Source organism: Blautia sp. MSK.18.38, assembly GCF_024460535.1.
GTDB lineage: Bacteria > Bacillota > Clostridia > Lachnospirales > Lachnospiraceae > Blautia_A > Blautia_A fusiformis.
The window spans coordinates 1-92532 of sequence record NZ_JANFYP010000016.1; the positions used below are offsets into that span (position 1 = coordinate 1).

Here is a 92532-nt window from a genome sequence, read left to right on the forward strand (position 1 = left end):
ACGTGTGTAGCTACAAGCTCTCCAAGTCTGGATGCTGCTGCGCTTCCGCTCTCTACTGCAGATTTAACTGCTCCTACATCTCCACGAACCATAACTGTTACAAGACCGGAACCGATCTTCTCTGTTCCTACCAGAGCAACGTTAGCTGCTTTACACATCTGGTCAGCTGCCTCGATAGCTGCTGTAAGTCCTCTTGTCTCAACCATTCCTAATGCTTCCTGTGTCATGATCATATCCTCCTTGTGGATTATAAATGCTTTATTTGTTCTGTTTACTTCTGACTATTTTGGTGCAGCAGCTTATTTTTTGCTGCTGTTTTTGCTTTCCAGTGCTTCTTCCGGATTTTCTTGCTGTCTCTTTTTCCATCGGCTTGCACTCAGCTCAACCAGTTTGACGATTTCCTCGTGGGGATTGGCAATTACCGCATAGCTGGCAGGCTTCTTGATAGCCTGCTCTACTGCTGCGTTGACAGCTGCTGTAACTGCTGATACATCGCCTTGTACGATCAGGGTCACCAGTCGTCCGCCCAGCTTACGCTCCCATGACGCCAGCTCAACGTCTGCCGTTTTGCACATGATGTCCAGGGCATTGATCGCCGCAACTACACCAGTGATTTCTATAAATCCATATGATTTTCCCATGAGCGAACTCCTTAACTAATTTCTATTCCTCTCAAAGCCTGAATCAGAGCTTTGGAAGGATTTTCTCTACGTCTGTATGAGGTCTCGGGATCACGTGTGTAGCTACAAGCTCTCCAAGTCTGGATGCTGCTGCGCTTCCGCTCTCTACTGCTGCTTTTACAGCGCCTACGTCTCCACGAACCATAACAGTTACAAGACCAGAACCGATCTTCTCTGTTCCTACCAGAGCAACCTCTGCTGCTTTTGTCATTGCATCTGCTGCCTCGATCGCAGCTGTGAGGCCTCTTGTCTCAACCATTCCTAATGCTTCCTGTGCCATGATTCTATCCTCCTGAATCTTATCTTCGTTACATTTTTATCATATATGATTCCGCCACTTTTGTAAAGTGAACTTCGGAATCCTCTTAATCTTTATCCAGGGCGCTGATTTTCAGCATTTTCTGTGTACCTGGTTCCGGGTTGGGGATTATGTAATGCTGTACCACGCCTGTCATGCTCTCTGCGACTTTCATGCCGGCTTCTACCGCTGCCGTGACATCTGACACGCTTCCGCGGTACTTGATGCAGACAAGAAGCGGTACTGGCAGGCTGTCCGCATTCGCCGGTTTATTCTTATCGAATACCTCCAGGTGGACATTTGCAGCCTTGCACCCGGCGTCAGCTGCCACAAAGGCTGTCGCAAGTCCGAAGACCTCCAGAATTCCTACAGCTTCTGCCATGTTGCTTCTCCTTTCCCGTTAAGGTTATTTGTTAACAATCGCGATCTTAAGACCTGTCATTGCCAGGTTTGTCTCAAGTGCCTCGTTGATCTCCTCAAGCGGGAACTTGTGTGTGATCAGCTCAGACATTGGAAGTCCGATTGCTTTTGCTCTCTTAAGGAAATCAAATGTTGTTGCATAGTCTCTGAGGTTGTATACCCAGGAACCAACAAGGTTGATCTCTTTGGAGCAGAGGTCGAAGTGCGGGTTGATGGTAGCGTCTCCACCGTTGATGAAGAAACCAAGCTCGCAAAGACCGCCGCCGTTGCGGATAAATTTGTAGATGTTGGAGTGTGCATGAGGATTTCCAGTACACTGGAAAGCGAAATCTGCAAGATGTCCGCCCTGAGCCTCTTTAACAGCCTCAGTAAGTGCCTCAATGCCCTTGAAGTTCATGAAGTTAACGGTTGTGTTTGCTCCCATTCTCTTGGCAAACTCAAGACGTTTCTCATTTCCGTCTACTGCACAGATATTATGAACGCCCATTGTATGGAGAACTGCGATGCAGATAAGACCGATCGGTCCGCAACCCTGAACAACAACTCTGCTGTTGAATTTCAGGATTCCTGTTGTTTTTGCTCTCTCTACAGCATGTACAAGTACTGCACATGGCTCGATGAGGATACGGGAATCAAGATCCAGGTCACTTACATTAAAGAATGTAGAACCGAATTTTCCGCCTCTGATGAAGATGTAATCAGCGAACCAGCCGTTGAATTTAACGTCGTCATCCGGAAGAAGTCCATATACGTCAGCGCCGCCTACGTTCTTCTTGTTAAGGTCGAACATTGTGATTTCCGGATCATCTTTGAAGATCATACAGGTAACGATCTTGTCGCCGACTTTAACCGGTTTACCAGCTGTATCAACTTTAACGTTTTTACCCATTTTTACGATCTCACCGGTTCCCTCATGTCCGAGAACTACTGGGATAAGACCAAACGGGTCATTTTTGTACTCATGAGCATCTGTTCCGCAGACGCCGCAGCCCTCAACTTTAACGAGGATGTCGTCGTCACCAACTTCTGGAAGATCATACTCCTGAAGCTCAAAATGTTTCTTCTCTGTCATCATTGCTACTCTTGCTTTTTTCGGAATTGTGTTTCCTGCCGGAGCAGCCGGAGCGCTTGTTGCAGCAGCTGCTGCAGGAGCGTTTCCTGTCATGCCGGAGAGAACCTGTTTAACGATTTCTTCGATATTTACATTGTTCATATCCATTGTTTCTGTTCCTCCTGATTAACGAATGCAAAGGCTGTCTGTCATTACGCAGCGTCTTCTCTTTGTGAATGTGCTTGCGCTTGTAAGTCCCTCACCGGTACGGCTTGCAATGGTGAATGTACAGAAACCTTCTCCGCCAAATCCAAGTGCGGAATAGGACGGGCCGTTCTTTACAAGGATTGCGGTATCAATTGCTTTCGCATATTTTGTAATGTTATCAATATTCTTGGAATGAATATGTGCGGAATGACGGTTGCCATGCTCAAGCCATACAGCCTGCTCTACAGCATCGTCAAAATCCTTAGCTCTTACGATTCCGAGGATTGGCATCATAAGCTCTGTTGTGATGAGCGGATGTTCCTTCGGTCCTTCGAAGATAATGCAGCGGGTATTTGCCGGTGCCTGAACTCCGATCATGGAAAGAAGTGTCTTCGCATCACGTCCTACACATTTACGGTTCAGCTTGCCGCCTGCAAGTACAGTTTCAACAAGCTTATCCTGCTCTTCCTTAGATGCAAGGTAGCAGTCATTTTCTGTAAGCATGTAGTGCATTAACTCATCAACTACGGAAGATACTGCAACAACTTCCTTCTCTGCGATACATGGAAGGTTGTTATCGAATGTACATCCGTTTACGATATCCTGAGCTGCCTTACGGATATCAGCAGTAGCATCAACCAGTGCCGGCGGGTTTCCTGCTCCTGCACCGATTCCTCTCTTACCGGAGGAAAGAACTGCTGTTACAACACCAGGACCTCCTGTTGCTGCGATCAGATGGATATCTTTATGTTTCATCATAATATTGCTTGTCTCAAGAGTTGGTTTCTCAACTGTGACAGCGATATTATCCGGGCCGCCTGATTCCAGGGAAGCCTCATTTAAAAGATTGATTGCGTAAATAGAAGTTTTAACTGCTGCCGGATGTGGGTTGAATACTACTGTATTTCCACCTGCCAGCATACCCATTGTGTTGCAGAGAACTGTTTCACTCGGGTTAGTACATGGTGTGATCGCACCGATAACACCAAACGGTCCCATCTCGATCAGAGTCAGTCCTCTGTCTCCGGACCATGCAGTTGTTGTAATGTCTTCTGTTCCAGGTGTCTTGTCTGCTACCAGGTGATGCTTCAGGATCTTATCTCCTACATTACCCATACCAGTTTCCTCAACACCCATACGTGCCAGTACTTCCGCATTTTCTTTGATCTTCTTGCGGATGCAGGTGATGATCTTTTCTCTCTGGTCCATAGACATTGTCTTAACTACCAGCTGAGCCTTCTTGGCTGCTTCGATAGCATCATTCATATCCTTGAAAACGCCATGTTTTCCGGCCGGAGCATCTGCGATCTGCATTTTTGCCATAACTTCCTGTACAATTTCCTGTACCATATTCTCACTTATTGGCATGAGATGTCCTCCTTAATATTCCGTCAAAAAATTATTTCAGGCCAAGCTGAGCCATAACCTGTTTTGTGATCTGAGCAACAAGCTCTGCATCATTCTTTGCTGCGTCTGCTGCAGGAGCTGCATCTTTATCACAATCACAGTCTTTTCCAACGAAATCATACTGATATCCTGGGAACTGTTTGTAGTCCTCGCTGTGGCATGCACCGCCGCAGTTGTGGCAGTTCTTGCCGTCTTTGTTCAGGCAGAGGCTTGCCGGATGTTTTCCAGGCATACCGAATTTACGACGGATCGCATAGAGCTTCTCGATGTTCTCTTTGTCGAATTCCTTCGGTCCGCCAAGGAGCTTGGTCTGATACAGAAGCTGTGCATAGAACTCTACAGACTCCATCTTCATATATGCAGCGTTAAGGTCTGTGCTCCATGTAAGTGCTCCGTGGTTCTCAAGAAGTACTGCATCGAAGTATGGAAGGTATTTCTCAAGGTTGTCCGGAATCTCCATTGTGGAAGGTGTGCCGTACTCAGCGATCGGAACACATCCAAGAGCGATAACTGCCTCAGGCATGATCGGCTGTGTAAGCGGGATACCTGCGATCGCGAAAGATGTAGCATAGATTGGATGAGCATGTACAACAGATCCTACGTCCGGTCTCTTCTCATATACTCTCATATGCATCTTGATCTCAGATGATGGTTTGAATCCCGGGTTAGCCTGGATCACATTACCCTTGCCATCTACTTTACAGATGAACTCTGGTGTCATGAATCCTTTGGATACACCAGTTGGTGTGCAAAGATATTCATTCTCAGCTATCTTAACAGAAAAGTTTCCGTCGTTAGCTGCAACCATGTTACGGTTGTAGATTCTCTTACCGATGTCACAAAGCTGTTTTTTGATTTCAAACTCGTTTACCATGCTTAATTTCCTCCTTGAGCATTGGATTGCACTATTTTGTTTCTGAGAACATTTTACCCCATACCACAAAATAAGTCAAGGACAATCCGTTGTTTTATGTTGGTTTCTTGTTGTATTTTGTGTTGTTTTTATTGTTTTTTATATTTTCTGTTTGTAAAGGATCTTTTTTCTGTAATCCTGTATCTCTCAGCCGCCGATCTGGCAGTCCAGGCTGCATACCGCATGCACTGCATTCTTTAGCATCTGCATATGTTCTGCTGTAGGCGGAAGGATTCCTTCCATTAAATAGGGTCTGCCAAGTCCTTCATATTTATCCTGCCCCAGTCTGTGGTACGGAAGAAGATGGATCTTGTTTACGCCCGGAAGGGATGCTGCAAATCTTGCGATCGCCTGGATCTCTTCCACCGAATCATTAAATGTGGGGATCACCGGAACGCGGATCACCAGTCTGGTTTTTCCGTAGAGCGCAACCCTTCTTGCATTCTCCAGCATCAGTCCGTTGGCCCGTCCTGTGAATTCTTTATGTTTTTCCTGATCCATATGCTTGATATCCATCAGATATACATCCAGATAGGGAAGTACCTGTTCGATCTTTTCCCATGGGGCACAGGCCATACTTTCTACCGCTGTGTTGATCCCTCTCTCCTTTGCCGCGCGAAGAAGATCTCTGGAAAAGTCCGCCTGACACATACATTCCCCTCCGGAAAGGGTGATCCCGCCTCCGGAACGATAATAATAGGCACGGTCTTTTTCCACCTCTTCGATCATCTCACGAACTGTCACGTCGCGGCCGATCACTTTATCTTCTCCCAGAACCTTCATGTTCTGGATCCGGTATTCCTGTGATTCCGGATTACAGCACCAGCGGCAGCGAAGAACGCAGCCCTTCAGGAACACGATGGTACGGATACCCGGTCCATCGTGTACTGAATATTTCTGAATATCAAAGATCCTGCCCTTTGTATCCAAATAGTCCATTCGTTACTCCTTTAGAAGCCCTGCTCAGTACGTCTGATGATATCGTCCTGCAGAGATCTGGAAAGTGTAGTGAACAATGCGCTGTAGCCTGCAACACGTACAACCAGATGTTTGTACTTCTCCGGATGCTTCTGTGCATCCAGAAGTGTTTCTCTGTCAACAACGTTAAACTGCATATGCATACCCTTCTGATCAAAGTATCCGCGGATCAGTGCTACGAATTTCTCCAGTCCTTCTCTTCCTGCAAGTGCTGACGGATGGAATTTCTGATTAAACAGTGTTCCGTTGGATACGATAAAATGATCCAGGCGGGATACAGAAGTTGCCGCAGCTGTCGGTCCCTTCACATCCTTGCCGGCCGACGGGGAAACGCCATCTGCTACCGGAGTATGTGCGTAACGGCCATCCGGTGTTGCACCGGTCTGTCCGCCAAGCGGAACGTTTGCAGATACAGGATAAAGTCCTGCCTGATAATGTCCGCCTCTTGGGTTCATATATTTCTGAAGCGGTCTTGTGTAAGTATAAGCCACATCCCTTGCAAAGTAGTCCACATCCGGGATATCATTTCCAAACTTCGGAACCTCCTCGATCATCTTGTGGATCTCTTCGAATCTTGCCTTTTTCTCCGGAGATGGCTCTGTTCCGAGAGTTGCTGTCATAACAGCTGTTGCGGTCTGCTCATTTACGCTGATGCCATTCTCCTGAAGCTTCTGCATAACGATGGTGGTGATATCTGCTGCAGACTGTGCATCGATACCCTTGCCATAGTTCCATGCCAGAGCCTCCTTCAGCTCTTCCATGGTCATCTTCTTTTCTTCATATACAAGCTTGCGGATCGCATACAGAGAATCTGCCATGTTTGCAATACCAAATCCCTGAGGACCTGTAAAGTTATAAACAGCTCCGCCTTCCTGAACGGATTTGCCCCGTTTCAGGCAGTCATCCACCATACAGGAAAGGAATGGAAGCGGACATCTCTCCGCATGTGCCACATCAATGGCATTATCAGCATTTACAAGCAGGGAAATGAAATATTCCATCTGTTTCTTATATGCATCATAGAACTCATCGAAGCTCTTCATCTCTGTGACATCGCCGGTCTGGACACTGATCTGTACCCCTTTGTCCATACCATTAGAGAAAACCATCTCCAGCGGACGGCACATGTTAAAGAATGCAGCGTCATGCCAGCCCTCTGTCTTACCTGCCTTCTGCGGTTCTACACAGCCGATGATGTTATATTCTCTGGCATCTGCAAGAGAAAGGCCGCGGTTCTGCAGTGCAGGAATGATAACCTCATCATTGTAATAAGCCGGAAGTCCGATTCCTGTTCTTGTAAGCTCTGCAGCCTTGATCAGGAATTCATGTGGTGATCCGTTCCATACTCTTACAGAAAGAGACGGTGCCGGAAGGTGCACATGCATAGACGCCTGGATGCACATAAAGGAGAGATCATTGGTCACATCCTCGCCATCCTTGTTCTGACCACCTGCGATCAGGTTCTGGAAAAGGCTGTAGCCTGCAAAGCCCTCTGCAGATGCAGCATCACGACATTTATTCAGGTCGTTTAATTTTACCCATATACAGTCCATCAGTTCCTGGGCAAATTCTCTGGTAAGATTGCCTGCTTCCATATCGCTCTTGTAATACGGATACATATACTGGTCAAAACGTCCCGGAGAAATAGAATGTCCGCTGCTTTCCATCTGGATCAGCTGCTGTACAAACCAGAAGGACTGGCACGCCTCATAGAAGTTACGGGCGCCCTTTGCCGGCACGTGTGTACAATTGGATGCGATCTGAAGGAGTTCCTGTTTTCTGGTCGGATCCTGACACTGATATGCCATCTGTTCTGCGAGCTCGGCATAGCGATGTGCATAGTCAATAACTGCCTGACAGCTCATGATAACCGCTTCCAGGAAACGGGATTTCTTTGCGTAATCACCATCTCCTACATTGCACTCATCCAGTTCCTTCTGAGCTTTGGCAATGATCCCTTCATAACCGATCGCCAGAACTTCTTCATATTTAACGGTTACGTGTCCTACACCATTGTAGAAATAGTTTCCGGGTGTAAAAATATTGTGGTCAATGGCAAGAATCGCTTCCGGTGCCATGTAGGAGGTTGCAAGCTCACTGGTAGTCTTGCCTTTCCAGTATTTATGTACCTCACGGAGCTCCGCCTTGGTTTCCTCCGCAATATAAAATGGATCGGCTGTTCTGGTAGCCACTGTATCCAGCTCATCCTCCAGCCACTGGAAAGAATACTCCGGAAACGTCTGACAGCCTCTCGGCGCCAAAGTGCTGCTTCCAACGATCAGCTCCTCATCACGGATGATGATCGGAATGTTGTGCAGGATGTGGGCAAATGCCTTGGCTCTGCGAGTGATGATCGGCTCGTCTTCTGTTGCTTTGTAAGACTCTGTGATCAGTTTTGCTCTGGCAGATTCGATCACCGGCATCTTTGCATAAAGATTATCTACAAGATGTGTGATCCTGTCTGTTTTCGGAACATCTGCTATATGAAATTTCTCCATGATTCTCCTTTCTCATAACCGGTTGTTTCTGGTGATCTGTCTGCCTCTACGCTTCCAGAACCGCTCCTGTCCGGCTATGTGCTCATGTAGTTTTATTATACCTTACCCCCACTTCGATGTCAACGAAATCCAACATGTGTTTCTAGCTGTTTTTGTGGTTTTTATCGGTTGTGCCCTGTTGATTTTATTTGTTTTTTGTATTTTTATGTTTTTCTCTATTGACTTTGTTTTTCTGCTCTGCCATACTTGGATTTATATAGGAATTCCTTTGTTTTTCAGAAAAAATTTATGCAAAGCGGACATTCGTATTCCGCTCTGTCACATGTTCTCAAACAGTAAAAGAGGTGTATTTTTATGTATCTTTCTGATATGCATACCCACTCCATCGCCAGTGGTCACGGCACGGAATGTACCATCACCAACATGGCACGCGCAGCTGCCGAGAAAGGTCTCCGGCTTCTCGGGATCACTGATCACGGTCCCGGCACTCTGGCAGCCGGAACTTCCTCCTATTTCCGCAGCCTTACCTATTCTCCCAAAAAACATTTCGGTGTAGAATTACTCTACGGAATTGAACTGAATATCCTTGACCGCAGCGGAACGGTAGATTTAGATCAGGAATTATTATGTAAACTTGATTACGCCATTGCCAGCATGCATGCCTGGAATTACCGCTGCGGTACCAGAGCCGAAAACACAGAAGCTTTTATCAATGTAATGAAAAACCCCTGTGTAAAGATCCTCGGACATAGTGATAACACTCATTACCCGGTTAATTATGATGCGCTTGCAAGGGCTGCCAGGGAAACCGGCACGATCTTTGAGATCAACGAAGCTTCTCTTGCACCTTATGGCTATCGTGGCGACACAAGAGAAAACTGTTTCGAGATCCTTCGATGCTGCCGCAAATATGATCTACCGCTGCTTCTTTCCAGTGACAGCCATGGCCCGGAGCATATCGGAGATTTTACCTGTGCTGCTGAGTTTGTTCATCAGGCCATGTTTCCGGAACAGCTGATCCTCAACAACCAGATTCCCAGACTCAAGGTTTTTCTCCAAACCAGAGAATGATCTTCTGTATCTTTTCCGACAGATAACAGATATTGTCCCCCAAACAAAACAGGCCAGTTCAAACACAGGAATATACATTTTCCTGTATCTGAACTGGCCTGTTTTTTATTTTTCCCGCTGCTTCCGTACAATTTCCGCAAGCTCGCTATATTTACCTGTAACATATCCGAAATTTTCTCTTCTGTGAGGAAGCTTGCATTCGGTGCAGTCTTTAATCCCGCTTTCCGTAAAGCGGAAATTACCACCACATTTATCTCCCAGTGCATATAAAGGACAATAGCAGAACAGACAATTGAAGTTCTCCGGATCTGCTCCTTTATGGCACGGAAAATACTCACAGTTTTTGTGGCTGAAGTAAGAGTATTCTTTGCCTTCCCAGTATGGTTTCTCCATGGCTCTTTTCTCCTCTCCTGACATAACCACACATAACTTTTTCCTATAAAAAAGAGGTAGCGATGCCACCCCGGGGTAGAAATATAATCCGTTCATGAGTGCGCGGAGGGAACGAATGTATCCGGAGTAGTATCGCCTGCCATTTAATCATGTATAATTCATATGAACAGGCGCATTCCATAAAAAAATGCCTACTCTCGTAAAAAAGTAGACAACGTCCCAGGGGTGCGGAGTCCCTGAAATGGTTGTTACACTTTACACGGAAGTTTAACCTCGCCATAACAAGCAGGTTTCCTGGCTCCGGGATCATGGCTCCTCTCTCCTTCTCATACATACGTACAATGGACTATGAGATTCGCTCCTCCGTTACAGTGACCGGATCGCTCAGGTTTCACACCTGATTCCCTTTTCTGTGGACTTCTGATAATCAATATATAACTGTCAGCTATCCTCAGCACTTGCTATGTTCAATATGGAATTATACTGACATTATAATAACATCCTGTTAATTATATGTCAATACTGTTTTCAATATTTATACATTTTTGAGCATATTTTATTGCTGTTCACTCCGTTCCATGGGTTTTCAATATTTTTTCCGACGTCAAAAACAGCCCGACAAACTGCTGTCGGGCTGCTGTATTTTTATTTTCTGTTGTACGTTTTTATTATACAAGACGTCTTACAGATACAATTGTTCTGTATGTAGCATCATTGCTGATCTTGATCCCGTCCTGAGAGTTCGATGCATGAACGATCTGGCCATTACCCATGTAAATAGCCACGTGTCCGCCATAGCAGATCAGATCTCCCGGCTGTGCATCTGCGTAGGATACTTCTGTACCTGCATTCTGCTGCTCATAGGAGGTTCTCGGAAGGCTGACTCCGAAGTTCGCATAGACACTCTGTACAAATCCGGAGCAGTCTGCACCATTGGTAAGGCTTGTTCCGCCCCATACGTAAGGATTTCCCACAAACTGTGTAGCATAATTCACAACAGAAGATCCGGAACCGCTACTGTAAGAAGAACTGTCACTGTCTGAAGATGTATCCTCTGCATTAGATGTGTCCTCTGCACTTTCTTCAGATGCGTCTGTGCTGTTATCGTAATCTGCGTCTGCATTATCCTCTGTATTCTCAGTATCCTCGGACGCATCATCATTCTCACCATTGTCTGCATCTTCATCCACATCCTCGGTGTCATCTTCTGCAGTATCCTCATCTGCATTCTCGATCACGTCGCCGTCCTCATCGTACTGTCCGTCTTCGCTCTCGTCCGCCTCATCCTGCTGTGCTTCCTGCTCTGCCTGGCGTCTTGCTTCCTCTTCTGCCTCAGCCTGTGCTCTCGCTGCTGCTTCAGCCTCGGCCTGACGTCTTGCCTCTTCCTCTGCTGCAATACGCTCAGCCTCTAATCTCTGAAGCTCTGCAGTCTGCTCTGCAAGAAGGTTGGCATAATCTGTAGCCTGCTGCTGTGCGTAGGCGATCTCATTATCATAATCTGCGGATGTGGCACGCTTCTCATCCAGCTGTGCCTGCAGGTTCTGGGACTCTGCCTCATATTCCTGCTTCATTCCCTCCAGCTCTGCCTTCTCCTGTGTGTACTGTGCCTCCAGGTTTGCCACCTGCTGGATCGTATTGGAATATTTTTCAAGACTCTTACGGTCCTGCTCATAAGTCTTCTGTGTGTACTCTGCTCTTGTAAGAAGGTCAGACAGGTTCTCTGCATTCAGCATCATCTGGAACCATGCATCATCTCCACCCTTCTCATAGAGATACTGGATACGTTTCTTCATTGCCTCATACTGTTTCTGCTTGGCATTTTTGGCCTTCTCAAGGTTGGTCTGTGTAGATGCAATGTCGGCTTCCTTATTGGAGATATCTCCCTCCAGTGTCTGGATCGAAACCATCACGTTTACAAGATTGGCATCAAGAGTTGAAATCTCGCCTTCAATCTGTGACTTCTGTGAGGAAAGCTCATCCAATCTGGAATAAGTCGCATTCAGCTGTTCGTTGGTCGCATCCATCTCCTGCTGAAGTGCTGCCTCATCTTCTCTTGTTGCGCTTACGCTGACTACCTGTGCTCCGCTGATGATGAGCGCCAGTGTCAGACATAATATCCTTTTCTTCATGACTGTTCACCCTCGCAATCTGATTCTAATTTAATACAGCGGATCTGACCATCCGCTTCGTTGGTTTTCTTTGTAATACTTTTGCAATATCTTGTTTCAATCTTTTTATATATTAACACAGTGTTATTTGGATTGCAAGGATTTTCTATTAATTAGTTTAAAACTTTGTAACATTTATTAATGATTTTGACATTAAAAAAGGAGAACCCGGGTTATCTCAGGTTCTCCTCTCACGTTTCTTATTGCTATTTGTTACATATAAATTTCTTTCAGCATATCCTGATCAGAACAGATCTGCAAGGATCTGATTGGCTGTCTTGTTCAGATATCCGTTGGGATCGGAAAGAGTGCTTCTGTTCCATCTGAAGTAAGCACCGTTTCGGATATAGTTACCACTGGATTCATGATAGTCATATTTGCTGACTCCAGGATACCTGGACATGTAAGTTTCTGCCAGCTTGATCGCCTGGCTTCCGTAAGTTCCGCTTGGTGTCGGTGTTCCGGAAATCTGTACGCCGGCATTCGGTGTACAGTGGAGGATCACGACACTCTTATCGGAACACTGTCCGAGAACGATCCAGGTATGTCCGCTGTTGTATCCGATATCCCCAGGATAAAGCTTCCAGTTTGAGCTTGCCAGCTGAGCCTGGGAAACAACGGTACCCATTCCCTTGCCGGAATACAAAGATCCAAGATTTCCGGAAACATCCGTGTACATAGGTCCACCGGATCTGCTCTGCATGATCTGATATACAGACCATCCTACAAAGCCGGAGCAGTCAAGGCCCTTCTGTTCTGTAGCTTCACTGAGATCCATATAATATCTGTAATTATAGGAGCTGGAATTGCTGTCATACCACTGTTTCCATTTTGGACTGATGCCCTTTCTGGTCGCATCCGACCAGTTGTGGCCGCCGCCCCATACGTAAAGAGTCTTTCCTACCGGAAGTAATGCATTGGCAAGGAAATTCTTGATAGTCCTGGAGCTTGTCGCTGTAGTAGTGCTTGGGTTGGTATCCAAGACACCATTGCTGCCAAATGTATACTTCTTGCCATCGATCGTCTTCGTTCCCGTAGCCATGACACCGGTTGACGGATCGAAATAATATTTATATCCTTTTTTGGAATTTGTGACCCAACCGGTAGCCATCACGCCGCTCTTGCTGTAAAAATAATAGGTATCGCTGCCGATCTTCTTGAAGCCCTTATACATAGCTCCCGTGTTTGGATCAAAATAACGCTTCTGCTGTTTCTTATTCGTTGCCCAGCCCTTTGCCATAAAGCATTTGCTGGTAAAATATCTGGTCACATTCTTCTTGTCTGTAAGGAATACACTTCTGGCTGCAGCACCATTGCCTCTGTAAAAATAATATTTCTTATTACTGATCGTGGCCCATTTCGTTGTCATATATCCGCTGGTGGGATTAAAATAGCGGGTATTGTTCTTACTGTCTGTAAGCCAGCCTGTTGCCATATAGCCCTTGGCACCGTTGACATTATAAAAATATCGTTTGCCCTTGGAATCCTTAGCCCAACGCTTCATCTGCACGCCTGTGGATTTATTAAAAAAATATTTCTTCCCGTTCAGTGTAAGCCAGCCTTTTACCTTCTGTCCATTCTGATAATAATAGGACTTTCCTTTTTCTGTTTTAAAGCCGTTTTTGGTCGCAGCCTGTACATCTGTTGCCGTTGTATGTACAGTTGCTCCGGCTGCAAAGAACATCAGAACAAAAAAAAGTCCCCAGAGTTTCCATTTTCTGCTTAATTTTCGCATACATACCTTCCTTTGATAGATAGATCATTGATATTTACTATTTCTTAAGTCCGACTGATCGTAAACGTTACAATTTTGTTACAATTTTACGTCCATATTATATAACATTCTTTACGGTCCGTCAACTCTTTCCTTTTCTTTCAGAAAAATCATCATCCAGGTATTACCAATGTTGATTTTATGCAGAAAAAAGCCCCGAAACATCAGAAATATTCACTGATGCTCCGGGGATATGATCTTTTATGCAGTTTTGCTCCTGTCTGTTACAGATCTGTTACAGATCCTTACAGGAATTTTTTGCGAAGCTCTGCTCCGTCAAGGGCACTTAAATATGCAGGTGCAACATCAAATACAGTCTTGCAGCCCTTCTGTCCTTCCTGGTTCATGCGGTATGCAGCTCTTGCATAGGCAACGATCACAGAAGATGTAAACTCAGGATTGGAATCCAACTTCAGGCTGTACTCGATCACATGGCTGTTCTCATTGTTCCAGCCTGTTTTTCCGCTGCGGATCACAAAACCGCCGTGCGGGATACCGCTGTGGTCACGGTCCAGCTCTTCCTGGGAAATGAAATGTACCGTTGTATCATACTCGTCAAAGTAGTTCGGCATGGTCTTGATCTCTTCCTCGATGCGTGCAAGATCAGCACCTTCCTCAGCAACTACGAAGCACTCTCTTGTATGTTTCTGGCGTGTGGTAAGCTCCGGATTTTCTCCGTTTCTTACTGCCTCAAGTGCAGCTTCTACCGGAATGGTGTACTGCTTTGCATCCTTTACGCCTTTGATGCGGCGGACTGCATCAGAATGTCCCTGGCTGACACCCTTGCCCCAAAATGTGTAGTCGTTTCCATTTGTAAGGATCGCATTTGCATACATACGGTTCAGAGAAAACATTCCTGGATCCCAGCCTACGGAAATGATTCCTACATGTCCACTCTCTGCTGCTGCCTTGTCAACATTTGCAAAATGCTCCGGGATTTTCTTATGTGTATCAAAGCTGTCCACAACATTGAAATATTTTACATACTCCGGTGTCTGAACAGGAAGATCTGTAGCACTTCCTCCACAGATGATCAGGACATCGATCTCATCCTTCAGCTTCTCCGCATCTTTTACAGAATAAACCTTTGCGGTCTCTGTAAGGATCTTTACAGTCTCTGGATCACGTCTGGTAAATACTGCAACCAGCTCTGTATCCGGATTATGCTTGATGGCGCACTCCACGCCGCGTCCCAGGTTTCCGTAACCTAAAATACCAATTCTTATACTCATAACGATTTCCTCCTCTTTTTCTCTGCAGTATGACATTTTCCGGACAGCATTGTGAATTTCTGTCAGAAAAATCCCTCTGCGATCTATATCGCAAAACGGATCTGCAGGATCCGCCTTACAAACATATGGATATTCTGCCTCAGGATATTCCGATTCTCAATTCCGGGATATCGATGACCGCTTTGTTCCTGCATCAGCAGCAGAAAAAGCCGCCCGGCCAGCACATGAAACAGGCCATGGTCCTGCAGCAGGCATCACACATATCCCCTTCTGCAGTCGGCATTCCCCCAAAGGGATCCTGCCGCTGCTGATACCAGCCGCCACCGCCTTCCATTCTCTGGAGCAGCATACGGTACTGCATATTATCCGGTTCCTGACGGACTGCTTCACGGATCTGATCCAGAGCTGTTACATTATTTCCCATTCCCATATTTGCCATAGCAGCCAGGTAATACCATTCCCCATTTTTCTGACCAAGAGAATCCAGTACATTCATAGCTTCCTGAAAATGACCGCTCTGCACATAATTGGAGGCCGCCCTTCTGCGCATACTTTCCTCATCCTGATAGGCACTGGAACCGGCATTTCCGTAATTTCCAAAACCACCGTAATTTCCGTAGCCGCCATAGCCATTCTGGGAACTACTTCCGTACTCACGCTCTTTCATGATCTGCTCGTAAGCCTGCTGCACTTCTTTGAATTTTTCTTCGGCCTGATCCTTATTCGGATTATTGATATTGGCATCCGGGTGATACTTTCGGCTCAGCTTCCGGTATGCCTTTTTTATTTCATCATCAGATGCGTTTCTGGGAACTCCCAGCACGCTGTATGGATCTAACATTTTTTCTCTTTCTCCCGTTCTTCCCTGCGCTTCTGTCCGATCGCCGCAAAGCGGCACCAGACGCCGGAATATAAAATATTTCGAAGGATATCTCCGTATCGGAGGATCGGCAGCTTTTCAAATTCTCTGCAGCATTCTGCAAGCATCATCATAAGAAGCCGACGTACCTCTTCCTCGAACCCTTCTATCTTATATTTTTCAAGGAAAGGATTGTAATTTCCGTTTTCTGCATCTTTTTCCACATCGTCATAAGCATCCAGGATGTAGATAAATTTTCCGAGATAAAATCCCAGACGGCGCAGGGACGATTCCCAGACATCCTTACGGAAGGCCAGAATCTCTTCCATGATACGTCCGGAACATCCGGCTACACGGTCCACATCGGTTTCCCCCTGTTTTTCCAGGGAAGAAAGCTCCTCTAGTGCGTTTCGGATCCTTTGGATCTTCTCCGGATAAGCGGACATATGCATATTTCCGCAATTCTTCAGAATTCCTGCATATGCATAGCGCAGTGGTTTGTGTTCATCCTGCCAGTCATCCATACATTTGTAATAGGTAAGGATCACATTCATATCCGCACAGTACTCAGTTACTGTATTTTTGCGCACCGGCTGGGGCTTCAGCGGATGGACCACACACCTGGAGGTTCCCTTCTTCGTTGGCGGTTCATAAAGAGCGCTTAAAAGAAGGACCACAAATGTCATATCATAAGTCAGTGAGATCTGTCCCGGTATCCCGTATCTCTCCCGCAATTCTCTGCAAAGACCGCAGTAAAAAGAACGGTACACATCAAAATCCTTGAATTTTATTTCCGGTTTATTAACGGTCACATATCCGAACATGTCAGCTCCTTTTTACGAATTTTGTGTGGCATTTCGGACATTCGATCTCGATCTTGCCCTTTCCCTTTGGAATACGTATCTTCTGTCCGCAGCCCGGACAGCTGTAGATGTGATGGGTCTTTCTCTGCTTCATCAGATCCTTTTCTTTATTAAAGCGAAAACGGAACTTTGACGTCATCTGAAGGAATTTCTGATTTTCGGCATAACGCTGCTGGATATTTCTGGAAAAAATACGTATATATGCATATACGATCGCTGCGACCCCGAGAATGTCAAGGGTGCTGCCGACAGTTCTGCTGAATATATTGGCAAACATTGCCAGAATGATCAGAACCAGTGCGACTCCCATGGTGAACCTGGAAAGATCATCCACTCCATAACGTCCCTGCATAAATTTATTAAATTTGTCTCTCATATAATCTGCATCTCCTTTTCACTGCCATACGGCACTGCCCAAAAATTTCCGTAAAAAAATCCGGATGGCAGTTCCTAACGGTCATTGCATACCTGGAAAATGTAGAATTTCAGATAATAGGACTCATCTGCTGACCAGAGGATCGGATGATCCGGTGCCTGTGTACGGTACTCTACCTGGCGCAGTCTCTTATGGACATTCTTCGCTGCCTGACCGATGGTCTGTGTAAACAGCTCATACGTCATAAAATGAGAGCAGGAACAGGTTGCGAGAAATCCGCCGTCCTTTACAAGACGCATTGCACGGAGATTGATCTCACGGTATCCCTTGATGGCATTTTTTACAGAGCTTCTGGATTTCGTAAATGCCGGAGGATCCAGTACCACAACATCAAATTTCTCTCCCTTCTCCTCAAGCTCGGGAAGAAGTTCAAAAACATCCTCACAGAGGAATTTCACTGTTCCGTCCAGGCCGTTCAGACTGGCGTTTCTTCTTGCCTGCAGGACTGCAGTTTCCGACGCATCCACACCAAGAACACTCTGTGCCCCTGCAATTCCCGCATTCAGGGCAAAAGAGCCGGTATGTGTAAAGCAGTCCAGAACCTTCGCCCCCTTGCAGAGCTTCTGGATAGCAAGACGGTTATATTTCTGATCCAGGAAAAATCCGGTCTTCTGCCCGTCCCTGATATCTACTTCATATTTCACACCGTTCTCTTCAATCTGAACAAGTGTCGGAAATTCTTCTCCGATAAATCCCTTGGTAAGTTCCATTCCTTCCTGGCGGCGTACCTTTGCATCACTTCGCTCATAGACTCCACGGATCCGGATCCCATCCTCAGCAAGGACTTCCTTCAGTGCATCTAGGATCGTTTCTTTAAGACGGTCGATTCCCAGTGCAAGAGACTGTACAACAAGCACATCTGAAAACTTATCCACAACAAGACCCGGAAGAAAGTCTGCTTCTCCGAAGATCACACGGCAGCTTCCGGTATCTACTACCTTCTTACGATACTCCCATGCGTCGCGGACACGTTGTTTCAAAAATTCCGGACTGATCTCTGTACGCTCATCTCTGGTAAGCATACGGACTGTGATCTTGGAATTGGTGTTGATAAATCCTCTTCCCATTGGATATCCGTCAAAGTCCCGGACCAGAACGATATCTCCGTTCACAAAGCTTCCCATGATGCTTGCGATCTCATTGTCATATACCCAGAGGCCTCCTGATTTCAGGAATCTGCCTTCGCCTTTTTTTAATGTTACTACTGCCAGGCTCATAAATTCTACCTTTTCCCTTTCTCGTTTCCCTATCACGGTTTGCGATGTATGAGTCCACAAAACCGATTTACGGTCAATTTTATCACAGAAAAATCCATTTTTCCAGTGCTTACACAAATCCTTGTCGTAAATCACAAAATTTTCATGATATCTTTCCGGCACGACAAAAAATACCGCAGCAGAGGTTGTTTTCTCTGCTGCGGTATTTTTTATCTCTTTTTCTGTAAATCTTTTATTCTGCTGCGGATTCCTCAGAAGAGTCCGTGTTCTCGCCGTAAAGACCTGCCAGATATTTCATGGTTTCTTTATAAAGTGTCTGCTTATCTTCCTGGGGAACATCTGCAAGAATAGCTGCTGTCACGTCTGTGGCCTCTGTGTCCTCCTGGGAACTGTCAATACTGAACAGCTTCTTCAGCTTCTGATCCATCATATTCAGCTCTGTACTCTGATATTTTTCTGTACCATCTGCCTCATAGGATTCTGTACCATCCTTCAGGATATCATAATAATCCTTCTCAACAGTTTCTGCCACACTCTTCGCTGTCTGCTCATCCAGTGTTACCGTTGCCACTGCCTCTGTATCCTCCGTTGCAGCGAGAAGGGAATCTGCATCTCCCTCATACTCGCCTTTTACAAAGAGGACAAATTTGTCATAATTGTTCTTTGCTTCTTCGCTGAGCACGGAAGTATCGTTTTCTGCACTGTCTGCCTGGTCTGAGCTGTCTGTACTTTCTGAAGATTCTGTATCTTCTTTTGCCTCCGGGATTCCGGTCTCATTGCTTGTATCCTGAGAATCTGCTCCTGTTTCTTCCTCAAGACCCGGATCCTCTGTGGAGCTCTGGATCACATCGTCACCAAGAATGCTGTCATTTACATTGTTGACGATATCATCAGAAGAATCTGCATCCACATCTACGGTTTCATCACTGCTCTCGCCATCCAGCGTATCATCAGAGGAAGAGGTCTGGCCTGTGGTATTGGCATCTACCTGCTCCAGTGTTTCCTTCACATCATCATAATTGTAATCCTGCTGTGAGATCTGCTTCAGAAGAGACACGATCCTGTCAATATCGTCCTGGCTTACGGAAATATTGTTCTGCTCAGCCACATTGATAACAATATTCTGGATCTCATCTGCATTCTGTACTCCGTTCTGGATCACATCCATCTTGGACTGGTTTACAACTGTTGTCGCCTCATTTTTACCAACCTTATCTGCAAGCTCACCGGTGGTTACGATCTCCTGGTTGGCAAGCTTCGTCTTGGTCTCATCCAACTTCTCTCCACTGGCCTTCTCATATGCCATCTGGATGCCGGTAAGTGCGCCTGTTCCGGATACTTCCATCGGGCAGGCAGCAACTACTTCACAGTTCTTCACACCGGATGTGGAAAGTGTCGTTGCGATCATATTACCTGTCACCCAGTTCAGATTTGCTGTGCGGACCTTGATCCCGCCGGACTGTGTAGGCTTCACATAGGCACAGCTCAAAGTTCTGGAACCGATCTGGGACTGTGGCGCAATATTATCCAGGTGTTTATGCTCATCCTCATTTGTAATGGTCATCACCTGCACCTGATCGGAACTTACATTAAAATATTTCATCATTGTCTGCTTCTGGGCATCCGTAAGATCTGCTCCAAGTGTTACTACCTTCGATGCATCTGCAAATACGGGATTTACACTTCCTGCCACAAGACATGCACTGCAGAGCAGAGCTGCGATCATGTTTCTTTTTTTCATTGATCTTCCCTCCATATATTTTTTCGGATCGATTGTATCTACTTAACTTTTGCGGTGTAAAGCGGACATTCCTCTTCGTTACTTACATCTCCACGAATGCGAGCGCTTCACGATCTGTCGTTCTTGTCATATTATAACACAGCTGCTGAAATATTTGTAATTTATATTATATAAAAAACGCTGCCGGAAATTATATCACTCATTTCTGACAGCGTTTTATTGTTTTTCTCATTTTCCCAGAGAACTTATCTGATCTGGTTTAATTTTCCGGTTTCTTTTGCTTTTTTCAACAATTCCCGGTTTTTTTCATTCATGATACCAAAATCCTTCAGCGGACAGTACACTTTTTCACATTTTCCCAGGAACTCCAGTGCTTCTTCAAAGGCAGACTCCGAAATGCATTCAAAAGGCTTCTCCGTGATCACTTTTGCAGCCAGTTCTTTTGCCACCTGATAATCTGCATCATTGGTATGGAGAACTCCGGTCACAAAAGGAATCCCCTGTCGCTGCAGCTTCCGATATACCGGAATCCCACTTCCATTTCCTCCGATCACAAACACCTCCGGTTTTCCGGCCGGAGGTTCCATTTCCACGCAGCCGAATTCTGCATTATAGCTTCCACGGGTGATGCCATAAAGCTTCCGAATATAATCGGAAGTAAAGATTTCCTCCGGTGCACCATATTTCTCAATGTGATCTCCATGAACACAGATCACCTGGTCAGAAATCTTCTGGGCAAGATCCAGCTCATGAAGGGACATGATCACCGTCATCTGTTTTTCCAATACCATCTTCTTCAAAATGGCAAGAAGCTCCAGCTTATGCCGGATATCCAGGAAGGAGGTCGGTTCATCCAGGATAATGATCTCCGGTTCCTGGCAGATGGCGCGTGCCAGAAGGATACGCTGTCTCTGTCCGTCACTGATAGCTGTAAAATCCCGGTTCTTCAGATCCCAGGCGTGAACCATCTCCATGGCACTTTTAACTTTTTCCTTGTCCTCTGCGGAAAGGATCCCGAGAGTTCCGGTATAGGGATATCGTCCGGTGGATACCACATCCTCACAGGTCATAAGCTCCGGTCGCATGCGCTCGGTAAGTACTACAGCCAGTTTTTTTGACACTTCCCTGTTGGTCATCCGGCTCATCTGTTCCTGTTCCAGATATACCGTTCCGCTGATCAGGGAAAGCTGTCTTGTGATACTCTTCAAAATAGTAGATTTTCCGGCACCGTTGGGACCGATCAGTGTCAGGATCTCTCCTTTATTCAGCTGAATATTGATCTCTTTGATCAGCGGTTTTCCATCATAGCCTACGGTCAGCTGATCTGTATAAAAAAAATATGATTTCATCGTTTATATCCTCTGCTGTCTGCGAATCATGATATAGATAACTACCGGTGCTCCGAAAACTGCTGTCACAGAACTGATGCTCAGCTCCGTCGGTGCAAATACAGTTCTTGCGATCAGGTCACAGAACAGGCAGAACACTGCACCGCCCAGAAAACAGGCCGGGATCACAAGCAGGGGTTTTGCAGTCTTCAGGAGACTTTTTGCAATATGAGGCACAGCGATCCCCACGAAGGAGATCGGCCCTGCAAAAGCGGTCACACAGGCAGAAAGAATACTGGAAAGCAAGATCAGAAGTATCCGGAAAGCCTTGATATTAACTCCCATATTCTGCGCGTAAGTCTCCCCCAGCTGATAGGCGCTGATCGGTTTTGACATAAAAAATACGATCACCATGGTAAGAAGTACCACAGCAGCCATAGTCTGCACATTCCCCCAGGTCATACCGGAAAAGCTTCCCAGTGACCAGTTGTGAAGATTGACTATGTTGGAATCATCTGCAAAGGTCACCACAAAGTCTGTGATGGCCGAACAGATATAGCCGATCATAACACCACTGATGACCAGCATGGACATGTTGTGGACTTTTTTTGCCACAAGGAGCACAAAGCCCATGGAAATCATTGAGCCTGCAAAAGCAGCCAGGATCATGGCACCGGAACCGATGGACACCGATCTGCTTAAAAAAAAGATCATCAGAAGCGCCACGATCAGCTTGGCACCGGAAGAGATCCCCAGTACAAAGGGTCCCGCGATAGGATTGTTAAAAAAGGTCTGCAGCAAAAATCCGGAAACAGAAAGTGCTCCGCCAAGGATGATAACTGCCAGTATCCTGGGAAGACGGATCTCCCAGACGATATTATAAGAAGTTTCATCTCCCTGATGCCGGAATATGATATTCAGGATCTCCTTCACAGAGAGGTGGATACTTCCGGAATTTACATTCCATATAAATAAAAAGATTAAAAGTACCGCAAGGATCACAAAAGAGATCCCGTATCGGACTGCGCGTTTTCTGTCATTCATTTTTCTGGTACACTCCTCTTCTGTTTTGTTATCCTGTCCTTTCGTTTCCTGCTCACAGGTGGAAACCGGCAAAGGAGTTAAAACGAACACTGGAATTTATTTCAGTTTATGCATATAGGTCAGATCATCCAGAGAATCATCATCTGTAGTCAGCATGGTGTGGATATCCTCGATCATGGTTCCAAGTCCGGTAGTTTCCTGGAAGAGATTTTTGCCTGTGCACCAGACATTTCCGTTCTTCACTGCCTTGAAATCTGCAAGAAGCTTACTTTTGGAAAGAAGCTCATCAATGGTCTTAAGTTCCCCGTCAATCGTACTGTTATAGATGATATAGTCTGCATCCTTCGCCTTGGCATAAAACTCTTCCATCTGCATATTCATGGTGGAAAGAGCATTGTCATTTACTCCCGTATCCTCCGGAACATAATTTCCTCCTGCGAGAGAGATCATTTCTGAAACATAGTCGCCGCTTTTTCTTATATTTACCGCACCTACGGAGTTGATATAAAAGAACGCTACGGTCTTGTCTGTTTTATCTGCTGTGAGAACCTTATCCAGCTTGTCCGTCTGCTCTTTGAAAACCTTTTCTGCCACATCTTCTTTTCCCAGAAGAACTGCGTAAAGCTTCATCCATTCGGTTCTTCCAAGAGGGTGACTCTCATAACTGGAACGCTCTACCATTACAGGGATCCCGAACTGCTCCAGCTTCTCCTGTACCTCCGGATTGTGATGGATCATGGTGGATTCAATGGCAAGGTCACAGCCATCGTTCAGGATCAGCTCGTAATCCGGAGCACTGTACTTGCCGGCATAGATCATCTTTTTCTGTTCCATAGCGTCCTTTGCTTCCTGGATATACCATCCGTCTTCCTTGGTTCCGGAAAGCTTGATGCTGTCAATCCCGTCGATAGCGCGGAAAAGATCCATGGCCGAGGTTGCTACCAGATAGATATTGTTTATGGGCTGCTGCAGAACCGCAATGTCAGGATCCAGCCCCTCCGGTGCTTTCTTGCCTTCGGGAACTACAAGAAACTGTCCTTCCTGATCAATGGTGAGCAGCGCATAGCCATCGTTGTAGTAATCCACATTAAATTCCTTTGCGTAGGAAAGCTCCATACTGTGATCAAAGGTAAGGCCTGGAATATCCGCAGGCTTATGTTCTGTCTCTGCTGCCTGCACTGCAAAAGCACACCCCAGGATCAGGGTCAGCGTCAGAAATATGTATGAAATTATTTTTTTCATTTTTCTTCCTTTTTCATGCTTGAAGAATCAAAATTCAGGGTATACTCAATCTCGTGAGGAGTACTCATGGCTACAGTATCTGCAGTCACTTCCATTTCTGCGTCAAAGACTGTGACCGGGATCTCAAATGTGGAGTTTCCGTCTTTGTTCACCGGCTCATATTTTTCGCCGTCCACGATCATGTAATCATAATTCGGACTGCTCCAGATGATGGTTGCCGTAGCTTCTTTGTCCTTGATCTCTACTTTAGCTGGAGATTCTACAGATGCTCTTCCTGATCCGCCTGTAAGGGTTACATCCGTCTCATAGGTTCCGTCCTCCAGCTTCAGTTCTTCCGGTTTTTTCCCTTCGGATTTTTTGTCGTCAGAGGTTTTTACAGGATTCTTTACGCTGACTTTATGGTCGTACCATTTGCCTTTTTCTCCCAGGATCGCCACGTTAAATTCCTCACCAATGGCCGGTACCGGGATATCAAATCCGTAAACCTCCTCTGTATAACCATCGCTGTACTTCACTGTATCTGTGGTCGGCTCAATGATCTCTGCTCCGTCCTTCTGGGCATCCTCGGCAGTTCCCGCAAACAGGTTAACGATCTTCTTGGAAACCAGACTTACGTGGATGGTCATTTTACCATCTTTGACCGTGAGCTCTCCTTTATTGTCATTGGCCTCATTTACATGAAACATGCTGCTGTCTGTATCAAACTCTGCTGTATAAACGCCATCTTCCAGGGTATCTGCTTTGGCTGCATCTGTATCCTTTTCTTCGGAAGCTTCTGCTTCCTCACCGGACTCTGTTTTTGTTTCATCTGTTTTTGCCATCGCAGGCACAGAGCCCAGCACCAGGACTGATGCACTTGCCATTGCAAGAATTAAGTTTACATAGCGTTTTTTCATGATAATCTTCTCCCTTCCATAGATACAGCAATCTGCCCGGAAAACAGTCTTCCTGATCTTTCCGGGCAGTTACATTGATTTCTTATAGGTATCTGAACTCACTCAGATATTTTTATATTTATTATTCTGCGGACTCCTCAGCAGAATCAGCCTCTGTATCTGCTGCTGCATCAGAATCTGCGGACTCCTCAGTGCTTCCCAGAGAATCGATGGCTGCCTTTGTATGCTCTACATAAAGCTTCTCAACTGCTTCGATTCTTCCAAGACCCTCGATCTGGCAGTCAACCTTATCGAAGTTTCCGGATGCTACAAACTGGCTCTTCCAGGAATCCTCCTCATCACCGGCCATATCGTTATTTGCATGGTCTCCGGCAACAACCATCAGCGGACGAAGAACAACGTTCTTGTATCCTGCTTCTTTTACCTTCTCGATAACCTTGTCGCAGGCTGTATCTTCCGGCTTACCCTCTACAGTACCGATGAATGCGTTCTTCAATCCAAGGTTTTCCATCTGTGTCTGCATCTGATCGTATGTAACGTTAGCTGTATGAGATGTTCCATGTCCCATGAATACGAATGCTGTGCCAGCCTCAGCTGCTGCATCCATGCTGTCAAATCCGGCCTCTTTGCAAGCCGTATCTGTGATTGCCTGAGCAACGGCTTTCTTGTCATCATTGATCACAGTTGCATCGTCTCCAACCTCACCGAGCATTGGCTCTGCGATAGCTACAGACTCGAATTTATCTTTATAGCCATTGATCGCTTCTGTCATCTCATCGTACTCAGCACCATGCATCAGATGGGTAGGCTGTACAACCAGATTCTTAACACCATTCTCTACTGCACGGTCAAGAGCCTGCTGCATGTTATCGATCACTTCATCATCTCTTGCCTCTACATGGTTGATGATGATCTGTGCTGTAAATGCTCTTCTTACAGACCAGTCCGGATAAGCTTCTGCAAGAGCATCCTCGATTCCCTTGACATCCTCTGCACGGCTGTCATTGAAGGAAGTACCAAAGCTTACAACAAGAAGTTCATTCTCACCGATCTCATCCTGGTTACGCGGATCGTCCTTGGAAGCATCTCCTGTGTCACGTCCAAAATAATCCGGATCTGCATTCTCACCCTCTACCAGTTCTTTCTGAGCATCTGTCAGAGCATCCCATGCTTCTTTGGCTGCCTTGCAGTCCTCATCTGTTGTGTCGTTTCTTTCCTGTACATAGATCTTGTCGATCAGAGCTGCTACATTATCTGCTGCTTCCTGATCTGCATCAGAAGCCTCTGTGGTATCAGCTGCCTCAGCGTTCTCTTCTGTAGCAGAATCCTCTGCTGCCATTGCTGTTGTAGCCGCACCCATAGAGCATGTCATGGAAACTGCGAGCATCAGAGCTAACATTGTTTTTCTTTTCATTTCTCATTGTCCTCTTTTCATGTATTTCCAGAATACTGATATGTACAAAAAAGCAGCAGCTCTCTGCGGCCGCCTGCTCACACATGATTCTCTGCGCAATACAAATACATAAAAAGAAGTTCTGTATTGTTATGGAGAATACCGATTCGTAAACCGCGAATCCCTGAATCTCACAATAAGGCAGTTCTCCTGACTTGGTTCCACGCTGCTTTCCCTTCCCGGTCTCCCAGTGGTTATAAAAGCAGCTCCCCTTTCACAGTGACGGTATCGTTCCGGATTCTCACCGGATTCTCTTTTGCACATCCGACTGGATGCAACCTTATCATTATAACATTTGCACATATTTTCTTTTACCTGGTTATCTAACTTTTACCACAAACTCATAAATTTGTCAAGATTGATGTCAGACGATTCACGATTTTCTGTGATCTTCACTCACAAAAAATACCTCGCGAATTATTACCAGTGAACAGTAACCGGTTTTCTCCCTGTATCTGTCAGTTATTATCAGAATACTTTCTCCAATATTCATGCATATCCTGCATAAAAAACAGCCCCTTTCTGTCATCACCCTGATATCAGAAATGGACTGTCTTACATCAGATATTCGCAATCCGCTTCGCTACTTGCTCATAACAGATAAACTGCTCTGCAGTTTATCTGTTAAAATACTCCTGCTCCAGGTATCTGGCTACGTAGATTCCGCTGGCAGATGCATGGGACAGAGAATGGGTCACGCCGCTACAGTCTCCGATAACAAAGAGACCCTTGTGGCAGGTTTCCAGATTTTCGTCGATCTCGACCTCCATGTTGTAGAATTTAACCTCAACGCCATAAAGCAAAGTATCATCATCTGCGGTTCCCGGTGCGATCTTATCCAGAGCATAGATCATCTCGATGATGCCATCCAGGATACGTTTCGGCATAACAAGACTTAAATCTCCCGGTGTCGCAGAAAGTGTAGGTGTTACGAAACTTTCCTCAATACGGGCTTTTGTGCTTCGTCTTCCGCGGATCAGATCTCCAAACCGCTGTACCATAACACCACCGCCAAGCATATTGGAAAGTCTTGCAATGCTCTCACCGTATCCGTTGCTGTCATGGAACGGCTCTGAGAAATGCTTGGATACCAGAAGGGCAAAGTTTGTATTGTTGGTATGCTTTGCCGGATCTTCGTAGCTGTGACCGTTTACTGTGATGATACCGTTGGTATTTTCATTCACGACAACACCTCGCGGGTTCATGCAGAAGGTACGGACCATATCCTCAAACTTCTCAGTTCTGTAAACGATCTTGCTCTCATAAAGCTCATCTGTCAGACGGCTGAAAACCTCTGCCGGAAGCTCCACACGGACTCCGATGTCCACACGGTTGGAAAGAGTCGGGATCTTAAGCTCTGTACATACCGTCTCCATCCATTTACTTCCGCTTCGTCCTGCGGAGATGATACAGTAAGTTCCCTCGTAACGCTCATCTCCTACAAAAACTGCATAACCGTCTTCAGTTTTTTCTACTTTGTCAACAGATGCGTCAAAATAGAAGTCCACATGGTCTTTCATTTTTTCATAGAGGTTCTGAAGTACCACATAGTTGATATCTGTTCCCAGGTGACGGACAGATGCATCCAAAAGATGCAGGCCGTTCTGAAGGCAGAGCTTACGGATCTCGCTGTTTGTGGTAGAATAAAGCCTGGTTCCTTCACCGCCATGCATCAGGTTCAGTTTATCTACATATTCCATCAGCTCTGTGGCTGTATCCTTGCCGATATGCTGGTACAGAGTTCCGCCAAACTGATTGGTGATATTATATTTTCCGTCGGAGAAAGCGCCTGCACCGCCAAATCCCTTCATGATCGCACAGGTTTTGCAGTGGATACAGGATTTTACTTTCTTTCCGTCGATGGGACATTTTCTTTTTTCCAGAGGATGACCGGCTTCAAAAACCGCGATCTTTTTCTCCGGATCATTATTCATCAGTTCATAGGCCGCAAAGATTCCACCGGGACCTGCTCCTACGATCAGTACATCATATTTCATAAATAAAAACTCCTTATCTTGTATTGCACATTTTCAGTATTATGTTTTTGCACAAACCCTGTTTATTTTACAACAAACGTGTTCAAAAGTCACCGGTTTTTTCGGTTTTTGAAAAAAACTCAATCCTTCCGGAACCTTCCGATCTTAAGCTTTTTTCCATCTGTTTCCACGGTAATAGCACCGTTTTTCATGGTGTATTCCACCTGACTTCCGGCCTCTTTAAGCCGTTCTACGGTTTCCGGTGACGGATGTCCGTAGGTGTTGGTGGAAGAACAGGAAATGATCGCCACTTCCGGCTTTATTTTCTCAAGAAATGCTTCTGTGGTAGAATAACGGGAACCGTGATGTCCCACCTTCAGACAATCAACATCCTCAAGCCCTCCGGCTGCCAGAAGCTTTTTCTCCGTATCTGCACCGATATCTCCGGTAAAAAGCATCTGAAAATCTCCAAAAGACAACTCCATCACCATAGCTTCCTCATTCACATCTTTTCCTGTGGCATTTTTCTCCGGCCACAGAACAGAAAAAGATACTTTGCCGCAAGGCAATTCATCCCCTTTTCCTGCTGTCATGACCTTAACTCCGGCTGTTTTTGCTGCCTCTGCAAGCTCCCTCCACGCATCTGGTCTTTCCGCCCAGGCAGGCAGGATCAGATATCCGGCCCGGATGGTTGTAAGACCTTTTCCCATATATTCCAGAAGCTCCTTCACACCGTTGATATGATCCTGATCTGTATGGGAAATAAAAATCCCATCCAGCCAGGAAATCCCCTGACTTTTCAATGCCGGCAAAAGGCAGTATCTTCCAAGATCCGACTGGCTGCTGCTTCCTCCGTCGATCAAAAAATGGTGATCCTCCGGGGTCTCCACAAGAATACCGTCACCCTGTCCTACATCCAGGCAGATCACCTTCAGACTTCCTGCTGGATGATATCCCAGTATCAGGATTCCGACTGCCAGAAAAATACCGGCTGTTATCCGGATAGCATATAGCTTCCAACAACCTGCTTCCGCCCGCTCCTCTGCTAGCTCCGATTCCTCACTGACTGCTTTTTTCTTCCGGAGCTGTTCTTTTATATACTGTCCCATAAACAGGACTATGATCAAAAAGCCATAATATACCACGATCTGCCATATTTCCGGCTCCCCTCCGATCCAGGTACTCCATCCTGATCTTCCTGCCAGACTGCAGAGATATTCATAAAAAAGCAGCAGTACCCTTGCCGGCAGGATTACCAGTTTTGCCGCAGGAATACTGAGAATTCCCAGCAGCAGCGCCGCCATTCCTCCAGTCAGCACTACCCCCACACTTGGAAGCACCAACAGATTCAGGATAAATCCGGCAATAGAGACTTCTCCGAAAAACTTCAACATCACCGGCAGAGTCACAAGCTGAAGAGCTATAGGACTTACCAGTGCCTTTGTCCATTTTTTCTCCGCTCCTGCAAGGGCACAGATCTTTTCCGCAGCGAGCCCCATTCCCAGAACACAGCCAAAGGACAGAAGAAATCCGCTGTCCAAGAGATAGGCCGGAGATTCCACAAGGATCATCATGGCAGTTACGGAAAGAGCACTCATCATATCATAGATCCGTCCGGTGATCCTGGCTCCCATGGCGATCAAAAACATAGTTACTGCACGCATGGTGGAAACACTCCCTCCGGTCATGATCCCATACTGTAGCATCACTCCCAGAGAAAAAATCCCGGCAGGCCAGATCCCCAGTCCCATCTTCTTTAGAAGGTTGTAAAGCCCCATTCCCAGAATACTGATATGAAGTCCGCTGATGGCAAGGATATGTATGATTCCGGCCAGCTGATAGCGCATCTGTGTTTCCGGATCCAGTTCCTGTTTGTCTCCAAGCGTTATGGCACAAAAAACAGGCGCATCTTTTCCTGCAGTTTCCTTCAGGATCTGTCTGCAGCTTTCTTTTATCTCCAAAAGGAGCTGCCTGTAGCCGGAATACACTGCTGTTTTCTTTTGGAGCACAGCGTTCTTCATAAAATAATAAATATGACGACAGGCATAAAAGTGTTGGCTGTCAAAGCCCCCCGGATTCGCAGGACCTTCCACTCTTTTCAGCGTTCCCTTGACCAGGATCCGCATTCCCGGTTTCAGATCTTCTTCTTTTTTGAGAAATATTCTTACATTTTCAATTGGAAATTTTTTTGACTGATGGATAAGATATGTTTTTTTCAGATAAACAGACTGGGAAAATTCTGTGTTTTCATACTGTTCCACCTCCCCGCAGATCATGGAACCAGGGTGCGCTTCGATCTGCTCCTGCACATTTAACGGAAGGGGATTCCCCCTGATCAGAGGAATCCCCATAAGCTCCAGTGCGCCAAGACTCAGCACCATAAGAAAACACAAAAGACACATCGGCCTTTTCGCCATAAATGTTCTCCCGTTTTCTGATATTTTGAAATGTTTTATTTTTTCTATTCTTTTTTAGCCTTTGTGTGTGCCAGCAGGCTGTCGTTCCATTCATAGAACTTATAAAGCTGCATATTCTGGCCAAAGGTCACTTCCTTGTTTCCTTCGATGGAAATCTCAACTTTGTCCACATCCGTTGCCGCGATCAGCGTATTTACCACCGAATACACGGCAATCTGTTCCGAAACATCCAGCGCATAATCCTGAAATACGGAATTATAATCCACATAGCAGATTCCGTTTGCTCTCGTCAGGGAAAGTACCTCTGAATTCTCCGGTATTGTAGGATAATGTCCTTTTTCCAGCGGACCTCTTGCAAGCTGCTCCAAAACCACCGTAGCCTTCGGAAGATTTCGTCTGTAGCGGACACTTCTCTGTTCCGCTACCAGTTTATCTCCGTTTTTATTTGTGAAATACAGAGTAAAGGTGTCATAGCTGTACACATCCCCATCGGACCCGGAAAACTCCACAAAGGTGTCGTTGTTCATGGCTCCCACTTCTTCACCCCTGGTATCTGTCAGCGGCTTTTTACCCACATAGATCTCCACAGAATCCACTCCTGGAACCTGTAAAAAGATCTTCACTATACCTGCCCGCACCAGAAGTTCCCTGGTACGTGACATTTTATCATAGGCCTCATTGAATTCTACGTTCAGGACTCCATCCTGTATAGAATAAGAAGAAATCTTTACCCCATCCGGAAAAAGTGAGATTCCGTCTTCCCGGGTCTCACGGTTATTCAAACTCTCGGAAAAATTGCGCAGCATCACTTCTGTTGTTTCCTTCTCCGGAGTATATTTTTCTTCTTTCAGTCTCGTTTCATCGCTGTTGATATAATAAAATCTATACTGCTGTTCTTCGTTTTTATTTCTTCCCGACAAACCTATGAAAGCAACCAGACCAAAAAGGATGCAGGCAGCGGCCACACAGATGATCAAAATCGTTTTTTTCATGCTGTACCTCCTAGGACGGGATATAGGACAGCGGAATCTTCACGGTAAATGTGGTTCCCTCGCCCTCTTTGCTGGATACCTTGATGATCCCATGATGCATGGCTATAGAACTTCTTGTAATAGCAAGTCCAAGACCGGTTCCGCCGATCTCTCTGGAATGGGATTTATCCACACGATAAAAACGCTCAAAGATCCGTTCAATGGAATCTTCCGGTATTCCCAGGCCGGAATCTGCAACCGTCACATAGAAATCCTTATGATCCGCATCCAGTGTTACGCGGACCCATCCCTCATCTACATTGTATTTGATACCATTTTCGACCAGGTTACTGATGGCAAGGGTAAATTTCACCTCATCCACATCTGCGGTTACCGGTCGGAACGAATCCAGGATCAGGTCAATCCTTCTCTGATCTGCAATAGGACGGAGACGCTTCAGGATATTCTCCAGCAGCTCATTGATATTCATATTACTGATATTCATATCTGCTGCTTTTTTGTCCATTTTTACCAGGGAGAGCAGATCGGTGATGATCTTGTTCTCTCTGTCAATCTCTTCTGTGATATCAGAAAGAAATTCCTGATACAGTTCCTCCGGAACCCCCTGCTGTCCTACCAGCGAATCCGCCAGAACCTTCATTGAAGTCATAGGTGTCTTCAGCTCATGAGACACATTGGATACAAACTCCTGTCTGGATTCATCCAACGTCTTCATTCTGGAAAGCATCTTGTTAAATGCATCTGTGATCAAAGCTGTCTCTGTATAATCCGGTACCGAGATCTCCTCATTCTGATATCCGTCTGTAAGGTCCTCGATTGCTTTCGTTACCCTGGCAAATGGCTTCACCAGGATCGTGGAAAGAATATACCCAAGAAAAATGGCCAGCACTACAATGATACCGATGATCAGAATCCCTTTCTGCTCCAGTTCATGGATAGTTGCTGTCACCTCACTGGAAGATGCCATGATCATCATGGCACCCTGCACCTGTTTTACATCCGGACTTTTTACCGGAACTGCCAGGATCAGCTTCTGGCTGTCAGAGTCATATTGGTAGGCATCTTCTCCTTTAAAACAGTTCAATACTTTCTGGGAAACCAGAGTCCTGCCCTCATCCACGCCATAGGTATCCTTGATGATCCTGAAATCCCTGTCTACAATGAGAATCCTGCCACCATAGCTGTTGGACAGTAATTCCAGCTTGCTGTTCACCGTCTGAGAGCTGGTGTCATTCAGATAATTCTCCTTGATCAGCAGGTCGCACATGATGTCACAGATGTTCTCCATGCTCTGCACACGGTTGGCAATGGCACGATCTTCATAGTTGGCAATGACCATTTCCGTTACGATGACACTCGGTACGATTCCCAGTATGATCAGGATGATCAGAATACGAAAGCGGAGACTTTTGAAAAATTTGCCGTTCTTTTTGAACTTCACAGGTTATGCCTGGAAATAGTAGCCCACACCCCATTTGGTGTGTACATATTTCGGCTCACTGGGATTGGCCTCGATCTTTTCTCTCAGGCGGCGGATATGTACATCTACGGTACGGACATCTCCCGGATATTCATAGCCCCATACGATATTCAGAAGATTTTCTCTGCTGTATACCTTGTTCGGATTGAATACCAGCAGCTCCAGCACATCAAATTCCTTGGCTGTGAGGTTGATCTCTTTTCCGGAGATAAATACGCGGCGTCCTTCGCAGTCCAGCTTCAGTTCTCCGACTTCCACAGTCTTGGCCTTCTCCTGCTTGTCCTGTTTGCTGCCTGCACGGCGGATGATCGCCTTGATGCGGGCTTTGACTTCCAGGATATTGAAAGGCTTGGTGACATAATCATCAGCTCCGTATTCCAGACCCAGGATCTTATCCATATCTTCTCCTTTTGCTGTAAGCATGATGATCGGAACATTGGAAAATTCACGGATCTGCTGGCATACCTCAAGACCGTCCATTTTTGGAAGCATCAGGTCAAGAAGGATGATATCGTACTCTCCTGCTTTTGCTTTTTCCAGTGCTTCCTCTCCGTCATAGGCACAGTCCACTTCCATTCCGTCCTGCTCCAGACTGAAGCGAAGTCCCTTGACAATCAGTTTCTCATCATCTACTACCAATACTTTCCTGCTCATTTAGCGCTCCTTACTTTATTGCTATTTTATCCTTTATCTTCTCATAGGTTCCTTCTTTGATGCCTGGTACATTCATGATATCCTCTGCTGAAGTAAAGGGACCGTTCTCTTCCCTGTAAGCGATGATCGCCAGGGCCTTGGACTCCCCTACACCTGTGAGAGTAGTAAGCTGGGATACATCAGCGGTGTTCAGATTGATCTTCTGCTCTGTGGAAGATGCAGTCTCGGCTTCACCGGAATCCTCTCCGGCGGATTTCTGTCCGCTCGCCGTTTCGGTACTGTTTTCTGCTGTGACTTCCGATCCATCCTGGGTAGCTGCGATCCGCTGGCTGTCCACCTCCGCCTGGGTAGGCACATAAACCTGCTGTCCATCGGAAAGTCCCTTAGCACGGTTGAGATAGCTTGCCGCAGCTTCCGGAAGATATCCTCCGGCCTGCTCGATAGCCTGAAAAACACGGCTGCCATATGGAAGCTCATAGACTCCCGGGCTGGTCACTGCTCCACATATATCTACATAAATGGTCTGAGGGGTGTCTGAGATATCCGGCAGCTGTTTTTCAACCTCCGGAGCCGGTTCCTCCGCAGACTCATTCTGTTTCTTCTGTGATATATCTGCCGCAGCCACTGCGGATTCCTTCCCGGATACTTCACTTTCCGTATCCTTCGGTTCTTCCTGCTCTGCATCCATTCCGGATGCTTCCGTACTTTCTTCCTGCACCAGTTCTTTCTCCAGAAATTCTGTTCCGTCATCCTTACAGCCTGTCAGCCCTGCCAGGATCTGTAACAAAAATATGGAAAAAACAAGCCGAACACTTCTGATATGTGATCTTATTTTCATAGGTAGGCGGTTCACTCCTTTCCGCCGATGTGGCGGCAGGTGCCCCGTTACTCATGCAAAACCATACCTTATTTTAACGAAGTATTACAAATATTACAATACTTTTATTTCTATTTCCATTTGAAAATAACCACACCTGCAATACAGATCAGCATTCCCAACAGCTTTCTCCACTGAAAATCTGCTCTTTCCACACCGAAAATCCCCAGCAATTCTATAAGATAAGCCACCGCAAGCTGAGAAATGACAATAAGCATAACCGCCCGCGCAGGCCCCAGACTTCCCATACTCCGGATCACTGTGATAGTGATAAATGCACCGATCACTCCTCCGAGTAAATTATATTTAGCCTCTACCTGCCACAGCATGCCGATACTTTCTCTGCCTGTGAAAAACCATGCTGCCACACAGACCAGAAATGCAGAAAACTGTACCCAGCCGGTTGAAACCCACAGACTGGTCTGTTTTGTTACATTTGTGTTAAATACCCCTTGAATACTCATCAGTGCACCTGAGATCAGTGCTGACAAAAATCCCCACATAAAAATCCCTCCATATATACTCCATTTCCGGTATTACCGCCGGAAAAAGGCGCTGCATATTTCTGCAACGCCTTTACGGTTTCTTATAGTTTATGTTGTTTTTCTGAAATTATTCCGGAAAATATTTTCTGAGATATATCCTTCCGGAAAACGCAATATGCGGCATCTCATAAAAAATGGCTGTTTTCGGACAGATCGGACGATAGAGTGGGTCTGCCACAATGATCCTGGCTGTTTTCAGCTTTTCTTCCATGGCTTCCTCGCCACAGATGGCTTCATCTCCCTTGCGCAAAAGTCCCTCTGTGATCTCCAGCGGACAGAGCAGCTGAACCTTTTTTCCGTATTTCTGCTCTATGACTGCTGCCAGGGAGCCCATGGTAACCGGTTCTCCGATGATGGTAATGTCCGGTACGGAAAAAAATACCTCATCTTTGTCAGGCATTTCCCTGCTTTCTCCTGAAGGGTCAGATACTGCTGACAGACTGTTCCTTCCCTGAAAATAGATTACCTGCTCCGGAGTTACTTTCCACAGTTCCTCCTGTTTCCCTAAGATCTGCCCTCCGCTTTCCTCTGCGGAGTCATCCATTTTATTTACCCACTCTCCACAGGATCTATCCGCGATCCGCTCAAGTGCATCTGAAATCTGTCCCTCATAGCCTTCCACAGGAGTCCCCACGAGAAATGGCGTACCGAATTTTTCTTTCAGCACATTGGCCGCCGGGATTCCCACAGAGGATACCACAAGGTTTACCGCTGCTTCACCGGCACGGGACAAAGCTTCCAGCGTATCCCCCATAGCCCAGGTGGAAATTATCTCCCAGCCATAGTTTTTCAGACGTTTTTTCATGGCATCTACTGCAGACTGCGGGCCAAGATCAAGGGGTGTTGCTCCAAGAAGATTTAATTTCCTGCTTCTCTTCTCTGTAGATCTTTCCGCAGATCCCGTCGGTACTTCTGAACACCTTCCTGTTTTCTCTGCTGCTCCTGTGAAATGTCCTGCGATTTCCGCCAGTGCCAGCCCTGCTCCGTATACATAGTCGTGCATTCCGCTGGTCGGAACCGAAAATACCGGAATTTCGGTCCTTGCTGTAAGTGCACGGGCCAGTCCCTGAAAATCTGTTCCGTTCATAAAGGGGATCGGTGAACTTGCAAGTGCAATAAATTTCGGTTTCAGCTCCTTTGCCGCCTCTTCGATATCTTGAAGAAATTTCTCATCATTTCCCATAATGGCATCGATATCCGTAAGACCTGAGATAAAGATCAGACTGTCCTGGTCGTACCACCGGATCTCATCATGGGTATTATAGGTAGAATTACAGCCGGAGGGATCATGCATCACTGTCATTCCTCCAAGCTCATACAACGCGGAGCAGACACCAGACACGTCTGCCGTGTAGATTGGTATGATCCGATATGCCTGTCTCATATGCAGCTTTCGCACCCCCATCCCTTTCGAACGATCAGATCCTCCGGAGCTTTTTCCTCATTAAATGCCTCCAGCATCAGCTGTGCAGTACGTCTGATCCCGTCAAAGCCCCAAAGCCCGCCACCCTGTACCATATTGACAAAATTCCGGCTTCCGGTAAACCAGGCTGCTTTTTGTCCGACGGCAAGGATTTTTCCGGAATGCTGCCGTGGCCGCACTCTCATCTCCGGGCGGACAGTCGAAATCAACATGAGTTCCGGGTAATTCTCCTTCAGCCAGAAAAATACTTCTTTTTCTTCCGGGCTGATACTGTCCAGAAAAACGGACTGTACCTGAAATCCATGCGTAAGGAGAAGCTTTGCAAGTCCCAGAGGTCTTGGATGAAAAAGATAATCCACAGCTACGGGAGTGTCACCGATGATCTGGTGTGCATGGAAAAGAGCTTCCTCGCATTTTCGGATCTCCGTTTCGATATCCAGGCCATTTTTACCGCCACTTTGCTGATCCAGCAGCTCCAGCAAGTACTTTTCCTGCGTCTCTATCTCCTCATAGTCAAAGCTTCCGGGCAGGTATAAAAACGGCCTTCCAAGTCTCTCCGCCTGCTGCTGTACTCCGAATTTTCCTGCCGGATAGCAGTTAAGGATCAGGCTTCCCTCTCCCAGGCTCTGATAATCCTCCCAGGTCTTACAGGCCGGTGCTTCCCGGAGACGGATTCCGTTCTTTTTCAGGATCCGACAGATATCTGCACTCTCATCCAGCACAAAATCACTGCCCAGGACTGTGACACATTCCGGATCAGCTTTCCTCTCCGGTACTGCATCATACATGGCACGGCGCAGCTTCTGATCCGGAGTCGGACCTGTTTTCTGCATGACAGGATCCATAAAGCATCGCATAAAAAAGATCTCCGGAAATCTTTCTTCCAGTTCTCCGTAGATGCGGTCCAGATCACTTCCCAGAAAATGATGAAGACACACGGTAAAAAGCAATACTGCCTTTGGCTTCTCATCCAGCCGGTTCAGAATGTCCGTCACTCCTTCAATGGTCACATCCTCCAGATTTCCACCCAGAAGATCCTTTTCCTCCACGATCACAAAGGAAAAACGGTCTGCCGCATTCATCTCTGCGGCAGTCAGCACAACGCCACGCATGCAGTTATCCGCACAGACGTAGATCTGCCTTGCTTCCGGAACCAGCATTCCCGTATGTACGATATTCCAGTTTCCATGGACTGGTGAATTAAATTCCAGCCCCGGCTGAAAGGGAACCGGAAAAGAGGCTTCCTTTATAAATATTTCTGTTTTTCCCGAAAGCTCTCTGTTACCAACTCTTTTTAACATGAGTCTTCCTCCCTGCATGCATTCAGGATCTGCTCGGCCAGTGTCCGGTACTCCTCTGCCATCTCACAATCCGGATAAGCTTCCAGAAGAGTTTTTCCTCGATTCTCTGCTTCCAGGACCAATTCACTTCTGGAAAGCGTTCCCACTACCCGCGTATGAAAATCCTCTGCCAGCTCCCGGACTTTTTCTTCCTCTCCCGGCACGTTCCGCCGGTTCAGGATCACGCCGCCAAGAGATGCATATCCTCTGTTTCTGAAATTATCCACTGCCATGGCAATATTTGCCCCTGCATGGATGGCCATGTTTTCTCCGGAGGTGATGATAAATACCTTATCTGCATACCCCTTTCGCATGGGCATGGAAAATCCACCGCAGACAACATCTCCCAGTACGTCATAAAAAACAATGTCCGGTTTATAGGTCTCATAGGCTCCGTTTTCCTTAAGCTTCTCGAGAGCAGTAATGATACCTCTTCCCGCACATCCGAGCCCCGGTGCAGGACCGCCGGCTTCCACACAGACTACACCCCCATATCCGATCTGCACCATATCCGTAAGCTTCAGCTCCTGGCGTTTTTCGTTATACAGATCCAGCACTGTGGGAACCTTTTTTCCATGCCTGAGAAGGATCGTGGAATCTGCCTTGGGATCACAGCCGATCTGCATCACTTTCATTCCTTTTTCCGCAAGGGCTACTGCCACATTGGAAACCGTAGTAGATTTTCCGATGCCGCCCTTTCCGTATACCGCAACTTTTATCATTTTCTGTCCTCCGCTTTTGTGATCACATTGGAATATGCCGTTTTGGCGGAAACTCCACTGAGGCGTCCGATCTTTCCGGATAAGGAGCTGATCACATCCTGTGGTGCGTCAATGGCAATACTGATGATATTGATGCCTTTTTCCCGGTAAGGGATCCCCATTCTCCCGATAATATATTTTCCCGCTTCATGAAGAAAACGGTTGATATCATCGATCACGTCATTGTTTTCCACAATGATCGAGATCAATGCCACTCTTGTCTCCATAAGATCTGACTCTCCTTTCCGATATTATCAGCAGATCCTCGGCAGAAGCTCTCCTCCCGGCTGCGGAAGAAGTGCCTGCGTTCCGATCTCCGTAGTCATGACAACCTTTCCTGGCTGGTCTTCCGTAACTTCACCGATAATGGCTGCGTCCCTGGAATAAGGACATTTACGCAGTGCTTCCACGATCCTTCCTGCCTCTTCCTTTGGCGCCATGATCACCATTCGTCCCTCACATGCCAGATAAAGCGGCTCCAGGCCAAGCATGCCGCAGACACCCTTTACCTCCGGAGCTACCGGAACAGCTGCTGCATCCAGGCGGATCCCTACGTTACTCTGTCCGGCGATCTCGTAAAGAACCGTTCCGACACCACCTCTTGTGGCATCACGGATCACATGAATGTTATGGGTGGCATCCAGTACCTCTTTTACAGCTCCCCACAGCGGTGCGCAGTCACTTGTCACATCTGCGTCAATGCCGAAATCCTCTCTTGCCAGAAGGATGGTGCATCCATGTCTTCCCACATCACCGGTTACAATAATGGCATCTCCCGGTTTTGCCAGCTCACCGCCTACCTGAACGCCCTCCTGGATCTCACCCATTCCGGTTGTTGTGATAAACACACCGTCAACCTGACCTTTTCCTGCCACCTTAGTATCTCCAGAAACAATACGCACTCCGGTTTCTTTTGCTGTTTTTTCCATGGCTGCGGCGATCTCCTCCAGCTTCTCCATGGGAAAACCCTCCTCAATGACAAAAGCGCAGGTAAGATACATCGGTTTTGCTCCCATACAGGCAAGGTCATTAACGGTTCCGCAGATAGAAAGCTTGCCGATATTTCCCCCCGGAAAAAATGCCGGAGAAACAATAAATCCATCGGTGGATACTGCCATTTTTCCTGCAGGCGGAACCAGCACGGCCGCATCATCGGCTGTGAGATCCGGGTTTGCAAAATGCGCTTTGAATACTTCATCGATCAGTTCTGAGGTCTGACGGCCTCCGGCACCGTGTGCCATGGTCACTGTTTTATTTTCCATAATATTATCTTCTTTCTATGCTGGGTCAAAGGAATTTCATATCGGTTTCATCCTGTCAGATCTTCCGGATACGATCCTTCGTTTGTACTATATGTAATGTATCATGTTTCGCAATCCATTAAAGCGGACATCAGTTTCCGTACATAAAATATGCGGAACATGCTCCTTCATTGGATACCATACAGGCACCTACCGGATGTTGCGGGGTACAGACCTTTCCGAATACCTTACAATCTGATGGCCTGCATTTTCCCTGAAGCACATCCCCACAGCGACAGGCCGGATTTGGCCTGCCCTGGATCGGCGGCACTGCATATTTTTTTCTGGCATCAAAGGCTTCCCACTCCTTCCGGAGCACCAGCCCGGACCTCGGGATCACACCCAGACCGCGCCATTCAGAATCGCAGGGCTCCATCAGTTCATCGATCAGCTTCTGTGCCTCCGGGCTTCCCTCACTTTTTACCACACGGGGATAGCAATTCACAAAGAACGGTTTTCCTTCCTGAAAACGTACCAGTGCAACAGCCAGTGCCGTAAGCAGCTCCTTCGCTGTAAAGCCTGCCACCACACCACTGATGCCTTCCTCTACCAGATGCTCGCAGAGCACAGTTCCTGTGATCGCATTGACATGTCCGGGATAAAGGAACACATCCGCACTGCCCTTTAATGCCTGATAAGCCTGGGGCATGGTCTTGTTTGCCACAAGGAGCGAATAATTGGAAAGTCCGTCCTCTCCGGCCTTTTTCACGGAAAGACAGCCGGCAGGCGTGGTGGTCTCAAAGCCAACGGAAAGAAATACCACCTGCTCTTTTGGATGCTCTTTCGCATATTTTTCTGCATCTGCCGGTGAATAGACGATCCGTATCCTGGCGCCTTCTGCCCTGGCATCTGCAAGGCTTTTCTTTGTTCCCGGTACGCGGACAAGATCACCGAATGTGCATATCGTCACCTGTTTTTCCAGAGCAAGATAAACGGCCTCGTCAATAAACCCTACCGGTGTTACACAGACCGGACATCCCGGTCCTGAGATCAGCTCCACCTGCGGCGGCAGAAGCCTGCGGATCCCCAGACGGAAGATCTCGTGGGTATGTGTTCCGCAGACCTCCATGATCCGCACCGGCGGCCCCTGATATCCTTCTATGATCTCTCTTGCTGTTTTTTTCCTCTCTTCCATCACAGCAGTTCCTCCATCAGCTGGTCTGTCTCTTCCTCGTCATCATCGGTGATCTTTGCAATGGCAACACCTGCATGCACCATCACATAATCCCCCGGCTCCAGGTCTCCCAGGAGCTGGGCGGAAACCTCTCTCTTTGCGCCGCCTGCATCCACCACTGCAGTTCCGTCACTGATTTTTACTACTTTTGCTGATAATCCTACACACATATCTGTGCCTCCCATCCTGCATTTCTGCTGTATGCTCCATGCATTATCATAAAACATTTATAATCCGTATCTGCATGATCTCATCTATATTTATCTGTGCCGCTGCACATAAGCCATCCCATACACCGCCTGTCCCAGTGCGATCCCTCCGTCATTCGGCGGGATCAGGCTGTGCTTCAGAACTTTAAACCCCATTTCCGTAAGGCCGTCATCTACCAGCTCCAGAAGCAGCCGGTTCTGAAAGACACCGCCACTTAATGCCACTTTCCGGATTCCGGTCTGCCGCTCTGCTTCCTCACAGGCTGCAAGGATCTCATCTGCCAGTGCCCGGTGAAATCCATAAGCCAGCTTCCCGGGATCCTCTCCTGCAAGCCTTGCCCGGACCAGATATGCAACGATCTCACCTGTATTTAAAATAAATTTTCGTTCATCTTCAGACGCTTCTGAGATGCCTGTACTTTCCGGAATGTCTTCCTTTTCTGACATCCGTATCTTCAGATTTTCTTCCGGATTTTTCTTCTGCATCTCCCGCTGCTTTCTCCAGGCCTCCGCCGCAAATTCCAGTGCTGTGGACGCTTCTCCCTCAAAGGTGGACGCTCTCCGGATCCCCAGGATCGCACTGACTCCGTCAAAAAGTCTTCCTGCACTGGTGGAAGTCACGGCATTGATCTTCCGCTGTGCCATAGTCACCAGTACCTTTGCTTCCTGATCTGTGCAAAGTCCCAGTTTACGGACAGTATCCAGGGTTTTTTCCAGATTTCCCATATTCTGCCAGATCAGGGAAACGGCGATCCGCCAGCCTTCTTTTGCGGAAATATCTCCGCCAACCTGGACAAAGGGTTCTATACTTCCAAGCCTTGTAAATCCCTGACAGTCTGCAACCAGGAGCTCTCCGCCCCAGATGGTTCCATCGGTTCCATAGCCTGTTCCGTCAAAGGAAACCCCTATCACCTTTTCTTCGCAGTCATTTTCTGCCATGCAGGATAAAATGTGTGCATAATGATGCTGCACCCTCAGAACCGGAAGCCCTAGCTCCTCTGCCACCACTGTGGAATTATATTTAGGGTGAAGATCACAGACCACTACCTCCGGCTGCACCTCCAGAAGTGTTTCCAGCCGCCCGATCGTTTCCTTCAGGGCTTTTACCGTTCGAAGATCCTCCAGATCTCCCACATAAGGGGAAGGATAAAAACGGTTATCCACACCAATACAGAAGGTGTTCTTAAGTTCTCCACCTGCTGCGATCACCTGGCCCTTCCAGGGTGTGGAGACCATAAACGGCAGCGGCGCATACCCGCGGGAACGGCGGATCATATAGGGTTCACCCTTATAGAAATCCATCACCGAATCGTCGGCCCGGATACGTATCTTCCTGTTGTGGGAAAGAATGCAGTCACAGAGATGGGAAAGCTCCTCTGCCGCCTCCTCATCATCTCTGCAGATCGGCGCCCCGGAAGTATTTCCGCTGGTCATTACCAGAAGCCCGGGCATCCGGATCCCATCATCGTAATGAAAAAGAAGCAGCTGAACCGGTGCATAGGGAAGCATGACACCCACCTTGGGATTCCCGGGGGCAATGCTCTCACAAAGCCCCGTTTCTCCCGGCAGCTTATCCAGCAGCAGGATCGGCTTCTGATGACCGGTAAGGATCTTCTCCTGTTCCTCGCTGACCTTACAGATCTTCTTCACAGCTTCCATATCCTGTGCCATCACTGCAAAAGGCTTCACCGGACGCCGTTTCCGCTGCCGCAGCCGCTGTACAGCCTCCTCACTGGTAGCATCACAGCAAAGGTGAAAACCACCGATCCCTTTGATGGCCACGATCCCGCCGGAAGCAATGATCTTCCTTGTATAAGTGATCGCCTCCCGTCCCCGTTCCTCTCTTCCCGCTAGGTATACCTCAGGGCCGCAGTCATTACAGCACACCGGCTGGGCATCATAGCGTCTGGTATCCGGGTTATGGTACTCATCCGCACAGGAGGGACACATAGGAAATTCCTTCATACTGGTCCGTTCACGGTCATAAGGAAGGGAATCCAGGATCGTCAGTCTGGGACCGCAGCAGGTACAGTTGATAAAGGGATGCAGATACCGCCTGTTTTCCGGATCAAACATCTCCGCCTTACATTCATCGCAGATCGCGATATCCGGGGAGACAAAGATTTCGCCCTTTGTCTTCTCACTTTCGATGATATCAAACTGTGTAAATTTCTCCGGCTCCTCCACCGGTTCTTCAAGAAGCTTCAGGATAGCTGCACGCTTCGGTGGCTTATTCCCGATATCTGCGATAAAGGCATCCACATCCTGCTGCTTACCCTGAGCAAAAATCTCCACATAGGGTCCTTTATTGGACACACTGCCACGGATTCCTCTTGCCATAGCATGACGACTCACCGTAGGGCGAAATCCCACTCCCTGTACGATCCCATAAACACGGATCATTTTCGTAATTTCCCGCTCCATATGTTTCTCCATTCCCTGCAGCTGTTTCCACTGATCCGGCTGCAGCATGCATGTAACTTTATATCCTGCCCTTATGGACTACCTGCATTTTCCGGATACCGCAAAATGCACTGTATCCACAAACACTCCTGAAAAAGCCTTTGTCATCCGCTTCATACATGGATCTGCAAAGATCACGTCATATCCGCCCTTCTCTGCCAGTTCCATGTAATCTTCCTCATCCCTTAATGACACATCGCCCTCCTCCAGGAGATCTTTTTCCATGGAAAACCAGCTTGCCACGGTGAGCTCTCCGTCCGCACCACGTTTCCGTAGCTCCTCTCTTATGGAACCGGCCATCACCTGCTGCTGCACAATGAGAATCTTTTTTCCTGTATAATCCATATCAGGAACCAGCTCTTCCGCCAGAGGATATCCCACCTCATAAGGTGTTCCGAAGGTTTTCTCCAGATATCTGGCACATTCCAGTGCCGCAGGAGAAACCACGATATTTTTTTCCGCAGAGGAGGCTTTTTTTACCTCATCAAGCCCGTCTCCCATTCCGTAGCAGACTGCTCTCTGTCCTCTGGCACGGAATTTTTCACGGATCTTGTCTGCTGCTTTCAGGTCACTGACATCCTGAGGCGTCATTCCGAGAACTCCTGTCTTACCAGCCTCCACAGGCTGCTTTTCCCGGGCAAAGGCTTTAAAAAGCTCCAGATAAGCCTTCCGCTCTCCCGCATCATAAAGCTCCATTCCGTTGGTATTTACTGCAAGCACCGGAAGATCTGTTTTCTTCTCGCACATCCGCCGCAGTGCCTGATGATCCGTTCCGATCACAGCAGGTACCGGTGTTCCGATAATGGCTGCAAAGCCTGCCTCCACCTTTTCTGCTGCATCCACAAGCTTGGCAACCAGGCGGTCATCCCGTCCCAGGATGGCATCCATATCCCGAAGTCCTGCGCTGAATACCGCGCTTTTCTGTTCAAACCATCTTGGTTCATCAAAGCCGCAGACATTTCCCGCACATCCTCCTGCATCACAGATCACGATGATACCGCCAAGCTCATACAGCACTGACACAGCTCCGGACTGATCCGGTGCAAAGGGTGTCAGATATTTCCGAAGTCCTCTCATACCTTTTCTCCCTTCTGCAAAACTTTCTCTGTCAGTGTTTCAAACAACCTGCGTACCCCCGCATAGCCATAGGGCTGCCGGTCCTGATTCCACACGGCATTTGGCTGATCCCGGTGATAATATCCTGCATCCTTTCCTATGGTAAGGTTCACTCCGCTCCCAGACGGATCGTAATACAGCATAGTGGGTTCCATATTGGAAAAAACCTTTGTATCCGGACTCAATTCCGCAAGATGCCGTATGTATACAAAATTCTCGGCTGTGATCGTTCCGTAGATCTCCGGCACCCGGAAACCATACCGCACCAGGGCAAGGGCCAGCTCAAAGGGATCTCCGTTCATGCACTCCCCTACTGCAAAGGACGCATCCGGACAGACCTCCCGGAATCGCTCCACAGCCTCTTCTGCTGCTTTTTTATACACTTCCTGATCAAAAGAGACTCCAAGGACCTGTCCCAAGGCACGATACTGATTTTCGATCTTATCTGTCTGGTAGAGCCTCCGAAGCTCAATAAAAGGAATCTTCAGCCGGTCATGAAAATCCTCCGCTGCAAACCTTGCTTCCGGATGAAGCACCAGATTAAAATTGGCCTGTGACATGGTCTGATATTCTTCATAATCCTTACATCTTGAGATCTCATGGATGGTCTTTACGCCTGCCTGCTGCAGCAGCTCATACATCTCGCAGTCATCAACCAGCGGCGAAAAAAATCCCAGAAGATTGACCACATTTCCCTTTTTCTTCTGTGGCTCAAGGAGGGAGTATAAGGACTGGCGCACATGGACCATAGGCGGCTTTCTGCCCTCACGTGTCAGTGCGTACATGTAACAGGGGCGCACCGGAATATCAACCTTTTCCTCTGCCTTCCGGCAGACACGTTCCATATCCGTTCCCAGAAGTGCATCCACACAGGTGATACAGATCATCACCACAGACGGCTTCTTCTCACAGCAGTCGCAGATCTCTTTTACCGCTTTCGGGATCTTTTTCAGGTGACGGCCTGTAACAATATCCGTCTCGTCCATCATCAGATAAAAAAATCGATCATTGTACTCCGGCATGGAGCTGATAAGAGAAGTATTTCTTCCGCAGCATCCCGGTGCCACGATCAGCATAATGGAATCCGGCACTGCAAGCCCGGCCCGCTTTACGCCAAAGCCCTCCGCTCCCGGAGAGTTAAATGCCAGAGTTGCCGGAGAGCTATAGATCAGATGCTTCCCGGAGATCATCTGCGGAGGGATCGCTTCCAGCCCGCCCCGGGCCAGTTCTTCTGCAGTTGCAAAATATGCTTCCTTTTTCATATATCCTCCTTCTCCGCTTCTTCACTTTCCAATAGCTTCCTGGCCAGTGCAAAAAATTTCTCACTGATCTCAGAATTTTCATCTCCCTCGATCACCGTTTTGCCCTGATCCTCCCATCGGATGATCTCGTCACTTCTCGGGATCTCACCCACGACCGGGATATTACTTTTTTCTGCAAAAGCATTTACTTTTTCTGTTTCATTCTCCACATTCCTGTGATTCAGCACGATCCCGAAGATTCTCGCATAGCTTCGATCCTCAAAATTCCGCACAGCACTGGAAATATTATTGGCTGCATAGAGTGCCATTTTCTCTCCGGATGTGACAATGAGTACTTTTTCCGCATAGCCCTCCCGGATCGGTGCCGCAAAACCGCCGCATACTACATCTCCAAGAACATCGTAAAGCACTACATCCGGCTTCCAGGTCTCAAAAAGCTTCAGATCCTCCAGAAGCTGAAAGGTTGCGATGATACCTCTGCCTGCACAGCCAAGTCCCGGCGTGGGGCCGCCTGTCTCAATGCAGAGGACTCCACCAAAACCCTCCTTTGAAACATCCTCCAGCTTTTCCGGCTCCTCATCCTCTTCCCGCATATAATTCATTACCGGCCGCAGAGGTTCTCCCCCAAGAAGATTGATGGTGGAATCCGCCTTGGGATCACAACCGATCTGGATCACTCTCTTCCCCATGGCTGCAAAAGCCGCCGCCAGGTTGGACGTCACTGTAGACTTTCCGATACCGCCCTTTCCGTATACTGCTACCTTCAGCATAAAATCCTCCCTAATTCATTCTGTCCGCTCCCGCAGGTATTTTTCATAAAAAAAGCTCTTTCACGCACAAGGTGAAAGAGTCCCATATTCCGCTCACAAAACAAAGTCAAGCGGATATTCGCGATCCGCATTTGCTGCTTGTTCATAACCGAATAACTGCTTCGCAGCTGATTCGGTTAAGCTGTGCCGGATGAACAACGATTCCTGCTCGGATATTCCTTGCCGTCAAAGTCTGTTTCCTGCTGTATTTTGTTTTAATGCCTCATCCGGATAGAAAGAAAATATTTCGTTCCGTCTGAATTTTTCTATTTTTATTATACAATGGTGTACATTAGTGAGTCAATTGCAACTCTGACTTTTTATACAAAAAAAGGCCCCAAGGCGAAATATTTTTAAGCATTTCGCCGAGAAGTCTCTTCTCTAATCTGCCGGCTCAGAAGCCGCGGCAAAGTTATTCTTATGATAAAGCTTTACTGGATAGAAACTACGTGATATCCTCTGTCTTCCACTACCTTCTTAAGCTCTTCGTTGGAGATCTCTCTGTCGTAGGAAACCACTGCCTCACCTTTTTTCAGGCTTACTTTTGCTGCCGCACCGTCAATGCGGTTGATCGCTCTTGTGACGCTGGCCACACAGTTCTCACAGTGCATGCCTGTGATCTTCATAGTTTTCTCACCCAGCTTGGTTCCATCCAGCTTCTTCTTCGGGATCTCCGGCTTGCTGCCGCCTCCGCAGCAGGTGCCTTCGCCCTTCAGATGTTTATATGCGCCTTTTCCGGCAAACAGCATAATGATGATAACAACGATAACAACAATTGCATTTGCCATGATTTCTTTCCCTCCTGGTTACTTATGCATTCCACTGCAGCCGGAGCATCCGGAGCAATGACCGGAGCAGCTGCCGCCACAGCCTCCTGTACGTGTGTTACCGGCACAGCCGACACAGCTGAGCCCCTGTTTCTTTCTTGAATAGAGATAACTGATCACAAATACGCCATATGCGATCACCAGTGCCAGTACAATAATATCCGCTATCATACTCATATCTGTCACCCTTTCTTTCGCTGTACAGCCTGTGAACTGCTGCCAGCCTCTGATGAATACTTTTGTAAAAAAACTTCCATATTTCTTCAGGCTTATTATAGCACAGAAGACCAGGTATTTACATCCCCGGTCTCCTGCATTTCTTATCATTTCAGCTGTTCTTACAGTATCATTTCAAAGCTATCTTATGTACCGGATCGTTACTGTATGACCGGTTTTCAATTACTCTGCTGCCTGTACAGATCTCTTTGTAACATCGTTCTGGTTCTTGTACGGATCTGGTCTGAACAGAAGGAAGAGCAGGATCGCTGCAAGGATCAGCGCTACGATCGTTCCAATTCCGAAGGAACCGGCACCTGTGACAACAAGACCGATCTGGTATACACAAAGTGTTACAACATAAGCAAAAATGTTCTGGAAGAGAATTGCAAACCAGAACCATTTTCTGGACTGCATCTCATGTGCCATTGTAGAAATAGCTGCAAGGCACGGAGAGTCAAGCAGGTTGAACAGCAGGAAAGAAAATGCTGCTACTGCTGTCGGGAACCATGCTTTGATCGCTGCACCAACGATCATGGTATCCTCTGCATCATCACCAGCTACGTTTGCAAGAACACCCATTGTACTTACGATGGACTCTTTTGCGGAGAATCCGGAGATGGAGGCTGCAACCGGCTGCCATTTGCCAAATCCAAGAGGAGCAAAGATCGGAGCAAGGATACCGCCAAGGATAGCCATGATACTGTCGTTGCTGTCCTCAACAAATCCGATTCCGCTTCCTGTATTTCCGATGCTGGAAAGGATCCACATGATAACGGTTGCAAGGAAAAGAATGGTACCGGCTTTGATGATGAAGCCTTTCAGTCTCTCCCAAACATGAAGCAGAACTGTCTTTACAGACGGAATGTGATACTGTGGAAGCTCCATTACGAACGGAGCAGGTTTACCGGAGAACGGTTTTGTTTTCTTCAGGATGATCGCAGATACAAGAACTGCTACAACACCGATAAAGTACATCAGTGGTGTGATGAAACCAGCAGCTACGTAGTCACCGGTTGCATAAGCAGTCATGATACCGCCCATAAGAGCGATAACCGGAAGCTTGGCACCACATGGGATAAATGTTGCTGTCATGATCGTCAGACGACGGTCATTATCTGCCTCGATCGTTTTGGAAGCCATGATTCCAGGGATTCCACAGCCGGAGGAGATAAGAAGCGGGATAAAGCTCTTTCCGGAAAGTCCGAAATGACGGAATACACGGTCCATGACGAACGCGATACGAACCATGTAACCGCAATCCTCAAGGATGGAAAGGAACAGGAACAGGATCGCCATCTGCGGAACGAATCCAAGCACTGCACCAAGACCACCGATGATACCATCTGATACAAGGCTTACCAGCCAATCAGCAACACCGGCATTGCCGAGTCCATCCGATACAACACTCTGGATGGTTCCCACAAAGCTGTCGTTTGTCCAGTCTGTTACCATGGTACCAACTGTTGTTACCGATACATAATAAACGATGAACATGGTAAGGATAAAGATCGGAAGACCGAGAACACGGTTTGTTACGATACGGTCGATCTTATCGGAAACTGTCATCTTATTTCCGCTTCTCTTAACGTTTGCGGAAACAACCTTCTGGATGTACTGATATCTTCCGTCCGTTACGATACTCTCTGTATCATCATCCTCTGTCTTTTCAAGCTCAGAAGCGATCTCCTCGATCCTGGACTGTGCAGAAGCCGGAAGGTTCAGACCTTCTTTTACCTTGCTGTCTCTCTCAAGAAGCTTTACTGCATACCATCTCTTGTTCTCCTCAGAGATATTTGCAGGAACAAGTCCCTCGATCTCGTTTACAGCCTTCTCAACTGCTTTCGGGAATTCCATCTGCTTCGATGGTACTCTGTGCTGGTTTGCACATTTGATTGCCTCATCAACAACCTCTTTAAGACCTGTTCCCTTAAGAGCAGAGGTCTCAACGATCGGGCATCCAAGCGCGGAGCTTAAGCCTTTTACATTGATATGGATGTTGTTCTTCTTCAGAAGATCCACCATGTTAAGAGCGATAACAACCGGGATACCGATTTCAAGAAGCTGGGTTGCAAGATACAGGTTTCTCTCGATGTTTGTTGCATCCACAAGATCGATGATCACATCCGGTTTCTCTTTCAGAAGGTAATCACGGCTGACAACCTCCTCAAGTGTATACGGGGAAAGTGAATAGATACCCGGAAGGTCTGTTACCGTTACATCCTTCTGGTTTTTCAGCTTACCCTCTTTTTTCTCTACAGTAACACCTGGCCAGTTACCAACGTACTGGTTTGCGCCTGTAAGAGCATTGAACATTGTAGTCTTACCACAGTTCGGGTTTCCGGCAAGAGCTATTGTTACAGACATTTTGCATCCTCCTTTTTTCAGGTCAGAGCCTGACGCTCTGTCATTTTTCGAAGCTTATTTACTTTACTTCCACACATGCTGCGTCATGCTTACGCAGGGAAAGCTCATAACCTCTGATGGTGATCTCAACCGGATCTCCAAGAGGAGCTACCTTTCGGATATAAACCTCGCTGCCTTTTGTGATTCCCATATCCATGATACGACGCTTGTAAGCCGGGTCGCCGGTGATCTTGGAAACAACTACTGTAGAACCTACTGCTGCATCACGTAAAGTCATTTCTCTTTTCCTCCCTGTTCATATTCCAATTCCTAATCTATCCTCAACTGCGCCTTCCGCAGTTTGGGGCAAATTCACTACCGGTCACTGCCGCACAGTCCGGTCACACCATAATGTGTCTGGCCATTTCCTTATTGACTGCTACTCTGGAATCCTTGACATTTACGATCAGATTGCCGTCAAACTGAGAAATAACTGTCACTTCCGCATTCTCAACAAAACCAAGGCCTGCAAGAAATCTTCTTGTATCCTCCGCTCCGGAAATACGCTTGATCGTGCCAGTATCACCTGACTGTAAAAATAAAATCGGCTGCATGGAATCCCTCCGTTTCTTTCTATTAATTAACTCAGTCTAATTAGCCAGCCCTAACTCATAGGTTAGTTTATACTAAGTTTTTTCGAATGTCAATCCCCTAAATGAAAAAAGTTAATCAAGATTAAGTTTTTATAAACAACATATAAAAAAAGTTCCTGCATTCTGAGGTATTTCTGTCTGGCAGAAGGTTACCTCAGAATGCAGGAACTCTGTTCTGATTCTTTTTCTGTTTGCAGCCTGTTAAGCTAAAAACCCCTTCCGGAACTTTTTCTTTCTTCCGTGCTGCTCATATTTTTATCTCTTAGTGGATCTGATCATTCAAAAGCTTCAGGATCAGATTCTCCGTTTCATTGATTCCGTAGCTTGCACTGTTGATACAAAGATCGTAGTTATCCGGCTTGCCCCACTGAGCTCCGCCGTAAAAATTGTAATACCGTCTGTGCTGGCTGTCCATCTTCTTCAGGAAACGGACTGCCTGCTTCATATTCATCTTCCGTACATCCATAACATGCTGCACACGGATAGCAAAAGGAGCTGTGATAAACAGACTGATATGCGGAATGTGATTGTTCTTGAGGATCGCATCCGCACACCTTCCCATAATGATGCAGTCCTCTTTTGAGGCCAGATCGCAGATCAGGTCACTCATGTTAAAGAATACCGCATCCTGTTTCGGAAGACCATGGTAACGGTTGAATTCCCGGAACCAGCCCTTGGGATCAAATTTATGCTTCTTCTCATATTTATTGAAATCCGCAAAATATTCCGCATCGTTGACCGCGCCCTTTTCCGCCTCAAGGCGCCTTAATACCTGATCAAAGATCTCCACATCATAATAGTTGATCCGAAGCTTGTCTGCCAGTCCGAAACCGATATCATTACCGGCACTTCCCTGTGTACGGCTGATGCAGATGACCAGATGGTCATTCTCAGAGATTTTTTCCCTGTGCTTGATCATATGATTCAGCGCCACACGTTCCTTATCCATGATATCCGTAGCAACAAAAGTCTCCGGCAGCGTCAGGATCTCCTGAAAAATCTCATCATATTTCTTCATGAGACGGCTTTTTTCTTCTTTATCCTTGATGGTCCTAGCCATGTTGCTGATCAGTGCCATCTCGCTTCGAAGAAGATGTCCGTCCGGTTTGGTATACATCAGAGCACTTAAGTTCCGGATAGTGCCTTCTCTGTCACCGGTGAAGGTACGTCCAAGGGAAGATCCTACGCTTTCATAAACCTCGCCATCCAGTTCATAAAGTCTGGTGGCAAGCTCTCTGCATTTCTCTCGAATGTTATTATCCTGCATATTGATCCTCCTCCCTTATAAAAAGAATACCAGCATATCGATGATGAACACCGGTACCAGGAAACAAATGGACCATGCCATATATCCGAAGAAGGACGGCATGTTGATACCATTTTCGTCAGAAAGTGTCTTGACCATAAAGTTCGGAGCATTGCCGATATATGTATTGGCGCCCATAAATACAGCACCGCAGGAAATCGCAGAAAGCAGCTTTACAGGAACCGTTCCCAGCGTTGTTGCGATTCCGTTTGTAAATCCAAGAGTTCCTGCTGTTGTCAGAAATACCAGATAGGTCGGCGTATTATCCAGGAAGCTGGACAAAGCTCCGGTCGCCCAGAACATCTGGTACGGCTCGGTGATACCAAGATTCGGTCCTACTGCTTTCAGAAGCATCAGGGCCGGCTGCATGGTGATAAAAATACCGATGAAAAGTACTGCAACCTCCTTGATCGCACCCCAGGTAAAATGGTTCCGCACACGGATTCTCTTATCCGTTGTCTTAAAGGACAAAAATGCAGCTGCCAGGATCAGGACGATCTCAATGATCGACGGGAAACTTAAAGTAACCTCACCGAAAATATGAATCCCCTTTACATTTCCGGCTGCATCCTGGAATACAGGCATACCTGGAAGCATTCCGCTTAAGATAACACCCACAACGATCATCACAAGGAAGATGATATTATGAAGACCCTCGATCTTAAACTCGGTACCCGGTTTGCTGATATCCGGTTTACGTCCCTCTGCGATATCCTTCTTGTAAGAGCGCATATCCAGATGATAGAACACAAACAGAAGAATCACCATATTAAGGATCAGTACCGGAAAAAGATGCAGACTCCAGAAGAACGGAACTCCTCGCATGAAGCCCATCAGAAGCGGCGGATCACCGATCGGTGTCAGGCAGCCACCCATGTTGGATACCATAAAGATGAAAAAGATCATAATATGACCTTTTCTTTTTCTCCAGGAATTCATTTTGATCACCGGACGGACCATCAGCATGCTGGCTCCGGTAGTTCCGATGCAGCTGGAAAGCAGGGTTCCCAGTGCAAGAAGTCCTACATTTACTCTTGGTGAGCCCGCAAAATCACCCTCAACTGTAATGTTACCGGATACACAGAACAGTCCGAATAACAGGATGATAAATGTAAGATAGTCATTGATCACGCACTCCAGTACTGTTTCCGCAGTTTTTCCGGCACCGTAAACAACTGCAAACGGAATGATCATAAGAACGATCCAGAATGCAACCACAACGGGCTGATGTGACTCCCACCATTCACCCTTTACCAGCGGCATCACTGCAACACACAGAAGAAGGCCCGCAAAAGGGATACAAAGCCACACCGGCACACCAGATCCTGTCCCACCGTTTCCGGCTGCCCATACACCCACAGGACATGCCAGAAATACTGTCAGAAAAGTACACATGACGGTCAATAATTTTTTCAAAATTTTCACCCCTCACATAAATTTTTTTACCAGTGAAATTATAACATATGGCGTTCTAAAATCAACTGTGTAGATGTGCAATTTATACTCGAACCCTCTCTCTTTTTTGTGCATTTTGTCGGTGTGTCATAGCAGTTTTTGTTTGTTTTCAAACACACGACCAGATTTTCGGATACTGTTTTCTATATCTGTTATATAATTTATATACATTGTCTCTCTGACAAAAAAGCAGCCGTATTCTCCATCGGCACACTACCCTTTCCGGAAAATACTGCTGCTTTTGTATCTGTTATTTTTTTATTATTCCATACACTCGTCAAGGATCTCTGCCATCTTGTCGATATCCTCTTTTGTGATCACAAGAGGAGGAACAAGGCGGAGAACATCACTTCCTGCTGAGATCACCAGAAGGCCCTTTGCAAGAGCTTTTTTCACCACATCTCCTACCGGACGTCCCTTGATCACGATACCCTGCATGAAGCCTTTGCCTCTTCTTGTTTCTGCACAGTCATGCTTTGCAACTAGTTCGTCCAGCTTCTCCTCAAAATACGGAGTAAGTCCCTGCACATGGGAAAGGATCTGATCTTTTTCAAAAATGTCAAATACCTTGCTGACTGCTGCACATACGAAGGGATTTCCACCGTAAGTGGTTCCGTGGTCGCCTGGCTTCAGGGAAGCTGCAGCTGCTTTTTTGTTCAGCACAAAAGCACCTACCGGAACACCACAGCCAAGTGCTTTGGCACAGGTCATGATATCCGGCTGTACTCCATATGCCTGCCATGCAAAATAATGTCCGGTACGTCCCATACCGCACTGGATCTCGTCCAGGATCAGGATGATATCCTTCTCATCACAAAGCTTACGTAAGCCTTCCAGGAACTCTTTTGTAGCCGGATAAATACCTCCTTCTCCCTGTACGGTCTCGGTGATGATGGCACAGGTCTTATCTGTGATCTGAGCTTTTACACTCTCAAGATCATTGAAATCTGCAAATTTCACCCCACCCATCAGAGGCTCAAAGGGTTCTCTGTAATGTGCATTGCCTGTCACGGAAAGAGCGCCGATGCTGCGGCCGTGGAAGGAATGGTTCATGGCAATGATCTCATGGTCTGCATGGCCATCTCTTTCGTAGGCATATTTCTTGGCAGCCTTCAGAGCACCCTCAATGGCCTCTGTACCACTGTTTGTGAAGAAAGCCTTTTCCATATGGCTTGCCTGTACAAGTCTGGCTCCTGCATCAATGATCGGCTCATTGTAGTACAGGTTGGAAATATGCATCAGCTTGTCAATCTGGGATTTCAATGCTTCGTCATAGCCCGGATAATGATATCCCAGAGCATTTACAGCGATACCGGCCGCAAAATCCAGATATTCCTTTCCTTCGGAATCATAGAGGTAACAGCCATCGCCTTTTTCAAAAACTACCGGAAAACGATTATATGTATGAAGAATACTGGCTTCAGATTCTTCCATCTGTTCATTCATGCTCATTGTAATATTTCTCCCCATCATCTTTTAAAATTGCAGTACCAATACCTTTGTTTGTAAAGATCTCAAGCAGTAAGCTGTGCGGGATCCTTCCATCCAGGATATGGACTCTGTTTACACCATGCTCGATAGCGTCGATACAGTTTTTCAGCTTCGGGATCATTCCACCACCCACAGTACCATCTGAGATCAGATTCTCAGCCTCATCTACACGAAGCTCGGAGATCAGAGTGGAGGGATCATCTGCATCCCTGTAAACGCCCTCAATATCGGACAGGAAGGCAAGCTTCTCTGCCTCAACTGCCTCTGCAATGGCGCAGGCTGCATCGTCCGCATTGATATTGTAGGAATCAAAATTTTCGTCAAAGCCGATCGGGAATACGATCGGAAGGAAATCTCTTTCCAGAAGGTCATGAAGGATCTTCGGATTAACTTTTGTAACCTCACCTACGTAGCCGATGTCTTCGCCTTTGGAAAGCTTCTTTTTGCACTGGAGAAGACCGCCGTCCTTACCGCTGACACCTACAGCCTGTACGCCGAGAGATTCTACCAGAGTAACAAGCTCCTTGTTTACTTTTGCAAGAACCATCTCTGCGATCTCCATAGTGTCTTTGTCCGTTACACGGAGACCGTTTACAAAATGCGGCTCCATGCCGACTTTACCGACCCAGCGACTGATTTCCTTGCCGCCGCCGTGAACAATGATCGGTTTGAAACCGACTAATTTCAGAAGGACTGCGTCCTTGATAACGTTACGCTTTAATTCTTCATCAAGCATGGCGCTTCCGCCGTATTTGATGACTACGATCTTGCGGTTGAACCGCTGGATGTATGGCAGGGCTTCTATGAGAACCTCTGCTTTGTCAAGATATTTCTGATTTACCATGTGGGTGTCTCCTTTTTTTGAAAAATGATATGGATTGAAAAAGGTTTTGTTGTTGTATGTTGGAGGGATTTCTTTTTTATTATAATTTTGTCTCAGCTGACAGCTGTGGATTTGCGAGGAGGGGAGGCACTCGGAGTTCCGAAGGCCGTTTCCCCTCCTCGCGCTCCTCCCCTCCGGCCACGGGGAACGGGCTGTTGCCCGCGTTGCGGGCAAAGCGCCTGCTGCGGACAGGCTGTCGCAGACAGCCGCTTCCGACGCGCTTTCGCCGAAGGCGAACAGCTCGTCAGTCTGCCTTCGGCGACTGAAGTTCTACATGCTACAGCCAAGCGTGCCCAACGGAGGGGGTTCTTAGGGGGAGCGTGCGGGCTTCGCAACTTTGAGCTCGCTCCCCCTAAGGGTTTTCTCAGCTTACAAACTGAAACAAAACTACAACTAAAATCCACCATAAAAAACATTCTACAAAGCTCTTACATCAAGAACGATAATCCGCATTGATCTTTATGTAATCATAGGTGAGGTCGCATCCCCACGCAGTTGCGGATGCATCTCCCATCTTCATATCCGCGATGGCTGTCACTGCCTCTTCTGAGAGGATCTTAGTTGCTTCCTCTTCGCTGTAGCCTGTAGAAACTCCATTTTCAATGATCTTGATCTTTCCTGCTTTGCTCTCAAAGTAGAGATCTACCTTTTCCGGATCGAACTGGACGCCGGAGTAGCCGAGGGCGCAGAGGATTCTTCCCCAGTTTGCGTCGTGGCCGTAGATGGCTGCCTTTGTTAAGGAAGAGGTTACTACGGATTTACTTAAGGTTACGGCTTCTGCCTTGGTGGCTGCGCCGATGACCTTGACCTCGAAGAGTGCAGTTGCGCCTTCTCCGTCACCTGCGATCTTTTTGGCAAGGGTTGTGTTTACGTAGTTAAGAGCTTTTTTGAACTCTTCATAATCTGCGTTTTTCTCTGTGATCTTCGGATTGCCGGCCTGGCCGTTTGCAAGGAGGAGGACAGTGTCGTTTGTGGAGGTATCTCCGTCAACAGATACCATGTTGTAGGTGTCCTTGATATCCTCGCTGAGTGCTTCCTGAAGAAGCTCCTTGGAGATATCCACATCACTGGTGATAAATCCAAGCATCGTGCACATGTTGGGGTGGATCATTCCGGAGCCCTTGCACATACCGCCTACCGTTACGGTTTTTCCACCGATCTCGATCTCTACCGCTGCCTCTTTCTTCTCGGTATCTGTTGTCATGATGGCTTTTGCTGCCTCAAGGCCTGCCTCGCGGCTTCCCTCAAGCTTCGGTGCCATAGCTTTTACTCCGTTTGCGATACGGTCGATCGGAAGCTGCATTCCAATGACACCTGTGGATGCTACCAGTACGCTGTCTTCCGGGATCCCAAGGCTTTCGGATGCTGCCTTGGCGGTTTCCCTGCAATAGCCGAATCCTTCCTCACCGGTACATGCGTTGGCGATTCCGCTGTTGCAGATCACAGCTCTTGCACCCGGGTGGTTGTATACAATGTCCTGATCCCATCTTACAGGAGCTGCTTTTACCACATTGGTCGTGAAGGTTCCTGCAGCCACACAGGGAACCTCACTGAATACCATGGCCATATCGGTACGGCCTTTATATTTGATCTCTGCTGCAGTTGACGCTGCCTTAAAACCTTTTGCGGCTGTAACGCCGCCGTCGATGATCTTCATATTATATATCTCCTCTCAATGGTGATGCCGGATCGAATATCGCAGTTCATTCGTTTAAAGTCCTTCGGCATCCCCCATATTTTATTTGTGATCTGCCTGTTTTACGGGCACATCGGAATCTGTTTCAGTCCTTCGTTCTCGTCAAATCCAAACATCAGGTTCATGTTCTGAACAGCCTGTCCTGCTGCACCCTTTACCAGGTTGTCGATAGCGCCCATCATGATGACTCTCTTTGTTCTCGGATCGATCTTGAAGTTCACGTCCACAAAATTGCTGCCTTCTACATTTCTTGTCTGCGGGCATACATCCTTGTTCAGGACACGTACAAAGAACTCGTCTTTATAATATTTGTCATAGGCTGCTTTTACTTCCTCATAGGTAACATCCTTGGTCAGGGAGGCATATGCTGTTACCAGGATTCCACGGTTCATCGGAACAAGATGCGGGGTAAAGTTGATCATCACTTCCTGTCCGCATGCATATCCAAGCTGATCCTCGATCTCCGGTGTATGTCTGTGTGTGGCAACACCGTAAGCTTTGATGCTCTCGTTTACCTCACAGTAGAGATTCGGAACCTTGGCTCCTCTTCCTGCTCCGGAGGTTCCGGACTTGGCATCAATGATAATGGTATTCGGATCAATGAGGCCTTCCTTTAACAGCGGATAAATAGACAGTGTGGAGCATGTCGGATAGCATCCCGGGTTGGCGATCAGCCTTGCATTCTTAATATCCTCACGGTTAATCTCGCAGAGGCCATAAACAGCTTCCTCGATAAACTGCGGAGCCTTATGCTCGATCCCGTACCACTTCTCATATTTTTTCACATCTTTAATACGGAAATCTGCGCTTAAGTCGATCACCTTACATTTGGAAAGGATTTCTTCATTAATAAGGGATGCACAAAGGCCCTGTGGTGTTGCGGTAAAGATCACATCCACCTCATCTGCAAGTGCAGCCATGTTGTCATCCATACATTTGGCATCCACCAGCCTGAAAAAATTCTGATAAATATCTGCATACTGCTGATCTATGTAGCTTCGGGAGCCGAACCATTTGATCTCAACGTCCTTGTGTCCAAGAAGAAGTCTTACGATCTCATTTCCTGCGTATCCTGTCGCACCGATAATTCCTGCTTTAATCATCTTTCACATTCCTCCTCTGCCGTTTTTCTACGGCTTTATACACCCTGCAGAAGCGCTTGCTATTCTTATTTATGCCTCTTTTTTATGTCTTCTGATATCTGAATCTTCTGCACAGGTCAGACGGACATCTTAAACCTGTCTGTACTGCCAGCTCATATGTCCATCTTATCAATGGATAGATTATACATCTTCTCTGCATATTATGCAATAGTCATTTTCTTTGATTTTTCACGGTCTTTTCTGTTTTTCCTGTATTTTCTTATAATACCGCCTACTTTTAGATGTATTTTTATGCAAATTTTTTTTCATATTTTTCAAATTATCTCTTGCATATTTATAAAATCTGGTGTATATTAAGCCATGTCGACAGGACAGCCGAAAATTTTGTTTTGTTGTACATGAATATTTATTCACTCTGGTAAAGTTATAAAACAGCATAATTTTTTTCCAGATAACGTAAAAAAATTCACCGTCCCGGAAATGTCCGGAGCGATACAAAATCAAAAAAATCCCAGGAGGACATATATTATGAAAGAAAAAGTTGTTTTAGCGTATTCCGGTGGTCTTGATACCACAGCCCTTATCCCGTGGCTGAAAGAAACCTTTGATTATGACGTTGTCTGCTGCTGTGTAAACTGCGGACAGGGAAACGAGCTGGACGGTCTTGAAGAGAGAGCAAAAATGTCCGGTGCTTCCAAATTATATATCGAGGATATCGTCGATGAGTTCTGCGATGACTTCATCATGCCGTGTGTAGAGGCTGGTGCTGTATACGAGCATTCCTATCTTCTCGGAACTTCCATGGCTCGTCCGGTCATTGCCAAGAAGCTGGTTGAGATCGCACGTAAAGAGGGTGCCGTTGCTATCTGCCACGGTGCTACCGGTAAAGGAAATGACCAGATCCGTTTCGAACTTGGCATCAAGGCTCTCGCTCCGGACATCAAGATCATTGCTCCATGGCGTATGACAGATCTGTGGACCATGCAGTCCCGTGAAGATGAGATCGAGTTCTGTAAGGCTCATGGCATCACTCTTCCATTTGATGCAAGCCACAGCTACAGCCGTGACAGAAACCTCTGGCACATCAGCCATGAGGGACTTGAGCTTGAGGATCCATCCCAGGCTCCGAACTATGATGACATGCTTGTATTAAGTGTAACACCTGAGAAGGCTCCGGATAAAGAAACTGAGATCACCATGACATTCGAGCAGGGCGTTCCGAAAACACTCAATGGAAAAGCAATGAAGGTTTCCGAGATCATCACAGAGCTGAACAAGCTTGGCGGTGAGAACGGCATCGGTATCGTTGATATTGTTGAGAACCGTGTTGTTGGTATGAAATCCCGTGGCGTTTATGAAACTCCTGGCGGAACGATCCTGATGGCAGCACATGACCAGCTTGAGGAGCTGATCCTTGACCGTGAGACAATGGAAGCCAAGAAAAAGCTTGGCAGCCAGTTTGCACAGGTTGTTTACGAAGGAAAATGGTACACACCTCTCCGTGAGGCTATCCAGGCATTTGTTGAGTCCACTCAGAAATATGTTACCGGTGAGGTTAAATTCAAGCTTTACAAAGGAAACATCATCAAGAATGGTACAACCTCTCCGTACAGCCTTTACAATGAGTCTCTTGCTTCCTTCACAACCGGTGATATGTATGATCATCATGATGCAGACGGATTCATCACTCTGTTCGGTCTGCCGCTGAAGGTTCGTGCCATGAAGCTTGCAGAAGTTAAGAATAACCAGAATCAGAACTAATTTTGTTGGACATTGTTCTGACAGATCATAAGAATGCCCCGGGAAGCTATATAAGTTCCCCGGGGTCTTTTGTTATATACTGCTTTGATCACATAATACCTAATAAACGAAAGGATTTTTTATCATGAACTCACAGAAAATGCCTCTGAAAAATTCTCTCTGCCTGCTTCTGGCCGCAACGATCTGGGGAATCGCCTTTGTTGCCCAGAGTGTGGGCATGGAATATGTTGGCCCCTTCACCTTCAACGGCGTCCGTTCCCTGATCGGCGCCGCTGTCCTGGTTCCAGTGCTCTTTATCCTGAACCGTTCCGGAAATAAATCCTCTGCTGCCACAGACTCCGCAATACCGGAATCCTCATCAACACCTTCAGAAAAAGCTGTATCCCCCACTCCATATAACAGCCGTGACCTGTGGCTGGGCGGCATTGCCTGCGGATTTGCTCTTTTTGCTGCCAGCAGCTTCCAGCAGTTTGGCATCCAGTACACAACAGTAGGAAAAGCCGGATTCATCACCGCCTGTTACATTGTCATCGTCCCGATCATCGGAATTTTCCTGAAAAAGAAATGCAGTCCCTTTATATGGGCAGCCGTTGTCATGGCACTGGTCGGACTTTATCTTCTCTGCATCACAGACGGATTTTCCATTGGCCTCGGAGATATTCTGGTGCTGGTATGTGCTTTTCTCTTTTCCCTGCACATTCTGGTGATTGACTATTTTTCCCCGAAGGCAGACGGTGTAAAGCTTTCCTGTATCCAGTTTCTTGTCTGCGGGATCCTGTCCATGATCCCGGCACTTATTCTGGAACATCCGCAGATTTCTTCCATTCTCACTGCCTGGCTGCCGATCCTGTATGCTGGTGTAATGTCCTGCGGTGTTGCCTACACCCTGCAGGTCGTAGGCCAGAAAAATGTGAATCCCACCGTTGCTTCTCTGATCCTTTCTCTTGAATCCTGCATCTCCGTGCTTGCAGGCTGGGTGCTCCTGAATCAGAAGCTTTCCATAAAAGAGCTCCTTGGATGTGTCATCATGTTTGCAGCCATCATCCTGGCACAGCTGCCGGAAAAAGAAAAAGATAATAAATAAAAAACAGGCAGCCGGTTTGGTATTTTACCTTCCGGCTGCCTGTCTGCATGTTTCTTATTCTGCTGCTTCTTCTTTCTTAATGAAGTTATTATAATGTGCCTTGATCTTCTCAAAGCTCTCCTGACTGATGTCGTGCTCCATCTTGCAGGCATCCTCCATTGCGATCTCTGCCGGAACCCCAAGTCCCTCCAGCATCCTGGCAAGAACAATGTGACGCTCATAAATCTGATTGGCGATCTCCGCCCCCTTCTCCAGAAGTGTCACGGTACCGTAACGGTCCATGGCAATATAACCATCCTCACGAAGAAGCTTCATTGCGTGACTGACGCTTGGCTTGGAAACACCAAGTCTGGTCGCAATATCAATAGAACGAACTCCTCCGCCTTTTTTGGATAAAACCAGAATTGACTCAAGATAATCCTCCGCTGACTGTCTGATTTCCATATAAAATCCTCCCTGCAAAAATTTAACTCTATATAGACCCTCTAAAGGGATCTGAATCCCATTCCTTCCCTGTTCTACAGGCGAATATTAACTTTTAATATACCGCTTAAAGGATGTTGTGTCAAGCATTTCGCACATGTTTATCTTGACATTAAAAATAATTTCCCCGATAATAGTAGCTGAACAATATATCTGTTCTATAGCAGCCCGGAATCCTTTCCAGTAGTGCTGTCTTTTGAACAGTAAAGAAAGGAGATTTTTTATGCTCAAAACCCTTCTGGCCCAGGTCAGGGAGTTTAAAAAGGCATCGTTTCTCACGCCTTTTTTCATGATCCTGGAAGTTCTCTTTGAGACTCTGATCCCCCTGGCCATGGCTTCCATCATTGATAAGGGTGTGGAAGCCGGAAATATCGGCCATATCTATCGGATGGGTGCAGTTATGGTAGCTCTTGCCCTGTGCGGACTCTGGTCCGGCGTCATGGGAGGAAAATACGGAGCACTAGCCTCCACAGGCTTTGCCAGAAACCTCCGAAAAGCCATGTACACCAACATCCAGACCTTTTCTTTTTCCAACATCGACAAATACAGCACTGCCGGCCTGATCACCCGTCTTACCACAGATGTGACCAACCTGCAGAACGCCTATCAGATGATCCTTCGTATGTGTACCCGTGCACCGGCCAGTCTGATCTGTGCCATGGTCATGGCATTTCTTATCAATGCAAAGCTTGCAAGCATCTATCTTGTCGCTGTTATCTTCCTCGGTGGCTGTCTGATCTTTATCATGCAGAAGGCCACTGTATACTTCCAGGCCGTGTTCCGTAAATACGATGATCTGAACGCAAGTGTCCAGGAAAACATCGGCGCTGTGCGTGTGGTCAAGGCCTATGTCCGCGAAGGCTACGAGATCAGTAAATTCCAGAAAGCCTGCAACAAAGTATACGAAATGTTCTTAAGTGCTGAGAAGATCGTTGTCATGAACATGCCCCTGATGCAGTTTACCGTTTATGCCTGTATCCTGGGGATCAGCTGGCTCGGTGCCAAAATGATCGTAGGCAGCTCCCTTACTACCGGTGAGCTTATGAGCCTTCTCACCTACTGCATGAACATTCTCATGAGCCTTATGATGCTTTCCATGGTTTTTGTTATGGTGACAATGAGTATTGCCAGCGCAGAGCGTGTTACGGAAGTTATCAATGATACTGCTGACATCACAGATCCGGAGGATCCGGTAACAGATGTCCCGGACGGAAGTATCGTCTTCGATCATGTAAATTTCAGCTATAAGAAAGACAGTCAGGAACCCGTTCTGAAGGATATCAATATCTCGATCCGCTCCGGCGAGACCATAGGGATCATCGGGGGTACCGGAAGTGCAAAATCCAGCCTTGTCAACCTGATCAGCCGTCTTTATGACGTAACGGATGGTTCTGTTTCCGTAGGAGGCATCGACGTCCGTAAATACCATCTGGAATCTCTCAGAAATCAGGTTTCCGTTGTTCTTCAGAAGAATGTACTTTTCTCAGGAACCATTCTGGAAAATCTCCGCTGGGGTGACAAAAATGCCACAGAGGAGGAATGCCGCCGTGCATGCCAGCTTGCCTGTGCCGATGATTTCATCGAAAAAATGCCGGACAAATACAACACCTTCATTGAACAGGGCGGCTCAAATGTTTCCGGAGGCCAGAAGCAGCGTCTCTGTATCGCCCGTGCTCTTCTGAAGAAGCCGAAGATACTGATCCTGGATGACTCCACCAGTGCAGTAGATACTGCCACAGACGCAAGGATCCGCCGTGCTTTTGCTGAGGAAATCCCGGATACCACCAAGCTGATCATCGCACAGCGTGTTTCCAGCATCCAGAATGCGGACCGGATCATCGTTATGGATAACGGGGAGATCAACGGTTTTGGTACCCACGAGGAGCTTCTTAAGACCAATGCCATTTATCAGGAAGTATTTCATTCACAGACCGGCGGTGCCGGTGATTTTGACGAGGGAGGTGAGCCGGCTTGAAAAAACAGAACATGAAAGGCCCGGGCGGTCCTGGTCCAAAGGGTATGGGAACACCGGAACAGCCGGGAAAGCTTCTGGGACGCCTTGCCCGTTATATCTTTAAAAACTACAGTATCCATATCGTGATCGTGGTGATCTGCATTTTTGTCAGTGTTCTTGCCAATGTACAGGGAACCATGTTCATGAAAACCCTGATCGACCAGTACATCACACCTCTTCTCTCAGCAGATACACCGGATTTCGGGCCTCTGGCTGCAGCCATCGCACGTGTGGCATGCTTTTACGCCATTGGTGTTATTGCCACCTATACTTATAACCGTATCATGATCAATGTTTCCCAGGGAACCTTACGTAACCTCCGAAACGATATGTTTGCAACGATGGAAACGCTTCCCATCAAATATTTCGACACTCACGCACACGGCGATATCATGTCCATCTACACCAACGACATTGATACCCTGCGCCAGATGATCAGCCAGAGCTTTCCGCAGCTGCTTTCCAGTGTGATCACCATCGTCAGCGTTCTTGTAAGTATGCTGATCCTGAATGTTCCGCTTACTGTAGTTACCCTGCTTATGGTTGCCATTATGATGACTGCCAGCCGGAAGCTTGCAGGCCTGAGCGGAAAATATTTCCTGGAGCAGCAGACCAACCTTGGTATTGTCAATGGTTATATCGAAGAGATGATGGAGGGTCAGAAGGTGGTCAAGGTCTTCTGCCATGAGGACGAAAGCATCCGGAAATTCGATGAACTGAACGACCAGCTTTTCACCAGCGCAGACAATGCAAACCGTTTTGCCAACATCCTGATGCCGGTAGTCGCACAGCTTGGAAATGTCAGCTATGTGATCTGCGCCATGGTGGGCGGTATCCTTGCCATCAACGGCATCGGCAGCTTCACACTTGGCGGGCTTGCCAGCTTCCTGACCTTCAATAAGAGTTTCAACATGCCTATCAACCAGGTCAGCCAGCAGTTCAACAGTATTGTTATGGCTCTTGCAGGTGCAAAACGTATCTTTGATCTTCTGGATGAAAAGCCGGAAGTGGATGAAGGCTACGTTACTCTCGTCAATGCAAAAGAGGAAAATGGTGTTCTTACCGAATCCAGCAAACGTACCGGCCGCTGGGCATGGAAGCATTTCCACAAAGCTGAGGGTACCACTGATTATATCGAGCTGAAGGGTGATATGGTCCTGGAGGATGTAGACTTTGGTTATAATTCCAACAAAATCGTTCTCCATGACATCAACATGTATGCACAGCCAGGCCAGAAGATCGCTTTTGTAGGCTCTACCGGCGCCGGAAAAACCACCATCACCAATCTTCTGAACCGTTTTTACGACATTCAGAAGGGTAAGATCCGTTATGACGGTATCAACATCACCAAAATCAAAAAAGATGATCTCAGACGCTCCATGGGCATCGTTCTTCAGGATACCAACCTGTTCACAGCAACCGTTATGGAAAATATCCGCTACGGAAATCTGGATGCCACAGATGAGGAGGTTATCGCAGCAGCAAAGCTTGCCAACGCCGACGGTTTCATCCGCAGGCTTCCGCAGGGTTATAATACCCTTCTTCGCGGAAACGGTGCAAACTTAAGTCAGGGCCAGAGGCAGCTTCTCTCCATTGCCCGTGCAGCCGTTGCAGACCCGCCCGTCCTGATCCTGGACGAGGCCACCAGCTCCATTGATACCCGTACCGAAAAGCTTGTACAGGATGGTATGGATAAGCTGATGGAAGGCAGGACGACCTTTGTGATCGCCCACAGACTTTCCACAGTACGCAACAGTGACTGCATCATGGTCCTGGAGCAGGGACGCATCATCGAGCGTGGTTCCCACGAGGAACTGCTTGCACAGAAGGGCCGGTATTATCAGCTGTATAACGGCTGATCCAGGCTCACAGTTATTTTCGATCTAAAATATTCAATACCAAAAACATGCAGGGTGTATCTTTTCTGATAGTCCTGCATGTTTTTTTATGCTATAATCCTTGATTGAAATCTATTTTTCCGGAAAGGAGTCTCCGTATTTTTATATATGAAACAGACTGAAGAATATTACTACGGCAGAATGCCGAAAGATAAACAAAACGTGTACCGTGCAATGCTTCACGGGCTTATGGAGCTTTCTGATGAGTTCCTGATCCCTCAGGTACCAACCACCGATGGAAACTGGCTCTATGATGTATTTTTCCAGCTTCGTCTTGATCACCCGGAGATTTTCTGGGCTGTGGGGTTTAAATACCGTTATTACAAGGACTCGCCAAATCTGATACTGATCCCTGAATACATCTTCGACAAAAATAAAATCCGGGAGCATCAGAAAGCCATGGGCGCGCGCGTAGACAAGCTCGTGCGCCCCGCCATGAAGTTTTCCGAGTGGGATAAGGAAAAATATGTCCATGACTTCATCTGCGAAAATATCCGCTACGACAAGCTGAAAAAGCCATATTCCCACGAGATCATCGGGCCTCTGGGCCATGGTGTCGGTGTCTGCGAGGGAATCGCCAAATCCGTAAAGGTTCTCTGTGATGCCCTTGGTGTATGGTGTATTATCGCCATCTGTGGGAACAATCCGGAAAAAGGGATCAAATACCGTCATACCTGGAACATCGTCCGGATCAACGGACAGTACTATCATCTGGATGCCACCTTCGATAATACTCTGGGCAAAAACGAAGACGGCTCAACCAGTATCCGTTACGATTATTTTAATCTGGATGACAAAAACATCTTTCGTGACCATGAACCACTGATCGCTCCGGCACCTCCCTGCCCGGATGGAAACCACTTTTATTACCGTGAGAAAAAGCTATCCTTCACCAAATTGGAAGACGTATACAAACGTGCCCTCCAGGCCGCAAAAAAAGGCCGCGAATTCACCTTCCACTGGCGAGGCGGATATCTCACCCGTGAAGTCCTCGCAGACCTTGTAGATCAGATCCAGGCCGCAGGAAAGACACGGGACAAAAAAGCCATCATCACACTCAACTGGCCTCAGGCTGTACTGCGATTTCATTTTGCGGAACAGCAGGCGGAAGGGAAGGTGTTTATTGAGGAAGTGAATGAAGGGGAGAAACTGTAACGTCATTTAAGAAATTCGATAGAGTCAAAATGCCACATATCATTATGCATATGTGGCATTTTTCTGTGAATATAATTCTAAAAATTAAAAGACTTTCCATAAATCAGATTTATAGAAAGCCTCTTAAGCACTGCGGATAACAGGACTTGAACCTGCACGGTTGCCCACTGGTACCTAAAACCAGCGCGTCTGCCAATTCCGCCATATCCGCATATTCAATTATATTTTCATCCTGTCTGATGATAAAAAAATAACGGAAAGCAAATGCTTTCCGCTAATGAGGCATCGGGGATTCGAACCCCGGACAACTTGATTAAAAGTCAAGTGCTCTACCGACTGAGCTAATACCCCATAAAAAGGACTGGGCTAGCTGGATTCGAACCAGCGAATGCAGCAGTCAAAGTGCTGTGCCTTACCGCTTGGCGATAGCCCAATGGGCGAAGGGTGGATACAGGGATTCGAACCCTGGGCCTCCAGAGCCACAATCTGGCGCGCTAACCAACTGCGCTATACCCACCACAACGTGCCTGAAGGGATTCGAACCCCCGACCCACGGCTTAGAAGGCCGTTGCTCTATCCAGCTGAGCTACAGACACATACTCTCTTCTCAGAGAAGCGGGTGATGGGAATCGAACCCACGTATCCAGCTTGGAAGGCTGGTGTTCTACCATTGAACTACACCCGCATGCTTGCGGTAATAAGTTTACAGCAGTCGGGGTGACAGGATTCGAACCTGCGGCCTCCTGGTCCCAAACCAGGCGCTCTAGCCAAGCTGAGCCACACCCCGATGTACCATTTACTTATGGTTTTTATTAAGTTGTTGTCGTCTTCGTTTGTGTTTCGTTTTCGTTTCCTGCCTGACGACAAGTGATATTATATTATAGCAATCTACAAATGTCAACACCTTTTTTGAATTTTTTTAAAAAAACTTTTTTTCACGTTTTTTCCGCCTATTTAAAGGTTTTCTTGTCATTTGCGACTGGCTTATGGTATCATGAAACCATAATTAAAGTCAAGAAAAAAAGCAAATAATAAGGAGATGTTTTTACATGGATATAAAATTATTTCAGCAGAAGCTTAATGACATCTGTGCCATCGCTGAGGAAAACAATAAGCAACTCTCCCAGCAGCAGATCCGTGATCATTTCGATGAATCGGATCTGAGCACTTCACAGCTTGTAAAGATCCTGCAGTATCTCAAATTAAAGGGGATCACCATCGAAGGCGCCGATGAAGCTGCCGGCGCTGCCAGAGCAGATGCTGTTTCATCCGAATCCAGCGACAAGGAAGAGCTTCCGGGTACCCGTGCTGCTCTTACTGCCGAGGAACAGGCTTATCTCAGTGACTATATGGAAAGCTTTTCCCCGGAGGGACTTGATCCGGATGATCTTGCGTCCCTCTTTCAGGCCTTTGCAAAGGGAGACACTGCTGCCGAAGGTGCACTGACACAGTTCTACATGGCTCAGGCAGCCCAGATGGCCACTGAACTGAACTGTGAGGAAATCCACCTGGCCGATCTCATTCAGGAGGCAAATCTGGCCCTTCTGGCGTCTCTCAAAGAGACAGACCCACAGGAGAAAAACGACACCTGGATGCGTGGTCGTATCCGCAGTGGGATCCTTCATGCCATTGAGGAACAGACACAGCAGAAATTCCGTGACGACTATCTGGTATCCAAGGTAGAAAACCTGGAGGCTGCGGTTAAAGAACTCACAGACGATGATGACGCCACCAAATTCACCATTGATGAGCTTGCCGTGATCCTGGATATGAATGTGGATGAGATCCGGGATGTACTTCGCCTTACCGGAGATGATAAATAAAGCTTTCTTCATATTCTTCACAAAAACGGGTCTGACATAGCTTGTCAGACCCGTAATCTTAATATTCTTTATGCTTTTTCTTCCCGTTTCAGCTCCGCCGGTTCTGCCAGATGGATCTTTCCTTCCCGAAATATGTGGATAAATACCTCCGCCATATCCGGATCGAACTGTTTTCCTTCCTCTTCTCTTATGATCCGAAGAGCTTTTTCCACTGGCATCAATTCCTTATAACAACGTTTGGATGTCATGGCGTCAAAGGAATCTGCGATGCAGAGGATCCTTGCAGATGCCGGGATATCTTCTCCCGCGATCCTCCTTGGATAGCCGTTTCCATCATAACGTTCGTGATGACCGATAACCGCAGGGATAACATAATCCAGCGACGGAAGGTGACGGATGATTCCGATGGACGCTTCCACATGACCTTTCATGATCTCATACTCTTCATCCGTAAGCTTGCCTTCTTTATTCAGGATATGCTCCGGGATCCCGATCTTTCCAACATCATGAAGAAGCGCCGCCTGACGGATGATCTCCACCATTTCCGTTGTATAGTTCAGCGCCTTCGCAAGACTTGTTGCGTAATAAGCCACATTGTTGGAATGTCCGAAGGTATAATGATCTTTGGTATCAATGGCTGCAGTCAGCGCATAGATCGTGGATTCATAGGACTGATAAATATGTTCATGATCGGATTTCTTACCCGCATTTTCTTCATCCAGGCTTTCCTTCAGCATGGTGTCAAAAATCTCGATGCCATTTTTACCGCTGCGCTTTACATGATATACTGCCAGGTCCGCATTATCCAGGAGCTCCTTTGCTGAGCGTGCCGCATAAGGCGCCGCACTGATTCCCACGCTTACCGTAAGGATCTTCAGCTTGTAGTCTGCAGAATCGTTGCGCATATGCAGGATCTGCTTCTGTATGGATTCTGCCAGATTTCTGGCGGAAAAAATATCGTAATTTGGCATCAGGACCGCAAATTCCTTGGCACTGTGACGTGCCACATATCCCTGTTCTCCCACACTTGCCTGGATGATATCTGCCACCTTTCGAAGTGCAACATCTCCCTGCTGATTTCCGTACAGCTGATTGTACAGCTTGAAATCATCAATATTGAACAGAATCAGTGCAAGCGAACCCTCTTTATTTTTTTCGTATTCCTCATCCAGGATCTCATAAAAATATTTCCGGTTCAGAAGGCCCGTCAGTTCATCGGTCCTTGCCTCAGTCCATGCCGCCTCATAAAGTCTGGCATTTTTGATGGCAATGGAAGCTACTGAGCTGACCGAAGACAACATGGCAAGGTCATTATGGTTCAGATTCCTGTGTCCGTCACCGGAAATCGCAATGATCCCGGCCAGATCATCATTTTGTCGAAGACCTGCACAATATTCGATACCCAGCTCTGAAAACATATGTTTCTCCGACTCCCACATGGATTTGTAGGCTGTGGAAGAACGAAAATCCCGGATCACCACACAGTCCTCATTTCTGGTAAGCCAGGTGACCACCGGATTATCCGCTTTCAGCGAAAAGGTCAGATCGTTCAACGGACGGTTGCTGTAAACAGCCTGATATTCCCCTGATTTTTTGTCTCTCAGACAAATATAGATCCGTCCTGCATTGGTAGTTTCCTTCAGCACATTTACCGTATTGCGCAGGATCTCTCCTACCCGGAGTGTCCTGGATACTGACTGGCTGAAATCTTTCAGCTCCTGAGACTGCTGGATCTCTTTTTTGATAAAAACATTGTTCATCAGACATTTCCACAGCACTGTGACCAGCCATGCAGATATAAGAAAAACGAAAGAAAAGATCAGCACATGATACTCACTGGCTGCAGGGAGCAACATTCGAATATAACTCATCAGGTACGGTGAAAGATTGATAAACAGTACTACCGTCAGGACCACGCCCACACCAAAGCAAACCCCATCTGACGCAAGACGGCGCATCTGGAACAGCCGTCTTCTGGTCAGTGCATAAAGCATCAGGACAGCATTGATCAGACCACTGACAATATCGATGGGAAATCCGGAAAATGCCGGCACTGCCAGCGCAAGGTTTCCCACAAAAATGATCAGTATCCCCACAAGGATCGGTTCGATCTGTTTGCGGTATCCGGGATGTCTCCGGCATCCGCGGTACATGGTAATAAAAATCTGGATAATGGTGATCCCTGATACCACAAAGAACAGAAGGAACCAGGGTGTGATCTTATAAACAAAATGCGCACCACCGTTTTTACGGATCAGATCTGGCCAGCGCAGGATGATCCCGCCCGGGAGGTTGATCATAAAAAGCAGCAGCATCAAAAGCAATGGGATCTTGCTTTTTCTGCCCATACGCACTCCCATGAATTCGCTGATGAACACATAGTAAAAATATGGCAGAAACAGGATTCCTGCCAGAGACACATAATACCACAGGATGTAAGAGGGGCCTGCTTCCATACGCATCAGAAAAGAGCCCAGCGTCCAGCAGAGCATTCCTCCCAGCACACACATGAAACTGTTGATGATCCGGCTGCGCTTACCAGCCAGAAGAGTCAGTATCATAAATGTATAGAAAAAAACTGAAATGATTGAAAATGATATATAGCTTTCCATAGTTACTTCCTCATATTTCCGAATCCGATCTCATCCTGCAGTCTCAAAAGTTCCGCCACCTCATAATAAGGAGTGCTCATATGCCGTGGTTTCCGTCCTTTTCTGGACTCATACAGATGAAAGGTACCACAGCGCAGGATGGTCACCACAAGGGGATCCATTCCCAGGATTTTCTTCAGATCTCGGTAATCCTGATCGATATATTTGAAATACGTGGTCAGAAGTTCTTTCAGAATATCCGTGCTCATAGCCTGATACATCAGCGCTTCTTTTTTTACTTCTATATAAAGATGCAGATATGGGCGTTTTTTCTCATTATATTCTTTCACTGCGATCCAATCCGTAACCGGCTGCCCGGACAGCTGGATCACACTTTTGATACCATTTTCCGAAATCCTGGTAAAGCCTGCGATATCAATGATCCACGGAACACGGTCTATGTACTCAAATCTTGGGATCTGTGTCCGATCCTCCTGGTTGGTAAGCCCCACGCATCGATACATATCTCCCACACGGTACCTGGCAAAGGCTCCGCCCTTCAACACAGTGATCACAAGCTCATATTTCTCCCCGGGAACAACCTCATCCATAAGATAGGTCGGAGGAATGAACGTGGGATCCTCATAATTATGGAGCATATCCTTTTCGGTGATAAATTCATAAAAGCAGGTATCCGGGAAAAAGTACATTCCGTTCCTGGTCCAGGTCTCGGTTCCTATAATGGAAGGTTCCGTTCCTGCAAAAAGCTCCATGGGCCGAACTCCCCACATTTCCTCCAGATCATCCTTATAGCACTGGTTGTCGGTTCCTGCCACCATAAATCCCTTCAGGCGAAAAAGGTCTTTCGGAAGAAGCTCCCGTTTCTCCTTCTTACAGATCTTTTTGGCATTCAGGATCCTTTTCAGCATCTTTGGTTTATACTGCAGAAGTTCCGAAAAGGAGATTTTGCTTTTTCCTGATGATACGCTTCCGGTGAGGCTCTGGCTTACTGCATAGGCCACACTTCCAAGTCCGAAGAAAAATTCCACGTCCTGTTTCATGGCCATCTTGAAGCCCTCTTTGTTCCGCTCACCAAAGCTCATATTTACCGCATCTTCCACTTCCGGAAGAAAACGGATGTCGATATCTTCTTTCAGCGCCAGTGGAAAAAGACCGGTAGCAAAAGGCAGCGGTGCCAGTCCGTAAAGGATCTTGTCCGTTTCCTCCACATCAAATTTGCCCTTTTCACGGCTTGTAGCTAATATGAGGCAGGCAACTACATTGTTCCTGTAAGTATCCAGCATACTTCTTGTGTATGGTGCTACCTTTATCGGATGGCGTCCGCCTTCCCAGGTCGTCTGTATCCAGATGATCGGATTCCCCGGAAGAGTTTCACTTCTCTTCTGGAGAAGCATATCCGCATAATCCTCATAAGTGGTAAGAGGTACCAGCCGACGGAACTCGTCGATCCCGGATGGTCTCCTGCCCTTCAGAATGCTTTTGCCCAGTTCACAGTCTGACCAGAGCTGGATCTGCTCTTCCATCAGGCGATTCTGGATCTTCATGTAATCCTGCATTGTCAGATCAAGAAATCCGCAATATTCTTTCCAGATAGCATCATACTGCTGTTTTCGAAGCTTTTCGCCAAGACTCACCGCCTTTTCCCCCCTTTTCGCCATGTTTTCATGCAGGCAGCTGTACTGTTTCGGTCTGGGATCAGAAAGGGAGTTGTCTGCTGATACGCTCCGTAATTACTGAATGTTTCCGGAAACACGATCCTGTCCTGGTAAAAAATGTACAATATGTTCCACACGATAAGGACCCCAAAAGCCCCCATTGCCTTCCCGGATCCCAGAAATCCGGCCAGGCAAAAATAAAATCCGGCGAACCACAGAACGCCAGGATGTCGGCAGAGTGCATAAACACCCTCTGTATAGGCCAGCCTTTCATGATTTTCTTTGACATATGTCTCATCAAAGGGCAGCGCAAAAAACAATGTATAGATCAACAGTCCCAGAAACAGGATCGCTGCTGTCAGAAAAACAGCAGAAATAAAAAAAGAACTTCCCCGCCGCGGCCAGCAGCTCCGGATCACCAGACCTGTTGACACTGCGATCAGGAAACATCCTATGCTAAAAAACGGATGAAGAAAGCTTTTTTTCAATCGGATACTGTTATGATCATACAGGAAGCAGCATAAAAAGCCGATACTCCCTATAATAACCGCAGTCATCTGTATTTTCCCCCTTCATTTATGCAAAGCGGACCTTCTCATTCCGCTCTGCTGCATTCTCAGGAACGAGACCCCTTCATGGTCAGTACCCTAAAGAATGCTCTATATTACTAGAAAACAACTACTTGTTCATTATATAGCACATAGCTGACTTTCGCAATCGTTTTTGACTAATATATGCTGAATATTGGCACAAATTTTATCAATTATGACAGTTTATTTGTTTTTTCTGCCGGAATCAGAGGTAACGAATCTCTACGTGCATTTCGCCCTTTCCATCTGTCTCCATTACTGCATAGCTTGGACGGCGTCCCCGTTGTCTGGGATAAGCCAGACTTCCGGGATTTACCAGAAGCACACCTGCTTCCTTTTCAACAACCGGTACGTGGATATGTCCGAAAAAAGCTGCATTGCATCCCCTTGAGCGGGCAGCTTCTGCCAGCTGATCAAAGGCCATGGATACACCGTAGTAATGACCGTGAGTTACCAGGATCTTATTTCCCTCGACCTCGATCACATCTTCTCTCGGAAGATCCGAGAAAAAATCATTATTTCCGGACACAATACTGCAGGGACATTCTGCAAGGGCTTCGATATAAAATTCTCTGCCTTCCACATCTCCGCAATGTACCAGCATGTCAAAAGGAGCCTCCCGATTTATCGCGATCTCCAGGTTTTCATCTCTTCCGTGAGTATCGCTTACGATCAGCACCTTCATACAAGCTCTTCCTTTATAAGGCAAAGAGCTTTTCCACGATGGCTGATCCTGTTCTTTTCTTCCATGGAAAGCTCTGCGGAAGTACAGCCATATTCCGGAAGATAAAAGATCGGGTCATAGCCAAAGCCATTCTCCCCTTTTTCCTCGTAGCCGATGCGGCCTTCCATGGCAGCACGGACTGTCTTTCTTCTGCCATCCGGGAAAACTGCCGCAATAGCACATACAAAACGTGCAGTACGTTTCTCATCGGGTACATCTTCCAGACGCTGGATCAGGTTTGCGTTTTTAATATGATAAGAAGTATCCTCACCCATATAGCGTGCGGAATAGATTCCCGGCTCTTTGTTCAGATAGTCGATCTCCAGACCGGAATCATCTGCCAGAACGATCTCGCCGGTCATTTTACTGATTGCTTCTGCCTTGATCATGGCATTTTCTTCAAAGCTTTTTCCATTTTCATCAATATCCGCATGGATCCCGGCATCCTTCAGGGAAAGGATCTCCAGAGAAGGATCCGCAAGTATCTTTCGGATCTCCTTCATTTTATCCTCATTTCCGGTAGCAAAAATGATCTTTTTCATTCTTTAATACTTCCTTTCTTCGGCGGACGTGGTCCAAGAAACTGGTAATAGTAGGTTTTCATCATTCCGTTATAGATCTTACGGTTTTTATCTGCCTTTCGGCCGATGTCATTCTCTGCCTTGTCATAGGCAGTGATCAGATACATGGACCAGCGATCCAGCCCCTTATAGCTTTCACCGATCTCACGGTACAGTGCAGGGAGATTGGATTTTTCTTCGATCCGCTCACCATATGGCGGATTTGTCACGATAAAACCAAAGGGTTTGGAATGGCGGAGTTCACTGACCGGGCGCTGCTGGAAATGGATCAGTCTGTCCACTCCTGCCATTTTTGCGTTGGCGCGTGCTGCCTTGATGGCAGCTGCATCGATATCAAAGCCCTGGATATCGGTTTCAATATCAAGATTTACACGTTCTCTGGCTTCTTCTCTTGCATCCTCCCAGCATTCCTTCGGGATCAGATGCTCCCAGCTCTCGGCCAGAAAATGACGGTTCAGTCCCGGCGCCATATCCGCTGCCATCATTGCCGCCTCAATAGGAAAGGTGCCGCTTCCGCAGAACGGATCGACAAGAATACGGTCCTTTTTCCAGGGAGTGAGCATCAAAAGAGCACTGGCAAGCGTCTCGGTGATAGGTGCCTTGACAGTCATCTGGCGATACCCTCTCTTATGGAGGGATACTCCTGAAGTGTCGATTCCGATCAGAGCTACGTCTTTCATAAAGGCCACACGGATAGGAAATTCCGGACCGTCTTCCGGAAACCAGGAAATCCCGTAGATGCCTTTGAGACGCTCTACAATGGCTTTTTTCATAATGGACTGGATATCAGATGGACTAAAAAGCTTACTTTTGATGGAGTTTGCCTTGGCTACCCAGAATTTACCGTTTTTCGGTATGTAATTCTCCCATGGGAGAGCCTTGGTCTTTTCAAAAAGCTCATCAAAAGTCTCGGCCTTTACTTCGCCTATTTTCAGAAGCACACGTTCTGTGGTACGAAGGAACAGATTGGCGTCTGCCACACCCTGGGCATCAGCCTCAAAGGTTACTCTTCCGTCTTCCACCCTGGTCACTTCATAGCCAAGATCCAGTATTTCACGCTTCAGCACCGCCTCTGTTCCAAAATGACAGGGCGCCGTTAATTCCCACAGATTCATAAAGTGATCTCCCGTACTGTATTTCCTTCAAAATCTTTAATGGTAAAAATTCCGTTCTCAAGAATTGCATAGGTCGGCGGGTTACCTTCCTTTGGAATGGATACGGAACCTGGGTTCAGAAGGATATAATTCCCCATATTTTCTGCCTTCAGCACATGTGTATGGCCGTGGATCAGAATGTCTCCGTCCATCATCGGCGGAAGATTATCCTTATTATAGATATGACCGTGTGTGGCGTACATCGTTTTTCCTTCGATGGCAAGGATACAGTAATCTGCCATAACCGGGAAGTCCAGGACCATCTGATCCACCTCTGCCTCACAGTTTCCGCGTACTGCATAGATCTGGTTTTTTCTCTCATTTAAAAGGCGGATGACTTCCTTTGGTGCGTATTCCTTCGGAAGGTCATTTCTTGGTCCGTGATAAAGCAGATCTCCCAGAAGCACCAGTCTCTCCGCCTTCTCCTTGTCATATGCTTCCAGCATTTTCCGGCAGTAATATGCCGAACCATGTACATCGGACGCAAACATATATTTCATAATCTTTTCTCCTTGTAATTTGTGTTGGTTTTTATCTCTGTTCTTTACATTATCATGATTTCCTTTAAAATACAAGATTTGTTACAGATATGCATTCGCAATCTGATTTGATATTGTCCGCTTTTTTTATCCGCGCACAAGATTTCTCCCTCTGTAGGCTGCAAATCCACCAATCACGGACCTGGTACGACAGCCCTGTCTTGCCAGGCTCCGGGCAGCCTGCATGCTGGCGCCGCCGCGGTCGCAGTAAAATATCAGCAGCTTATCTTTGGGAAAACGATATTTCTGATCCTGTTTTTTCTCAAGATATTCCTCCAGCTCTCTGTATGGAATATTTACCGCGTTCCGGACATGTCCCCTTCTGTAGGCGGCAGGATCCCGGAGATCTATGATAACAGCGTCGCTGCGCTCCACATAATAATCCAGCATTTTTGCAGAGATAGTTTCGATCTGAAACATGGAAAAAATCTCCTCTTTTTGGTATATTATATGGAAGCTTCCGGGTGAATGTTCCCTTATATGTATTTAAGCGGGAAAAGCCATCTCTGACTTTTCCCGCTTTTCTTATCCTTTAATATCTGTCAGAGCCTCTGTCCTTCTCAGAATCATATTCATCGGAAATTTTGTTTCCGTAGCTGCTTTTGGAACTGTTCCTGGAAGAATTTCCAGAACTGTTCTTAGAGCTGTTTTTTCCGCAATTTCTGGAAGCACTTTCCCCGTGATTTTTTCCTGCATAATTAGACTCATTTCTGTCTGTTTCGTAATTTTTCGCCATTTGAATTACCTCCTGATGAAGTTGATTTTACGGCTTTCCCAAGCTTTCTGCCGCTTTTTATTACAGGAAATAGTATCCCAAAAAGTTTGGAGATTATTCGCCAAAATCATATTGCTTTTTTTTCCAGTTTATATTATAATCATTCTTGTAAAAAGAATTTACCCTTCAAAAATTTTTTTTACATAACCCCTTATTTAATTATTTATACTCCCCTCGAAACACCCGGTAGCTCCCCTACCGGGTGTTTCTCTATACAAAAACAAGCCGCCGGATGACGATCACAGTCGCTCCGGCAGCTTGTTTTTTATCCGTTGATCGGATTTACATGCACCATACAGTGCTTTACATCTTTGAATTTATTCTCGATCGTATGATGTACATTTTCCGCAATATCATGTGCATCAAAAAGGGAAATATTTCCATCTGCTGCGATTTCGATATCCACATACATCTTGGATCCGAAAAGACGGGTTTTAAGAAGGTCTACTCTTCTGACGCCCGGTACCTTGAGGATCTCTCTCTTCATGGATTCCTCAGTTTTTGCATCACAGGAATGATCTACCATCTTGTCAATGGCATCCCTGAAAATGTCGATCGATGCCTTGGCGATCATAACGCAGATCACGATACTGGCGATCGGGTCCAGGATCGGGTATCCCAGTCTTGCACCTAAAATACCGACAAACGCTCCGATAGAGGAAAGTGCATCTGAACGATGGTGCCATGCATCTGCCATCAGGGCTCCTGAATTGATCTTCTTTGCAGCACCTCTTGTATACCAGAACATCCACTCTTTTACCACAATGGATACCACTGCTGCAATCAGTGCAAGTGTTCCCGGAATGGCAATGGTTCCGCCGGATGTGCTTTTTACGATATCACGGGCACCGGTAATTCCGATCCCGAGACCAGTGACAAGCAGCATTCCTGCAAGGACAATGGAAGAAACACACTCCATTCTTTCATGTCCGTACTGGTGCTCTTTGTCTGATTTCTTTGTAGAAAGACGGACACCGATGATTACGATGAAGGTGCTTCCCACATCTGATGCAGAATGAATGGCATCCGAGATCATCGCTCCTGAATGTGCCACAATACCTGCGATCAGTTTAAATACAGATAATAAAAGGTTTACCAGAATACTGATCCCGGATACCTTCATTGCTGTCTGCTGTTCCCATGAAGCTGTTTTTTCTGTATCATGTATAATTGTTTTGTTTTCTGTGTGTTCCATAAACAGAATCTCCTTTTAAATATATGATCAGGTTCTTCTTATGGCACAACATTTTCCGTGAAAAAACCGGCGGTTCCTTCACTACTCGCTGCAGTGCGATTTTCCGCCGGTGTTCTTTCTTTTCTGTATAGGGATATCCCAGCTTCTACCTTCTGTTCCATCCATATTTTGCAGTAAAAAAGACATACCTGCGAAACATACACTGTCCCGCAGATATGTCTGAAAGCAAAGTCACATTCTGCTTCACCTCATATTCTGTGAATGCAGGTTCTTTGCAATTACGTTTAAATCCATATCCGCTGCCGCTTCCTGCGGCCCGGCCCCATGCCTTCGATAAATATTTTCGATTCCGAAAAGCATCGCCTGCTCAGTTTGTACTGTTGATCTCGCATCCTGTTCGAATGTAATGCAGTGCAAAGAGAATTTTTACAGTCTTACGGGTCTCCCGCTTAACTTCTCAGAAAGGATACACCATATGTCCTCTGTTAGTCAAGCCAAAGTTTTTTATTTTACAGGTAGATATCTTCAACTTTCTGTTTATTCCATGTCTGGAAACATGCTTCGCACTGCACAGTTCTATATCAAATAATAGATCCTCAGTTGTTTGTCAAAAAACCGGGAGCGGATAAATCCGCTCCCGGTTAAGTCTACGATCTGTATTCAGTTGGAATGACTGATTATGCCTGCGGGCCGGCTGCAACGAGTGCTTTACCAGCTGCATTTCCTTCATATTTAGCAAAGTTCTTAACGAATCTTGCAGCAAGATCTTTAGCCTTTGTCTCCCACTCTGCAGCATCTGCATATGTGTCACGTGGGTCAAGGATTGCAGGATCTACGCCCGGAAGCTCTGTCGGAACCTCGAAGTTGAAGAATGGGATTTTCTTTGTCGGAGCTTTAAGGATAGATCCGTCAAGGATAGCATCGATGATACCACGAGTATCTTTGATGGAGATACGTTTTCCAGTTCCATTCCATCCTGTGTTAACGAGGTATGCTTTCGCACCGCTCTTCTCCATTCTCTTAACGAGCTCCTCAGCATATTTTGTCGGATGAAGCTCAAGGAATGCCTGTCCGAAGCATGCGGAGAATGTAGGAGTAGGCTCTGTGATTCCACGCTCTGTACCAGCAAGTTTAGCTGTGAATCCGGAAAGGAAGTAGTACTGTGTCTGCTCCGGTGTCAGGATAGATACTGGAGGAAGTACGCCGAATGCATCTGCGGACAGGAAGATAACCTCTTTCGCTGCCGGTGCAGAAGATACAGGGCGAACAATGTTCTCGATGTGGTTGATCGGGTAGGAAACACGTGTGTTCTCTGTTACGCTCTTGTCAGCGAAGTCGATCTTGCCCTCAGCATCAAGTGTTACGTTCTCAAGAAGAGCGTTTCTCTTGATCGCATTGTAGATGTCCGGCTCAGACTCTTTGTCAAGGTTGATAACCTTAGCGTAGCATCCACCCTCGAAGTTGAATACTCCGTTGTCATCCCAGCCATGCTCGTCATCACCGATCAGAAGACGCTTAGGATCTGTGGAAAGTGTTGTCTTACCTGTTCCGGAAAGACCGAAGAAGATTGCTGTGTTCTCTCCGTTAAGGTCTGTGTTTGCAGAGCAGTGCATGGAAGCGATGCCCTTCAGCGGCAGATAGTAGTTCATCATGGAGAACATACCTTTCTTCATCTCTCCGCCGTACCATGTATTAACGATAACCTGCTCACGGCTTGTAATGTTGAACATTACAGCTGTCTCAGAGTTAAGTCCTAATTCTTTGTAGTTCTCAACTTTAGCCTTGGATGCGTTGTAAACAACGAAATCCGGCTCAAAGTTCTCAAGCTCCTCAGCTGTCGGCTGAATGAACATGTTTGTTACGAAGTGTGCCTGCCATGCAACCTCAACGATGAAACGGATAGCCATACGTGTGTCTTTGTTAGCTCCGCAGAATGCATCTACTACGAAAAGTTTCTTGTTGGAAAGCTCCTTCTTGGCAAGATCTTTAACTGCATTCCATGCTTCCTGAGTTGCCGGATGGTTATCGTTCTTGTACTCATCGGATGTCCACCAAACTGTGTCCTTGGAGTTCTCATCCATAACGATATATTTGTCTTTAGGGGAACGTCCTGTGTAGATACCTGTCATTACATTGACAGCACCAAGCTCACTGACCTGACCCTTCTCAAATCCTTCAAGCTCCGGTTTGGTCTCTTCCTCAAATAATGTCTCGTAGGAAGGATTGTACACGATCTCAGTTGTTCCGGTAATACCATACTTTGTTAAATCGATTTTTGCCATCTTAACATTTACCTCTCTTCTTTAATAGTAATTATGATAGCCACCTACTGCTGCAGGTTTTTGTCATCCTGCCATAGGAATTGGTCATTCCAACATCCCTATCCACAATTATACATAAATTGTACGTAAAAGCAACCAAAAAAATTCATTTTCCGCAAAAAAATGATAAATCTTTAACAGTGACGTTTTGGTACTGTCAGATTTTACTCCATCTATACTTGACTTTTTCAGAATAATGGCTACAATATATCTGATTATAGTTATTATATATATTTATAATAGTAACTATATGATTTTAATATATAGAAAGAAGTGATTTCTATGTCAGATATTCTGATCAAACGTAATCATATGGAAATCCCTTGGCACAACTACGTAAGTACCAGGAACAGCCAGCCCATTACAGAAGCTTCTCTTTCCGAAAAAGCTTCCCTGATCGGCCGTACAGGCATGATGCTTCTCTCCTGTGGGACCGGTGCCTGGCGGGTACGGAGTTCCATGAATACATTGTCAGAAGCACTTGGTATCACCTGTTCCGCAGATATCGGACTGATGTCCATAAGCTACACCTGCTTTGACGGTGAGAGCAGTTTTTCCCATGCACTTAGTCTGACTACCACCGGCGTAAATACTTCCAGACTGAACAGGCTGGAACATTTTGTCAGTGATTTTCCTGCGGAGGGTATCCATATGAGCGGTGAAGCACTGCACAGTCAGTTAGATGAGATCGAGCGGATCCACGGGCTTTATTCCCCTGCCGCCCTGGGACTGGCTTCTGCACTGGCCTGTGGTGCATTTACTTTTCTTCTGGGCGGTGGCCCGCTGGAAATGATCCTGGCTTTTGCAGGCGCAGGCATCGGAAACGCCATCCGCTGCAAGCTTGGCAAGCATCATTTTACTCTGTTTATGTGCATTGCAGTTTCTGTTTCCTCCGCCTGTCTTGTATATGCAGGCTTCCTGAAGCTGGCAGAGCTTCTGTTCCACATTTCCGTCCAGCATGAGGCCGGGTACATCTGTTCCATGCTGTTTATCATTCCGGGCTTTCCGTTTATCACAAGCGGGATCGACCTTGCCAAGCTGGATATGCGTTCCGGTCTGGAACGACTGGCCTACGCCATTATTGTTGTAATGGTGGCTGCTGTCTCTGCCTGGCTGATGGCACTGCTTCTTCATCTGAAGCCTGTGGATTTCCTGCCTCTGGAGCTTTCGGCAGCTCAGAGGATCCTGTTCCGGCTTCTGGCAAGCTTCTGCGGGGTATTCGGCTTTTCGGTCATGTTCAACAGCCCTGTCCGTCTAGCCGCAGCTGCCGCATTCATCGGCGCACTGTCCAACACTTTACGTCTGGAGCTTGTTGATCTTGCCGGTTTCCCACCTGCTGCCGCGGCTTTTTTCGGAGCACTGACAGCCGGACTTCTGGCCTCCCTCATTAAAACCAAAGTGGGATATCCCAGGATTTCCATTACCGTACCATCCATTGTGATCATGGTTCCCGGACTTTATCTCTACCGGGCAATCTACAATCTGGGAATCATGTCCCTGAATGTTTCCGCCTCCTGGTTTGCAGCTGCGATTCTGATCATCGTTGCTCTTCCCCTGGGCCTTATTTTCGCCAGGATCCTTACGGACAAAATGTTCCGCTACTGCACCTAATTGGCATACAAAAAGGACTGCTTTCTGTAGCTTCCGGTCATCAGCTATCCTTCTGATAACCGGAGCAATACAAAAGCAGTCCTTTTTTGTACATTCTATTTCATTACGATCTCATCCGCGATCCCGATCATTTTTTCCAAGCGGTCCGCAAATTTATGGATGGGGAGAAAAACGCCCAGTCCGTCATAACGTTTTCCACCATCCTCCACAGAATCCTGCCCATAATATACAAAGGCTCTTGGAAGCTTCTTCTGAATTGCCATCATGATATCCCATACAGCCGCATAGGCCTGTGCCTCCGTTTCCTTTTCCCTTACGCTGTCCGGAAGCTCATACACCAGCAGCACACCGATATGTTCGCCCATTTTGTACTCTTCTACTTCCATGGTATCTTCATCATAGGCATGGCGCTTCCGGTAGCCATACGCCAGATACATCTTTACGCCCTGCTTCTCCCTGTATATCCTGCGGAACCGGTCGTAATCCCTATCACTTACATGAATTCCCTTTTCCCGCAGAAAATTTCCTTTTTCATCTGTGAGAAACACCGGATTCTCCTGTCCATCTGCATTGAACCTGAACGGTGCCAGAAAAGAATTTCGCAGAAGATCAAACATACTGTTCTGGCAGATCGCCATAAGGAGAGCTGTCAGATCACGGTTTTTATATGCGTCCAGCAATGCATAGGCGAATTTTTCCGGAGGAAGATATCCGCATTCTATGTCTGTATCCGCATCCATGGATTCATAGAAGGTCTCCGTCAGCCGTCTGCACGCCTCCGGATCCTTCAGGATCTTTTCAAATAAAAGCTCCGCCTTTTCCTCTCTTGGGAATAATGTGCTGTTTTCCACAATTCCTCACCCTTTCTAATCTCTATGTTTACTGGAAAACATCAGAATAAAGCTGATCAGAAGCAAAACATCCGATACCCAGATTGCCGGGATCCCCAGCCTCATGGACAGATTTCCTCCGCCACCGGCTCCAATGGCAAAAAAGAAAATTATTCCGAAATAATAAAGAGCCTGCTTCAGCTGTTCCGGACGTTTTTCACGACAATACACGGACAACGCCGCCGTGCCGCTTCGTAAATTTCCGATGCACATAGTGCTTGCATAGGAATAACCGCCCACCTTCCGGAAGGTCTGTACCTGCATGGCGCAGGAAAAGGATACCAGTACGGTTGCCAGCATATCCAATTCTCCCGGCATAAATCCCACCACAAAAAGGATCAGGATCTCGATCAGCAGGATCATCTGCCTCCAGTGAAGTTTTTTTGCATATTTAAAGGTACTCTGGATCCGCTCCGCCGCTACAACACCAATGGCAAAGGCTAAAACAGGAAACAGATACCTTAAACCGTCTCCCCACTGTCCTGTCATAAAATTATGGCTCATCAGAACCACGTTGCCTGTCTGGGCGTTGGAAAACACCTCATCTCTTGTAAAGTATGTGTAGGCATCCTGAAATCCGCCGGACATTGCCAGAAATACACTTGTTATAAAAGCTTCTGACATCTGCCGGTCCGCATTTTGCAGCTTTCCGCCTCCTGAAACCACTCTAAATCACTCCTGTCATTGATTTTTTTCCTCGGGTGTATTATAGTTTGCTCAGAAGCAAATGTAAAAAGTATTATTAATATCGTAAACATATTAAAATCATATCACAGGATGGAGACAATACATGATCACTTACGACTACTACCGGATCTTTTATTATGTAGCCCAGTATAAGAGCTTTACCAAGGCAGCAAGAGCTCTTCACAACAACCAGCCAAATATCACCCGCTGTATGAACAACCTGGAGCAGGAGCTGAAATGTACGCTCTTTCTCCGCTCCAACAAGGGAATCGCACTTACACCGGAAGGCCGCCAGCTTTATGAACACGTTGCCCTGGCTTTTGAGCAGCTGTCCATCGGCGAGGAGGAAATCCGCCAGAACGGAGAGCTGGAGCATGGTCTGGTTTCCATCGGCGCCAGCGAAAATGCCCTGCGTCTGATCCTTCTGGAAAAGCTGGAGCTGTTCCGCGAGCAATATCCCCATGTTCGCCTGCGCCTCTTTAACCATTCTACTCCTCAGGCAGTACAGGCACTGAAAAATTATGCGGTGGATTTCGCTATTGTCACTACTCCGATCTCCATCCGCAAGCCTTTACAGAAAAAAAGTCTCCTGCGTTACCGGGAAATTCTTGTATGCGGAAGCAAATATAAGGATCTGACCACTGCCCCTATCAGCATCCATGAGCTTCAGGATCTGCCCTTTGTAGGTCTTGCGGAAGGGACCAGCACTAGAGAAATGTATATGAATTACTTTATGGAAAACCGTGTTTCTTTTCATCCTGACATCGAGGCAGCAACTACAGACCAGGTCCTTCCCATGATCGTCCACAATCTGGGAATCGGCTTTTACCCCGAGCCCCTTGCCCGGGAAGTGATCAATGACGGGAAGATTTTTGCCCTTCAGCTTAAGGAGCCGCTCCCTCAGAGAGAGGTCTGCTTAGTCACAAACAGCAGTACTGCCATGAGTACTGCTGTCAAAAAAGCTATTGAATTTATTGTGTAAATCCCTGAGGCGGATCAGCCATTTACATTTATTGTTCCACTGTCCGCTCAATATGCATGGCAAGATAACCAATTTCAATAGGATCCAGCTCTTTACCCAGGCTTTTGCCCAGGCTCTCACAGACATCCTCCGCGATCCTGTAGGATTCCGGATATTTTTCTTCTATATATTCATTCATATCCAGCTTCAGTGTCTCCCCTGTGGAGACACGGGCTACCATATATTTGATATGGTTCATCATACGGTTGTAGGACAGGGAGATCACATCGATCTTTCTTCCTGTGGCCATCTCGATCATGGCGATGCATTCCCGTACCGTTCTTGCTGTCTGCATGGCAACAGACACCTTTTCATCTCCAAGTGCTGAGTGAATATGAAGTGCCACATATCCCACCTCATGCTCGTCGATTTCAATATCCATCCGCTCCTTCAGGATCTTCTTCAATACCTCCGCCACCTTGAATTCGCTGTAAAAAAGCACCTTGATATCATCCGTCAGAGGATTGCTGATCTGCTCATGATTCCGGATACGTCCCACTGCAAAGGAAATATGATCAGCAAGGGGAAACAGGATCCTTCTGTCTATGGTATCCCCAAAGGTCTTCTCAGCTTCTCTCAATATCTCATCTGCGATCTCCAGAAATTCCGGTGCTATGCTCTTTGCCAGTTCTTTTGCTGAGCCACGTTCTGTCTCCTGAGCCAGCCTGTAAATAGTACAGTCTGCCGGAGCCTCAAAACGCTGGCTGACCTTCTTTCCAAATCCCACACCTTTTCCCAGAAGTACATATTCCTGGTTTTCTTCCATATTTATGGCAATGATGCCGTTATTGTTCAATACCTTGCTCACTCTGTACATCTTTTTCCCCACCATTTTTATATATCCTGCTGCTTTTCCACATTCCACCACTGTCTGCCCCGGATTTTCAGTCGACATTTTTGTCTGCAGCTGTTGATTTTCTTTATCGTAACAGAATCTTTCTTTTGTGTAAAGCCCTTCTGACAGACAGTTATTTTCTTTGCCACAGGAAAAGCGCGCCCGGGCATTAGGCGCGCTTTTCACAAAACCAATCTTCTATATTATTGCTGAAAAATTTCCTATTCTTCCACAGTCTCTACTGCGAACAGCGGCTCTCCTGCCTTGATCTCTCCATTGGCAAGAAGGCGTACTCTCTGATTATCCTCGATCTCTGTGCAAAGGATCGGAGAACATAAGGACGGAGCGTTTTCTATAAGATACGGGATGTCAATCTTCATCAACGGCTCGCCTTTTTTTACATGCTGTCCCTGCTCTACCAGGATCTCGAAGCCTTTTCCTTCCAGCTTTACAGTATCAATGCCGATATGGAGGAGCATAGGAAGATCTGTATCTGTCTGGAATCCGATGGCATGCTTTGTGTCAAAAATAAACTCTACCTCGCCGTCTTCCGGAGCACAGATCACCGGGTCCTTCGGTGTGACTACAGCACCCTCTCCCATCATTCCTTCCGCAAAGCCTTCATCCGGCGCTGTGGAAAGGTCTGCGGCGATACCGGTTACCGGGCTGTAGACAATCGCTGTTCTGAGAACCTTTTTCTCTGGCTGCGTGCTGGCTTCGGATGTCGGAGCTGTGTTCTGAGTAGCCTCACCTGTACTTTCTGCTGTACGCTCTGTATCAGACTGAGCCTGATTTTCCGCATTGTCTGTTTCTTTCTCATTTGCACCTTCAAAATATTCATTCGGCGCTGTCTCCAGATAATCCTCCAGCTTGGATTTGATCACAGTTACCTGCGGACCGTAGATGATCTGGACACCCTGGCCTTTTTTCACGATTCCTCTGGAACCTGTTGTTTTCAGAATGTCGTCGTTAACTCTTGCTGCGTCATGGACGGTGATACGGAGTCTTGTTGCACAGCAGTCCACATCACTGATGTTTTTCTTTCCTCCAAGGCCGGCTGTGATGGCTTCGCTTACCGGGTCTGCAGATGTACTTCCTGCTGCTTCACCGGCTTTTCCGGCTTCTTTTCTTGCGTTTACATCTGCTTTTGTATAAAGCTTTGTTTCTGTGTCGTCATCCTCACGTCCCGGAGTCTTAAAGTTGAACTTTTTGATCAGGAAGGTGAAAATCACATAATAGAGAATAAAGTAAATGATACCTACCGGGATAATCCTGAACCAGCTTGTCTTTGCATTTCCCTGAAGGATTCCGAACAGGAACAGATCCAGGAAACCGCCGGAGAAGGTAAGTCCTACTGCAATGTTCAGCATATGTGCGATCATATAAGCCGCGCCTGCAAGAACAACCTGTACTGCAAACAATGCAGGAGCTACAAACAGGAAGGAGAACTCCAGTGGCTCTGTGATTCCTGTAAGCATACATGCAAGGGCTGCTGAAAGAAGAAGTCCGCCTGCTGCTTTTTTCTTCTCAGGCTTTGCACAGCGGTACATGGCAAGAGCAGCTCCCGGAAGACCGAAGATCATGAAAATGAACTCTCCGGAAAAATATCTTGTTGCATCAGCACTGAAATGCGCTACATTTGCGGAATCTGCAAGCTGGGCGAAAAAGATGTTCTGTCCGCCCTGTACCATCTGGCCTGCAACCTCCATAGTCCCGCCAACGGCTGTCTGCCAGAATGGCATATAAAATACGTGATGAAGTCCGAATGGGATCAGCGCGCGTTTGATAATACCGAAGATCAGGGTTCCGACATAGCCGCTGCCTGTTACAAGACCGCCCAGAGCATAAATACCGTTCTGGACTGCCGGCCATACGAAATACATCAGGATTCCCACAAACATATATACAATGGTGGAAATGATGGGCACAAATCTGGAACCACCGAAGAAGGAAAGTGCGTTTGGAAGCACGATCTTATGAAAACGGTTGTGCAGAGCCGCAACACCAAGGCCGACGATAATACCGCCAAACACACCCATCTGCAAAGACTGAATGCCGCAGACAGAAGTTACAGTACCTTCCAGAACGCTTTTTGCGATCTGTCCGTCTGCTGTGATCTTGTCATTTACTACCAGCATACCGTTGATGGCTACGTTCATAACGAAGTAAGCGATCAGTGCGGAAAGAGCTGCTACCTCTTTCTCTTTTTTTGCCATACCGATGGCCACACCTACTGCAAAGATCAAAGGCAGGTTATCAAATACCGCACTTCCGACTTTGTTCATGATGACTAGGAGTGCATTTAAGATGGTTCCGTCTCCCAGAATCTTCTGAAGTCCATAGGTTGCAATGGTCGTTTCATTTGTGAAGGAACTGCCGAATCCAAGAAGCAGGCCTGCCACAGGAAGGATTGCGATGGGGAGCATAAAGGAACGTCCCACACGCTGCAAAACTCCGAAAATTTTGTCTTTCATGTTCTCTCTCCTTTTCTTTCGACGTTTTGGAGCGGGAATCTTTTAAGTGGGCAACAAAAAAAGACACCAACCCCCATAAACGTCAAATAAAAATAATAACATTTATGACTGGTTAATGCCTGCTTATCAGTTACACACCAAATCTGAAATACACTATACGGGTTTTGTTCTTCTGTGTCAAGGAGTAATTTGATTTTTTCCAAAAAATATCTCCTCATATCACTATCCGCTCCGTTGCCAACAATCTCTTGCGGAATATTTCCTGTGAACAGCAGCCATATAGTTCCTGTTCTCAGAAAGTATACAGAAACGAAACAGGCCAGAAATTCACTTATCTTGACTTTATTCTCACTTATGATAAGATGAACATAGAATGTCCGGCAGCAATATTTTTTGCTCAGACAACACTATACATTTCATAAAAACGGAGGTACTTTTCCGATGAATACCATCAAGAAATTCATCCACTACTACGGCCCGTACAAAGCGGTCTTTTTTATTGACCTGATCTGTGCAGCCGTTATCAGTCTGGTAGATCTTGCTTATCCCCAGATTCTTCGTACTATGACAAAAACTCTCTTTACACAGGATAAGGATATTATTCTTCATGCCCTCCCTGTGATTGCAGCTTCTCTTTTTGTTATGTACATTGTGCAGAGTCTCTGCAAATATTATGTAACCTATCAGGGACATATGATGGGTGCAAAGATGGAACGTGATATGCGCCGGGAGCTTTTTGACCATTACCAGGAGCTGTCTTTTTCCTATTACAGCAGGAATAATTCCGGTCAGATGATGAGCAAGCTGGTCAGTGACCTTTTTGACATTTCCGAGTTTGCACATCATGGTCCTGAGAATCTTTTTATCTCTCTGGTAAAGATCGTCGGTGCTTTTATCTTCCTGTTCTTTATCAACAAAAAACTTGCACTGCCGCTGATCCTCCTGGTGATCGTGATGTTTGTGTTTTCCTTCCGCCAGAATGCAAAAATGCAGGAAACCTTCATGGAAAACCGGCGTAAGATCGGAGATGTAAATGCCAGTCTTCAGGATACGCTTTCCGGAATCCGCGTGGTGCAATCCTTCGCAAACGAGGACATCGAACGTGCCAAATTTAAGAAAAGCAATGAAGCGTTCCTTGTTTCCAAAAGAGATAATTATCACTGTATGGGAAGCTTCATGAGTTCCAATCTTTTCTTCCAGGGCATGATGTACCTGGTAACTCTTGTTTACGGCGGCTATCTGATCGCTCAGGGTGAAATGCAGACTGCAGATCTTGCCATGTATGCCCTGTATATCGGAATCTTTATCAGCCCCATCCAGATCCTGGTGGAACTTGTGGAAATGATGCAGAAGGGTCTTTCCGGTTTCCGCCGTTTCCTGGATGTGATGGAAACAGAATCCGAGATCAGGGATGCAGACAACGCTGCGGAGCTTACGGACGTGAAAGGACATGTGCGTTACGACCATGTTTCTTTTCATTACAACGATGATGAAACTCCTGTGCTTTCCGATATCTCTATTGATATCCCGGCAGGAAAATCCATTGCCCTGGTGGGACCTTCCGGAAGCGGAAAAACCACGATCTGCTCTCTCCTGCCCAGATTTTATGATGTGACCGGCGGTTCCATTACTGTAGACGGAAAGGATATCCGCGGGCTGACTCTTAAGAGCCTTCGAAGCCAGATCGGTATGGTACAGCAGGATGTCTATCTTTTTGATGGAACCATCAAGGATAATATTGCCTACGGAAAGCCCGGAGCTTCCGATGAAGAGATCATCAAAGCCGCCAAATGTGCGAGTATCCATGACTTTATCATGGAGCTTCCGGATAAATACGACACTTATGTCGGAGAACGTGGCACACGCCTTTCCGGCGGACAGAAGCAGCGGATTTCCATTGCACGTGTATTCCTTAAGAATCCTCCGATCCTGATCCTGGATGAGGCCACCAGCGCTCTGGATAACGAAAGCGAACGTTGGATCCAGAAGAGTCTGGAGGAGCTTTCAAAAAATCGTACTACCATTACGATCGCGCACCGGCTTTCTACGATCCGTGATGCGGATGAGATCATTGTGATCACGGAGGAGGGTATCGCCGAAAGAGGCACTCATGCTGAACTGCTTGAGAAGAATGGATTGTATGCTGCATATTACAATATGTAGAAAGATACGAGGGAGGCGCTTCGCTGTCCCACTGAGATTTTTATAGGGCAAAATAAAAGGCTGCTGTATACCTTATCAATAGTGATATAGATATATAGCAGTCTTTTTATTTGTCAATTACTATCTTTTCAAAAAATTCAATCAAAGATTACAGCAGATAAACCGGAAGCTCGTCTTTAATTCCTACTGGCTGGTTGTTGTCCGGCTCATCTTTCTTTGGGGTGAGGAATTTGGCCTGGAGTTCGTCGGCGTTTCCTCCGCTGATCACGTTCTGGGCTACAGTTCCTGTTGTTTCTGCTGCAGCTGTTTTCTTTGCTGCGGTTTTACGTGCTGTTGTTTTTCTGGTAGTGGTTTTCTTTGCTGTTGTTTTTGTTGCGGCTGCTTTCTTTGCTGTGGTCTTCTTTGCAGGAGCTTTGGCTGCTGTTTTCTTTGCTGTAGTTTTTTCTGCCGCTTTTTCAGCTGTTTCAGCTTTTACCTCTGACGGCTTCTCTGCTGCTTTAACCTCAGCCTCTTTTACCTCTGTTTTTGTTTCTGTTTTGGATGCTTTTTCTGCATTTACTGCTCTTGCGATGCTTGCTTTACCTACTGACACGATTCATTACCTCCTCTGCCAATGCTATGTACTCTTTTGCGCTGCGGCTGCTTTTTTTGAACTCCACAACTGGTTCACTGCTGTCCTGGGACCATTCGATGGAGCTGTCTACACGGATAAAAGATTCGAAAAGATAGATTCCTTCCATTTCTTTCAGTGTTTCCATAGTCTGTTTGAAATAATTCTTTCTGGCATCTGCCTTGGTTACTACGATTCCCAAAACCTTTAAATCCGGAGCGATCTCCCTGACTTCATTGAGGAAATCAAACATATTTGCAAGACCAAACATACCCCACGGACTTGCCTCTACCGGAACAAGAACATAATCGGATGCACATAAAATATTCATCACCCAGCCGCCAAGAGTAGGCGGTGCATCAATGAGAATGTAATCGTACACTCCGGAATCTTTAACCTTCTGCAGACATTTCCGCAGGATAAACTCTCTCTGCCATTTTGTAAAAAGCTCATATTCCACGGAGCTCATCAGCGTAGACGACGGAACCAGATCCAGATTCTCATACTTCGTATGCACGATAAAATCGCTGAGATCCGACTGATGACCGATAGCATAGTAGAGATTCTTTTCCCCTGCTGCCATCTCAAGCACTTCTTCCTCCGAAAAAAAAGAAAGGGAAAGATTCAGCTGCATATCACCGTCTACCATCAGTACCTTCTTACCCATGCCGGCCAGTGCCGCTCCCACATTGGAACAGCTGGTGGACTTTCCGCTGCCGCCCTTATTATTTGCAAAACAGATCGTTACTGTATTTCCCATTACAGCCTCCCGACAACATAATTTCGTATTTTCTGTCACTTGCCCTTATTATAATATAACGTTCTCCTAAAAACAAGCACATCCCCCATAAAACCACGAAAACCGACAAAATAACCTCACATAAAACAACAGTATATACACCCAAAAACAGCAGGTTCCGGATCACTCCGAAA

The 92532-nt window shown here is 46.7% G+C and carries 80 protein-coding genes, 7 tRNA genes and 3 riboswitches; of the genes, 10 read left to right on the top strand and 77 right to left on the bottom strand.

Annotation, left to right across the window (positions count from 1 at the left end; translation table 11 throughout):
- The 9 genes from NE638_RS10900 to NE638_RS10940 all read right to left on the bottom strand — a co-directional run.
- A partial coding sequence (locus NE638_RS10900) for a BMC domain-containing protein (protein ID WP_173733950.1) occupies positions 1-227 on the bottom strand: 227 nt, incomplete at its 3' end.
- 72 nt (positions 228-299) lie between these two features.
- On the bottom strand, positions 300-641 hold the full coding sequence (locus NE638_RS10905; protein WP_118368606.1) for a BMC domain-containing protein: 342 nt from the start codon (positions 639-641) through the stop codon (positions 300-302).
- Between the two features lie 43 nt (positions 642-684).
- Positions 685-960 (bottom strand): propanediol utilization microcompartment protein PduA, encoded by a 276-nt coding sequence (gene pduA / locus NE638_RS10910; protein ID WP_015525952.1) that lies wholly within the window; start codon positions 958-960, stop codon positions 685-687.
- 85 nt (positions 961-1045) lie between these two features.
- A complete protein-coding gene (locus NE638_RS10915) occupies positions 1046-1360 on the bottom strand; it encodes a BMC domain-containing protein (protein ID WP_015525953.1) in 315 nt (104 codons plus the stop codon).
- A 24-nt stretch (positions 1361-1384) separates the two neighbouring features.
- Complete coding sequence (locus tag NE638_RS10920; protein WP_015525954.1) at positions 1385-2617, bottom strand: zinc-binding dehydrogenase; 1233 nt, start codon at positions 2615-2617, stop codon at positions 1385-1387.
- An 18-nt stretch (positions 2618-2635) separates the two neighbouring features.
- Positions 2636-4024, bottom strand: a complete 1389-nt coding sequence (locus tag NE638_RS10925) for an aldehyde dehydrogenase family protein (protein WP_021651547.1) — start codon at positions 4022-4024, stop codon at positions 2636-2638.
- Positions 4025-4055: 31 nt separating this feature from the next.
- Entirely contained in the window at positions 4056-4937 is an 882-nt protein-coding gene (locus NE638_RS10930) for a class II aldolase/adducin family protein (RefSeq protein ID WP_114002791.1), read from the bottom strand.
- Between the two features lie 186 nt (positions 4938-5123).
- Positions 5124-5915: a glycyl-radical enzyme activating protein gene (locus NE638_RS10935; RefSeq protein WP_021651548.1), complete on the bottom strand. Its 792-nt coding sequence runs from the start codon at positions 5913-5915 to the stop codon at positions 5124-5126.
- Between the two features lie 11 nt (positions 5916-5926).
- A complete protein-coding gene (locus NE638_RS10940; protein ID WP_059086810.1) occupies positions 5927-8452 on the bottom strand; it encodes a glycyl radical protein in 2526 nt (841 codons plus the stop codon).
- Positions 8453-8806: 354 nt separating this feature from the next.
- On the opposite strand from NE638_RS10940, the gene NE638_RS10945 reads away from it, so the two are divergent.
- Complete coding sequence (locus tag NE638_RS10945) at positions 8807-9523, top strand: phosphatase (RefSeq protein WP_021651550.1); 717 nt, start codon at positions 8807-8809, stop codon at positions 9521-9523.
- Positions 9524-9628: 105 nt separating this feature from the next.
- Here NE638_RS10945 and NE638_RS10950 read toward each other — a convergent pair whose 3' ends face one another.
- The 43 genes from NE638_RS10950 to argC form a co-directional block, all read right to left on the bottom strand.
- On the bottom strand, positions 9629-9916 hold the full coding sequence (locus NE638_RS10950) for a cysteine-rich small domain-containing protein (protein WP_173723397.1): 288 nt from the start codon (positions 9914-9916) through the stop codon (positions 9629-9631).
- Positions 9917-10183: 267 nt separating this feature from the next.
- A riboswitch (cobalamin riboswitch) is annotated at positions 10184-10353 on the bottom strand.
- Positions 10354-10584: 231 nt separating this feature from the next.
- Positions 10585-12045: a C40 family peptidase gene (locus NE638_RS10955; protein WP_110104064.1), complete on the bottom strand. Its 1461-nt coding sequence runs from the start codon at positions 12043-12045 to the stop codon at positions 10585-10587.
- A gap of 283 nt (positions 12046-12328) precedes the next feature.
- A complete protein-coding gene (locus NE638_RS10960; protein ID WP_244094835.1) occupies positions 12329-13819 on the bottom strand; it encodes an N-acetylmuramoyl-L-alanine amidase family protein in 1491 nt (496 codons plus the stop codon).
- A gap of 284 nt (positions 13820-14103) precedes the next feature.
- Positions 14104-15090, bottom strand: a complete 987-nt coding sequence (locus tag NE638_RS10965; protein ID WP_015525965.1) for a diaminopimelate dehydrogenase — start codon at positions 15088-15090, stop codon at positions 14104-14106.
- A 193-nt stretch (positions 15091-15283) separates the two neighbouring features.
- Positions 15284-15931 carry a J domain-containing protein gene (locus NE638_RS10970; protein WP_129974571.1) on the bottom strand — a complete coding sequence of 216 codons (648 nt, stop codon included), beginning with the start codon at positions 15929-15931 and terminating at the stop codon, positions 15284-15286.
- Positions 15925-16773, bottom strand: coding sequence for a DUF5685 family protein (locus NE638_RS10975; protein WP_015525968.1), 849 nt, complete (start codon positions 16771-16773; stop codon positions 15925-15927). Before NE638_RS10975 ends, NE638_RS10970 begins: the two co-directional genes overlap by 7 nt.
- A 1-nt stretch (position 16774) precedes the next feature.
- Positions 16775-17188: a hypothetical protein gene (locus NE638_RS10980; RefSeq protein ID WP_015525969.1), complete on the bottom strand. Its 414-nt coding sequence runs from the start codon at positions 17186-17188 to the stop codon at positions 16775-16777.
- 74 nt (positions 17189-17262) lie between these two features.
- Positions 17263-18465 (bottom strand): class I SAM-dependent rRNA methyltransferase, encoded by a 1203-nt coding sequence (locus NE638_RS10985; protein ID WP_059086808.1) that lies wholly within the window; start codon positions 18463-18465, stop codon positions 17263-17265.
- 232 nt (positions 18466-18697) lie between these two features.
- Entirely contained in the window at positions 18698-20206 is a 1509-nt protein-coding gene (locus NE638_RS10990) for a DUF1002 domain-containing protein (RefSeq protein ID WP_173746185.1), read from the bottom strand.
- Positions 20207-20451: 245 nt separating this feature from the next.
- Positions 20452-21555: an ABC transporter ATP-binding protein gene (locus tag NE638_RS10995; protein WP_173746186.1), complete on the bottom strand. Its 1104-nt coding sequence runs from the start codon at positions 21553-21555 to the stop codon at positions 20452-20454.
- 3 nt (positions 21556-21558) lie between these two features.
- Positions 21559-22578, bottom strand: a complete 1020-nt coding sequence (locus NE638_RS11000) for a FecCD family ABC transporter permease (RefSeq protein ID WP_044961544.1) — start codon at positions 22576-22578, stop codon at positions 21559-21561.
- 96 nt (positions 22579-22674) lie between these two features.
- Entirely contained in the window at positions 22675-23820 is a 1146-nt protein-coding gene (locus tag NE638_RS11005; RefSeq protein ID WP_092070157.1) for an ABC transporter substrate-binding protein, read from the bottom strand.
- Complete coding sequence (locus NE638_RS11010; RefSeq protein WP_173741257.1) at positions 23817-24716, bottom strand: hypothetical protein; 900 nt, start codon at positions 24714-24716, stop codon at positions 23817-23819. Before NE638_RS11010 ends, NE638_RS11005 begins: the two co-directional genes overlap by 4 nt.
- A gap of 121 nt (positions 24717-24837) precedes the next feature.
- A complete protein-coding gene (locus NE638_RS11015; RefSeq protein ID WP_015525974.1) occupies positions 24838-26130 on the bottom strand; it encodes a sirohydrochlorin cobaltochelatase in 1293 nt (430 codons plus the stop codon).
- A gap of 162 nt (positions 26131-26292) precedes the next feature.
- Positions 26293-26467, bottom strand: a riboswitch (cobalamin riboswitch).
- Positions 26468-26786: 319 nt separating this feature from the next.
- Complete coding sequence (locus NE638_RS11020) at positions 26787-28166, bottom strand: NAD(P)/FAD-dependent oxidoreductase (RefSeq protein WP_022426410.1); 1380 nt, start codon at positions 28164-28166, stop codon at positions 26787-26789.
- Between the two features lie 119 nt (positions 28167-28285).
- Positions 28286-30562: a DNA internalization-related competence protein ComEC/Rec2 gene (locus NE638_RS11025; RefSeq protein ID WP_244094836.1), complete on the bottom strand. Its 2277-nt coding sequence runs from the start codon at positions 30560-30562 to the stop codon at positions 28286-28288.
- A 44-nt stretch (positions 30563-30606) separates the two neighbouring features.
- Positions 30607-31554: a GerMN domain-containing protein gene (locus NE638_RS11030; RefSeq protein WP_021651566.1), complete on the bottom strand. Its 948-nt coding sequence runs from the start codon at positions 31552-31554 to the stop codon at positions 30607-30609.
- 10 nt (positions 31555-31564) lie between these two features.
- Positions 31565-32995, bottom strand: coding sequence for a sensor histidine kinase (locus NE638_RS11035; RefSeq protein ID WP_022426407.1), 1431 nt, complete (start codon positions 32993-32995; stop codon positions 31565-31567).
- 3 nt (positions 32996-32998) lie between these two features.
- Positions 32999-33688 carry a response regulator transcription factor gene (locus tag NE638_RS11040; protein ID WP_015525979.1) on the bottom strand — a complete coding sequence of 230 codons (690 nt, stop codon included), beginning with the start codon at positions 33686-33688 and terminating at the stop codon, positions 32999-33001.
- A gap of 10 nt (positions 33689-33698) precedes the next feature.
- On the bottom strand, positions 33699-34526 hold the full coding sequence (locus NE638_RS11045; protein ID WP_173746187.1) for a helix-hairpin-helix domain-containing protein: 828 nt from the start codon (positions 34524-34526) through the stop codon (positions 33699-33701).
- Between the two features lie 110 nt (positions 34527-34636).
- The gene (locus NE638_RS11050; RefSeq protein WP_021651570.1) at positions 34637-35068 is read right to left on the bottom strand and encodes a DMT family transporter; all 432 of its coding nucleotides are present in this window, start codon (positions 35066-35068) and stop codon (positions 34637-34639) included.
- Between the two features lie 109 nt (positions 35069-35177).
- Complete coding sequence (locus NE638_RS11055; protein ID WP_173746188.1) at positions 35178-36494, bottom strand: nitrogenase component 1; 1317 nt, start codon at positions 36492-36494, stop codon at positions 35178-35180.
- The gene (locus tag NE638_RS11060) at positions 36491-37834 is read right to left on the bottom strand and encodes a nitrogenase component 1 (RefSeq protein ID WP_173746189.1); all 1344 of its coding nucleotides are present in this window, start codon (positions 37832-37834) and stop codon (positions 36491-36493) included. Before NE638_RS11060 ends, NE638_RS11055 begins: the two co-directional genes overlap by 4 nt.
- Entirely contained in the window at positions 37828-38595 is a 768-nt protein-coding gene (locus NE638_RS11065; protein WP_173746190.1) for a nitrogenase iron protein NifH, read from the bottom strand. Before NE638_RS11065 ends, NE638_RS11060 begins: the two co-directional genes overlap by 7 nt.
- Complete coding sequence (locus tag NE638_RS11070) at positions 38592-38861, bottom strand: TM1266 family iron-only hydrogenase system putative regulator (protein WP_015525986.1); 270 nt, start codon at positions 38859-38861, stop codon at positions 38592-38594. The genes NE638_RS11065 and NE638_RS11070 overlap by 4 nt, the downstream gene beginning before the upstream one ends.
- Before the next feature lie 27 nt (positions 38862-38888).
- On the bottom strand, positions 38889-39896 hold the full coding sequence (hypE, locus tag NE638_RS11075) for a hydrogenase expression/formation protein HypE (protein ID WP_173746191.1): 1008 nt from the start codon (positions 39894-39896) through the stop codon (positions 38889-38891).
- 130 nt (positions 39897-40026) lie between these two features.
- On the bottom strand, positions 40027-41070 hold the full coding sequence (hypD, locus tag NE638_RS11080; RefSeq protein ID WP_173746192.1) for a hydrogenase formation protein HypD: 1044 nt from the start codon (positions 41068-41070) through the stop codon (positions 40027-40029).
- On the bottom strand, positions 41070-41279 hold the full coding sequence (locus NE638_RS11085) for a HypC/HybG/HupF family hydrogenase formation chaperone (RefSeq protein ID WP_022426401.1): 210 nt from the start codon (positions 41277-41279) through the stop codon (positions 41070-41072). Before NE638_RS11085 ends, hypD begins: the two co-directional genes overlap by 1 nt.
- 90 nt (positions 41280-41369) lie before the next feature.
- On the bottom strand, positions 41370-43742 hold the full coding sequence (gene hypF / locus NE638_RS11090; RefSeq protein ID WP_173746193.1) for a carbamoyltransferase HypF: 2373 nt from the start codon (positions 43740-43742) through the stop codon (positions 41370-41372).
- A 78-nt stretch (positions 43743-43820) separates the two neighbouring features.
- Entirely contained in the window at positions 43821-44858 is a 1038-nt protein-coding gene (locus tag NE638_RS11095) for a nitrogenase component 1 (RefSeq protein ID WP_173746194.1), read from the bottom strand.
- A complete protein-coding gene (locus NE638_RS11100) occupies positions 44855-46159 on the bottom strand; it encodes a nitrogenase component 1 (RefSeq protein WP_138277098.1) in 1305 nt (434 codons plus the stop codon). Before NE638_RS11100 ends, NE638_RS11095 begins: the two co-directional genes overlap by 4 nt.
- Positions 46156-46929, bottom strand: a complete 774-nt coding sequence (locus tag NE638_RS11105; protein WP_173746195.1) for a nucleotide-binding protein — start codon at positions 46927-46929, stop codon at positions 46156-46158. The genes NE638_RS11100 and NE638_RS11105 overlap by 4 nt, the downstream gene beginning before the upstream one ends.
- A gap of 470 nt (positions 46930-47399) precedes the next feature.
- Positions 47400-47756 (bottom strand): heavy-metal-associated domain-containing protein, encoded by a 357-nt coding sequence (locus NE638_RS11110; RefSeq protein ID WP_173746196.1) that lies wholly within the window; start codon positions 47754-47756, stop codon positions 47400-47402.
- An 18-nt stretch (positions 47757-47774) separates the two neighbouring features.
- Positions 47775-48122, bottom strand: coding sequence for a FeoB-associated Cys-rich membrane protein (locus NE638_RS11115; protein WP_244094837.1), 348 nt, complete (start codon positions 48120-48122; stop codon positions 47775-47777).
- 72 nt (positions 48123-48194) lie between these two features.
- Entirely contained in the window at positions 48195-50378 is a 2184-nt protein-coding gene (gene feoB / locus NE638_RS11120; protein ID WP_173746197.1) for a ferrous iron transport protein B, read from the bottom strand.
- A 58-nt stretch (positions 50379-50436) separates the two neighbouring features.
- The gene (locus NE638_RS11125) at positions 50437-50655 is read right to left on the bottom strand and encodes a FeoA family protein (protein ID WP_015525998.1); all 219 of its coding nucleotides are present in this window, start codon (positions 50653-50655) and stop codon (positions 50437-50439) included.
- Between the two features lie 103 nt (positions 50656-50758).
- Complete coding sequence (locus tag NE638_RS11130) at positions 50759-50971, bottom strand: FeoA family protein (RefSeq protein ID WP_015525999.1); 213 nt, start codon at positions 50969-50971, stop codon at positions 50759-50761.
- A 301-nt stretch (positions 50972-51272) separates the two neighbouring features.
- A complete protein-coding gene (locus NE638_RS11135) occupies positions 51273-52277 on the bottom strand; it encodes a cytidylate kinase-like family protein (RefSeq protein WP_021651586.1) in 1005 nt (334 codons plus the stop codon).
- Between the two features lie 15 nt (positions 52278-52292).
- Positions 52293-53732, bottom strand: coding sequence for a sodium:proton antiporter (locus NE638_RS11140; protein WP_114002193.1), 1440 nt, complete (start codon positions 53730-53732; stop codon positions 52293-52295).
- Between the two features lie 300 nt (positions 53733-54032).
- A complete protein-coding gene (locus NE638_RS11145) occupies positions 54033-55223 on the bottom strand; it encodes an aspartate aminotransferase family protein (protein ID WP_015526003.1) in 1191 nt (396 codons plus the stop codon).
- Positions 55210-56106 (bottom strand): acetylglutamate kinase, encoded by an 897-nt coding sequence (argB, locus tag NE638_RS11150; protein WP_022426393.1) that lies wholly within the window; start codon positions 56104-56106, stop codon positions 55210-55212. Before argB ends, NE638_RS11145 begins: the two co-directional genes overlap by 14 nt.
- 472 nt (positions 56107-56578) lie before the next feature.
- Positions 56579-57802: a bifunctional glutamate N-acetyltransferase/amino-acid acetyltransferase ArgJ gene (gene argJ, locus NE638_RS11155; protein WP_021650304.1), complete on the bottom strand. Its 1224-nt coding sequence runs from the start codon at positions 57800-57802 to the stop codon at positions 56579-56581.
- A gap of 101 nt (positions 57803-57903) precedes the next feature.
- Positions 57904-58944 carry an N-acetyl-gamma-glutamyl-phosphate reductase gene (argC, locus tag NE638_RS11160; protein WP_015526006.1) on the bottom strand — a complete coding sequence of 347 codons (1041 nt, stop codon included), beginning with the start codon at positions 58942-58944 and terminating at the stop codon, positions 57904-57906.
- A gap of 528 nt (positions 58945-59472) precedes the next feature.
- Between argC and NE638_RS11165 the strand changes: the two genes are divergently transcribed.
- Together NE638_RS11165 and NE638_RS11170 are read left to right on the top strand one after the other, a co-directional pair.
- Complete coding sequence (locus tag NE638_RS11165) at positions 59473-60705, top strand: argininosuccinate synthase (protein WP_015526007.1); 1233 nt, start codon at positions 59473-59475, stop codon at positions 60703-60705.
- A gap of 139 nt (positions 60706-60844) precedes the next feature.
- Positions 60845-61789, top strand: a complete 945-nt coding sequence (locus NE638_RS11170) for a DMT family transporter (protein ID WP_442863825.1) — start codon at positions 60845-60847, stop codon at positions 61787-61789.
- Between the two features lie 54 nt (positions 61790-61843).
- Here the strand turns inward: NE638_RS11170 and NE638_RS11175 are convergent, their stop codons facing one another.
- Positions 61844-62233, bottom strand: a complete 390-nt coding sequence (locus tag NE638_RS11175) for a metal-dependent transcriptional regulator (RefSeq protein WP_015526009.1) — start codon at positions 62231-62233, stop codon at positions 61844-61846.
- Positions 62234-62495: 262 nt separating this feature from the next.
- Between NE638_RS11175 and NE638_RS11180 the strand changes: the two genes are divergently transcribed.
- From NE638_RS11180 to NE638_RS11190, 3 genes are all read left to right on the top strand, one after another.
- The gene (locus NE638_RS11180; protein ID WP_173746199.1) at positions 62496-64247 is read left to right on the top strand and encodes an ABC transporter ATP-binding protein; all 1752 of its coding nucleotides are present in this window, start codon (positions 62496-62498) and stop codon (positions 64245-64247) included.
- An 11-nt stretch (positions 64248-64258) separates the two neighbouring features.
- Entirely contained in the window at positions 64259-66145 is a 1887-nt protein-coding gene (locus tag NE638_RS11185) for an ABC transporter ATP-binding protein (RefSeq protein WP_173746207.1), read from the top strand.
- 147 nt (positions 66146-66292) lie between these two features.
- A complete protein-coding gene (locus tag NE638_RS11190) occupies positions 66293-67339 on the top strand; it encodes a transglutaminase domain-containing protein (RefSeq protein ID WP_118608102.1) in 1047 nt (348 codons plus the stop codon).
- A gap of 131 nt (positions 67340-67470) precedes the next feature.
- Here NE638_RS11190 and NE638_RS11195 read toward each other — a convergent pair.
- The 7 genes from NE638_RS11195 to NE638_RS11225 form a co-directional block, all read right to left on the bottom strand.
- A tRNA-Leu gene (locus tag NE638_RS11195) sits at positions 67471-67550 on the bottom strand.
- Between the two features lie 67 nt (positions 67551-67617).
- A tRNA-Lys gene (locus NE638_RS11200) sits at positions 67618-67690 on the bottom strand.
- A gap of 10 nt (positions 67691-67700) precedes the next feature.
- Positions 67701-67772, bottom strand: a tRNA-Gln gene (locus NE638_RS11205).
- A 10-nt stretch (positions 67773-67782) separates the two neighbouring features.
- Positions 67783-67856, bottom strand: a tRNA-His gene (locus tag NE638_RS11210).
- Between the two features lie 5 nt (positions 67857-67861).
- Positions 67862-67935, bottom strand: a tRNA-Arg gene (locus tag NE638_RS11215).
- Between the two features lie 18 nt (positions 67936-67953).
- A tRNA-Gly gene (locus NE638_RS11220) sits at positions 67954-68024 on the bottom strand.
- A gap of 27 nt (positions 68025-68051) precedes the next feature.
- Positions 68052-68126: transfer RNA gene (locus NE638_RS11225), tRNA-Pro, on the bottom strand.
- A 262-nt stretch (positions 68127-68388) separates the two neighbouring features.
- Between NE638_RS11225 and NE638_RS11230 the strand changes: the two genes are divergently transcribed.
- Positions 68389-69162 carry a hypothetical protein gene (locus tag NE638_RS11230; RefSeq protein ID WP_173746200.1) on the top strand — a complete coding sequence of 258 codons (774 nt, stop codon included), beginning with the start codon at positions 68389-68391 and terminating at the stop codon, positions 69160-69162.
- A gap of 68 nt (positions 69163-69230) precedes the next feature.
- Here the strand turns inward: NE638_RS11230 and NE638_RS11235 are convergent, their stop codons facing one another.
- The 11 genes from NE638_RS11235 to pckA all read right to left on the bottom strand — a co-directional run bounded on the left by NE638_RS11235 (position 69231) and on the right by pckA (position 81269).
- On the bottom strand, positions 69231-71774 hold the full coding sequence (locus NE638_RS11235; protein WP_173746201.1) for a histidine kinase N-terminal 7TM domain-containing diguanylate cyclase/phosphohydrolase: 2544 nt from the start codon (positions 71772-71774) through the stop codon (positions 69231-69233).
- Between the two features lie 2 nt (positions 71775-71776).
- Positions 71777-73408 (bottom strand): GH3 family domain-containing protein, encoded by a 1632-nt coding sequence (locus NE638_RS11240; RefSeq protein WP_173746202.1) that lies wholly within the window; start codon positions 73406-73408, stop codon positions 71777-71779.
- On the bottom strand, positions 73405-73986 hold the full coding sequence (locus NE638_RS11245) for a hypothetical protein (RefSeq protein ID WP_173746203.1): 582 nt from the start codon (positions 73984-73986) through the stop codon (positions 73405-73407). Before NE638_RS11245 ends, NE638_RS11240 begins: the two co-directional genes overlap by 4 nt.
- 238 nt (positions 73987-74224) lie before the next feature.
- Positions 74225-74704 carry a metallophosphoesterase family protein gene (locus NE638_RS11250; RefSeq protein ID WP_021650292.1) on the bottom strand — a complete coding sequence of 160 codons (480 nt, stop codon included), beginning with the start codon at positions 74702-74704 and terminating at the stop codon, positions 74225-74227.
- On the bottom strand, positions 74701-75285 hold the full coding sequence (locus NE638_RS11255) for an XTP/dITP diphosphatase (RefSeq protein WP_173746204.1): 585 nt from the start codon (positions 75283-75285) through the stop codon (positions 74701-74703). The genes NE638_RS11250 and NE638_RS11255 overlap by 4 nt, the downstream gene beginning before the upstream one ends.
- Positions 75282-76439, bottom strand: a complete 1158-nt coding sequence (locus tag NE638_RS11260) for a THUMP domain-containing class I SAM-dependent RNA methyltransferase (RefSeq protein ID WP_015526018.1) — start codon at positions 76437-76439, stop codon at positions 75282-75284. The genes NE638_RS11255 and NE638_RS11260 overlap by 4 nt, the downstream gene beginning before the upstream one ends.
- Complete coding sequence (gene yfcE / locus NE638_RS11265; RefSeq protein WP_022426532.1) at positions 76436-76978, bottom strand: phosphodiesterase; 543 nt, start codon at positions 76976-76978, stop codon at positions 76436-76438. The genes NE638_RS11260 and yfcE overlap by 4 nt, the downstream gene beginning before the upstream one ends.
- A 126-nt stretch (positions 76979-77104) precedes the next feature.
- Positions 77105-77437, bottom strand: coding sequence for a rhodanese-like domain-containing protein (locus tag NE638_RS11270; RefSeq protein ID WP_022426533.1), 333 nt, complete (start codon positions 77435-77437; stop codon positions 77105-77107).
- Between the two features lie 112 nt (positions 77438-77549).
- Positions 77550-77753, bottom strand: coding sequence for a hypothetical protein (locus tag NE638_RS11275; RefSeq protein ID WP_022426534.1), 204 nt, complete (start codon positions 77751-77753; stop codon positions 77550-77552).
- Between the two features lie 304 nt (positions 77754-78057).
- A complete protein-coding gene (locus tag NE638_RS11280) occupies positions 78058-78987 on the bottom strand; it encodes a cation diffusion facilitator family transporter (RefSeq protein WP_059086782.1) in 930 nt (309 codons plus the stop codon).
- 200 nt (positions 78988-79187) lie between these two features.
- Positions 79188-79368: riboswitch (NiCo riboswitch) on the bottom strand.
- A gap of 296 nt (positions 79369-79664) precedes the next feature.
- Entirely contained in the window at positions 79665-81269 is a 1605-nt protein-coding gene (gene pckA / locus NE638_RS11285) for a phosphoenolpyruvate carboxykinase (ATP) (RefSeq protein WP_015526024.1), read from the bottom strand.
- Between the two features lie 321 nt (positions 81270-81590).
- On the opposite strand from pckA, the gene NE638_RS11290 reads away from it, so the two are divergent.
- Positions 81591-82919 (top strand): threonine/serine ThrE exporter family protein, encoded by a 1329-nt coding sequence (locus tag NE638_RS11290; protein ID WP_059086780.1) that lies wholly within the window; start codon positions 81591-81593, stop codon positions 82917-82919.
- Between the two features lie 95 nt (positions 82920-83014).
- Here the strand turns inward: NE638_RS11290 and NE638_RS11295 are convergent, their stop codons facing one another.
- Both NE638_RS11295 and NE638_RS11300 read right to left on the bottom strand, forming a co-directional pair.
- Positions 83015-83770 carry a DUF4866 domain-containing protein gene (locus NE638_RS11295; RefSeq protein WP_173739789.1) on the bottom strand — a complete coding sequence of 252 codons (756 nt, stop codon included), beginning with the start codon at positions 83768-83770 and terminating at the stop codon, positions 83015-83017.
- 15 nt (positions 83771-83785) lie between these two features.
- Entirely contained in the window at positions 83786-84433 is a 648-nt protein-coding gene (locus NE638_RS11300) for a YoaK family protein (protein WP_147603314.1), read from the bottom strand.
- Between the two features lie 166 nt (positions 84434-84599).
- Between NE638_RS11300 and NE638_RS11305 the strand changes: the two genes are divergently transcribed.
- Positions 84600-85478 carry a LysR family transcriptional regulator gene (locus NE638_RS11305; protein ID WP_015526026.1) on the top strand — a complete coding sequence of 293 codons (879 nt, stop codon included), beginning with the start codon at positions 84600-84602 and terminating at the stop codon, positions 85476-85478.
- A 28-nt stretch (positions 85479-85506) separates the two neighbouring features.
- Here the strand turns inward: NE638_RS11305 and NE638_RS11310 are convergent, their stop codons facing one another.
- Both NE638_RS11310 and NE638_RS11315 read right to left on the bottom strand, forming a co-directional pair.
- The gene (locus tag NE638_RS11310; protein WP_147603315.1) at positions 85507-86334 is read right to left on the bottom strand and encodes a PRD domain-containing protein; all 828 of its coding nucleotides are present in this window, start codon (positions 86332-86334) and stop codon (positions 85507-85509) included.
- A gap of 239 nt (positions 86335-86573) precedes the next feature.
- Positions 86574-88826 carry a PTS transporter subunit IIABC gene (locus NE638_RS11315; protein ID WP_015526027.1) on the bottom strand — a complete coding sequence of 751 codons (2253 nt, stop codon included), beginning with the start codon at positions 88824-88826 and terminating at the stop codon, positions 86574-86576.
- Positions 88827-89267: 441 nt separating this feature from the next.
- Here NE638_RS11315 and NE638_RS11320 point away from each other — a divergent pair, with 441 nt between their 5' ends.
- Positions 89268-90989 (top strand): ABC transporter ATP-binding protein, encoded by a 1722-nt coding sequence (locus NE638_RS11320; RefSeq protein ID WP_173739790.1) that lies wholly within the window; start codon positions 89268-89270, stop codon positions 90987-90989.
- Between the two features lie 148 nt (positions 90990-91137).
- Here NE638_RS11320 and NE638_RS11325 read toward each other — a convergent pair whose 3' ends face one another.
- Both NE638_RS11325 and NE638_RS11330 read right to left on the bottom strand, forming a co-directional pair.
- Complete coding sequence (locus NE638_RS11325) at positions 91138-91581, bottom strand: hypothetical protein (RefSeq protein WP_021650455.1); 444 nt, start codon at positions 91579-91581, stop codon at positions 91138-91140.
- Positions 91568-92359: a ParA family protein gene (locus NE638_RS11330; RefSeq protein ID WP_015526030.1), complete on the bottom strand. Its 792-nt coding sequence runs from the start codon at positions 92357-92359 to the stop codon at positions 91568-91570. The genes NE638_RS11325 and NE638_RS11330 overlap by 14 nt, the downstream gene beginning before the upstream one ends.
- Positions 92360-92532 lie beyond the last annotated feature (173 nt).

Excerpts from the sequence above, each read along its gene's own strand:
- hypD (WP_173746192.1), bottom strand. The coding sequence starts at position 41,070 with ATGGAAGAGAGGAAAAAAACAGCAAGAGAGATCATAGAAGGATATCAG.
- NE638_RS11110 (WP_173746196.1), bottom strand. The coding sequence starts at position 47,756 with ATGGCAAATGCAATTGTTGTTATCGTTGTTATCATCATTATGCTGTTT.
- NE638_RS11310 (WP_147603315.1), bottom strand. The coding sequence starts at position 86,334 with ATGTACAGAGTGAGCAAGGTATTGAACAATAACGGCATCATTGCCATA.
- NE638_RS11125 (WP_015525998.1), bottom strand. The coding sequence starts at position 50,655 with ATGACTTTACGTGATGCAGCAGTAGGTTCTACAGTAGTTGTTTCCAAG.
- NE638_RS11270 (WP_022426533.1), bottom strand. The coding sequence starts at position 77,437 with ATGTTTCAGATCGAAACTATCTCTGCAAAAATGCTGGATTATTATGTG.
- NE638_RS11315 (WP_015526027.1), bottom strand. The coding sequence starts at position 88,826 with ATGAAAGACAAAATTTTCGGAGTTTTGCAGCGTGTGGGACGTTCCTTT.
- NE638_RS11055 (WP_173746188.1), bottom strand. The coding sequence starts at position 36,494 with ATGAGACAGGCATATCGGATCATACCAATCTACACGGCAGACGTGTCT.
- NE638_RS11025 (WP_244094836.1), bottom strand. The coding sequence starts at position 30,562 with ATGGCGAAAAGGCCGATGTGTCTTTTGTGTTTTCTTATGGTGCTGAGT.
- NE638_RS11175 (WP_015526009.1), bottom strand. The coding sequence starts at position 62,233 with ATGGAAATCAGACAGTCAGCGGAGGATTATCTTGAGTCAATTCTGGTT.
- NE638_RS11085 (WP_022426401.1), bottom strand. The coding sequence starts at position 41,279 with ATGTGTGTAGGATTATCAGCAAAAGTAGTAAAAATCAGTGACGGAACT.
- NE638_RS11290 (WP_059086780.1), top strand. The coding sequence starts at position 81,591 with ATGTCAGATATTCTGATCAAACGTAATCATATGGAAATCCCTTGGCAC.
- NE638_RS11255 (WP_173746204.1), bottom strand. The coding sequence starts at position 75,285 with ATGAAAAAGATCATTTTTGCTACCGGAAATGAGGATAAAATGAAGGAG.
- NE638_RS11045 (WP_173746187.1), bottom strand. The coding sequence starts at position 34,526 with ATGAAAATAAGATCACATATCAGAAGTGTTCGGCTTGTTTTTTCCATA.
- NE638_RS11100 (WP_138277098.1), bottom strand. The coding sequence starts at position 46,159 with ATGAAAAAGGAAGCATATTTTGCAACTGCAGAAGAACTGGCCCGGGGC.
- argC (WP_015526006.1), bottom strand. The coding sequence starts at position 58,944 with ATGATTAAAGCAGGAATTATCGGTGCGACAGGATACGCAGGAAATGAG.
- yfcE (WP_022426532.1), bottom strand. The coding sequence starts at position 76,978 with ATGAAATATATGTTTGCGTCCGATGTACATGGTTCGGCATATTACTGC.
- NE638_RS10975 (WP_015525968.1), bottom strand. The coding sequence starts at position 16,773 with ATGTTCGGATATGTGACCGTTAATAAACCGGAAATAAAATTCAAGGAT.
- NE638_RS11300 (WP_147603314.1), bottom strand. The coding sequence starts at position 84,433 with ATGTCAGAAGCTTTTATAACAAGTGTATTTCTGGCAATGTCCGGCGGA.
- NE638_RS11030 (WP_021651566.1), bottom strand. The coding sequence starts at position 31,554 with ATGAAAAAAACGATTTTGATCATCTGTGTGGCCGCTGCCTGCATCCTT.
- NE638_RS11145 (WP_015526003.1), bottom strand. The coding sequence starts at position 55,223 with ATGAGCATGAATGAACAGATGGAAGAATCTGAAGCCAGTATTCTTCAT.
- NE638_RS10945 (WP_021651550.1), top strand. The coding sequence starts at position 8,807 with ATGTATCTTTCTGATATGCATACCCACTCCATCGCCAGTGGTCACGGC.
- NE638_RS10915 (WP_015525953.1), bottom strand. The coding sequence starts at position 1,360 with ATGGCAGAAGCTGTAGGAATTCTGGAGGTCTTCGGACTTGCGACAGCC.
- NE638_RS11230 (WP_173746200.1), top strand. The coding sequence starts at position 68,389 with ATGGATATAAAATTATTTCAGCAGAAGCTTAATGACATCTGTGCCATC.
- NE638_RS11135 (WP_021651586.1), bottom strand. The coding sequence starts at position 52,277 with ATGCAGGATAATAACATTCGAGAGAAATGCAGAGAGCTTGCCACCAGA.
- NE638_RS11320 (WP_173739790.1), top strand. The coding sequence starts at position 89,268 with ATGAATACCATCAAGAAATTCATCCACTACTACGGCCCGTACAAAGCG.
- NE638_RS11170 (WP_442863825.1), top strand. The coding sequence starts at position 60,845 with ATGCCTCTGAAAAATTCTCTCTGCCTGCTTCTGGCCGCAACGATCTGG.
- NE638_RS11180 (WP_173746199.1), top strand. The coding sequence starts at position 62,496 with ATGCTCAAAACCCTTCTGGCCCAGGTCAGGGAGTTTAAAAAGGCATCG.
- NE638_RS11260 (WP_015526018.1), bottom strand. The coding sequence starts at position 76,439 with ATGAATCTGTGGGAATTAACGGCGCCCTGTCATTTTGGAACAGAGGCG.
- NE638_RS11015 (WP_015525974.1), bottom strand. The coding sequence starts at position 26,130 with ATGAAAAGAAAAACAATGTTAGCTCTGATGCTCGCAGTTTCCATGACA.
- NE638_RS11020 (WP_022426410.1), bottom strand. The coding sequence starts at position 28,166 with ATGAAATATGATGTACTGATCGTAGGAGCAGGTCCCGGTGGAATCTTT.
- NE638_RS10930 (WP_114002791.1), bottom strand. The coding sequence starts at position 4,937 with ATGGTAAACGAGTTTGAAATCAAAAAACAGCTTTGTGACATCGGTAAG.
- NE638_RS11305 (WP_015526026.1), top strand. The coding sequence starts at position 84,600 with ATGATCACTTACGACTACTACCGGATCTTTTATTATGTAGCCCAGTAT.
- NE638_RS11130 (WP_015525999.1), bottom strand. The coding sequence starts at position 50,971 with ATGCAGCCGATTTTATTTTTACAGTCAGGTGATACTGGCACGATCAAG.
- NE638_RS11245 (WP_173746203.1), bottom strand. The coding sequence starts at position 73,986 with ATGACTGCGGTTATTATAGGGAGTATCGGCTTTTTATGCTGCTTCCTG.
- NE638_RS10985 (WP_059086808.1), bottom strand. The coding sequence starts at position 18,465 with ATGAGCCTGGCAGTAGTAACATTAAAAAAAGGCGAAGGCAGATTCCTG.
- NE638_RS11040 (WP_015525979.1), bottom strand. The coding sequence starts at position 33,688 with ATGAGCAGGAAAGTATTGGTAGTAGATGATGAGAAACTGATTGTCAAG.
- NE638_RS10940 (WP_059086810.1), bottom strand. The coding sequence starts at position 8,452 with ATGGAGAAATTTCATATAGCAGATGTTCCGAAAACAGACAGGATCACA.
- NE638_RS11165 (WP_015526007.1), top strand. The coding sequence starts at position 59,473 with ATGAAAGAAAAAGTTGTTTTAGCGTATTCCGGTGGTCTTGATACCACA.
- NE638_RS10935 (WP_021651548.1), bottom strand. The coding sequence starts at position 5,915 with ATGGACTATTTGGATACAAAGGGCAGGATCTTTGATATTCAGAAATAT.
- NE638_RS10990 (WP_173746185.1), bottom strand. The coding sequence starts at position 20,206 with ATGAAAAAAAGAAACATGATCGCAGCTCTGCTCTGCAGTGCATGTCTT.
- NE638_RS11000 (WP_044961544.1), bottom strand. The coding sequence starts at position 22,578 with ATGAATGACAGAAAACGCGCAGTCCGATACGGGATCTCTTTTGTGATC.
- argB (WP_022426393.1), bottom strand. The coding sequence starts at position 56,106 with ATGGTAAATCAGAAATATCTTGACAAAGCAGAGGTTCTCATAGAAGCC.
- NE638_RS11095 (WP_173746194.1), bottom strand. The coding sequence starts at position 44,858 with ATGAGAGGACTTCGGAAATATCTGACACCCTTTGCACCGGATCAGTCC.
- pckA (WP_015526024.1), bottom strand. The coding sequence starts at position 81,269 with ATGGCAAAAATCGATTTAACAAAGTATGGTATTACCGGAACAACTGAG.
- NE638_RS10920 (WP_015525954.1), bottom strand. The coding sequence starts at position 2,617 with ATGGATATGAACAATGTAAATATCGAAGAAATCGTTAAACAGGTTCTC.
- NE638_RS10960 (WP_244094835.1), bottom strand. The coding sequence starts at position 13,819 with ATGCGAAAATTAAGCAGAAAATGGAAACTCTGGGGACTTTTTTTTGTT.
- NE638_RS11005 (WP_092070157.1), bottom strand. The coding sequence starts at position 23,820 with ATGAAAAAAATAATTTCATACATATTTCTGACGCTGACCCTGATCCTG.
- feoB (WP_173746197.1), bottom strand. The coding sequence starts at position 50,378 with ATGTCTGTAACAATAGCTCTTGCCGGAAACCCGAACTGTGGTAAGACT.
- NE638_RS11065 (WP_173746190.1), bottom strand. The coding sequence starts at position 38,595 with ATGATAAAAGTTGCGGTATACGGAAAGGGCGGCATCGGAAAATCTACT.
- NE638_RS10995 (WP_173746186.1), bottom strand. The coding sequence starts at position 21,555 with ATGAAATCATATTTTTTTTATACAGATCAGCTGACCGTAGGCTATGAT.
- argJ (WP_021650304.1), bottom strand. The coding sequence starts at position 57,802 with ATGAAGATCATCGACGGCGGCGTTACAGCCGCAAAAGGTTTTAAGGCA.
- NE638_RS11280 (WP_059086782.1), bottom strand. The coding sequence starts at position 78,987 with ATGGAACACACAGAAAACAAAACAATTATACATGATACAGAAAAAACA.
- NE638_RS11190 (WP_118608102.1), top strand. The coding sequence starts at position 66,293 with ATGAAACAGACTGAAGAATATTACTACGGCAGAATGCCGAAAGATAAA.
- NE638_RS11185 (WP_173746207.1), top strand. The coding sequence starts at position 64,259 with ATGAAAGGCCCGGGCGGTCCTGGTCCAAAGGGTATGGGAACACCGGAA.
- NE638_RS10925 (WP_021651547.1), bottom strand. The coding sequence starts at position 4,024 with ATGCCAATAAGTGAGAATATGGTACAGGAAATTGTACAGGAAGTTATG.
- NE638_RS11275 (WP_022426534.1), bottom strand. The coding sequence starts at position 77,753 with ATGGCGAAAAATTACGAAACAGACAGAAATGAGTCTAATTATGCAGGA.
- NE638_RS11105 (WP_173746195.1), bottom strand. The coding sequence starts at position 46,929 with ATGCTGAAGGTAGCAGTATACGGAAAGGGCGGTATCGGAAAGTCTACA.
- NE638_RS11050 (WP_021651570.1), bottom strand. The coding sequence starts at position 35,068 with ATGTGGGGATTTTTGTCAGCACTGATCTCAGGTGCACTGATGAGTATT.
- hypF (WP_173746193.1), bottom strand. The coding sequence starts at position 43,742 with ATGGAGCGGGAAATTACGAAAATGATCCGTGTTTATGGGATCGTACAG.
- NE638_RS11330 (WP_015526030.1), bottom strand. The coding sequence starts at position 92,359 with ATGGGAAATACAGTAACGATCTGTTTTGCAAATAATAAGGGCGGCAGC.
- NE638_RS10950 (WP_173723397.1), bottom strand. The coding sequence starts at position 9,916 with ATGGAGAAACCATACTGGGAAGGCAAAGAATACTCTTACTTCAGCCAC.
- hypE (WP_173746191.1), bottom strand. The coding sequence starts at position 39,896 with ATGGAAAATAAAACAGTGACCATGGCACACGGTGCCGGAGGCCGTCAG.
- NE638_RS10980 (WP_015525969.1), bottom strand. The coding sequence starts at position 17,188 with ATGAGAGACAAATTTAATAAATTTATGCAGGGACGTTATGGAGTGGAT.
- NE638_RS11235 (WP_173746201.1), bottom strand. The coding sequence starts at position 71,774 with ATGGAAAGCTATATATCATTTTCAATCATTTCAGTTTTTTTCTATACA.
- NE638_RS11070 (WP_015525986.1), bottom strand. The coding sequence starts at position 38,861 with ATGGAGACAAGAGTGGCATTGATCTCGATCATTGTGGAAAACAATGAC.
- NE638_RS11010 (WP_173741257.1), bottom strand. The coding sequence starts at position 24,716 with ATGAAAAAACGCTATGTAAACTTAATTCTTGCAATGGCAAGTGCATCA.
- NE638_RS11060 (WP_173746189.1), bottom strand. The coding sequence starts at position 37,834 with ATGTTAAAAAGAGTTGGTAACAGAGAGCTTTCGGGAAAAACAGAAATA.
- pduA (WP_015525952.1), bottom strand. The coding sequence starts at position 960 with ATGGCACAGGAAGCATTAGGAATGGTTGAGACAAGAGGCCTCACAGCT.
- NE638_RS10955 (WP_110104064.1), bottom strand. The coding sequence starts at position 12,045 with ATGAAGAAAAGGATATTATGTCTGACACTGGCGCTCATCATCAGCGGA.
- NE638_RS10970 (WP_129974571.1), bottom strand. The coding sequence starts at position 15,931 with ATGTTAGATCCATACAGCGTGCTGGGAGTTCCCAGAAACGCATCTGAT.
- NE638_RS11250 (WP_021650292.1), bottom strand. The coding sequence starts at position 74,704 with ATGAAGGTGCTGATCGTAAGCGATACTCACGGAAGAGATGAAAACCTG.
- NE638_RS10905 (WP_118368606.1), bottom strand. The coding sequence starts at position 641 with ATGGGAAAATCATATGGATTTATAGAAATCACTGGTGTAGTTGCGGCG.
- NE638_RS11115 (WP_244094837.1), bottom strand. The coding sequence starts at position 48,122 with ATGATAAGAAATGCAGGAGACCGGGGATGTAAATACCTGGTCTTCTGT.
- NE638_RS10965 (WP_015525965.1), bottom strand. The coding sequence starts at position 15,090 with ATGAGTATAAGAATTGGTATTTTAGGTTACGGAAACCTGGGACGCGGC.